Raw genomic sequence first — 99040 nt, forward strand, 5'->3', positions numbered from 1 at the left:
AACCGCCATCTACACGACCAACGCAGTAGAAGCCGTGCATCGGCAATTCCGTAAGCTGACCAAAACCAAAGGCGGATTCGCCAACGAAAACAGTTTGCTGAAATTGTTGTACGCCGGTATGCTCAAAACCTCCGAGCGCTGGACTCATCCCGTGCAAAACTGGAATCTCACGCTATCGCAGCTGGCGATTCATTTTGAGGGACGATTGGATGGTCACTTGGCGCTTTGATTGATAACTGACACAGAATTTTGAACACCCTCACAATATGCCGTCATTTAAATATCTCTTTTCATCATTTCCAATTTCAAAACCTAGGCGATTAATAAGAACTAGCCACCATACAGAATAATTCGACCTATACCTTTGAACCTTCTGTAGTTTTTCTTCAGAGCAGATCAGTATATTTCTCTCTAGCTCAGAAAGAACCCACCCACCACTGTCTCGATCAGAACACCCACCCAACAAGTATAATTTTCCATTTTTAGAAGAACTTGCCGGCAAAATATTTAGTGACAAATTACTATTTATCTTTATTTTCGTCTTTTTATCCAAAGGACATTTTGAGAATTCATCAAGCGCTTCTTTAACAGCATTTCTGACAACTTTACCGCTTCCAACTGGTCGACGAAACCACAAATATACAAAATACGTTTTACCGAAAAACTGCTGATCATAACTATCTAACAGCTGATTTACCAAGTTATACAAAGGAAATCTATCCTCCTCTAGCCCACTAGTTTCGCCATCTTCATTTTCATAATTTTGATTTAAACGACGAACCTCGATAGCAATAGTTCCATCAACCAAAAAATCCGGAGGTATATTCCCATCAGGCTCAAACTCTATCGATTCATAACCCTTATATGCCAGATAGTCTTTAGCTATTTTTTCTTGCGCATCCATCAACGCCATCTCTTCCTACCCCGTCAATTTCTGATCACGTATCAAATTGCATCTACTCCAGTTACAACACTCCATAAACATAGCCAATACCGTTGCATTAGTGCGCACAGCGCACTCTAGGCCTACTATGTATGGACGACGTAATTCCCCACAAACTCCAGCGCCACCTGGCCATGTTGCATGACGCGCGATTCGAGGTCGATGCGCGCCATGCCTTTGCGCTGAAATAATTTTACGAAGCGTTCGAAATTTTGTGTGGTTGCAATAGTCGCAGTGGCTTCGATATCGGTAGTGACGGGCTTGAGGTATTTGACGCTGCTTTGCTGAATCACAATGTGGCCGCGCAGCCCCAGTTCGGCCAGACGCAAATGCAATAAACCCCAACCGGATAACACCGCAACAGCGTACAAACTGCCACCGAAGGCGGTGCATTTGTGATTGATGTTGTTGGCCAGCGGAGCGATCAAGGTGAGGCTGGTGTGGTCGTAATTTATTACGCGAACGCCAATGGCATTGGTCAGCGGAATTTCTTCGTGCAGCAGTTTTTCCAGCTGCTGTTCGCGGTTCACTGCGTCACCTTGTTTTTCAGCAACATGTCCATCACCACTTGCTCGGTGGCCAGCAAACGCTTTTCCAGTTCATCAATGTTCTGACCCTGGCTTTCGATGCGTTTTTCCAGATTGTGACTGATGGTACCTTCCGCACCCAGCCATTCGATGACACTGCCGTTTACTGCAAACACGCCGCGATCGGTGTTCACCTCAGCACTAAACAGTGACGCACCCAAACTGCCATGACGAATGTTCCAGCCCGCCAAATCGGCAACACTGGGCAACACGTCCAATTGGCTACCGATGCGATCGTCCAGCCCGGGTTTTATGCCCGGCGCGAGCACTAACAACGGCAGGTGGTATCGCTCGCGAGGATTAGTGGGGTCGTCACCAAAACGACCAATATGATCGCCGGTAAAAATAAAAATTGTGTTGTCGTAGTAACCGGCTTTTTTGGCTTCGCTGATGAATTCACCCAATGACCAGTCAGCATAGGCCAGGGTATTGAGGTAGCGTTTGTAGTCGTCCACCGGCTCGAATTTTTCCCACTTGCTGCTCGGCACGCGCCAGGGGTTGTGGGTGGTCGAAGTGAAAATAAAACTCAAAAATGGTTTTTGGGTTTTGGCGTATTGCTGGCTGGCGAACATGAAAGTCTGGTAGTCCCACACGCCCCAGTCCGATGCCTGCTCCGCATGACCGGCAATGGCGGGAATGTCCTCAGCACCATAGTAGCGATCGAATCCAGCGTTGGCGGCAATGGCGTCCATGTGGAACGAGCCACGGTTGCTGCTTTGCAGCATAATGGTCTCGTAGCCTTGTTGCTTGGCGAGACTACCCAGCCAGGCAATGCGGTTTTGTTCCATGCCTTTGCCGATGTAGGGCAATTGCGGCAGGGTCAACATGGATCCCAGCAGAGCGGCCATGCCGTCCATGCTGCGTCGGCCATTGGCGTAAAACTGGGTAAACAGCCGGCCCTGACTGGCCAATTGGTCAAACACCGGCGTTGCGCCCATGGACTCCTTGCCAGACAGTTTGCGCATAACATCGGTATTGGCAGCGTCCCAGCTTTCGAACACAACCATCACCACGTTCGGCGGCCGATCCGGGTGGAAACTGGCCTTGCTGTCGCGCATAACCGGGTAATCGTTACTCACAAACTGGTCACCCGGCATGCCGACCTGTTGTCTAACCAGCGCCCGCGCCTGCTCGGGGGGCATGTACTGCTGTTGTTTGGGCGCGCCTCGGCTCAGCGAGTATTGCGCCGCAAATGCACCATTCATCGCCAGATAGCCTGCCGCCGGCGAACCAAAGGCAAACGCATCAGCCACGCCGACCGGCTTGTATTGCACACCGCCGCGCGCCACCAGCACAAACAGCAAGAGCAATCCCAGCAGCGCCAAAGAACGCCGGTTCGGATTGCGACTCGGCCGCACCGGGGTTGCAAAACTCCGCCGCCAGGCCCAGGCCGCCGCGAATATTGCCAGCACAAACATTACCAGGGCCAAACCATGATCGCTAACCGCGATATCCAGCATCAGCCGGGTATCGTCGGCAATCAACGCCAGCTCGGCACCCACATGGCGGTTCACAAAGCCAAAATAAATAAAATCAGCAATCAGCACCAGACTGGTCAGCACGATGGCGACAAACACCCACCAATGCCACAAGCCCTGCCACCAACGCGCCCGCGCCCAGCCATAGGGCAGCGCCAACAGCAACAGCGGCAGGCCGATCAGTTTGATCAGCGCCGACAGATCAAAACGCAAGCCGTACAAATACGCCAGCGCAATATCGCCCACCGACAGGGCAGAAAACACCTGATCGTAATGAATCAATAACGCGGTACGTACTGCCCAGAACGGCAGCAGCGCCAGCGCCAATAGGGCGAAAATACGGATCAACGGGTGGGCAATCATCGTAGGGGCAGTATCAGCAGCTCAAAAGGGGTGTGCTATTATATCGGCAAAATCCGGTTCAGATCATTTTTGGAAGGACAGTCTCGTGTACATTGTCACTGGCGGCGCCGGCTTCATCGGCAGCAATATCGTAAAAACCCTTAACGGGCGTGGAATTACCGACATTCTGGTTGTAGATGACCTTGAGGATGGCACCAAGTTCAAAAATCTGGCGGATTGTGAAATTGCCGATTACATGGACAAGGATGCCTTTCTGGCCCATATCCAGGCCGGCAAAGGCTTCGCGCAACCGGTCAAAACCATTTTCCACAACGGTGCCTGCTCAGCCACCACCGAGTGGAATGGCAAAATGATGATGCAGAACAACTACGAATACTCCAAGGAAGTACTGCATTACTGCCTGAACAACAAAATCCAGTACATCTACGCCAGCTCTGCCTCAGTGTATGGTGCCGGTACAATTTTCGAAGAAAAACGTCAGCACGAACAGCCGCTGAATGTTTACGGCTATTCCAAATTCCAGTTTGACCAATACGTGCGCCGTGTTTTGCCGCGCGCCAGTTCGCAAATTGTTGGCCTGCGTTATTTCAACGTGTACGGTCCGCGCGAACAGCACAAAGGCAGCATGGCCAGCGTTGCTTTCCATTTCAACAACCAGATCAAGGCCGGCGATAACGTCAAACTGTTCACCGGCTGTGACGGTTATGGCAACGGCGAACAACGTCGTGACTTTGTGTTTGTGAATGATGTCGTCAAAGTGAATTTGTGGTTGAGCGATCACCCGAAAGTGTCTGGCATTTTCAATCTGGGTACGGGTCGCAGCCAAACATTTAACGATGTCGCCAACGCGGTTATTGCATGGCACAACAAGGGCAAAATCGAATACGTTCCTTTCCCAGATCATCTCAAAGGTCGCTATCAGAGCTTCACCCAGGCCGACATGACTGCGCTGCGCAATGCCGGCTACAGCGATGCATTTTCAACCGTTGAGCAAGGCGTCAAATCCTACCTCGACACCATCAACCAGGACTAAAACATGCGCATTCTTCACACCATGATTCGCGTTGGCGATTTGCCGCGCTCCATTCAGTTTTACACGGAAGTATTGGGCATGACGTTGTTGCGCCAAAAAGAATATCCCGAAGGAAAATTCACCTTGGCATTTTTAGGCTACGGTGATGAGCGTGAACACAGCGCGATTGAATTAACGTACAACTGGGGCGTGGAAAGCTACGAACTGGGCAATGGCTTTGGTCATCTGGCGCTGGAAGTTGATGATGTTTATCAAGCCACTGATGAGATACGCCGTCGTGGCGGCAAAATTCTGCGCGAAGCCGGGCCGATGAACGCTGGTTCCACCATCATTGCTTTTGTCGCTGACCCCGATGGCTATCAAATCGAATTGATTGGCAAAAAATCCTGATTTTCGTCGCCGCTAGTTGTCGACCAATGACAACGAAGCGGCGTCTGCTTTTTGCGTTGGCAGCATTAACCAAAAACAACTACCCTTGCCTTCCTCGCTTTCAAAGCCAATTTCGCCACCCATTTCTTCAATCATGTGACGACTAATCATCAAGCCGATTCCAGTACCGCTCACATTGGTTTCTTCCGCACCCGCCCGCTCAAATTCATTAAACAGTAAATGCTGCTTGTTTTTGGGAATGCCGCAACCAACATCTTCCACTTCCAGGCGCACATAATCATCCAAACGGTTGGCACGCAAATATATGCTTGAATGATTGTCACTAAATTTCACGGCATTGCTCAGCAAATTGATCAACACCTGGCGCAAGCAAGCCCTGTCAGCAAATACTTCCAGCAGCAAACAATTATCGCAAACATCAATCTGAATATTTTTCGCCTTGGCCATGGGCGTCATGGCCATCACCGCCTCATGAACAACATCGACCAACATCACATCGCGCAGATACAATTTTAGCTTGCCCTGCTCCAGGCGCGACAAATCCAGCACCTCGTTGATCATCGCCAAGAGTTGCTGACCTGAAGCCTCGATCGCGTTCACAAAAGTTTCATTGGCCCCCTCTTTGCGCAACAACGCCGAGAAACCGATAATGGCATTGAGTGGCGTGCGCAATTCATGACTCATCCGCGACAGGAATTTGGTCTTGGACGCATTGGCAGCTTCGGCTTTTTTCTTTTCCGCCAAGATTTCTCGCTGGATTTTCACTCGATCGGTAATGTCCATAACCAAGGAGGCCACACCCACCACTTTTCCGGCATGATCCAGCAATGGCGTGTTGTACCAATCGCAGAATATTTCGCGTCCATCCTTGGTCAAGTTAGCGCCCATGCTGCGATAGCCACCCGCATCGTCCATCAATTGCTGCCAAATTTCATTTATCTGTTCGGTCAGTGACACATCGACGATGGTGCCATAGGCGTGATGGCCAATAATCTCTTGAGCCTGATAGCCAAAAATGCGTTCTGCGCCCAAGTTCCAGGAAACCACTTTGAAATCCTGATCCCAGTCAATAACCGCCAACGGAGTTTTGCTGATGTGCAAATCGAGTTTGGTTCTAGAGTGTAGCAACTCCTGCTGTTGCAACTGCTGGATGGACAAATCACGCGCCACCACCACGATGTAATTGTTACCATCGAAGCTGTATAACGTTTCGCTAACGCTGACCGGTACTTCCTCGCCAAGCGCATTGCGATAAGTGGTCTGCTCGACAAGTACTTCACCCCGCTTTAAGCGGCGAAGTTTGTTAAAAAATTGGCTGCTGGGCACATCACCAACTTGCCGAAATCGCATACCGACCAGTTGTTCGCGCGAATACCCTGTCATGCTGTTTGCGGTGCGATTGGCATCAACAATCTTGCCCTGCTGATTAATCACAATCAGTGCATCGCCTGCACTGTCAACCATGGAGCGAAACCGTTGTTCACTTTGGCGGGATTCGTGACTGAGACGAAAATTTTTCAGCGTTGCGCTATAAAGTCGCCGGGCATTGCCGGCAATCACCACCCAGTAAAAAACAAACATCACCAACGCCACATTTGGCAATTGGTTGTAGGACTCAGTCCATTGCCAGAGCAACGGCTGCGCGGTGATCAATACAAAGGTCGGCATGGGCAAGGGTCGAGCAGCGACGCTGCTCAATGCCCCCATGTGCAAACCCGCGAGGAAAAGCAGCATCAGCGCCTGATGGGTTACATCCAGGCGTGGAAACGCCCAAGCCATGCCCACCGCCCACAAAATGGCGGTCACAACGCCCGAAGCAATAAACCAGACTTCCCACTGGCGACAGGAAAATTTATCGCGATAACGACTGAACAGCACCGCCAGATAAATTCTGGCCAATGCCACCAATACGAAGATGATGTACCACCACTGAGGATAGGGACTGCTGTCAAATCCCGGTATCATTGCCAGCCACAAGCCTGCTAGCACGACACTGATGAGCATGGACGAACCCAAGGAGCGATACAGCAACTCCATCTGGTCTGCGTAAACCAGCTTGTCAACGTCAACGACTGACAATAACGGCTGTTTGTCTTTGTGCGCTAACATCCTGTCCGCCTTGTGTGCGAGCAAGGCAACCGCAAAGATCTGCGGCTGCCTGATTTTCAAGGAAAGTTATGCGCCAGCCACGGTCATCTTGTCAATAAGAATGGAACCTGTGCGAATATTACGATGCGGATTTATATCATTGGCGATCGCCTGAATGCCCAGCATCATTTGCTTCACATTGCTGGCGATCGTAATTTCCGAAACCGGGTATTGGATTTCGCCATTTTCTACCCAGAAACCAGCCGCACCACGCGAATAATCACCGGTTACATTATTCACGCCTTGGCCCATCAGCTCCGTCACCAGCAAACCAGTGCCCATGCGACGCAGCAATTCATCGCGACCAAAATCACTGGTGTGCACGCTCAGGTTGTGTACCCCGCCTGCGTTGGCAGTCGTTTGCATGCCCAGGCGACGTGCGGCATATGCATCCAGCACATAGCCCTGCAACACACCGTCGATCACCAGGTCACGCTCCTGGGTGCGAACACCATCACCATCATAAGGCGCACTGCCAATCGCACCTTTCAGCAACGGCTGCTCGGCCAGTTGTAACCAGCTGGGAAATATTTGTTTGCCTTTGCTGTCCAGCAAAAAACTGGTGCGACGATACAGACTGCCGCCGCGAATTGCGCTGATGAAATGGCCAAAAAATCCCGTCGCCATTTCTGCAGAAAACACCACGGGCACTTGGCGCGTGCTTAAACTGCGCGGATTCAAACGCGCAATGGTGCGCTCGGCAGTGATGCGCCCGACGTTGGCCGCAGACTCCATGTCAGCCGCATTGCGCGCCATGGTGTACCAATAATCGCGCTCCATGCCTTTGTTGTCTTCACCAATCACCGAGCAACTCAAACTGTGACGACTGGTGGGATAACCGCCGATAAAACCATGACTGTTGCCATAGACGCGAAACGCGCTGTGACTGGAAACAGTTGCGCCTTCGGAATTGATTATGCGCTTGTCGAAATCGCGCGCCGTGGCTTCGCATTCCAGCGCCAGATCAATTGCCTGCTCGGAAGATACCTGCCAGGGATGATACAAATCCAGATCAGGATAATCCCAGGCCATCAGCGCCTTGTCTGCCAGACCAGCAAATTCGTCCGCTGCGGTATAGCGCGCAATCGAGCATGCCGCACGCACCGTATCCACAATCGCCTGACGACTAAAATCGGAAGTACTCGCCGAGCCTTTGGACTGACCGACAAACACAGTCACAGACAACCCTTTGTCGTGATTGTATTCCAGGGTTTCCACATCCCCCAGCCGCACGCTGGCAGACAATCCGGTCTCGATACCGACGGCTGCTTCTGCCGCAGTAGCACCTTGATGCTTGGCCTCATCCAGCACTTGCTGAATGAGCTGGCTGTATTCCTGCTTTTGTTGTGAAAAATCATTCATTACTGCATTTCCTAGGTGCTAGTACCACCGACTGTCAGTTGATCCACGCGCATACTGGGCTGACCAACGCCGACCGGAACACTTTGCCCGTCCTTACCGCACGTACCCACGCCGGTATCCAATTGCAGATTATTGCCAACCATGCTGATGCGTTGCATCACTTCGGGACCATTGCCTATCAGGGTCGCACCCCGTACAGGCGCGATAATTTTGCCCTTTTCCACCAGATAGGCTTCGCTGGCAGAAAACACAAATTTGCCCGAGGTAATATCCACCTGGCCGCCACCAAAATTCACCGCGTACAAGCCACGATCAATCGAGGCAATGATTTCTTCTGGCGTATGCTTGCCCGCCAGCATGTAGGTGTTGGTCATACGCGGCATCGGCAAGTGCGAATACGATTCGCGCCGACCATTTCCGGTGGGCGCCATGCCCATCAATCGGGCATTGTGTTTGTCCTGGATGTATCCGACCAACACGCCGTTTTCGATCAGCGTAGTGCATTGAGTAGGCGTACCCTCGTCATCCACGTTCAGCGAACCACGGCGTTGTGCCAACGTACCGTCATCCACCACGGTGCACAATTCCGATGCGACCTTCTCGCCGATACGACCAGAGAACGCTGAAGAACCTTTGCGATTAAAATCGCCTTCCAGACCATGACCCACCGCTTCGTGCAGCAACACGCCCGGCCAACCTGGGCCCAACACCACATCCATAACACCAGCAGGGGCATCCACTGCATCCAGATTCACCAGGGCCTGACGCACAGCTTCGCGCGCGTAACTCATCGCCCGGTCATCATCCAGAAAATAACCAAAACCCACACGTGCCCCGCCGCCGGATGAACCTTGTTCACGACGACCGTTTTGTTCGGCGACCACACTGACACTCAAACGCACCAGCGGACGCACATCGGCGGCAAGCGTGCCATCAGCACCAGCCACCAACATCACATCGCGTACACCAACCATGCTGATCATCACCTGGGTAACCCGCGGATCAATCGCACGCGCCGCCTTGTCGAGCTTTTCCATCAGGTGAATTTTTTCCTGATCACTCATGCTGGCCACGGGATCAAGTGCCTCGTACAAGTGATGGCCGCTGTGCATTTTGCCAAACACTTTCGCCTTGCCCGCCTGCCCTTGACGCGAAATCGCCTTGACCGTATTGGCCGCTTCGTTCAGCGCAGATAAATTTATTTCATCAGAATAGGCAAAACCGGTTTTTTCACCACTGATGGCGCGCACACCCACGCCCTGGTCTATGCCGTAGCTGCCATCTTTCACCCGACCATCTTCCAGCGACCACGATTCGTAGCGGCTAACCTGAAAATATAAATCGGCATCATCCACGCCGCCGTGCGACATCAACATGGATAGCGTTTGTGCCAACGCCGACTCGGTCAAACCACCGGGTTCGAGAATCAGCGATCGGGCTAATTGCAGGCTGTCAGTCATCATTTCACCCGACGATGTTCCAACGCGGGGAAGTTACGACGCGTCATCTGCAAACGTTCCTTATCCATGTCGGCAATCACAAAACCCACGCCGTGCGTCAAACGATCCAGCACCACGCCCCAGGGATCAATGATCATGCTGTTACCGTATGTTTCGCGGCCACTGATGTGGTAACCGCCTTGCGCAGCCGCGACCATGTAGCACAAATTTTCTACTGCGCGGGTACGGGTAATAATTTCCCAATGGGCGCGACCAGTGATCGCAGTGAACGCTGAAGGCACCACAAAAAATTCTGCGCCCTGATCCACCAGCGCACGAAACAGCTCGGGAAAACGCAAGTCATAACAAATCGCCACACCCATTTTGCCAAATGGCGTATCCACCACTAATGGCTTGTCTCCGGGTTCAATGGCGCTGGACTCGTGATAGCTTTCCTTGCCGTTTTCCAGTTCAACGTCAAACAAGTGGATCTTGTCATAGCGACCGACCACCTGGCCTTTGTCGTTGTACACCAAACACGCTGAACGCACCCGATTTGGCGACGTTCCCACCAGCGGCGCGGTTCCCCCCACCAGCCAGATTTTGTGTTTGATGGCTTGTTCACGCAGAAAATCCTGAATCGGTCCACGGCCTGGCTCTTCCTTGATTTTCAGCTTGTCCATTTCGGTATTGCCCATGTGGGCAAAATTTTCCGGCAGCACTACCAGCTGCGCACCCTTGGCAACCGCGTCATTTATCAAGCGCCCAGCTTCTATCAGGTTTGCCCCTACATTAGGACCTGATGCCATTTGTATCGCCGCAACCCGCTTCATTTCACAACTCTCCTTCAACTACCATTCATATTCCGCCGACTAATCCAATATTTCCGGGGGCACCGCTACAGGCGGTTTTTCTATTTTCTCAATAATGGGTTGTTCCCAAGGTCCCCGAACAGAGTATTGTATTGTACTTACTTCGTCTATCTGCTTTTCGAACACTTTCTGCAGCAAAAACAAGGTCGCGCCGACCTGTGGCGCCACGGTCAGCGCGCCCAGCACCGGCAGGCTTGCACCAACTTTTGGCACGATGGTCACCACCTGATCGTACTGGCCTGCAGCCAGATCAATTTGCCCGGCCATATCAATTTGGGCAGCCGGACCATCCATCGCCAGACCCGAGGTAAATGCCTTGCCATTTTCGATCTTGAAATCACCCTTCAGGGTATCGAATTGCATGCCTTTGGCAAATACGTCACTGAAGTCCAATATTAAACGGCGTGGCAAAGTTTGTACCGACAGCAAACCAAACAATCGCGCCGCCCCCGGTTTTACATCCAGCAGGCGACCGTCTTTTACATTTAGACTCGCCGTCCCGGTCAAGTTGCGAAACGTAAAGTCAATCGGCGTGCCCGGCCAGCGGGCACTGATGTTCATTTTGGTCGTGCCGTTGGCGATGGTTTCTGCATAACCCCAATCCGACAGGGCCTGCCCCAGTGATTCGCTGTCCACCACGATGTCAAACTTGGATAATTGCTGCCCCTTCTGCTCCTGCCACTCGCCCTTGGCGGTAATCCTCGTTGTTGCCGTGCGCATGGCCAGCGTGTCCAGCTTCATCCCTTTGTCGGTACGGCGAGTATCGAGTTGCAACTGACCAAAGCGGATGTTGTTGTAGCGAAAATCCGTGCTGGTAATCCGCAACTCCGGCATTTCGGAAGGGCGCAGACTGTTGTCACCTTTGCCAGTGGCGGGTTGTCGATCAACATTAATGATCATTCGATCCATGTTCATCACCAGTGGCGCACTGCGCATGACCAATGGGATGAACATGTCCCCTTTCAACTGGGGGCCATCCACCGATACGCTCCAGCCCTGCACCGAGTTGGAAGCCTGAACCGACAGATCCTGCAGTTTCAGACCAAACAATTCACCCTGTTTGACGGTAACATCAAAAAACATGGACGCTGTCGCCCCGCCGCTGGACTTGATCAGGCCGGTATTGGTTTTTTCTGGCAACAGCAACGGTTTCCACTGTGCCCAGGAGAATTTATCCATTTCACCAATGAATCGGTATCCGTGCTCGCCCGGCAACTTTACCACCCGGCCAAAGCCCACTGCGCCACGCGATATTTCAGTTTGATTTTCCGCATGCTGCAATTCCAGGATGGAATAAATATCACCATAATTGAATTCCAGCTGTGGCAATGCATGCCCTATGTGCATCTGGAAAGTGAAATTGCGCCGCTCTTCACCATTTTTCTTCAGCGGCTCGGGCAAATCCACCAACATCCCCGTCAAAGGTGAATCGGCACGCACATCGACATTGCCTGCATTTTTTCCGCTGATGGCGATGTCTATTTTCGTCGCAACATTGGTACTGCCGGTAAACCAAGCCGCAAGCTGTTCCTGATCAGCGAAGTGCTTCAGCAAATACTTCAGTTGTGCAGCACTGATACGACCATTGTTTTTAAGAACAATCCGCGACTCATCAGCCCCCTGCTCGGTTGTCGCCGTCAACTTAAGAGGCAACACGCCACCAAAGCGCCCCGTCAGGCCATCCGAGTAAATGCCATGCTCATCAAACTTCAGGCGACCATTCAAATCACGCACATCCACCAACCAGGCATCGGCTTTAAACTGATTCTTTGCGAAGTCGACATGACCTTTAACCTGCACAGGATCGTGTGTCGCCAATGGGATTTTCAACTCAAGCGCCAGGTCGCTGTTGCCCGCCAAAACAATGGGCTGAATATGTTTGGCAAATATTTCTTCCAGCGGGCTTTGATGCAAATATTTTAATTTGTCCGCACTGCTACCCTTGGCTGAACCGGTGATCAATAAATCGCCCCGATGGAAATCGGGCAGCGACACCGCAACATCATGCAACTGGGTATTAAATATTCGCCCCTGCGTCGCATCAAACCTGAGACCGTTTGCAGTCAGCTCAAAGCGACCTTCGATGCCATTGATCACCGGCCAGCCGTTGTAATAATTCAACACTCCACGATGCACATCCAGTCGCAATTCAAATTTCCCTTCATTGTTGGCAAAAGGAAATTTCGCCATATCACCGTAGAAAACGAATTCGCCCTTGGCAACACCGTCACGCAGGGCATCGCGCGTCCAGTGCACCGCACCAGGAGGAATAATTCCCGTTGGCAGATACGCTGTCGCCTTGTTCACCTGAACCGGACGATTAAGTGCAGCATGCATATCGATGAATGGCGCTGCGTTTTTCGGCAACAAAATATTGCCGTGAACAGCAACATCTATATCGCTGTTCCAAATCCGTATTTTGGAAAAATCCAGACTTACTCCATCATCCGCAAGCAACCACGTCACCTTACCCTGCACCACATCCGCACGGATAACATGATCAAAGATGGTGGGAGAATCAAACTGCAGCTTCTGGCTGTCAATCACGAAACTTCCACCGCTGTTGTTCAGCTGCAAATTACCTGACAAATTTTTAAAGCCCGGCCAAGCGCCATGACTGCGTGCCGAGATATTTTCCGCACGCGCAGTCAGAAAATATTGTGCCGTCTCACCATCCCGAAAACCCAGCTGCAGGTTTCTCAATCCACCACCAAGCGCCGATCGTGAAAGCTGGGTTTGTTGCGCATTGGCCAGCACTTCGCTCATCAGCAACATCTCACTGGCAAACGCCAGATCGATGTAACTGGCAGATGCCTGTAACTGTTTGGTTTCGGTGTCCAGCGCAATGGTCAGCGAGCTGTTTTTCCACTGCCGACCGCGATTACTGACACTAAAATCGTTTAGCAGAACATGCCACTTCGAATCTTGGTGGGTAAACGCAAAATTACTATTCAGCGTGTCATAACCCATCAAGCTGGCACTGTCGGCATTCATTACCAGAACATTCTGCAAGCCAACCGAGCCGTAGGTTTTTTCCATCCGACCATTGCGCCATTCGCTCCAGGCGCGCAAATCGGCACGACCATTGATCAACTGCCATTCATTTTTCGATTGATCCGGCAACCAGGCATCCAGCAACACATCCTGAGCGGCGATATAAAAACTGCCATGCCAGCCATTGCCACCAACAGGCGACCCCAGCAGTTCTGCAGAAAAATCAAAATTACGCCCCAGCTCACTGGGCAGACCGACGCTGCCGCGCAAATAATGCATGTCATCATCGTTGTGCAGAACCAGTTCGCTGACGTGCAACTCGCGCGGCTGCCAGCCCATTACGTGGTCTTCCCACAGCAAACGACTTTGCTCCATGCGCAGCGTATCGCGCTCGAACAACCAGCGACTAACAAAATCATTGGCGGTATCCGGCGAACCGGTATTGATTGCACCAATGGTAAAGCTGCCATCGGTTTCACGTGCAATTTTGAGGTCGGCACCAACCACAACCAGGGTTCCTGGTTGAACTGTGCCGGTAAACAGGGAGGTAAAAAGATTAATACCGATTTTGGCAGCGGCAAATTGCAAGAACGGCTTACCGTCCTCGCTATTTAAAAAACTGATCCCGCGCAATACCAGCTGCGGTTCTGTTCCCTGCCAGTCAGCATCCAGTGATTCAATGCGCACCGGATGGTCGATAACATCGGTCACCCATTGCTCGACTTGCACCCGATAATCTTCAGCAATCGGCAATAATATTCGCGCAAGACCCAGCGTCACGGCGGCCAAAACCAGTCCGGTAACGATCGCATACCAGCAAACGTACCACACAGTTTTGACGTATTTATTCACCGTAGCAGCCTCGACCGATCTACATCAATACAACGTCATACAATTCTTGCGAATATTGCGACTCTGCCTGAAAACGAATGCCACGACCAATGAATGATTCCAGCTCGGCGACGCTTTGGTTTTCTTCATCCATCAACAAATCCACCACCCTGGGTGCCGCCAAAACCATAAACTTTTGCGCATCGTACTGGCGTGCCTCGCGGAGAATTTCGCGGAAAATTTCATAGCACACCGTCTCCGGCGTTTTGACACTGCCGCGTCCGGCACACATTGGGCAGGTTTCGCACAAAATATGCTCGAGACTCTCGCGCGTCCGCTTGCGGGTCATTTGCACCAGCCCCAGAGACGACACTTCGCTGACCGTGGTTTTGGCATTGTCTTTTTCCAGGCAACGCTCCAGCGCACGCAGCACTTGTCGCTTGTGCTCATCATCTTCCATGTCGATAAAGTCGATGATGATGATACCGCCCAGATTACGCAGCCGCAGCTGACGCGCAATCGCCTGCGTCGCTTCCAGATTGGTTTTGAAAATGGTTTCTTCCAGATTGCGATGACCAACAAATGCGCCGGTATTCACGTCGATGGTGGTCATGGCCTCGGTCTGATCAATCACCAGATGACCACCGGATTTGAGCTGCACCCGTGGCTGCAAGGCTTTTTGGATTTCGTCTTCCACCGAATACAGATCAAAAATCGGACGTGGCCCGGAATAGAGTTCGATACCAGACAGCAATTCAGGAATGAATTTGGCGACAAATTTGTGAATTTTGTGATGATGCTCTTTGGAGTCAATGCGAATTTTTTCAACGCCAGACCCGACCATGTCACGAATGGCGCGCATGGATAAATTCAGATCTTCGTGCATCACCTGTGGCGCATTGAGGTTACGCCACTTATCCTGAATCGAATCCCAGATACGGTTCAAAAATAAAATGTCGGCGCGTAACTCACCTTCCTGCGCACCTTCTGCGGCAGTGCGGGCGATATAACCGCCGGGAAAACCGTCTTCAACCAGCTCTTCAATTAATTTCCGCAAGCGATCGCGCTCGGCAGCTTCTTCGATTTTTTGCGAAATACCCACATGCGGTGTCTGTGGCATAAACACCAGAAATCGCGCAGGAATGGTGATGTGGGTGGTCAGTCGTGCGCCCTTGGTTCCCAGCGGATCCTTGATCACCTGCACCAACACAGTCTGGCCTTCAGTCACCAGTTCGGTAATGGGCCGCACTTCCGGGCGTTGTTCATTGCTGGGATCGTAGTTGTTGCGATTGTCATGAATGTCGGAGGCATGCAAAAACGCGGCGCGCGCCAAACCAATTTCGACAAATGCGGCCTGCATTCCCGGCAACACCCGCACCACTTTGCCCTTGTAGATATTGCCTACAATACCGCGTTTGCGCTCGCGTTCGATGAACAACTCCTGCAACACGCCGTTTTCCACCAACGCCACACGGATTTCCTGCGGCGTGATGTTAATCAGCATTTCTTCGCTCATGCCTGTTCCTGAATCCGTTATTTTAATTCTTCGTTGAACAACACACCGACGCCAAAGCGCTGCAGTAGTTGCGCGGTTTCGAACACTGGCAAACCCATGATGCCCGAATAACTTCCTTCAATGTGCTCAATGAAAATCGCGCCCAGTCCCTGTACCGCATAACCGCCGGCCTTGCCCTGCGGTTCGCCACTGTTCCAGTAGGCAGTCATTTCCTGGTCGCTGATGGCGCGCATGCGCACCATGCTCTGTTGCACAACAATCTGTTCGCTCGTTCCTTGGACCAGCGCCACCGCCGTCAGCACGCGATGCGTGCGACCAGCAAGCGCACGCAACATCTGCGCAGCATGCGTCTGGTCCACAGGTTTACCGAGAATTTGTTGATCTACGATCACCGAGGTGTCGGCACCCAGCACCGGCAAATTGCGCTGAGCGGCCATTGCCCAACCGGCGCGAGCTTTGTCCAGCGCCACGCGGGCCACGTATTGTTCCGCCGCTTCGCCGGGCAGAATCTGTTCATCGCAGTCCGGCAAAATCAGCTCAAACTGCACACCGATCTGGGTCAGCAGTTCCCTGCGTCGCGGCGAGCCCGAAGCCAATAACACCTGCACCGCTAAAGTCACTGCCAATCCCTATTCGTTAATTGATCACAAGTCGTTAAAAGTATACCGAAAAGTGCGCGCCGTACTAAGCGCGATGATACGGATGCCCCTGAGTCAGCGTCCAGGCACGATAAAGCTGTTCAGCCAGGATCACCCGCACCAAGGGATGCGGCAAGGTCAGCGGCGACAACGACCAACGCTCGCTGGCCAAGGCCATTACCGTCGGATCGATGCCATCGGGACCACCCACCAACAACGCCACATCCTGTCCTGAGGGCAACCACTCTCCCAGCTTTTCCGCCAGGGTTTCGGTGCTCCAGGCTTTGCCGCGCACATCCAGCGCCACCACCAACGCACCTTTGGGAATGGCGGCAACCAGGCGCTTGGCTTCATCCTGCATAAACTGCATCGGTCCAGCGCCCTTGCTGCGTTTGGCGGCTTCGATTTCCCGTAACACCAACTGACATTCGCGCGGCATGCGCTTGGCGTATTCTTCATAGCCAGCAATCACCCAGGCGGGCATGCGCGTCCCAACCGCCAGCAGGTGAATTCGCATTAACCGTTCGCCGTTTTCCCGCTGGCCGCTGGTGCACTCCACAGACGCTCCAGCTGGTAAAAATCGCGCATTTCCTGCGTCAGCACATGCGCCACCACGTCACCCAGATCCACCAGTACCCAGTCACCGGTTTGTTCACCTTCGGTGCCGTAGGGCATGATGTTATTTTCTTTGGCTTTGACCACGATGTTGTTCGCCAGTGCCTTGACGTGCCGGGTTGATGTTCCGGTCGCAATTACCAGCACATCCGTGACGTTGCACGCATCGCGCACATCAAGCACCTGCATATCTTTGGCTTTCAAATCAGCCAAGGCTTCTTCGACCAGTTCGGTCAGTTGTTTCGTTTGCATTTATCGATATAACCTTGTTACTTCAATATATTCACGCACCGCTTCGGGAAGCAGGTAACGCACACTTTTTCCCTGCCGCACCCACTGTCGGATAGCGGTGGCGGAAATTTCCAATTGGCTCACGCTCCACGGCAGAATCCATCCTGCCGGCTGCTGATGCAGCGCCTGGGGCTGCGCAATAAATCGCGCACTGATATCCAGATCACCCAGCTGCGTTCCTTGCCGAATCCATCCTGGTCTGTGCGCAATGACGATATGCGCCAGCTCAAACAATTGTTGCCACTGATGCCAGCTTGGCAAACCGGCAAACGCATCCGATCCCATGATCAGACACAGCGGCTGATCTTCACCCAACTCCGCGCGCAGCGATCGCAGCGTGTCGACGGTATATGACGGCCCCGATCGATGATATTCGCGCGTATCAATTTGCAGCGCAGGTTCGCCCTGCAATGCCAACTGCAGCATCTGCAGCCGCTGCTCACCACTGGCACCCGGTTGCCCACGGTGCGGTGGTTGCGCACACGGCAGCATACGCACCGCCGCCAAACCTAATTCCTGTTGCAACTCCAGCGCAATCCGCAAATGGCCAAAATGAATGGGATCAAACGTCCCACCCAAAATGCCAATGGCGCGCTGCGCGTCAGTCATGATTTATTACTGACGAATCTGACCATCGCCGAACACCACATATTTCTGCGAGGTCAGCCCTTCCAGGCCGACAGGACCACGCGCGTGGAATTTGTCGGTGCTGATACCAATTTCGGCACCCAGGCCGTATTCAAAGCCATCGGCAAAGCGGGTCGAGGCATTCACCATCACCGAGCTGGAATCCACCTCAGCAAGAAAACGTCGTGCAGTGCTGTAATTTTCGGTGACAATCGCTTCGGTGTGACGCGAGCTGTACTGCTCAATGTGGTCCATCGCCTCGTCGACATTTTTGACCACGCGAATGGCCAAAATCGGCGCCAGATATTCGGTCGCCCAATCTTCTTCCGTTGCCGCAATCACGCCATCAATCAAACGCTGAGTGGTCGCACAGCCACGCAGCTCCACGCCTTTTTCCTTGTACATGCCGCACAACTCAGGCAGCACGCGCTCGGCAATCGCTTCGCTGACCAACAACGTTTCCATCGCATTGCACACGCCATAGCGATGAGTCTTGGCGTTGAAAGCAATCTGAATCGCTTTTTCCAGATCAGCATCATCGTCGATGTAGACATGACAAATACCGTCCAGGTGTTTAATCACCGGCACGCGCGCATCTTTGCTGATTCGCTCAATCAGCCCCTTGCCACCGCGAGGAATAATCACATCGACGTATTCGGGCATGGCGATCATCATGCTCACCGCTTCGCGATCAGTAATCTCCAGCACCTGCACCGCCTGCGCCGGCAAGCCGGCCTGCTTCAGTCCTGCCTGAATGCAGTTGGCGATGGCCTGATTGGAGTGAATCGCCTCTTTGCCGCCGCGCAAAATCGCCGCATTGCCGGATTTCAGACACAGCGCCGCCGCGTCCGCCGTCACGTTGGGACGGGATTCGTAAATGATGCCGACTACGCCCAAAGGCACGCGCATTTTGCCGATCTGAATGCCAGACGGACGGAATTTCATGTCGGAGATTTCGCCCACGGGATCAGCCAGGGTCGCCACTTGACGCAAACCTTCGACCATGGCCGCCACTCGCGCTGGGTTCAGTTCCAGCCGATCGAGCAGCGCCGCATCCAGACCACTGTCGCGTCCCGCCTGCATGTCTTTGGCATTGGCTGCCAGAATTTGTACCTGCTGCGCCTCCAACTGGCGGGCAATCGCCTCCAGCGCGGCATTTTTGGTGTTGGTGCTGGCGCGAGCCATTGCCCGCCCTGCCGCACGCGCCTGTTTACCCAGGCTTACCATGTAATTTTTTACATCCGTCATATCACGCTCTTAACAATTCACAGCCGGCCATCGCCAGCCCTAGTTTCAGAATTTCGTCCCAGGTATTCCCCGGTTGTTGTCCTTTGATCATACGATCAATCTGCGCCGCGTGACGTAGCATTCGCACCCACTGTATCGGTCGAAACCGGTCCATGGCCGCCCGCGCCGCGCCCTGACGATTACCCCACACCTTGCCATCGCGCATCACCTGATCCGGCGAATGGCCGGCAGCACGCGCCAGCGCCATGTCGTGCATGCGGCGCAGCTCTTCAGCCAGCGCCCACACCACCAGAATCGGCTCGGTGCCCGATGCACGCAAATGTTCCAGCACATGGGCATAGCGGTGGCGATCACCCAGCAGGGCACTTTCCACCAGACCAAACACGTCATATTTGGCACTGTCGGCCACCGCCTCCAGCACCAGTTCCTCGTCCCAAACCTGGTCGGGATAGAGCAGCGCCAGTTTTTCGATGTCCTGGCTGGCGGCCAGCAAATTTCCCTCAACCCGTTCGGCCAGCATGCGCGCCGCCCCAGGGGTGATGTTCATCCCCTTGGTTTTGACCCGGTGGGAAATCCAACCCGGCAACTGCTTGGCCTCAATCGGCCAGACCTGCACACAATCAGCAGCCGTTTCCAGCTGTTTGTACCAGGCCAGCTTTTTACTTTTGCCGTCAGCCTTGGGCGCTGTCACCAGAAAAATATTGTCTTCGGGCGGTGCCTGCAGATACGTGGTCAGCGCCGCGCTGCCGGCATCACCCAGGGAATAATTTTTTAACCGCAACTCAATGATGCGCCGCTGGGCAAACAGCGACATGGCCGTCGCTGCGTCATACAGCACACTCCAGTCAAAACCTGGCTCCACATGCAGCAATTCACGGTCGATAAAACCCTGCTCGCGCGCTGCCGCACGAATCACATCGGCGCACTCAGCCAACTGCAGCGGTTCGTCACCGCTGAGAAAATAGACTCGGGAAAGCCCGCGTTTGAGCTGGGCTTTGAGCTGTTCAGGTTTGATGTTCACCGGCCACTTCCACGGATACAGGTGGCTATTTTAACAGCGCCGAGGCAAAAACCCACGCCCATCCGCGGAATTTACTGTTGATACGCCAATCGGCGCAGGATATTGGTCGCGGCGCGCTGCACCAGATCGTCGCGCAACCGCGCTTCTTCCACCCCTTTGCTGAGTATCAGCGCCGGGCTAAAACTGTAGTCACCATAAACACTTAGCGGATATTCCGCCCGCAACTGACCGTCCTGGTCCTGTACCTGGACCCGCAATTCCAGGCGCAGCTCGTACTCCACCGGCGTGCCGTCCTGGGCATGGGAAATCACCCGCTGTTGCCATTGGGCACGCGAAATGTGCAGTCGCCGGGTCTGCTGCGCATCCTGGCGATAGTTCGCCGACTGCTGTTCCAGCTCCTGTACCAGCGGATGGGTATCCGCCAGACCGGACACCGTGAACACCGGCAAAACCGCCCCGCTCGGCAGACTGCCCTGCAGGTAAAAACCGCAGCCGCTCAGCAGCAGGGCCAGCACCGGCAGCAGCCAGCGCATGGCGTTAACCCACCACCACGTTGACCAGCTTGCCCGGCACCACAATGACGCGCTTGACCGACTGGCCTTCGAGGAAGCGTTTGACGTTTTCCTCGTTCAGCGCCGCCGCTTCGATGGCGTCCTTGCTGGCATCAGCAGCCACCTTGAGGCGACCACGCAACTTGCCGTTGACCTGCACCACCAACTCGACCGAATCAGAAACCAGTGCAGCTTCGTCGACCTTGGGCCAATCGCGATTGACCACTGCGTCGTTGTGACCCAGCGTCTGCCACAGGCGGTGGGTAATGTGCGGCACAATTGGCGACAGCATCAGCACCGCCAGTTCCAGCGCCTCGTGGCGCACGGCTTGGCCCTGCGCCGACTCGTCATCGAATTTGCCCAGCGCATTGAGCATTTCCATCACCGCCGCTATCGCGGTGTTGAAGGTGAAGCGGCGAGCGTAATCGTTTTCGACCTTGCTCAGCGCGGTGTGCACCACGCGACGCAGGTCTTTCTGGCCTTCGTTCAGACTGGCAACATCCAGCGCCGTTTTCGGCTTGGCCGCCATGTGATCATGCACCTGTTTCCACACCTTCTTCAGGAAGCGGAACGCACCCTCAACGCCGGCATCGGACCATTCCAGACTCTGTTCAGGTGGCGCGGCAAACATCATGAACAGGCGCGCGGTGTCGGCGCCGTATTCGTCGACCAGCGCCTGCGGGTCGACGGTGTTACCCTTGGACTTGGACATCTTGGCGCCGTCTTTTAGCACCATGCCCTGAGTCAGCAGATTTTTGAACGGCTCGTCCACCGAAACCAGACCAACGTCCCTCATCAACTTGTTGAAGAAGCGCGCGTACAGCAGATGCAGGATGGCGTGCTCGATACCGCCGATGTACTGATCCACCGGCATCCAGTAGTCGGCGCGTTTGTCCAGCATCGCCTGACCATTGTCGCGGCAAGCATAGCGGGCGAAATACCAGGACGACTCCATGAAGGTGTCGAAGGTATCGGTTTCGCGCTCGGCGGCGGTGCCACACTTGGGACAGGTGCACTGGTAAAACGACGGCATTTTCTTGATCGGCGAACCGACGCCGTCGAATTCCACGTCTTCGGGCAATACCACCGGCAGCTGATCTTCGGGCACGGGCACCGCGCCACAGTCGGGGCAGTTGATAATGGGAATCGGCGCACCCCAGTAGCGCTGACGGGACACACCCCAGTCGCGCAGGCGGTAAGTGGTTTTCTTCTCGCCCTTGCCCTGGCTACTGAGCGCAGTGGCGATGGCGTCAAATGCCTCGGCAGAGGTCTTGCCGCTGAACTCGCCGGAATTCACCAGCACGCCCTTGTCGGTAAACGCGGCCTTGTCCAGATCCACACTTTCGCCGTTGGCAGCGGCGATGACCTGCTTGATGCTCAGGTCGTATTTTTTGGCAAATTCGTAGTCGCGCTGGTCATGGGCAGGCACGGACATCACCGCGCCGGTGCCGTAGCTCATCAGCACGAAGTTGGCCGCCCACACGGGCACCTCTTCACCGGAGATCGGATGAATCGCAGTCAGGCCGGTGGCCACGCCCTTCTTCTCCATGGTCTCCATGGCCGCTTCGGCGGTTTCCATTTTTTTGCATTCTTCGATGAAGGCGGCCAGCGCGGGATTGCCTTGCGCGGCAGCCTTGGCCAGCGGATGCTCCGCCGCCACGGCCACGTAGGTCACGCCCATCAGCGTATCGGGACGGGTGGTAAACACGCGCAGCGTCGCGTCCTGACCCTTCACCGCGAAGTCGATCTCCACGCCTTCGGAGCGACCGATCCAGTTGCGCTGCATGGTGCGCACCTGCTCGGGCCAGCCGTCGAGCTTGTCCAGATCAGCCAGCAGCTCGTCGGCGTAGTCGGTGATCTTCATGAAGTACTGCGGAATTTCTTTGCGCTCCACCTGGGTGTCGCAGCGCCAGCAGCAGCCATCGATGACCTGCTCGTTGGCCAGTACCGTCATGTCATTGGGGCACCAGTTCACCGGCGCGGTCTTCTTGTAGACCAGACCTTTTTCAAACAGCTTGGTGAACAGCCACTGCTCCCAGCGGTAGTACTCGGGATGACAGGTGGCGATTTCGCGATCCCAGTCATAGCCAAAGCCCAGACGCTTGAGCTGGCCGCGCATGTAGTCAATGTTCTCGTAAGTCCACTTGGCCGGTGGCACGTTGTTCTTGATCGCCGCATTTTCTGCCGGCAGACCGAAGGCGTCCCAGCCCATGGGTTGCAGTACGTTTTTGCCGTGCATGCGCTGGAAACGGGAGATCACGTCGCCGATGGTATAGTTGCGCACGTGGCCCATGTGCAGACGGCCACTGGGATAGGGGAACATGGACAGGCAGTAGTATTTTTCCTTGTCGGAATTTTCATCTACGGCGAAGGAGTTGTTGTCTTCCCAATATTTCTGCGCTTCGGCTTCAACCGCGCTGGGCGTGTACTTGTTTTCCATGGAGCTGTTTTACCTGAAATTAAACCTGGGGCGTATTATAGAGGGTAAACGCCCCGCTGTCGGCGTGGATTTCGCTGACAGCTGCCGCCCACGGCGTTAAGATGAAACAAACCACGCGAAGGAGATGTACTGTGCCAAACAAAATCGCCGACAAGCTGAGCAAGGGCTATCAGCAACTGCTCAACCACGCCGAAGAATTCATCGTCGAATTTCGCCACGAAACCAAACCACTGGTAGAGGATTCACTGCACCACGCTGCCGACAAGCTCGAAGACCTAGGCGAACTAACCCGCGAGGAAGTGGATAAACTGCGCGACTACCTGATGAAGGATTTGTACGAAGCTGCGCGCTACATGGCGCATGAAGAGAAAAAACTCGCCGATTGGTTGCGACTGGACTTGGCGTACATCAAGGCGAGCGCACTGGAAACTTTCGCCGCGATGGTCGACCAAACCAAGCTGGAACTGGATCGCCTCGCCTATGAAGCACAAAGCGCCAGCTGGCATACCGGCGAAATTACCGCCCCCGGCATTTTGGTGTGCGATGCCTGCGGCGAGGAACTGCACTTCAAGGAACCCGGCCACATTCCGCCCTGCCCCAAGTGCCAGGCCACAACCTACCACCGCGTCAAAGCGTAAAACGAAAAAGCCCTCGATCGAGGGCTTTTTTATCCGTGGTGAAATTCACTCAAGGTGCGCTGGCAAGGCGGAAGCAAGCGAAAAAGCGGAGTTTACTCAAGTAAATGAGCATTTTGAGCGCCGCTTTCAACGCCGCCAGCGTGCCTTGAGTGAATTTCTACTTGTGGCCCTGCGCCAGATAATCTAACCCCTGCGCCGCCAACGCCGCGGCACGAAACACCGCCCGGCCTTTGTTCATGGTTTCCTCCCACTCCTTGGTGGGGTCGGAGTCATACACCACGCCCGCGCCAGCCTGCAGGTAGAGTTTGCCGTCCTTGATCACCGCAGTACGGATCGCAATGGCGGTGTCGACATTGCCGTGCCAGCCGATGTAGCCCACCGCACCAGAGTAAATGCCGCGTTTGACCGGCTCCAGCTCGTCGATGATTTCCATCGCCCGCACCTTGGGCGCGCCAGATACCGTACCCGCAGGGAAGGTCGCACGAATCACATCCATCGCCTCGTGATCAGCGCGCACTTCGCCCACCACGTTGGAGACAATGTGCATCACGTGCGAATAGCGCTCGATAACCATTTTCGCCGTCACCTTCACCGAGCCGGTTTTGGCAACACGACCCACATCGTTGCGACCCAGGTCGATCAGCATCAGGTGCTCGGCCAGCTCCTTGGGATCGGACAGCAGATCTTTTTCCAGCGCCTGGTCCTGTTCGTCTGTCGCACCACGCGGCCGAGTACCGGCAATGGGACGCACGGTAACCATGCCATCTTCCAGCCGCACCAGAATTTCCGGCGATGAACCCACCACCTGGTGATCACCCAAATCCATGAAGTACATGTAGGGCGAAGGATTGAGACTGCGCAATGCGCGATACAAATCCATCGGCGCCGCTTCAAACGGCACAGTCATGCGCTGCGATAACACCACCTGCATGGCATCACCGGCGGTGATGTATTCCTTGGCCTTGCGCACCGCAGCTTCGAAACCTGCCTGGGTAAATTCGGATACAAAATCCACTTCGCCCAGCTCGCCAGTTCTCGCGCCCAACATGGCGCGCGGCACCGGATGCTGCAGCAATTGCTCAACCAGCTGATTCAAGCGCAATTGCGCCTTGTTCCAGCCGCGATTGTCATGGGGGTCGGCATGCACGATCAGGTACAGCTTGCCGCTGAGGTTATCGAAAACGATCACTTCCTCAGACAGCATCAGCAAAATGTCGGGTGAACCGATGGGATCGGGATTGGGGCATTCGCCCAGGCGGGGCTCGACGTAGCGCACGGTGTCGTAGCCAAAATAGCCCACCAGACCACCAGTGAACTTGGGCAGACCGGCAACCGGAGCTACCTGGTAGCGCTCACGGTATTCGTCAACAAACGCCAGCGGATCTTCGCAGGTCAACAATTCAAGCCGGCGCTCGTCCTCGAACACTGCGACCTCGTGACCACGCACTTCCAGACGATGACGACAGGGCAAACCGATGATGGAGTAACGACCCCACTTTTCGCCGCCCTGCACAGATTCGAACAGATAGGAAAACGGCCGCTGGGCAAAACGCAAATAGACGCTGAGTGGCGTATCCAGATCAGCGTACACTTCTCGAATCAGCGGAACCCGGTTATAACCCTGCGCGGCGAAGGCGTCGAACTGCTCGCGGGAAATTTTCATGCTCATACCAAACAAATCCTGTAATTGGACCAACGTGACAACCAACGCGGTACGTTAGCCTCGCCATCGATGCAGATGGTAAAAAAACAGGATAGTTTTGTATAGGTAATCTTGCATTAATCCCGGTTTATGCCCACAAACCGGGAATATCGTCCATGCGATCAACGACTGCATCGGGCTTGGCATCACGAATGTCTTCGCCGTGATTGTAACCGTAGGTCACCGCCGCCACCTGGAAACCGGCATTGCGCGCCGCCTGCACATCGTGCTGGGAGTCACCAATCATCAGGCAATTTTCCGGTGCAACACCAAACTGCTTGGCCGCGTACAGCAAAGGCTCGGGGTGCGGTTTTTTGTGCGCCGTCGTGTCACCACTGACCACCACTTCAAAATATTTGCGAATGCCCAACGATTCCAGCAGCGGCAGGGTAAAGGCTTCGGCCTTGTTGGTCACGCAGCCTACTTTGAAGCCAGCCGCGGTAAATGTTTTCAGCGCGCCCACCACACCATCAAATACGCGACTGTATTTGCCATTGGACTGGTGATAGTAGTCCATGAAAATCGGCAGGGCCTTGTCGTATTCTGCGGCGTCAGGCTCGGCGTGCAATTGTTCGGTCAGGGCACGCTTGGTCAGGCGCTCGACGCCATTCCCCACCCAATGACGAACTTTGTCTTCGCCATGCACAGGGCGACCAAGCTTCTCCATCAAACGGTCTACCGACCAGGCCAAATCCGGCACGCTGTCTACCAGGGTTCCATCCAGATCAATCAAAATCAGTTGAGGCTTCTTTAGCATACTAAATTACTAGGCTATTAAACGGATAGCACATTGGACCACAAAATATCCCCGCAGTCCACTGGGAAAAGAAAACGGCGCCCTAGGCGCCGCTCTCAAACCATTGCTTTCTAAACAAATCTTAGAAAGATTGCTGCATACCGAAAGTCAAAATGGTAGACGTATCGTCTGCGATCGCCTTCTTCTTCATGCCGTCGCCCCACAAATCATCGCCCGTGGCTGAACCGTAGGCAGCATACAATGCCGTTGTCTTGGCAATGCTGTGCATTGCACCTACGACGTAAGCGGTATGGCCATCTTTAGCGCCAGAAGCATTTTCATCCTGCATACCGTAAGAGGCGGTCAGAGTCGTTGCACCCATGGTGTAAGACACGTTGGTGAACAGTGTGTTGGACTTGGCCTTAGAGGTTGCATCCTTGTTAATCGCACCACCATCGATTTCATACTGAACGCCAACAGCAACATCGCCAGCAGTGAACTTGCCGCCCACTTTAGTTGCCGTCAGATCAGAGCCATCCTTACCTTTTCCTGGCAAGCTAACGTAATCAACGAACGCCAACACTGGACCATTCTTGAAATGCACGCCCACGCCCAGGTTGTCAGAACCCGCTGCGATCATGTTGTAATCAACATTCAGAGTCGCACCAGCAACAGTGGGTGAAGTGTACTGAATGGTGTTAGTTTGACGACCACGGCCATCGCCAGTACCACCGTGCAATTGGTTAGACATAATACGCAGATCATTTGCAGCTTGCACTTCGGTATCCCAGAAAATATCAAGGTAGGCACCGGAAGTTTTGTAAGACGTCTTCATGGCACCAACGCGAACGGTACCCAGACTATTGGATGACAAACCTACCCAGGTATCACGCTGTGCATAGGTGTTGTCCGCGTTCATACCCATTTCAAATTTATAAACGGCAGAAAAATCCAGCAGCTCAGTCTCGTTAGAACCTTTAACACCAACGTTGGTACCCTTGCTGGAGCTAATATCTGAAGACCAGGCAGCGTCAGCGCCAAACATGGTTTTTTGGCTAACTGCGGCATTTACTTTGCCGTAAACTGTCGCATCTGCAGAAGCAGCCATCGGTGCGGCCAATACGGCGGCTACCGCCATGGCTGTCAGTGTCTTTTTCATTCTTTCTCTCCTATTTCCAATGTTGGCAAAAACTTACAAACCTGGACAGTTATAGCACCCTAAACGTAAAGTGCAACTAGTTTTGTCCCAGAAATCAAGCACTCCACGGTTTTTGTCGTTGCAATTTAACAACAAAAAATATGGAAATTTGCTCTATATGCAAATATTCCAGTGATGCAAAGTCTAGCAGCGCTATGTGACAAAACTGTTACATAGCCGCACCATCAGATCAACCCAGCAGAAAACAACGAGGAAGGAAACGGACAACGCCGCAATTAGAAGAAAACGGCAGAACCAGAATTGCTCATCCTGCCAGCGACAATTTGTCAAAACGCAAAAACCCCCTGACGACATCGCCGCCAGGGGGTTTTGACAAAAGCAGATTAACGCTTGGAGAACTGTGTAGCGCGGCGAGCTTTGTGCAAGCCCACTTTCTTACGCTCAACTTCACGAGAGTCACGAGTCACGAAACCTGCTTTACGCAGAGTCGGACGCAGCGCTTCATCGTAGTTCATCAGTGCGCGTGTAATGCCGTGACGAATAGCACCCGCTTGACCGGAGATACCACCACCAGCAACTGTGACGTTCACGTCAAATTTGCTCGTCATTTCGACGCGCTCCAGTGCTTGGCGAACGATCATGCGTGCAGTTTCACGACCAAAGTAAACGTCGATAGGACGCTTGTTGATAGTGATGTTACCGCTGCCGGTGCTCAGGTATACACGAGCTGTAGAGCTCTTGCGACGACCAGTTCCGTAATATTGTGCAGTAGCCATGATCTAATCCTTAAATTTCCAGAGACTTGGGCTGCTGAGCAGTATGTGGATGCTCAGAACCAGAGTAAACTTTCAGTTTACGGTACATTTCGCGACCCAGAGAATTCTTGGGCAACATACCTTTCACTGCAATTTCAATAATGCGCTCTGGTGCTTTGTCGCGCAGCTTGCCGAAGGAAATCGTCTTCAGACCACCGATAAAGCCAGTGTGGTGGTGGTACATCTTGTCGGATTCTTTGCGACCAGTCACTTGAATCTGTGATGCGTTGATAACTACGATGTAATCACCGGTATCAACGTGAGGCGTATATTCCGCCTTATGCTTTCCGCGCAAACGTGAGGCAACTTCGGTGGCCAGACGGCCCAGGGTTTTGCCAGAGGCATCAACCACATACCAGTCGCGAGTTACAGTTTGCGGCTTGGCGCTAAATGTTTTCATTCTTGACCCTTAGGTATTCTTTTACAGCCTAGAGAAGGCCGGCAATAATATTGGTTAGGCGCCAGACTGTCAATACCGCGAATAAAAAAAGCGGCCCAACAAGGGCCGCCAAACAAAACACCACCACAGGGAGGGGAGGGTGGATCTGGATTGTCACCTAGTTATGACAAAAATCTGTGCGCAATTCTGTACACTGCTTCCGCAATGTGTACAAAGATTATCCAGTATAAAATAATCTTTGTCAACTCAAATATAACTAATTAACTCAAGTATTCTCAAGCTGCAGTCGCTTGACCACTCGCCCGCCTACCAGATGCTCGGCAACAATCTCGTCCAGGTCATCATGGTCAACATAGGTATACCAGGTTCCTTCGGGATAAACCACGGCAACCGGTCCTTCCGCGCAGCGCCCCAGGCAGCCCGATTTGTTCACCCGCACCATGCCCGGCCCGTGCTGGCCTTGCGTTTTCACTTTGTCCTTGACGTATTCCCGCGCCTTGGTGGAATCAAAGTTGGCGCAACAATCTCCGCTGTCGGTCTTGTTCTCACAAAAAAAGATATGACGGGTGTAAAAAGGTTTTTCGATGCTCACAGTGCACTCTCGGTATAATTCACACGAGTTCCCATTTTACCACTTTTGGTGGCAATGCCTTGACCAAACCACAAAATTCGCTGGAAGCCCAGATCAGTAACCTCACCGATCGCTGTGTTATGTGCGGCATGTGCTCCAGCCACTGCCCGACCTACCAGTTGTTTGGTGACGAAAACGAATCACCGCGCGGTCGCATTGCCCTGATTCGCGGCCTGGCCAGCGGCCAGCTAACCGCCGACACCCACGCCCAGGCGCACATCGACCATTGCCTGCTGTGCCGCAACTGCGAAAAAAAATGCCCTTCCGGCGTTGAGTACGCACAAATCTACAACCTGGGCCGACAGCTTCAGCCGCAGCCATCAAACTGGCTCAACAATTTCGCTGTCCGCCGGCACTGGCGACAGTGGCCGCTGGCACTGACAAGATTGGCCCAACGAATCGGCTTGACCCGCCTGCCTCTTTTCGGCCGCGCCGAAACTGCCCGCCGACTTTTACCTCGCGAACTGGCACCGGCATTTCGCGATTTTTCCCAGCCGACCACGGCCCAGGTCAACCTGTTCACCGGCTGCGCCAACGAAAGCCTGGACAGCAACAGCATCACTGCTTGCCAGCGCATCCTGTCCGCCTGCGGCATCGAAGTCGCCACACCCGCCCAACAACAATGCTGTGGTGCATTGGCGCAACATTCCGGCGACACTCAAAACTTCGCGCAGCTACAGCAGCAAAATCTAGCCGCCTTCGACAACGATCTGCCCATCATTTTTTTGGCCACGGGCTGCGGCGCCACGCTAAAGGATTACCCCAGGCTATTCGCCGATCGTGCGGCTGAAGCCTGCCACTACCTCAGCCAGCTAGAACAATTACGCTCGCTGCAGCTACGACCACTGCCAAAGAATGTAGCCATTCACCAACCCTGCTCGCATCGCAATGTGATTGGCCAGCCACAGGCAGTGGAGCGTCTGCTTGCCCACATTCCCGACATCAAACTGATCACCCCTGGCGCCTCTGGCTGCTGCGGCGCCGGTGGCAGCAATATGCTAAGTCAACCGGACATCGCGCAGCGCCTGGGACAACAAACCCTGGATCAGTTGCTTGCCGCCAAACCCGACATTATCGTATCCACCAATATTGGTTGCGCACTGCACCTGGCCGGCCAACTGCGCCAGCGGGGACTGGACACCGAACTGCTCCATCCGCTAGTGTTATTCCACCGTCAACTTGAGTAATCACCCATGTCATCACGCCGACTCTCGCCACTCGATCTCGCCGTCATCAATTTGGACCAGGGTCTGCGCACCCTGTTCGGTCGCCCTGAAGTCACCGAGCGCCCCAACCCGGCCCAAGGCGTTGCCGACAGCACCCTGTCCGATGCCGAACGCCGCCACTCGGCTGGCCTGATGCGCGTCAACCATACCGGCGAAGTCTGCGCCCAGGCGCTGTATCAGGGGCAAGCGCTTACTGCGCGCAAAAGCGCCGTGCGCAAAACCATGCAGCGCGCCGCCGAGGAAGAAAATGATCATCTGGAATGGTGCGACCAGCGCCTCAAGGAACTGGACAGCCACAAGAGCGTGCTCAATCCGCTGTGGTACGCCGGCTCGCTGGCCATCGGTGCCGCTGCCGGTATCGCCGGTGACAAATGGAGCCTAGGGTTCGTGGTGGAAACCGAGCGTCAGGTGGAAAAACATCTGGACCATCACCTGACCGAGCTGCCCAAGCAGGATGAGCGCAGCCGGGTGATTATTGAGCAAATGAAAATCGACGAAGTTCACCACGCCGATACTGCGTTGCGCGCCGGCGGTGCCGCTCTGCCCGCGCCGATCAAGGCACTGATGAAACTCAGCTCCAAGATCATGACCACCACCGCGTACCGAATTTAACGCCTAAACCGAACGCGCACAAAAAAGGCCAGCATTGCTGGCCTTTTTTGCGTTTCGGCTGCGCTTACGGATTGCCGTAGTTGCGTCCGAAGAAGATTTCCTGCATTTCCCGCTGCAGTTTCAACCGAATACGCTCGGCTTCATCTTCAGTAAGATCTGACTCAGAAATACCGAACAAATAATTGTTCAGGTCAAAATCGTTGAGCAACATCTTGGTGTGGAAAACATTTTCCTGATAGATGTTGACGTCAACCATCTTGTAGCGATCCTTGGTGTCATCCGACAGGTAATTCTGGATGGAATTGATCGGATGATCGATGTAATGCTTTTTACCGTCCACGTCACGGGTAAAACCGCGCACGCGGTAATCCATGATTACGATGTCCGAATCAAAACTGTGGATCAGGAAGTTCAACGCGCGCAGCGGCGAAATCCGACCACAGGTAGACACGTCAATGTCCGCACGGAAGGTACTGATACCTTCGTGAGGATGACTCTCCGGATAGGTGTGCACCGTGATATGGCTCTTGTCCAGATGACCAACCACCGTTTCGGGCAATGGACCGGGGTGTTCACCACCAACATCACCTGCAACCAAGTTCTCGGTAACCACCGGCTCCTCAGAGATCAGGATAGTTACGCTCGCACCCTCGGGATCGTAGTCCTGATGGGCGATATTGAGCACGTTCGCACCGATCAGATTGGACACCTCGGTCAGAATCTTGGTCAGACGCGCGGCATTGTACTCTTCATCGATGTACGCAATGTACTCACGGCGCTGCTGTTCAGTGCGCGTGTAGCAAATATCATAAATGTTAAAACTCAATGACTTAGTTAGATTATTAAAGCCATGAAGTCTTAATTTGTCCTGGTAAAGAGGCATTGACAATCCCCTCTGGCAACTAGCTGTACAACAACGCCGCCCACAAAGCGGCCCCCGAGGATAAAACGATCAAGCGCCAGCTGCCCGCCACTTGCTATCTCGCACCTTTATCCGAAAGGGGCGGATGATAAATAATTTGGACCACAATGTCATCAGGATCGTAGCAATAAAAACTGCGCGCCCCATCCCTATGGGTACGCGGCTCGTTGCGAATCCGCACCCCATTGGCCTTCAAAAAGCCAAACCAATCATCCACATCGGCCATTTTGTCGACAATAAATCCAATATGATCAAGCTTTTGCTCGCTACTGGGGGCAGCAGTGAACGTCGCCCGATGCAGAGCCAGATTATCCACACCACCACTAAGGTAGACGTTATCCGGGTCTGGGCGCCATTCCACCGCCATTCCCATCAAATCGACATAGAAATGCTCGCAGGCTTCCAGGTCTTTGACGAACAGCGCCACGTGACGCATACCGGTGGTCGGTGCGGGACGCTGCATGCTATGCCTCCTCGGCAACACGGACTTCGTGGCTGTGCGTCACTTCGCACACCTTGCCCAGCATGATGGACGCAGAGCAATACTTTTCAGCAGACAATTCCACCGCGCGTTTGACCTGGGCTTCTTTGAGATTGGCGCTGCCCGTTACCACAAAATGCAGATGGATTTTGGTAAACACCGCCGGTGCAGTGTCGGCGCGCTCTGCAGAAAGCTCAACATAGCAATCCAGAATAGGCTGACGGCCCTTTTTCAGGATATGAACCACGTCGTAGGCAGAGCAGCCCCCGGTTCCCAGCAACAGCATTTCCATAGGGCGAACCCCCAGGTTACGACCACCGCCGTCAGCCGGACCGTCCATCACCACCGCGTGGCCGGAACCGGACTCCCCCACAAACGTGGCACCTTCTACCCATTTGACTCTTGCCTTCATCGCCGTCATTGCCTTCAACTCCAAAAAAAAGCTGCCGTTATACTAACATAAGCCCAAAGCTTATTTAATGAACCGCCCAGTGAACAAAGGACAGCATTATGAGCGCCAACCCCATTCCCGACAAACCCAAGGTCGTGTCCGCGCCGATTGAAAGCTTTCTCACCCATTGCCATCGCCGCCGCTACCCTACCAAGACCCTGATCATCTACGCCGGCGACCAACCCGACGTGTTGTACTACATCATCGAAGGCTCGGTGGCTGTAGTGATGGAACAGGATGAAGGACGGGAAATTGTGCTGGCCTACCTCAATAAGGGCGATTTTTTCGGGGAAATGGGCCTGTTCGAAGAAGCCGGCCTGGGACGCAGCGCCTGGGTTCGGGCACGTACTGACTGTGTTTTGGGTGAATTGAGCTACGGCAAATTCAAGTCGCTAGCGGTCGAAGAACCCAACCTGCTGTTCGCCCTGTCTAGCCAAATGGCCTCGCGTCTGCGCAAAACCAGTCGCAAAGTGGGTGACTTGGCGTTCATGGACGTGACCGGTCGCATCGCCCGCACCCTGCTCGACCTGAGCAAGGAGCCCGATGCCATCACTCACCCGGACGGCATGCAGATCAAGATTACCCGTCAGGAACTCGGTCGCATCGTAGGCTGTTCACGCGAAATGGCTGGCCGCGTTCTCAAGGAACTGGAAGATCAGCACCTGATTTCGGTCAGCGGCAAAACCATCGTCGTGTTTGGCACCCGCTAGGCGCGGAGCTGACGAATAACCTCGGCAGTGCGCGGCCGACAGCCGCGCCATAGGTAAAATGCCTCGGCCGCCTGCTCGACCAGCATCCCCAAACCATCCACACACTTGGCCGCACCGTGCTGCGCGCACCAAGCCAAAAATGCCGTCGGTTTGTCGCCATACATCATGTCGTAGCAGCTCGCCCCGGCAACACTGGCCTCGCCGATAGGCGGCACCTCACCCTGCAGACTCGCCGCCGTACCATTGATCACCACATCAAACGCCCGACCATCCGCCGCCAGTTGTTCGAAACTGCGCGCTTGAAGCTGTCCCTCATCGGCAAACAATTGCGCCAATTCCTCGGCACGCGACAAGGTACGATTGGCCAGCACCAGTAACGCCGGCTTTTCCGCCAACAACGGTGACAACACCCCACGCACCGCGCCGCCGGCCCCCAGTACCAGCACGCGCTTGCCAGCCAGCGCAACGCCATTGCGCGCCAGATCACTCACCAAACCCACGCCGTCGGTGTTATCCCCGCGCAATTTGCCATTCGGCTGCACCACAATGGTATTCACCGCGCCGGCTTTTTTGGCACGTGGCGCCAATTCATCCACCAACTGCCATGCTTGTTCCTTGAACGGCACCGTCACGTTCATGCCGCGATAGCCCTCACCCACCAGAGAGCGCACGGTCTGCGCAAAACCTTCCAGCGGTGCCAACTGCGCGCTGTAGTCCATCGCCTGCCCGGTCTGACGGGCAAATTCGGCGTGAATTTTCGGCGACTTGCTATGACTAATAGGATTACCAATGACCGCGTAATGATCCATACAGATTTCCTTGACGAAAAAAAACGGCCCTGAAAACAGGGCCGTCAGTATAGCGTAAATTTGTTTGGAACTATGCCCAGCTACCGCGACGGCTGCGCAGGTTTGGCAGAACTAGGCCAATCAGCACACCGACGAAAATGATAATACCGCCACTGATAAACCATTCCAGATCCGAGGTATCTTCCATTTCAGTGACCTTGTGGCGCAACGTCTCCAGCTCGGTACGCATCGTTGCGTTACTGGCAGTCAGTTCTTCATTTTGCTTGCTCAGCTTCAGCGGTTCTGCTGCAGCTTCGCTGATGTCTTTAAATTGTTTTTCCAGCTTTTGATTTTCTGACAGCAGACGCTTTAGTTCTTTGTCCGTGTCTTTGGCTTTGTCCTTGAATTCACCGCTGCTGGATTTCAGCGAGTCGCGCTCTTTGGTCACTGCCGCCAGCTCGCGCTCCAAACTCGCCAAGCGCTCTGCTGCCGTTGGTTGATTTTGCAAATAGCGAGACCGCACCCAACCTTCTGTGCCGTCTTCCATCGATGCCCGAACGTAATCACCAGTGTCTTCCAGAATTTCCAGCTTGGTTCCACTGCGAATGGTTTTTACCAAACTAGAATCCTCACCTGCCGTGGTACGCAAGGTCACATACATCACATCCATCACGTAACGTGTTTCCGCCATCGTGACGCTGGAAACCCCCAAGAACAACGCAAATCCCATCAACCAATAACGCATAGCCTTTCCTCTCGTTTACTCCCTGGTGCCTGATAAAACAATTCAACACCTTATCTACTGTTGCAATATTCGACAGCTTCCACGCAAACTTGAATTTTCTTTAGCGATCATTCAGATATTCGTTTTTCAAGCGCACATAGTGACCGGAAGAATAGGTCAGGTACTCCAACTCCTTTGGCTTGAGCGGACGTGCCTTTTGCACAGGCGAACCCATCCACAAATAGCCGCCTTCCAGTTCTTTGCCCGGCGGAACCACCGAACCTGCTGCCACCATTGCCTTGGCGCGAACAATCGCACCATCCAGCACAGTCGCACCCATGCCGATCAGGCAAAAATCTTCAATCGTGCATGCATGTAAAATCGCGCCGTGACCTATCGTCACATCGTTGCCGATGGTCAACCCAAAGCCGCCAGGGTTGAATTGATTGTCCGCCGTCACATGCAGCACGGAACCATCTTGCACGTTAGTCCGTTCGCCGATGCAAATGCTGTGCACGTCTCCACGCACCACCGACATTGGCCAGATGGACGCGTCGCGACCAATGCTCACCCGACCCACCACCAGGGCCATGTCGTCGACATACACACCCGGCGCGATGTCCGGGTGATGATCTTTGTACGCTCTAATCGCCATTAACTTTTCCTCACTCCAACTTTAGCGCATCGTTACCAATTCTTCCGCGCTGGACGGATGAATCGCGATGGTGTCATCAAAATCCGCTTTGCACGCCCCCATGCGAATCGCCACGGCAAATCCTTGCAGCATTTCGTCCGCGCCGTTGCCGATGATGTGGCAACCCACGATTTTTTCCTCTGCGCCCACGGTCACCAGTTTCATCGCCGTTTTTACCTGACGACGGGTAAAAGCGTACTTCATCGAGGTGAATCGTGTTTGATAAATTTTCACTGCGTCACCATACTCGCGACGCGCTTCATCCTCGGTCAGGCCAACCGTACCTATCGGCGGATGAGTAAAAACCACCGTGGGAATTTGCGAATAATCCACCTTGCGATTGTGCTTGCCGGCAAACAAACGATCCGCCAGACGACGTCCTGCGGCAATCGCCACCGGTGTCAACGCCGCTCGACCCGTGACATCGCCAATGGCATAAATCCCAGGCACGTTGGTGTGCTGCATATCGTCAGCAATAATGAAGCCATTTTCATCCACTTGCACACCGGCTGCGGCCAGATTCAGCTCCGCTGTGCGCGGCTGCCGGCCTATTGCCCAGATCACTGCATCAAAATTCGACAAATGCTCACCGCGATTGCTGCGCAACTGCAGCGTACCGTCACTAGCTTTTTCCAGCGCGTTTAGTTCAATACACGACACCAGTTTGATGCCATCTTTTTGCATTTCATCCATCAGCACCTCGCGCAGCAACGGATCAAATCGCTCCAGCAACTGCTGACCGCGCAGCAACACCGTCACTTCGCTACCCAAGTGGCGCAACACACAGGCCAGTTCTGTTGCGATATATCCCGCACCAACAATCGCTACCCGACGAGGCTGTTCAGTCAACTCAAAAAAACCATCGGAGGTCATGCCCAGTTCCGCCCCCGGCAACCGAGGACGCGCCGGCACACTGCCCGTGCTGATCACAATTTTGTCCGCAGTGTAGGTTTGGCCCGACACCTCCAGCGTGCGACTGTCAACAAACCGCGCCGTGCCTACCAGCTCATCAATACCCAAATCTTTCAAATAACCATGGTACCAGCCGGTGATATTGCCGATGTAGCTTTCGCGTTTTTCCACCAGGCCACGCCAATCCAAACCATTGCTCTGTACTGCAAATCCATAATCCGCCGCATCATGCAGCATTTCCGCAAGCTGCGCCCCGTACCACATGACTTTTTTGGGTACACAACCGCGATTCACGCAAGTGCCGCCGATCATGTCATCCTCGACCACGGCCACTTTTTTGCCGTAGGCGGCGGCTTTTTCCGCCACCGAAATCCCGCCACTACCAGCGCCAATGGCGATCAAATCATAGTGCTTGCTCATGCGCTGCTCCGCCAAAACTGTGACTGACAAACCAGTCATGTTAAAGTTACTGTCATACGACCAACTACTTTAACAAGTGGAAAACCTAATGACCAACAATCCATTACTGCGCAATGAAGGCCTGCCCGCGTTTTCTGCCATTCAACCCGAACACGCTGAAGATGCCATCGACCAATTGACCACACGTAACCGGCAAACTGTTCAGCAATTACTTGACGCCAACAGCAACTATAGCTGGGACAACTTGGTCCAGCCCCTAGAGGAAATCGAAGCGCAACTCAGCCGCGCCTGGTCACCTGTCAGCCACATGAATTCCGTGGTCAACAGCGACTCGCTGCGCGAAGCCTACAATGCCTGCCTGCCCAAGCTCAGTGCCTATGCTACCGAAATGGGCCAAAATGAGCGCCTGTTTCACGCCTTCAAACAAATCGCCGATGGCGACGAATATCGTCGCCTTGATCATGCGCAGAAAAAAATCATCGACAATGCCCTGCGTGATTTTCGTCTTTCCGGGGTGGAACTCAGCGCCGAGAAAAAAGATGCCTACAAAGACATCATGCAGAAACTATCCAACCTGACATCCAAATTTGAAGAAAACTTGCTGGACGCAACCCAGGCATTCACCAAACTGATCAGCGACGAATCCGAGCTGGCCGGTTTGCCGGAATCAGCGCTTGGCTTGGCGCGTCAGGCAGCACAACAACAAGACAAACAAGGCTGGTTGCTGACGCTGGAATTTCCATCCTACTTCCCGCTGATCACCTACGCCGACAACCGCGAACTGCGCAAAGAAATGTACACCGCCTACGTGACCCGCGCATCCGATGAAGGCCCCAATGCCGGCCAATGGGACAACGGCCCGGTCATGGATGAAATCCTCGCGCTGCGTCATCAAGCCGCACAACTGCTCGGCTTTCACAATTACGCCGAACGCTCCCTTGCCACCAAAATGGCCACCCGAACTGACCAGGTGATGAACTTCCTCACTGATTTGGCCAAGCGCTCACAGCCCATGGCCCATGCAGAACTCAAGGAATTGCGCGATTTCGCCAAAAATCAATTTGGCGTGACTGATTTGCAGGCGTGGGATTACAGCTACTACGGCGAGAAATTGCGTCAGCACAAATACGCCATCACCCAGGAAGAACTCAAACCTTACTTCCCCGAAACCAATGTCATCCCCGGCATGTTCGCCGTGGTTGAAAAATTATATGGTTTGAAAATTCGCGAAAAAACCGGCGTCGACACCTGGCACAAAGACGTGCGGTTTTATGAAATTCTGCAAGACGATGGCAGCGTGCGCGGCCAGTTTTATCTGGACCTGTACGCACGCCAAAAGAAACGCGGCGGCGCGTGGATGGATGATTGCCTGCCACGCATGAAAAAGAATGGCCAACTGCAAACACCAGTGGCCTACCTGACCTGCAACTTCACCCCTCCCGTGGGCGACAAGCCAGCGCTGTTCACTCACGATGAAGTTGAAACACTGTTTCACGAATTCGGTCACGGCCTGCATCACATGCTGACGCAAATTGATTACCCCAGCGTCTCCGGCATCAGCGGCGTTCCCTGGGATGCGGTCGAACTGCCCAGCCAGTTTATGGAAAACTGGTGCTGGGATCGTCAGGCACTCAACCTGTTTGCCAAGCATTACGAAACCGGCGCAAACATTCCTGACGAATTGTTTAAGCGCATGCTCGCTGCACGTAATTTCCAATCCGGCATGCAGATGTTGCGACAAATAGAATTTTCAATTTTCGATTTCCGCGTGCATCTGGAATTCGACCCCGCCAAATCTGGCCGGATTTACGATGTACTCAATGACGTTCGCAAAGAGATTGCGGTGGTACAACCACCTTCATTCAATCGCTTTGCCCACAGCTTCTCGCACATTTTTGCCGGCGGTTACGCCGCAGGTTACTACAGCTACAAGTGGGCGGAAGTATTGTCGGCGGATGCGTTTTCACTGTTCGAAGAAAACGGCATATTCGATCGCGAGACGGGTTTAAAATTCCTCAACAGCGTTCTCGCCAATGGCGGCTCAAAAGAACCGATGGAATTGTTTGTCGAATTTCGTGGCCGCGAACCACAAATCGACGCACTACTGCGACACAGCGGCATCGTTCAATCTGTGGATGCGTAATTTGCAAAGACCGGCGGAGAAATCCGCCGGTCCATTTCAGCATATCAACAACAGCAATTTAGCTATCGAGCTGACTCAACAAAACTGACAACGCTTTACACGCCAGCGCGCAACGCTTTTCCGTAGGATTCAAGCTCATCCAGTATCGCCCAGTCCGGACCCAGGCGGTCCGGCTCGGCACGCAGCCGCTCGATTTCATCAAAAAATGCCGCAAAATTTAGTCGTTCGCCTTCCTGCTTGGTCAGGCGCTCGGCACGGAATTCATCCCACTGCGCCCGCTCCGCGACCGACAAACTTTCCGGCCAGTTGCGCGCACGGTAGCGGAACAACATTTCCGGCAAACGCTTGTCATCAAACACCGGCTGGTGATCCGCCAATTGCTGCGGTGACAGTTGCTGAATCTGATCCATGCGTGCTCGGTCATCCTGACTGAAAAACGGGCCGCCGTAGAGCATGTAATCCGGGTCAGTGCGTTTTTCAAATTCTGTACTATTTAATACCTGCTGCAATTTTTTGTTCAGCGGTGCACCACTGGTCAGTATCGCCAGATGATTGCGGATAACGTTCAGATCAATGCCGTATTTTTTTGCCTGCGCGCCACTCAGGGTGGTCATCGGCGCAATGATGGGGCACTTGTTGGCATGTACGGTTTTGATCGGCAAGCGATCCACGCCCTCCGCCATTTCTGCCGTCGGTGTAAAAATGCGCTCGTGAATTTCTTCCACGTTCATTTTGAACAACGGCGTCGGATCGTGGCTCAGATCAAACACCATCACACCGTTTTTGTTGGTCGGGTGATTGGCAATCGGCACGACGATGGCCATGTTGCCCTGCTCAACGGGATACATGCCGGAAATATGAATTACAGGTTTTTGCTCGCGCAGATTGAGCATTTTCAGCACCTGGTTTTTACCGCGATTCTGATAGGCGTAATCGTACAGCTTGGGTTGTTTTTCCTTGATCAGTCGCGCAATGCTGATAGTCGCGTAAACGTCACTTAGCGCATCATGCGCCGATTCATGCGACACCTGATTGGCTTTGGTCAGATCTTCCAGACGCACGCTGGGCCGACCTTCATCGTTGCTCGGCCAAACGATGCCTTCAGGGCGCAACGCGCGCGTCATCCGCACCACATCAAGTAAATCCCAGCGCGAGCATCCATCCCGCCATTCACGCGCATAGGGATCCAGCAAATTGCGATACAAACTGTAACGGGTAAATTCGTCATCAAAACGCAAATTGTTGTAACCCAACACGCAGGTATTTGGTTGGGAAAATTCTGCGTTGATGCGCCGAATAAATTCCGCTTCGGGAATGCCTTCAAGCAAGGCTTTTTGCGGCGTGATGCCCGTAATCAAGCTGGAAATGGGTTGCGGCAAAAAATCATCTGCGGGCTTGCAGTACATCATCAGCGGCTCACCAATGATGTTCAGATCTTCGTCGGTACGCACGCCGGCAAATTGCACCAACCGATCGTACATGGGATTGGCGCCGAAGGTTTCGTAGTCGTACCAATAGAGGGTTTTCTGCCCTGCCATATTTTTTCCTAACAATGCTGTCTGTGGCTTATGCTTCTTCGCGGCTGTCGATACCGCGCTCTAACTCGCCGTGTTTGCGCAATTCGCGCTTGAGAATTTTACCGGCGGCATTTTTTGGCAATTCAGCCAGGAAATGAATCCGGCGCGGAATCTGGTGACGACCTAAACGGTCGCGGCAAAATGTTTTGATATCCGTTGCGTTTATTTCTTTGCCGGGCTGCAATGAAACGTACGCCACCGGAATTTCGCCATGCGACTCGTGCGGTTCACCGATCACCGCCGCTTCACGAATATCGGGATGTTCGTAAAGCACTTCTTCCACCACGCGTGGATAGACATTCATACCGTTGACGATCACCATGTCTTTGATGCGATCGACGATGTAGAAATACCCATCGGCATCGCGATAGCCCAGGTCGCCGGTACGGAACCAGCCTTCTGGCCAGAAACTTTCGCGGGTATCGTCCGGACGCTTGAAATAACCCTTCATGACGTTGTCGCCACGCACACAGATTTCGGCAATTTCGTTGTCGGCAACTTCAATACCCTGCAAATCGCGTATGCTCATTTCCACGCCCGGAATCGGCAAACCTACTGACGCATGCTTGCGCACACCATCAATCGGATTGACGCAGGTTACCGGACCACATTCGGTCGGACCGTCGCCTTCGTAAATAAATTTGCCATAGCGTTGTTCAAAGCGCTTGAGCAACTCTTGCGGCATGGCCGCGCCACCCGAAATACCGAAACGGATACTGGCAAATTTGGCCACTTGTTCGTCAGACAAATTCAGCAGCACGTTGTACATGCTGGGCACGCCCAGGAAAATCGTGGCCTGGGTTTGGGCAATGGTGTTCATCACCAGATCGGGTTCAAACTTGGGCACGGGCACCAGCGTCGCGCCGTACAGCAGCGGCGTCAACATGCCCACCGTGGCGGCGAAGGCATGGAACATCGGCAGCACCACCAACAGGCGGTCTTCCCCGGGGTGAATTTTTATCGCCTTCACCACTCCCGCTGTGTCAGCCAGCAGATTGCGATGAGTCAGCATCGCACCCTTGGGCTTGCCGGTGGTACCGGAGGTATAGAGCACAGAAGCCACATCCTGCGCCGCGTCGAACATGGGGGCAGGAACGGCGGCTTCGTTGGCCAGCAACGCCGGCCAGGCAAGATCGTCGGCAGCAGACTGTTTGGCGCCTATCGCCACACAAAAATCCAGGCGGGTAGCTGCAGCACGGAACGCGCTAACGTTGTCCGCAAAGGCTTCGTGATAAATCAATGCCTTACACTCGGCATCGTTAATGATGTATTCCAGTTCCTTGGGCGTCAGCAACAAATTGAGCGGCACAACGATCGCTCCCGCCTTGAGGATGCCAAGGTAAGCCGCCGCAAAAATGTCGCAGTTGACGCAATACAGGGCCACATGATCGCCCTTGGCAATTCCCCTGGCCGCCAGCCCGGCCGCAACCCGGTCGCTTTGCTGGTCAATTTGGCCAAAACTGACCTCGCGCCCCATAAAAATGATGGCAGTCTGGTCAGCACGCTGCTTCGCGGTAGTGCGAAACACCTCAGGGATACTGCTGTAGCTCATCGCTGTCGCCATAGAAACTTGTCCGTAAATTGATTTCCAGCAGTATACAACGGCCACCGGACGGTCGCGACCTTAACGCATTCATCTTGTGGCAACCCGCTGATCTGCGTATAATCCCGGCCTTCGTCCCTGCGGTGCCCGACATAGTGTCCGGTTGCGGTAGGGCTGGCCAGAATGAGGAATGAACAATGAAATCCGGTACCCATCCCGAATACGTAGAAGTAAGTGTAAGCTGCAGCTGTGGCGAGAGCTTTAAAACCCGCTCCACCGCCAAAAAGGATCTGCACCTTGATGTTTGCTCCGCTTGTCACCCGTTTTACACCGGCAAGCAGAAGATTGTTGACACCGCAGGTCGTGTTGACAAATTCCGCCAAAAATACGGCATCAAGTAAGCCTTGCGCTTGCCGCCGGGTGGTTTCGTCAAACCGCCCGGCAGTACTCCACCTGCTGTTTTCGCAATTCCGTTATTCCCTACTGCTTTTGCTGTTCCCTGCCCTGGCCGCCGCCGAGGATGCCTCGCTTTGCCCTGCCGATCAGCCCTTTGACCAAACTGTCACTGTCAGCCGCGTCATTGATGGCGATACTGTATTACTCAGCGATGGTCGCAAACTGCGTTTTGCCGCCATCAACGCCCCGGAATTGACCCAACGCAACAGACAGGAAGAACCTGGCGCCCTGCAAGCCAAACAGGCGCTGCAACACTGGCTGGCTGACAACCCCCAACTTCAGTTACGGCTCGATGAAAGCACCCGCGACCCCTACCAGCGCCTGCTCGCCCATCCATTTTTAGCTGACGGTCAAAATCTGCAAGCCTTAATGCTGCAGCAGGGGCTAGCGGCCCACATTGTCGACCCCAACAGCCTGTGGGCGCATCGTTGCTACGCCGCGCTGGAAAAGCACGCCCAGCAACAACAGTTGGGCATGTGGGCCAGCCCCCGCTTCGCAGCCATCGCAACTGATCGCCTGGGGAGTCATGACCATGGTTTTTACCGCATCAGCGGAAAAGTGGAAAAAGTCTGGTCCAGCAATCGCACTACCTGGCTACAACTCAGCGATCGCGTGTCGCTACGCATTGAGGACGAGGATCTGAAATATTTCAAAAACTTCAGCCTTGAAGCCTTGCGCAGTCATGAAATAGAAGCCAAAGGCTGGCTGTTCCCCTACCGCAACGGATTGAATCTGAGAATTAAACACCCCGGTGCCTTGCGCATACTCGACTGAAATCGCTATGCTGACCCGATAGGCAAAAGGAACAAGAACATGATCAAAGACTTAAAATCTGCGGCTCTGGACTATCACGAAAAACCCACCCCCGGCAAAATCCGCGTTGAATCCAGCAAACCGTGCAACACTCAAAAGGAATTGTCACTTGCCTATACCCCCGGCGTTGCCGAGCCTGTGCGCGAAATTGCCGCCGATCCTGAAAACGCCTATCGCTACACTTCCAAAGGCAACTTGGTCGCGGTCATTACCGACGGCACCGCCGTCCTTGGCCTGGGCAACGTCGGTGCCCTGGCCGGCAAGCCGGTCATGGAGGGCAAGGGAGTTCTGTTCAAACGTTTTGCCAACATCGACGTGTTCGACATCGAAGTAAACACCACCAATGCCAAAGATTTTATCGACACCGTAGAGCGCATCGCGCCGACGTTCGGCGGCATCAACCTGGAAGACATCGCCGCGCCCGACTGCTTTGAAATCGAAACCGCGCTGATCAACAAACTCGATATTCCGGTTTTTCACGACGACCAGCACGGCACCGCAATCATCATTGCCGCCGGTCTGACCAACGCACTGGAACTGCAGGGCAAAACCCTGGCCAATGCCCGCATCGTCTGCCTGGGTGCCGGCGCCGCAGGCATCGCCTCCATGAAGCTGCTGCTTTCCATGGGCGCGCGCGCTGAAAACCTGTATCTGGTTGACCGCAACGGCGTGATTCACGATGGTCGAACTGATTTGAACAGCTACAAACAGATGTTTGCCCTGAAAACCGACAAACGCACCCTGGCCGATGCCATGAATGGTGCCGACGTGTTCATCGGTGTTTCCGGCCCCAACCTGATCGATGCAACGATGATCAGCTCCATGGCTGCGCGGCCCATCATTTTTGCGCTGTCCAATCCGGTACCGGAAGTATTGCCCGAAGTCGCGCTGGCAGTTCGCAACGATCTGATCATGGCCACTGGCCGCAGCGATTACCCCAACCAGGTCAACAACGCATTGGGCTTCCCGTTTATTTTCCGCGGCGCCCTTGATGTCCGCGCCAAAACCATTAACCAGGAAATGAAAATCGCCGCAGTCAATGCCTTAGCCGCACTGGCCAAACAGCCCGTCCCCGCCGAAGTCTGCAAAGCCTACGACAAGGACAAACTGGAATACGGTTCGGAATACATTATTCCCAAACCATTGGATCCACGCCTGCTTGATGTCGTGCCTGCGGCCATCGCCCGCGCTGCAGTTGACAGCGGTGTCGCCAGACTGCCCTTGCCGGCCAAATATCAAAAATAGGCAAACACCCAAAATGCAAAAAGCCGGTTGATCAACCGGCTTTTTCGCGATGGTAAACTTCTCACGCCACCAACAATTCCTGCAACCGTTTGGTATCCAGCCTCACCACTGGCTTGCCATCCACCACACTGCGCAAAGTCGCACGCTGAGTGGAAACAGGCATCACCACCAAGGCCACTGGCGCATCGCCGGCCATGAATTCAAAACTGGGGAAACTAATTTTTCCCTTGCCCGCAATGTTCAGCGTCACATGGGTTTGATCAAACGGAATGTCGTTGTTGATAAGGAAAATGGTTACCTCTTCCGTGGTATCAGCAAACAAATGCAAAATGATTTCTGAAAACTTGCCCGCATTGCCGTCTGCCACCGGCCCCACCAACACGGGTGAAAACCGTTTGAAAAACCGCATCGCGTGCAACGCTTCTTTACGCAACACCTGCAAATGCCCTGGTTGCTCTAACCGAAATAAACTCTGATATTTTCGTAGGGCTCGTTCAATCTCCTGATTACTTGGCAAATCCTCAGTTGTCGGCTGATGCAGACGTTGCGCAGCCTTCCGCTTCGCCTGCCCATAATCACCTACCCCTTCTTCGGCCATGATTCGTGCTGCCTCATGAGCCAACCTCGTGCGCATTTGATGCTCTGCCATGACGACCTCTCAGAACAGTTGGGGTATATCTCCACCCGAATCATTTTCTGCCGGGCTGTTTCCACCTTGATGACCGTCCGACTTCCGCTTCGGTACGTTTTCCTCAAGGAATACTTCATAAATCGCATCGGCCACACTGCTGTCCGCCAACAAACCGGTTTCCGGATCAACACGCACCGTCACAACACCAGGTGGCTGAGTCAGAGGAGTTTCTGGCCGACCATTAAGCGCTTCGCGCATATAGCTAATCCACATAGGCAACGCCGCCCGGGCACCGGACTCAGCATCACCCAGCGGATGCGGGCGATCAAAACCAACCCAGGCCGTCGTCACAATTTCGCCGTTAAACCCGGAGAACCATGCATCGCGCTGATCGTTGGTTGTACCGGTTTTACCCGCCAAATCATTACGCCCCAACACCTTGGCTCGCGTCGCCGTACCACGCTGCACGATATCGCGCATAATTGTATCCATGATGTACGCAACTTCCGGACTCACTACCCGTGGCGCATGGTTTGGCCGATTGCCCTGCGCTACTACACCTTCACGCACAACGCTGCCTGACTTGGCCGCCGTCGGCGCAACAACAGAGCCTGCAGCTGCAAGTTCAGCGGAATCATCGCTATTCGCATCATTCTTCTCGCAACGATCACACACAACCGCCGGGTTTGCGGTATACAGCACCTTGCCATCGCCATCCTCAATTCGAGTTATCAGGTAAGGCTCAACCGCAAAACCGCCGTTTGAAAACACGGCATATCCCTTGGCAATTTGCAGCGGCGTCACCGAGGCGCTCCCCAACGCCAGCGACAAATCATGCGGCAAATGCGCCGGATCAAACCCAAATCGTTTCGTATACTCCAAGGCATACTGCACGCCAATGGAGCGCAGAATACGGATCGATACCAGGTTGCGAGAAGTCACCAACGCCTCGCGGAAACGCGTCGGGCCGAAGAATTGGCCGCTGTAGTTTTCTGGACGCCAAGTGTCTTCCAATCCCGAATCTTCAAACACAACAGGAGCATCGTTAATAATCGTCGCAGCGGTATAGCCCTTTTCCAAGGCGGCGGCATACACAAACGGTTTGAAATTCGAACCCGGCTGGCGCAATGCCTGATCAGCACGATTGAATTTACTGCGATCAAAATCATAGCCACCAACCACACTGATCATGCCACCGTCTTTTGAGCGCAACGACACCAACGCGCCCTCAACTTCAGGAATCTGCCCCAGACTCCACTTACCACCGCCCGCGTCGTACACACGAATCACGTCGCCTTCGGCCAACACATCAGCCGCAGTCTTCGGCGCAGGCCCAGGATAATTGCCGTCCTTGTAGGGAGCTGCCCACTGAATACCTTTCCAGCACAAATGTGCAATATGTCCATCACCGATGTAAACGTAGGCATCCTTTTCGTTCACCTGCAACACCACTCCAGGTTGCAACAACGAAACATCGGGGCGCAGCTTGATCACTTTATCCAGCTCGTCCATCTCCCCCATCTCGAGCAAATTGACGTGATCTTCTGGGCCGCGATAGCCATGACGCTCTTCGTAAGCAAGCAAGTTGTAGCGCAACGAACGATTCGCCTGTAGCTGCAAACGCGAATCAATAGTGGTGTAGACGCGATAGCCCTCGGTATAGGCCGCTTCCTCGCCAAACCGCGCAACCATCTGCGCACGCACCATTTCTGCTGCGTAGGGAGCTTCTATTTCTGCGGCCAAACCATGCAATCGGGCAGTCACAGGCTCTTTGATTGCTGCCGCATACTGCTCATCGCTGATGTTTTTCAGATCGTGCATACGCTTAAGCACATAATCGCGACGCAGCTTGGAACGTTCTGGATTAACAATGGGATTAAAGCGGGAAGGCGCTTTGGGCAGTCCGGCAATCATCGCCATCTGCGCCAAGTTCAATTCATTGAGTGGCTTGCCGTAATAAATTTGCGCTGCAGCACCCACGCCATACGCACGGTTGCCCAGATAAATTTTGTTCAGGTAGAGCTCAAGGATCTCTTCCTTGGTCAGCTCATCTTCGATTTTCAGCGCCAATAAAATTTCGCTGAACTTGCGCAAAAAAGTCTTTTCGCGACTGAGGAAGAAGTTACGCGCTACCTGCATGGTAATGGTACTGCCACCCTGCATTTTTTCGCCCGTCAGCACCAGCAAGCCGACCGCCCGCAACAAGCCCTGGTAATCCACGCCCGGGTGTTCGAAATAACGATCGTCTTCGGCCCCCAACACCGCGTGAATCATATCCTCAGGGATTTCGTTGTATTTGAGCGGCTGACGGCGCTTTTCACCAAACTCCGCCATCAGTTTGCCGTCAGCGGTATACACACGCAAAGGGACCTGGTAGCGAGTATCTTTCAGAACCGAGGTTTCCGGCAAGCGGGGCTCAATATACATGTAAGCGCCCACTACCCCAATAACCCCGAGTACAACCGCTGCACCAGTGGCGCGGATACCCCATTTAATCGCTGTTTTTAGCTTTATCATTTAATTCGTACATCCAGATACATATAGGCGCCATTTAACCCCTTGCAAAAAACGGGCAAGTTAGCTTTTCCAACGTTCTGGGAAAAACCGTGCATGTCACACCGGCGACACAACGCGTCATTGGCATATCCATCCTGGAATTTGCAAAAAATTGACTGAATTCACCGGCCACCATCCACCCACACCCAGCTAATATAGCGGTTAATCGCCAACGCAAGTCAAGCCAGGAAGAGTGCACAGTCATCAGTCTATACATATTTGTCGATTTTGCAGGGAAAAAGATCATATTTTCCTTGTGAAACAATAGGATAGCCGTACAACTCATCGAATTTAAGACAAATTTTTTATTTTTCAACAAGATACGTAAAAATATTGCCAACCTGCAGATTTTATCCCATGCCATCATTAAGGTTGTTTTTGTACTGCCCAGCAAGGCAGCGCTTTAGTACAATACAGCCATCGCAACCTAGCATTCGTTCATGAACACACCAACATCCAAGTACGCAGCAGAACGTATTTTTCTCATTGGCCCCATGGGCGTGGGCAAAACAACCATCGGCTTACAACTGGCGCAACATCTGGGGTATCAGTTTATCGACAGCGACAAGGTCGTCGAAGAACGCACGGGTGCCACCATCCCTTTAATCTTCGAAGTAGAAGGCGAAGCCGGTTTTCGCCAACGCGAAACCCTGGCCATTGATGAACTCACCCAGCTTGACCGGGTCATTCTTGCCACCGGCGGCGGCGCAGTGATCAGCGAACAAAATCGTCGTTACCTGGCTGAACGCGGCACCGTGGTATTTCTGCACGCCGACATCGATCAACTGTTCGAGCGCACATCCAAGGATCGTAACCGCCCATTGTTGCAAACCGACAATCCCAAACAGAAGCTGGAACAAATATTTCAGGCGCGCAAACCTTTCTACCAGGAAATCGCCGACATCGAATTTGACACCGGCGAGCACTGCCTGCGCGATACCATCCGACTGCTGCTACGACAAATTCAAAAATACAGAGCCAGCGTCTAGCAACGGGGAGCTTGCACCCCCACCTTATAGATTTTATGCTGTAAATCCAACCATCGAGAGCATGCACATGAAAACGCTAAACGTCGAGCTGGGTGACCGTAGTTACCCAATTTTCATTGGTCCCAAATTATTGGGCAATGCCTCACTGATTCGCCCCTACATCAAAGGCAAACAGGTCATGATCGTCAGCAACACCACCGTTGCGCCGCTGTACCTGGCCAAAGTTCGTAGCATGCTCGATGGATTTCAGGTCACCGAAGTCATCCTGCCCGATGGCGAAAAATATAAAAATCTCACCGTGCTCAACGAGATTTACAGCGCCTTGCTGGAAAACACCTTCGACCGCAGCTGCACACTCATCGCTTTGGGTGGCGGCGTCATTGGCGACATGACCGGCTACGCCGCTGCCACTTATCAGCGCGGCGTTAATTTCATCCAGATTCCTACCACCCTGCTTTCGCAGGTGGACAGCTCGGTCGGCGGCAAAACCGGCGTGAACCATCCGCTTGGCAAAAATATGATTGGCGCCTTTCATCAGCCGCAGTGCGTCATTGCCGACACCGACACCCTCAACACCCTGGATGATCGCGAACTGTCCGCCGGCATTGCCGAGGTCATCAAATACGGCCTGCTGGGCGACGCGCCCTTCACCGACTGGCTTGAACAAAACATGGATGCGCTGCTGGCGCGCGAGCCACAGGCACTGAGCTACGCCATTGAGCGGTCGTGCGCTGACAAAGCCGAGATTGTTGCCTCCGACGAACGCGAAAATGGCCGACGCGCTCTGCTCAATCTTGGTCATACTTTTGGCCACGCCATTGAAACCGGCATGGGTTATGGCGAATGGCTGCACGGCGAAGCGGTTGCCTGCGGTATGTTGATTGCCGCCGAAATGTCCATGCGTCTGGGCTGGCTCAGCGAAACCGACGTTATGCGTATCGACAACCTGATCGACAAGGCCAGCCTGCCCACCCGCGCACCAGCCAAACTCACCACCGACAAATTTATCGAGCTGATGAGTCGCGACAAAAAAGCACTCGGCGGCCAGATCCGCTTGGTGCTGCTCAAGGCCATCGGCGAATCCGTAGTCACAGCCGACTATCCAATGGCCACACTGCGTCAATCTCTGGATGCCCACCACGCCGTTTCCGGCCAGAAATTGGGTGCCTGATGCAAAATCTGGCCAGTTACGCCGCCCACGAGCAACATTCCAAAGGCCGACAATTCAGCGAACCTCATCCGGGTTTTCGTAGCGAGTATCAACGCGACCGCGACCGCATCGTCCATAGCACTGCCTTTCGCCGCCTGGAGTACAAAACCCAGGTTTTCGTTAATCACGAAGGCGATCTGTTTCGCACTCGCCTCACGCATTCCATTGAAGTGGCGCAAATTGGTCGCGCCATTGCCCGCGTGCTGAGCCTCAACGAAGATCTGACCGAAGCGATTGCGCTGGCACATGACCTTGGCCACACGCCATTTGGTCACGCCGGCCAGGACGCGCTGAACGACAGCATGAAACAGTATGGCGGTTTTGAGCACAACCTGCAGTCGCTGCGCGTGGTCGATCAACTGGAACAAAAATACGCGGATTTCGAGGGACTCAATCTCACCTTTGAAACCCGCGAAGGCATACTCAAACATTGCTCGCAAACCAATGCCAAACAACTCGGCAACCTTGGCGAACGTTTTTTGCTGGGCAAACAACCCGGCCTGGAAGCGCAACTGGCCAACTTTGCCGATGAAATCGCCTACAACAATCACGACGTCGATGACGGTCTGCGCAGCAAATTAATCACCCCAACCCAATTACGCGAAATTGAACTGTTCCGTCGCCACTACGATGCCGTGGTCAGCCGTTATCCCGACGTGTCTGAGCGCCGCACCATTCACGAAACCGTGCGCCGCATGATCAACGAAGTAGTCAATGACCTGGTCGCCACCACCAGCCAAAATTTGCGCGACTGCGCCCCCCTCAATATCGATGACGTACGCAATGCCAAACAGCCGCTGGTCGGCTTCAGTCCCGCTATTCGCGAACAAACACAGCTGCTGAAGCGTTTTCTGCGGCATAATCTGTACTCCCACTACCGGGTGTACCGCATGACCACCAAGGCCAAGCACATTGTCCAAAGCCTGTTCACCGCACTGATGGACGACATTCATTTACTGCCTCACGAACATCAACGGCTGGCCAACCAGGCGGAACAGCAGCAAGGGCGCGACGGCCGTGCCCGTGTCGTTGCCGATTACATTGCCGGCATGACGGACAGATATGCCATCAAGGAATATCAACGATTGTTTGAACCCTTACAATTGACCTAGGATAGAACTCAGCGCATGCGCATCTACATGCAAACACCGCCGACCTCCGATCAGCCACCTCGCTTTTATCAGATCTATCTCGAGCGCGATTTGTTGGCCGGCTGGATTGTCACCAAAGAATGGGGACACGTAGGCGCATCCGGCAGAGTCAAACTCGAACACTATGACGACCACGACACCGCCGTGGCCGCACTGGAAGAAACCCGTGACGCACAATGCAAACGCGGCTACCGCGTTGTATTCGTGCAGGGTCAAAACGAACCGCGCTAAGGAGCCACTGTGCCCACACCCAACATTACCCACCGTTTAAGCATGTTTCGCGACAACATGGCCGACATCGCCTTTTTTCTCGATGGCGAACGTGATGCCATCAGCAAAAAAATGGCGCATCTGATCGACTTCACCAAACTCATTTTGTTTGTCCAGGGCATCAACGGCGTCGGTAAAACTTCGCTGCTCAAATACCGCTTTTTGCACAACAAAAAATCCACTTGGCGTGTCTGCGTCATTGATGCTGCCGTCATCAAAAACACCAACGACCTGCTCAGTAAATTATCCGTTGACCTTGGTTTCAGCCAACCATCGCGCCAGGCGCCGGCAATTGAACTCATCGTTCAACAACTCGAAGATCTGCGCAAAAGCGGCCAGATTGGATTGCTGGTAATTGACAACGCCGAGGAACTCGACAAAAACCAGTGCGCATTGATCAGCGATCTTGGCATCCGTCATCAAGGATTGCCCGCTCTGATCCGGCTGGTCATGTTTGGCGAACACCTGCCCAAGCCACTGGATCAAGCCATTAAACACGCTGCACAGGAAAACAAAGAAGAACAAATCAACAACATTGTACTGCCACGCCTGGGCGAAAAAGAAACCAGTGACTACATTCGCCACTGCCTGCAGCACATGGACAACACCGACAGCCACCTGTTCGATCCAGCGACCGTGCGCAGCATTTTTGAAAAATCCGGCGGACTGATTCCGCGCATCAATGATCTGGCCAACCGAGTTTTGGGCGCACCTGCAAAATCGTCTGCTACTTCCGCCAAAAAACAGGGCAAGAAAGAACTGGGTCTCATGCCCATCATCGCTTCAGCGCTGGCGGTGACGTTTGTCGTCTCACTGTTTTTGTTCGACCAGTCGCCATCAACGCCCGAGCAAATCGACAACGTGGCAACCGAAACCGAAATCGATCCCGATCGCGTAACCACCGAATTGGCACTGCCGGCACAAGGTGGCGATGCAGCCGCGCAGCGCCACACCATCAGCATCAAAGATGGCGAAGTAAAAAATTCTTTTGATCAGGCATCTGCTGACGATGCGCCGCAACCCATTTCGCCACTCATGCCATCAGCCGTGGAGTTTACCGATGGCGACGTTGCTGCCAACGCCAGTCAGCCTGATGTTGCCGCCGCTCCGCCCACCGTGCCAGCCGCTGCTCCCGCTCGCGTAGAGCCGCCTGCGCCCGCAAAACCAGAGCCGCAAACAAACACGCCAATGGTTGCGAGCATTCCCGAGAAAAAGCCCGAACCAAAACCTGAACCTGCGGCTAAAAAACCGGAGCCTAAGAGCGAACCGGCACAAAACGGTCCTTTGACCGCCGAGAAGTTTCGCAAAGCTCCGCGTGGCTATTTCACTGTGCAGTTGAGCGCCGGCAGCAACGAGGCCGCAATCAAACAATTCATCAGCGAACACAAGCTGGATAAACAATCGATTTATCTGACCGGCACGCGTGATGGCAAACCCTGGTTTACTGTCGTGCACGGAGTATTCAAAGATCGCGCAAGCGCTGAACAGGCGAGCAAAAAACTGCCAAGCTCCATTAAGTCCAAACCCTGGGTACGCACTGTCGAAGGACTGCAGAAATAGCAGCGATCAAATCACCATTAAAATCACGCCAAGCATCGCCAGCGCTGCACCGGCGACTTGCTTGAGCGTGATCACTTCATTCAAAAACAGCAACGCAATGGCAATCGTCACCACCGGATAAATGGCCGTAATTGCGGTAATCACCGAGACCGGCCCTTTGCTTATCGCCAGGATAAAAAACAAGGTAGCCACCATACCGGTTAAACCGTACAGCAAACTGAAAATAACGCCTTGAGGATTGGTTTCCAGCTCGAAATCATTCAACCAGTACACCAGCAAACCACCCAGCGCAAACATCAGACAGTCGTATACAAACAGACTTTTGAAACCAATGTGATTCGCCGCCAACTTGCCAAACACGCCCCACAATCCGTACAGGAAGGTTGAAATCAGCGCGTATGCCTGCCAGCTCATGACTTGCTCACGGCATTTCGCGCCGCAAGTTTGCGCTGCACGTGTGGCGCAAGGGTGTAACGTGCCAGCACATCCTTAGGCAAGGTTGCCGCACCGCGAATCACGCCCAAACATTCATTGGTGCGACACTGACACTCAAATGCTTGTGTCATGCGCCACTCGGTAGCAGGGTAAAAAAAGGTTATTTCGTCGCCTTCAGCAATCGCGCCCAACGCGATGATCAGGCCACGAACGACATCGAGAAATACACTGGGTGCACAGCTATGGTTGAGATACTGCAAATATTCGGGAAAAAGCTCGATGTGTCTGTCATCGTCAACTTGCAGCGAGAAATAGGTGGGATGGGCTACATCCTGCCTGGCGGAGAAACTACACACTACTTCACCGCCCGTAAAACTACGCCTGGCCCGCAGCGAGTGAAAGCCTGCGGCAGAAATGTGCAGCACCAACTCGCTACTCACTTCACGTATTTGCTGCACAATTTCATCTCCATCCACCAACCCGCTCACCGCAGGCAGCTTATTCGCCAGGCGGCACTTCACGAACAGCAAACGACAATGCGTGACCGGCATAATCATCTGCGCAAAACACCGTGTGCCACGCGCATTCAGCAACGCTTTTTTGCGGCAACAAGATCACATCGCCCGGATCAAGCACATCAGCATAATCCGCCTCGACCAGATGCTTGAAAAATCCGGGACTGCGATTTAGTGCATGCTCCAGTGCATCGTTATTGCGACACTCCAGCATTTCGGCCAGCGCATCACGATTGCTCAATGCATTCACGAATTCGTCACGAACTTTCGCATCCCATGCACCTGCCGCAATAAATTGTCGACCTGCATCGGTTTGATAAAATGCAACCAATTCATCCATCAATTGCGCTTTTGAAATGGAGAACCAGGCCGTGGAACCATACAACTGCGCGAACACCACGCCGGCATGACCACGCTCCACGTCCTGATGAAATTGCGCGCCGCCGTTTGGCGCATTGAAATAAATAATGCGTTCAACATAAGCGACTTTGTCGACTTCCATAATTTTGCCCAGCAACCGCTGCATCGGTTCGCTGCTGGAAATCAAACTCGACTCGGGAAAAATAGCTTCGGTCAGATCGGCGGCCAATTGCTGTTTCTGCCAGTCCGCAGCCACATCCTCGTAGCCTTCCAGACCAAACGATATGCGGCAACGCAACGACAGGTCATCATCTTCATAGGACAACCAGGAGAATTTCATCCACAAATCATCTGCGATGATGTCATCGTCTTCCAATGCATCGACATCAATCTTCACGATTTCCTGCAAGTCGCTTTCATCAAAACTGCCCTGCAACAGTTCAAACTTGCCCTGCAATCGCGATGCGTAATACGGCGCATCCAACAGATCGTTAACATCCTCGTCATCCAGGATGTCATTCATCAAGCGAAGTGATTCTTTAATGGGGGTCTGATAGTCCGTCAGCTCGGCAGTAAAAAATCCCGGCAGAAAAATGCCTTCTGAACTTCCCCAGCGCTGACGCATCTGCGCAATGCTGCTTTGATTAAAATCGTTGGTTCGACCAATCCAGCCCAACGGCGTGCCCCGCCGAATAATGGGGATCGCTCTGCGACATCCCAACGCCGCTGCCGCCGCCTCTGCCTGCTCCTGGGTCGCCTCCGGCCCAGCCAAAAACTTCACCATAGTGCTCACCAATAATATCTTACTACCAGATCAGCGTAGGGTCCGCCGTCCAAGCCATCACCGACGCTAACCGACATACCGCTGATACCCAAACCCAATGCCAATGAATCCACTTGCCAATAGCTGCGCACTCCGGAGTGCATCACTGCGACCATACCGTTAGTGCGTTGCTGGCGCAGCCCATCCTGCTCGCGATAATCGATGCTGCCCACACCCACCACCGCAAATACCTCCGCAGTAGTGCGCGACCCCAAGCGGTAATCCAACTTAAATCGCGGGCCGCCATAGGCAAATTGCTGAACGCGCTGCGTCACACCATGACTGGTTCGCTCGATCGGCTGATTGAGCACGCCGATGCTAACCGTACCGCCTTTTACCCAGCCGGTATTAAACAGCAGATTGATGCCGCTAAAAACGCTGCTCACTCCCATCGTGCTGCCTTGACGATACTCCAACTCCACATGACGTGGCTGACCGACATTCCAGGGATTTTTCTTCGCCTGTGCAGACGTCACCGGCAACATCAGGATGCACAGCAGCAACACCCACTTTTTCATGGCCGCCTAGCCCTATTTGCGAAATAACCAGAAAATGAGTGAAAGAATAATACTGATAATCAGCGAGGTCACTACCGGGAAGTAGAATCGGGCATTTTCTTTTTCGATGACGATGTCGCCGGGCAGCCTGCCCAGCCCCAGTTTTTGTATCCAGGGCCAGAGCAAACCAACCACGATCAGGACAGCTCCGATAATGATCAGCGTACGCGTCATCGCGCTGTCCTCCTGCCGTTAAGCAGTCAGGGTCTTAACCCCATCATCGCAACCCATCAGCAGCACGTTGGCACCGCGACAGGCAAACAAGCCATTGGTAACAACACCGACGATCTGGTTCAGCTTGGTTTCCATCTCCACTGGATTGAGAATCTGCCAGCCGTGTACGTCCAGAATCACGTTGCCGTTGTCGGTAACAACCCCTTCCCGATACACCGGATTACCGCCCATTTTGACAATTTCCCGTGCGACATAGCTACGCGCCATGGGGATGACTTCAACCGGCAGAGGGAACTTGCCCAGCATCGGCACCAGTTTGGTGTCGTCAGCGATACAAATAAATTTGTCGGCAACCGCAGCCACGATTTTTTCACGGGTCAGCGCACCGCCGCCGCCTTTGATCATGTGCATGTGCTCGGTGATTTCATCCGCGCCATCAACATACACCGCCATACGACTAACCATGTTCAGGTCTTCAACGGGAATGCCGTGCGACTTCAACCGCTTGGTAGAAGCCTCGGAGCTGGATACCGCCGCCTCAATAGAACCCTTCATGCTGGCCAGGGCATCTATGAAATAATTCACTGTCGAGCCTGTTCCCACACCCACAATGGCGCCGGGTTTTACATAGGCCAGGGCTGCCTGGGCCGCCGCTTTTTTCTTGTCATCTTGTGTCATCATCTACTCCTTGGGTCTTCGCCCATAATTCGAGCGAATTGTTTGCACCAAGGATACCTGAGAGCCGCCTCATAAAGAAGGGTCCGGGCGCACAATTCCAGCGTTAGCCGCTGATCTTTCAGCAACTTGGGCCCGTTGGACGCTTACTTAAACCCCGCATTTCTGGTAGTGTTGCGCCTATGATTTCAAGTTACCTGCAAAACATCCTGCGCGCCCGTGTGTACGACGTGGCCATCGAGACCCCTCTGGACTACGCCAAGGCCCTGTCCACCCGGCTGAACAACCGTGTACTGCTCAAACGCGAAGACCTGCAGCCCGTGTTTTCCTTCAAGCTGCGTGGCGCCTACAACAAAATGGCGCACCTGACCGAAGCAGACCGCGCCAAAGGCGTCATTGCCGCATCGGCAGGCAACCACGCCCAGGGTGTCGCTCTGGCCAGTCAGCGGCTGGGGATAGAAGCCACCATCGTCATGCCCAAAACCACACCCGCCATCAAGATCAACGCCGTGCGCAACATGGGCGCCAAAGTGGTGCTACATGGCAGCGCCTATGACGAGGCCTACGAATACGCCAGGCAAATCGCCGATGAGCAGCAACTCACGTTCATTCACCCCTACGATGACCCCCAGGTCATTGCCGGGCAGGGAACGGTTGCCATGGAGATTTTGCGCCAGCACCCAGATCCCATTCACGCCATCTTTGTCCCGGTCGGCGGCGGCGGATTGATTGCCGGGGTTGCTGCCTACGTCAAACAACTCTATCCCCAGGTCAAAATCATCGGTGTCGAACCCGAGGATGCGGGCTGTCTATATGCCGCGATGCAGGCCGGGAAACGGGTAATTCTGGATCAGGTGGGTATTTTTGCCGATGGCGTTGCCGTGCGTCAGGTAGGCGAAGAACCTTTCCGCATTTGCCGCGATACCGTGGATGAGGTCATCCTGTGTACCACCGATGAAATCTGCGCGGCCATCAAACACATGTTCGACGACACCCGCTCCATCGTCGAACCCGCTGGTGCGTTGTCCATAGCCGGCCTGAAAAAATATGTCCAGCGCAGCGGCATCACCGGCCAAAACCTGATCGCCATCGCCAGTGGCGCCAATATGAATTTTGATCGTCTGCGCCACGTTGCTGAGCGCGCCGATTTGGGTGAGCAAGGCGAAGCCCTGCTGGCCGTCACCATTCCAGAACAGCCCGGCAGCTTCCGCCGCTTCTGCCACCAAATCGGCCAGCGCAGCATTACCGAGTTCAATTACCGTTTTGCCGACAAGCAGCAAGCTACCGTGTTTGCTGGTGTGCAACTGCGCGAAGGTGCCAAAGAAAAAGAGCGCCTGCTGGAAAAGCTCGCCGAAGCCAATTATTCCGTGCTTGATCTGTCTGACAATGAAATGGCCAAGCTGCACATTCGCTACATGGTGGGTGGCCATGCACAGCAGGTCAAAGATGAACTGGTATACCGCTTTGAGTTTCCCGAACGTCCCGGCGCACTGCTGCGCTTTTTAACCCAGATGGGCCAGCGCTGGAACATCAGCATGTTCCATTACCGCAATCACGGCGCAGCGTACGGTCGCGTGCTGGTCGGCATACAGGTGCCCGATGACGAGCGGGGAGAATTTAACGAGTTTCTTGATGAACTGGGCTACAACTATTGGTTCGAATCCGACAACCCGGTTTATCAGATGTTTTTGGGATAACCGCCCACAGCGAACAACTGTGAGCGCACACCATCCCTGGTAGGCAGATGCGCGCCTTCCAACCAAGCGATGAGCGGCAGCATGTACTTTTGATCTTCTCGGGCGGATTCGCCGTCCATTTCCATGATACTCAATCCGTGCTCAGCGGCGTGGATGTAGTTATCAGACTCTTTCAGACTCGCTACCAGCGGTATCTCGAGATTATCGAAAATCCGCACCAACGCCGTATAAGCCGAGCATTTTGCCGTCACCCGACTGGCCACCGCGGCCACCTTCCCCTTGCAGCGATACTTACCTAAAAATTTGTTCAAATTATAAATAAACATGGCCGCAGCGCGAATATCTACTGGCGATGGCATAACGGGAATTAATATGGCGTTGGCAGTGCACAACTCGTGTTCCATGCGCTGCAAATCAACACCTGCGGGACAATCTACAATAAGCTGCTCAACATTGGGCGGTATCCGCATTTGCCAGCTCCGAGTGCTCACACCCGTTGTCTTCGCCGCGTTTACGCCATAGATTGGTTCACGTGTATGTGGTCGATGATTCAGCCAATCCAGACTGGAAGCCTGTGGATCATAATCCTTGAGCGCAGTCACACGTCCATGGCCGGCGTAGTATCCCGCAAGATTGGTCGACAATGTCGTCTTGCCAGCCCCGCCTTTGCTGTTGATCACAACAATTGATTTGACTTGATTAGTCCCTGGCCGCATGGCTCCACCCCGTTTCGCTCTTATTCACCCGTTACCGGGTGCGTCCCTTAGTGATCGGCTGGCCTACATCGATCTTCAATACGTTGTACCGCTAATATCCTGGGTTTAATTGATTTTCGAGGGCCAGTTCCGTTTCTTGCGTGACAGGCAGCAATAAACGTGCAAACAATCCCCTATCTCAAGTAATAAATATCTAGAAAAACTTTAAATTGCAGCCGGACTTACTTGGGCACGGCAAAATCCAACGGGAAAACCAGCACAGTCTCTTTGCCCTGCCAGCGGACATAAACGTTTAGTTCATCCTGCAATGGATCGTTTACTAGCACTGCCCGTCGGTATACACCGACATGGCCGTCCTGTATCGCCTGCGTCCAGCGACCGCTAGACCCAATACGGAGATTCACGAATAAATCCTCTGCGCGACGCTTTCCCCGGTCAGCCACTACCAAAAACTCAATCATGCCTGGCTCAACAATTGGGGGGCGGGTTTCAATCTGAAAGATCATCCCCTCCCATTCCTGTGCGGGTGAAACCACCGCATTGCCAGGACAGCCCGTCAACGTCAAGAGCAGCAACAAAATCATGACCAAACGCATAAAGTTAGAACTCCGAAGCATGTTTGTCCAGATAGGCAACCAAGCTAGCAATTTGTTGCTCGCTTAGCGTGTCCATTGATTCCATCAAACGATGATTTTGCATGCGTAGCACCACATTTCTCCACTCACCCTTCAGATGCGTGGAGGGTTTGGGGGGAGCATGACACTGACTGCAAAAATCCATCAGCACCTTAGCCCCTTCACTGTCGGGCTCAGGCAAATCTTTGCTGGGTGAGAATTGTTTCGGCTGCTCACAGGCAACCAACGCCAACACCGGTATACAGACCAGGAATGTATAAAGTTTGTTCCGCACTATTTGTCTTTCTGCTGTTCTTGCTGTTTCAGTTTTTCTTCTTTTTTGCGTTTAATCACATGACGCAAATCAACCATGTAGTAAATCAAAAAGCTCATTACGATAACCCAGGCCGCGCCCGCTGGAATTCCCCAGTCAAACCAATCGCGCTCAAACCCAGGGCGATTTCCCCAAAAGGGGAACGTCAACCCTACAGCAATCAGCAGCAACAGGAAAAACAGCGCAACAAACCAATATGGAATAGAGGTTTGACTTTCCTCCATCTCCTCCAGCATTTCCCAGTCTTCCAGGCCCCGTTTCGCACGTCGGGTCTCCTTATCTTTGTAACCGAATTGATCTTCCGGTATGTCGCCCCACTTGGTTTCCTGAGTGATTGCGTGTTCGTTTTTACCTTCGTCTGGTTTATTTGTCATATTTTGCTCCGGCAACAAAATGTTGAATACGGAAATTTGTTGACCAACCATTCTCTGCCTTTGCCCGCACTACAAAACTGTGCAAGCCCGCAGGCAGATCACGCAAAGTCAAAAACAAATCTCCGCGCCCTGCACCTTCAAAGCGATAACTTGGTGCCGTCAATGCGAAATTTTCGCTATTCAATCCTTCAACGCTGACGTTAAGCGTCACTGGCTCTAGCATTTTGGACGCTAAATTTATGCGATATTCATTGACCTGCCCTTGAATCGAAGGACCCGATTGATACACGGTCAAATGATATGGCTGGTATGTCCACAAACCCCAGGCAAACAAGCCTACACCCAACAGCCAAACTGGAACCACCCAGAACAAGCGTTCGCGTACCGAGGCCACCGATTTGGTTGGATCGTGCCGCATTCCAGTACGTGGTCCCAACTTGAACTTCAGCAATCCGGGCACACCTTTTTTGCTGTGCACATTATCGCAGGCGGTAATACATGCCCCACAATTGGTACAACTGTCGTACTGGGTTGTTGCTCGCGGATCGATTTCCACCATGCATTGCGTCAAGCAATAACTGCATTTATCACAATCCGCACGCCGAGCTTCGTCATATTCAATGTGCAAGGTGTCTTTGGTTTTGAATAAATACTGCCACATTCGATATATGCACATATACCGACACATAAAATGGCGAATCACCGCCAAATTTACAAACGTGACCAAAACAAAAACTGTGTATATCCAGTACAGACTTGCTGCGAGGCGCTCATCCGGTTGAAAAGTGATAAACGACCAAATCGCCTGGGGGGGGAAAAAATACAGCATGGGAATTATCGCCAGCAACAACGACATTGCCAGCAACTTGATCGTCAACAACAACCAGTTGCCCACATGATTCTTGTTCGCCGCCACCTTGGCACGATCGCGATTTTCCCAGTCCACCACCGCTCGTTTGCCCAGGTGCTGCGCGGTCAATTTATTAGCCAACGACGAGAACGTATTTTGTGGACACGCCCAGCCACAAAAGGCGGTCCCTACCGTTGAATACACCATGATCATGGTCGCCGCCACCGCCAACCAAAAACCAAACACGATCTCAAAATCGGAAAACCATATTTGATGACCAAGAACCACAAACCCGGAGGACACATCTATGCGGAATAAGCCCGTCACCGGTATGGCAATGAGAATCAAAATTGCCGCAATTTGGGCTGCTTGACGCTTCCACGCCAGGCCGCGCGCGTCTTGAATGCCTACTTTATTTATGGGTATTTTGGACAGAGCTTCGTTTGCTTTCATGCTTTTTATGCTAACACATTACCACTTTCGACCAACGTGGCAGTATCGCCCCATTTCAGCTGAGTTTCCAGCGGGATTGTCACAAGTCCGCCAATATCCGATCGTTATATTCGGGATTTATCACTCCCCAAAAGCCCTTTTCAGACCTTGCGCAATAAGGTTCGTTCATATATAGTCGGGCGAGTCACTTTATAAAGTGCGGCTGTTTCCAAACTATACACATAAGAGGGGTGGATGACATGGTTACAGAGATCGGTATTAACATTATTGTTCCGATTTTGGTATTTGCCTTCATTATCGTAGGCGCATACATGATGTCTAACTGGGCATTCCAGGACGTGTTGAAGCGTCGCTCTAACGGCGAGTAATCGTCGTCATTGCTAGACACAGAAAAACCCGGCTTAGCCGGGTTTTTTGTTGGCCGAAACCGGCTTATTTTTTCGCCAGCTCCGGATCATGCGGATTTAGCTCCAATAGTCGCGCCTTGATATCGTCTGCATTATCAAAAGCCCCGGATGCCATTTCCAAACGCCACAGCATCTTCAATGCATCGACATGATCAGGCCGCATCTCCACGATTCGCATTAACGCCTGAGACTTGCTCAATCCCTGCTGCACCGCCTGATCCAGACTGGCGAACATACGATCGGCCATCTCAAAACTAATCCAGCGATCAATTGGATTGGCCCGATATGCCTGCTCAAGGAAACTGGTCGCCTCTTCCTCGTCACCGCTAAGTTTGGCAAACCAGCTCGCATAGATCATGCTGGTGGCCTGGTAGGCCCTGCTGAACCGGTCAATATCGGCCAGCTCAACCAGCTCCAGCGACTCCCCCGCTACGGCCAAATTTGGCCGAATCTGCAGCAAGAACCCCAAGGTCTTGCGCAGATCTATCGACTTGCTGTAGCGCGCCTCAGGAATTCTGAACTCAATGACCGGCGCCCACTCATCCTGGGTCGCCACGTCAAAATCAGGAATTGTCCCCCAATATCGACCCAACCAGCTCCAAGCATCCTCATTGGCGAACACCCGCTCATCATTCATATCAGCCTTGGCGATTATCGTGGACGCTTTCACTCCCCGATTGGTACCCACCAGCGCCAAACGAAATCCATCCGCGAATATTTCCGCGCGTGGAAAGGCCTGTTTGAACGTATGCAAAATAATTTTCAATGACTCAACATCAAACTGATTCAGCGCAATCCACTGAACAAACACACCGTTGTCATTTAGACGACTTCTTACTCGTTCAAACTGCTGTCTGGATAATAATGCGCTGCGTCCAACCAAATCCGGGTGAAACAAATCACCAACAATCACATCGAATTTTTTGTCTGTTGTTTTTATAAATCGACGTGCATCATCATTAATCACATCAATTTTCTTAACAACACCGTCATTGGCAAATTCAAATTCATTGCCTGCCGCATCTATCGCCGCTTTAGATAACTCTACTGCAGAAATATTCGAATTCACAAAGGGCAATGCACCTGCCGCCGAAATACCTGTCCCCAAACCAAGAAACAATACCTGCTCCGCTGACGGCGCTAGCAACAAAGGCAACGAGCCCTGAATACGCTGCACTGTTATCGCCGTCGGTTCCGTTGATGCATCCATGCGCTGCAGATCCGATAACAAAAACCGATGGCCTTGCGTATTTTGAATAACATGCGTCACTGCCAGCGCATTTTCTTGAACACTCAAATCTGCCGATTTCGCCTGCGCACTTGGCAACAGTACCGAAACACTCGGCCAAACAACAAAGAACATTGCTGCAATACTGAGCAATCCTGCGGTCGCAAAATACCAGCGCGTTTTCACCCAGTATGTCGCCACCAACAAAACAACAATCATTGCCAGTACCAAACTCGCCGGCGTACCCAGCAACGGCATTAAAATGAATCCGGCAACAATCGCTCCCAATGCCGCACCCAAACTATTCGCCGCATAATACAGCGCTCCAGAGTGGTGTTCCTCCCCGGTCCGCACCGCGAGTACCGGCAACCAGGCACCAAATGCAACTGTCGCAGGCAATGTAATCAACAACAGAATTAAACCCTGGCGAAGACTTGCCTCCCAAATTCCGGCAAATTCAGCACTCTCAGCCCAAGCGGCCACCCACGGCAAACTGGACAAACTAGCCAGTACGCCTATTGCCACGAATATCGGCAATACCGCTTTCCAAATATCACCTTTCATCCAGCGACTCAAAAAGCTTCCCAGCGCGATGCCAATCAAGAAGCTGGCGATCAAAAGCGCCACCACATATTCTGTTCGCAACAGAATCATGCCGTACATTCGTGACCAGCAAATTTGCATGACCAACGCCATCGCACCAATTAATGCGTACATGGCAATCGGCATTTTTGGAATGGTTTTGTCCGGCGACGAACTTGGCGCAAGTTGATCATGGCGCACAAACCACGCCAGCACTGCACACACAATAGCGATAAAAATCGACACCAGCGCAACCAAACGAACACTGACAGTCCACCCTACCAGAGGCAGCATCAACAGTGGAAAAATACAACCTAAAACACCGCCGAGGGTATTGATTCCATAAATTGCTGCCAGAGAAATATTTAATCGTTTACACGCAGACAACACTAACGGAAATCCCATGCCCATCACCAAGGCGGGGATGCAAAACAGCAGAAATAGAATCAAGCCCTGTAAACTGAACCAAAACGCAAGGGAAGAACCAGCAGCAGTCTCGGTAACCCAGGCATCGCTTGCAGACAAAATGGAAGGAAGGTTAAACGCAAACAGACCGAGCAAAAGCTCTAGAAGAGCAAACAACAGCAGCGGTTTTTTAACAAAAAACGCAACTTTACTGGCTATCAAACTACCGCCGCCCAAACCAGCCATAAAGGCCGACACGGTAATCACAATCCCAAAATTACTTACACCGAACACCAATCCAAGTTGCCTGGCCCATAAAACCTCATAGGCCAAACCGGCAAACCCGGACAACAAATAGAGTGCAGCAATAAATAGTGGCACACGTCTCACCTAGTTATATTTATACGAGACAACCGCCAACCATTACCGATAAGGAAAAAACCAGACCACTGCAGCAACCGCGTGAGCCAACGATAGAAACACTGTCGCCCCAGCAAAAATCATGTGATAAACAAACACCTTCTTATCGGAAAGCACCATGGCCAAACCAAATCCAGCGGTGAGAAAAATAAGCACCAACAGGATGACACCCATGATAAACAAAACTTCATGTTGTTCACGCGTCTCATCAAACGACGCAACATCAGAAGCGTTGGCAGCTGCATTGAACGACTGCATCACCCGCGTTTCATCACTTGCAGTTACAGAAGCTGGGGCAAAAAAAGGAAGAAAGGCAACCAGCATCATCAACAGAAATCTTTTCATTTCTCAAACCTTTTTCTGATTCTTTTGTTGCTTGGCAGCATTCTCTTCAACTAGTTCAGCTGCAGTTTTTCCATCAGGCCGTTTATTAACGTACCGCCAATACAGCACAGCCATAACGATACCCGGCATCAATACCATCGGCAAAAGGAAAATAAATATCGCCCAGGGTGTATCAATAGTCACGTGCAACCAACGATAACTATCTGTCGCCGCAAATGCCGGCAACGTCACCGTACAAAGCAAAAATGCCAATACCGTTCTAAGCATAACCAGAATCCTCGAGCAAAGTCTTACTGCGCATCTTTAGCGCAGCGAAACCCATAAAAGTCAGCAGTTAACTGCGGCCACTGGTAATTTCTGTGAAACGACGACGTAGTAAAAGGATCGCTCTTCCAGGAACCTCCTCGCAACACCTTGTACTTCATGTCAGTCGCCTTGAAATTAACCAAATTCATTTTCAAATCTTCTTGTTCCTGAGGAACTTCAGGAATCTTTGCAACAAAAACATCTTTTGGCGCATCAGTGCCACTGTACGGATTAAAATCGGCATCTACCCATTCCTGCACGTTACCGGCCATATCGTATACGCCGTAAGGACTCACGCCGTTTGGAAATTTTTCAACTGCCGAGGTATCACCCACAGTGTAATAGGTGTTCAAACGAGCACTATCCATTACATCACCCCATGGCCAGCGTCTGCCATCGTCACCGCGAGCGGCTTTTTCCCACTCTGCTTCCGTAGGCATGCGCTTACCTGCCCACGCACAATAATCACGCGCGTTAAACCACGTAACCAGTGTTACTGGGTGATCCAGTTTCGCTTCATCCATACGACCACCTTTCCAATTTAGCGGCGGCCGATAATCTGTAGCTGCAACGAAAAGTCCATATTGCGCAGTGGTTACGGGATATTTATCAATGTAATAAGCTTTAGTTGTGACAACATGCTCTGGGCGATTTTGCGAATCACTACGCAAATTATTTGTACCCATCTTAAATGACCCTGCCGGAATCTTTATCATCGAATCCAGCTCTGCCCATTTCTCAGGTGCAACCATTGATTCCAGTTCATCCTTGGTGTAGGGAACGCTCTGCAATTTTCTTCGCTCATGCGCAACGTTTCTATACAGACTTTCACCCGCAGCTTCGAGATGTTGATGCTCTTTATCCAAATCAATCGCCGCCATATCCCGCATTTGCTGCATACGATTAGAGCCAAGCTCAAGCACGTGAATCGTTCCTCCCACCAGAGAAACAATCAGCAAACTAACAAGTGTCGCACCAAAATATTTACGGCGAACAAAACGCTGCTCAGCCGTTAATGGACGGCGGCCTTCACTGATTTTTTTATCACTCATGGATTTGTCTCACTACCTTCATCATTCTGTAAGCGCTGCTTTATCGATAACTGGTAGCGCCGATGAATCAAGTGCTTTGGGCGACGACCATACGTTTTCTTTATGATCACCTCACCCAGAAAACCACCGAGTCCGCAAAATTCAACTGCTAGAATGACAATCAATATCCAATAGAAAAATGGGAGCAGGGTCACGCCTTCAGGTAATGAATATTTATCAACTGAAGCGTAGTTGTAGAAATACACCGGCAAGGGAGCAAAATGAGCTAGCATTTTACCGCCCAAACCGTAGACCAAAGACACCACAATCCCAGCTATGAATGTGACGAAAAACAAATTGATCATCCATAAAGGATTAAAGGTGGCAATGCCATAAAAAACGTCCATTGACACATTTAAGGCGTAGCCACCCAGAAATATCAGCAATGCTCCACTACCAATTGCCAATGTCCCGTAGCTAAATTCCATTAACCGAATTTTATTATTATTCTGCATTGGATGAATCTAATGTAATACCAGTTAGTTTTTCGTCACGACGTTTTTTAGCTTGTTCAAAATACCAGTCTTTTACCTGTAGACTCGCCAAGTACTTGGCTAATGTGCGCCTCTCTTCTTCAGACAAATGTGCAAAAGAAGGCATCTTGTAGACATCTTTCAAACGACTTGGTTGCATCGCCTGTGGGTTTTCTGCAGAAAAATACTGATACAACCATTCTTCCGTGCGGAATCTACCCATACCGTCCAGCGCTGGCGCAGGCACTGCGATTGTCAAATCGCGGATCGCCCACAAACTATGGCAATCCCTGCACTTTTCTTTTCTAATCAAATCGCCAGCTTTTTGACTAAGCTCAGGAGTAGCCGTAGTGTAAAAGGGAATGCCCGGATCCTCACCCTCATGCTTGCTGCCATCGTACATGCGGTAAACCGCGAGTATCACTACCGAAGCAATGATGGCAGCAACAATCCCCTTCTCACCTTTGCGCATGCTTTTCGGCTTTCTCTTTTAAAAAGCGCTTTCGAGACTCTTCCTGATTTTTCATCGCTTCTTTGTAGTTCTGATATTCTTCTTCGGTCATTTTTTCCCGATCAGTCTCATCGAACACGACGTACTTTATATCTTCATCAAACTGCTCATTTTTCGCCGCCCAGCGCAGCATGAAACCCGCAGCAATCAAAATCAGCGCAGCAACAATCAGCCACACATAAATCGTCCATCCGTCCGGTAGATTTCTAAAAAACTCACCCATGATTGCACCCTATATCAAGTAACCTTCGATTAATTGTACATAGCCAATGATAATGGCTATCACAATACCAAACACCAATGCACCAAACATTATCTTTTCGCCGGTTTTAAGGCTGCTCAATTTCTTTGGCATATACAAATAGATAATGTACGAAAACAGTATCAGCGAAGCGACCAGAAAACCAAAAATATAGTAGCTATATTCCTTAGATCTCAGACCATCGATACTCATATCAATTCCAAGAAGATGCGTATTATTCGCGCCCTCGGCCACTTGCAACAGTGGCTGCGACAACGAGGCGAATATCACGCCCAATACCGCATCAACGCCGCTCAAAACTATACTTACTAATTCCATCATCACCCACCCCGCCACACGAATGCCCTAGCATTCTACATGACTTCCCTTCAATTTCCATCAAAAAAGAAAAGCCGCATTTCTGCGGCTTTTCTTTTTAAAACAAGGTGTTAGCGACGATCAATTAAACACGTCGTCATTGCTTCCATCTTTTTGATGCTTCTTCCAATGAGCGTCAACAACAAACACTCCGTACAAAATTGGAATCAAAAACACAAAGAAGATGATAATCGCAAACACCAATGGTCCGTTATCTATATCAATCATGGTCCGCCCCTTTTACAGTTTAGGCTTACGTGAGAAATGTGGCAGACGTTTTATAACCAGTACCATCAACAAGCAGAAGTATGATACGTAGAAAACGTCGATCGTAAAGCCAATATCCCACCATGGTTGCGCACGAGTACGAACACCAGAACCTGCACCACTGCCCATGCCGTTAAGCACGGCGCTTTCTCCCTTGAAGTTACCTTCAAAGTTAGCTAGCGTCAGCCTGTCACCAAGTACAGTATACTCATTCATTCCGTACTGACCACCACCCGCCTGCACTTCCTTGATGTGAGGCGCAAGATTCAGCAGGTCGTCCCACTGCAGAGGATGACGCTCCAGCTCACCTTTACGCTTAGAATCTGACATCTGGTAAGCGGTATTCGCCACATATGCCATTTTCTCTTCAGGTGTAGCCAAACGCTGAACTTCTGGAGAATCCATCAGTTTAACGTAATCCTCATAGATTGCAGCTGTTGGACGCTGACCCCAAATTGGCAGCGTAATCATAAACGCTGTCAAAATAATCAACGCCATCAGAAACGTTACTGGCAAAGGTATACGGTTATTGCCTTCGCTCAAGCCACCATGTTTCTCAGCTTCCCACAGCTTCAGTGCTTCATTCTGAGTCTGCTCGTCGGATAGAGAATACAACGGTTGATCAAATTTGAGACCCATTTCATCCCCTCCCTATTTCAAAGTTGTCAGAATCCAATCCACCAGCGCACGAACTTCTGAATTGGCAGCTGGCTTTGGAACTTCTGGCGCGTAGACGGATTCACCATTCAAATAGGCAGTATATTCCTTACGCCATTTTGCATAGTCAATCGTGTTACCTTCTGCATCCACCTTACCCCACAAGTAGTCATAACGAGGCATGATAGAGTTAGGCTGCACCAAGCGAGGATTGAAGAAGTGCATCTCCATCCACTCGCGTGATGAATTACGCGCAGCAACGTGCAACAAGTCAGGAGCTTTACGGTCAGAACCAAACGCAGTCGGCATCTCACCATTAAAGTCACCTAGGAAGGGCGGCGCACCGAACATCTGCCAGTCCTGAGTTTGCTCAGGCAGCAGCGTATGACACCACCAGCAACCTTCACTGATGAAAATGGTCTTGCCTTTACCCACGTAGCGACTATTTTCGTCACCGGCAGCAGTCAACGTACGCTGAGGATCCCAGCCACGAGTTGCTGTTACGTTTTCGACATAGTCGATCTCTTCGCCGTTGAATTCACCCTTGGAAACAGTGAAAACTGCACCGCGTGAAATATCGGCCTGGTCAATCTTACCTTTCTGCAAGCTCAGCTCTTCAACGCCTGGGCCAAGCAGTTCAGTGTGATTAACACCAGGAGAGAATTTCGTACCGGCAGTGTAAACATAGAAACGCTGTGGCGGATCAATAGCTGCACCTGTCTGCGGATCCTTATCAAGAATCACAGTTACCGGCTTGCCTGCACCACTCACAGTTGGATCCTCGTAGCTGAAACCAACTACGCGACCTATAGAAAGTTGTTTGTCCAGACCCACCCAAGTGGATACACCTGAGCGAAAGTCATTACTAGGACCAAACAAAGTAATACACATTGAGAAGCCCAGCATCAAACCGACGCCTGCCGCTCCAAATTTATATTGTCTGAAGCCCACTGTATTTCTCCTCCCTATCTTCGGAGCCCCCCAGCCCAACAAGGACTGGGGAATGGTCAATTCACTACTTTATTATCATCCGTCAATTAAGACGATTTTTAACGATCGTAAGCCATTTCGTGTGGGTAAGAACCACGCGGTACCAAAGTACCTTCGCGAGCAGTCATCCACATGTTGTAGAGCCATACAACGTTACCAGTAAATACCATGGTGCCGCCTACCCAGCGGGCGATCATGTATGGGTGCTCTGCAACAACTACGTCGATGTACGGCACTTCGTAGATCTTACCTGCACCTTGAATCAGACCAGCAATGGTCATTGAGATCCAGTAAATACAGAAGCCGATCAGGAAGAACCAGTAGTGCAAATTGGCCAGAGTCAGAGAGTACAGTTTACGGCGAAGCATTTGCTGCAAACCGAAGTACACAGCAGCAGCTTCAAGGAAGCTAGACATACCCAACAAAGCCAAGTGCGCGTGAGCCACAATCCAACCAGTACCATGTACGTACCAGTTAATTGCACGCGTCTGCTGGAAACCACCCTGCATGTTCAGAGGGATAGCCAACATTACGCCGGTGATAGAGAACTTGGTCTCAACGTTCTCAACGAACATGCTCCACTTACCCTTCATGGTTAGCAGGATGTTAGTTACGAACGCCACCGCTGGGATAAGGATCAACACACCCTCTACTGACGCAAACGACTTCAACCACTCGGGCAGAGGAGCTGACATCAAGTGATGCGATGCAGGAGTTGAGTAGAACGCAATAATCGCCCAGAAATGCAGGTGACCAACGCGGTGAGAATACAGCGGATTACCCGTCAACTTAGGAATGGTGTAATACGCAATTGCCGCAGCAACCGGTGTAATCCACAGACCTAGTACGTTGTGAGCAAACCAGAACGTCAGGTACGCCTCTGTCAAACCAGACAGAGAGAACAACTCGGGCGCAGTACCAACTGTGAACACTACGATAACCATGAAGATACAGGCACCGAAGAACCAGTTAGTGATGTAGATACCCTGTGTTTTACGATGAGCGATAGTCAACCAAACGTTCAATCCCAGTGGAACCAGAACGCCACAGATAACCACCAAATCGATTGGCCAAATCAAGTCAGAATATTCACGACCTGAAGTAAAGCCCAACCACAGAAGAATCAAGCCCAAGCTCAAACCGATATTCCAGAGGAATACGGTCCACAGACCCAATTTCTCGGACCACAGCTTGGTATTACCCAGAGCCGGAGTCATATACATCATGGTCATACCGAAGGCCATAGAAATCCAGCCTACGATTACCGCCAGTACGTGTACTTGGCGCATGTGACCAAACGCAAACATTTCTGTTCCTGTTACGAAGTCTGGAAACGCTAGCTTCGCAGCATTAAAGGAACCCAGACCAGTCCCTACAACAAACCAGAAGATTGAAGAAAACCCGAAGAAGATCGTCGCCGATCCTGCAGGAATTTCATCATTCTTGGCAAAGAGATATTTCAGCAGCATGAAATCTCACCTCCCAAATTGGCATTCCCCAGATACAAAAGATTACTCTTTTACTTTGTTTAGCAGGTACCAAGAAAACCACATACTTGAGAACGCGAGAAGGATCCCACAAGCCCCAGCAAATGTCGCCATCTTATACCCCTTTCATTATTTTGTTAGTTAAACAAGCTACCAGCTTACTTCCATTCGGAAGTGCCACCATTCGCTTCGATTTCGCCATGTTTTGACATTGCCGCACCCAAAATTACAGCAAATGCAGCGCCAAAAATAAGCATCATCCAATCCAAGAAACCTGAGAAAGTAGACATAGAGAATGCTTCCATTCCCCAGCCACCCCAGCTCTCGTAGGGACCGCGACCCACAGCACACATAACCGCAGCGCCGAACACGCTACCATTACCCATACCTGTTGTGAATGCGGCAACTAGAAGAACCAACCAGGTCTTGCCCAAAGTTAGTTTATTTTTCATTCCACCCTCCGATCAAAGTCAGATCCCAACAGAACCCTGCGAGCTTGAAAATCCTCCCTCACCCACAAGTTTCCGCAGAATGGTTTCCACATTTATAGAAACTAGAGAATCCTGACATAGCTACCTAACCCCGTCAAGGACATTCTCCAATAAAGTTCCGCGCCATTCTGATCATTATTTCCACTACGCCAAACTGCGGCATATTCGCTTGATATATCACTTGTTTTTAAGTACATTCGAGGCCGACTACGTCAAATTTTCGCCTTTCTTTTTTTAAAAAATAACGACCATTTCGTACGTTTCGACGAGGACTATTGCATGCAGGATAAAGAACCGCTTGGCGCGCGTGAAGGTGCCGTCTACATACTGATTGGCATCGGATCTCTACTGATGATCTCGTACCTGCCACACATGTTTTTAGACGGCTTGATTGAGGATGAAACTAAAGTACAAATTCAAATCGGAGTGACGCTAGTTTGGGCACTCATTCTCGGCGCCCTTGGCTGGGACATCATCAAGCGTCGCAATTCTTAGCAATCACTTAAATATTCTCAACGCCGCCTTTGCTTCATCAAATTCTGCCACGCTTGAAAACTGGCCCCGATGAAATATGCATTGCTGTCGCTTGCCCTGCAAATCAATTCCGGTTACAGCAATACTTTTGCCTGCAAAGTCACTGAAGAAACGGACATTCTGCGCCAGTTCCGACTTCTCACCCGCCTTGGTCTCGAGCACCACACCCTTCTTGGAGACCACAAAAGACACCACCGCACTTGGCAACCACATCATTCGGGTTTTTGCGACTCGGTTAAAGCCAATGAGCGCCATGAACGTAGTCAAAAACATTAACAGATACGTAAAACCCTCATTTCCTGAATACCACAACTGAAACGCGACTGACGCCAGCGCTATCACAGTAGGCACATACAGCGCCAAATCCCAATACATCCCCCGCCGGTCTTGCCGAAGATCAAATCGTCTTTCTGCCATCACTACTAACCCTTGGATTCGCCATTTACTATTTTATTCAACACAATGTCCATTTCGCCATACAACATCCGTCCAGCACGACGAAATATCACCTTGCCCTGAGCATCAATGACAAATGTCCAAGGATCACCTTTTACTTTGTAAGCAATAAAGGCTTCTGGATTTTTATACTGATCCATGTGCAAAAAGACGATTTCTTCGCCATATTTATTGATCATGGCCTTCAGCATTTGCAACTGCTTGTCACACACAGTGCAATGCCCTGGCGTCGCAAACTCAACCAATATAGGCTTTCCGAACTTCAGCGCCTGATCCAACGAATATTGATACATCCGTTCATCAGGATAGCGATATGTCGTCAACCTCGACATATCGCCATCAACGTCAGCCAAATGCTTCGTTCTTAATGACGGAGCAATTTCACCCAGACGCAGATCACCTTCCGGCGCCTCAAGACAAGCCGTCAAAGACACCAATACCAATAGCAATCCGCAAATTTTAATTATTCGCATAGGTTTTTTGCCAGCCAGCACAAGTACGGAAAAGGTTATAGGCCCAAATACAGTTCGCCAACAGCACCAGTGTGCCAAATATGCCCATCGTCGCCAACAGAGGTTTGACTATTTTTTCAACTTCGTCTGGTGACGCCTGAACGCTTGCAATGCCACCCATTACACCCGCCATAACAAAAAACACAACCATCCCTATCAGGCCAATGTTATGTATCCAAAAATGAACTATTACCAGACGCAGACTATAGATAGGACGCCTAACCAAACGCGGCACAATGTAGTACACCGCACCAAAGATAGCCATCTCAACCCAACCCAGCAGATTGATATGAGTATGTCCCCTTACGATTAAATCTCCGTGCAACCGATGATCAACAAAATAGCGAAATTCAGCAATCCCGCCCATCAGCGCGCCCCAGGAAAAACCGATCAGACTATAGATAATGCAACAGTAAATAAACCAGAGCGTATACTTTCGATATACGAGCTCTTGGCTATGTTCCCACGGTTTATTCATGATCTACCAACTTCTCAATTTTGTTTGCTTACAGGCTCAGACAACGACTCCTCAGAGTTGTTCCTATCTCTGATGTCTTCGTATTTTTCATCCCATTCCTTCGGCGCCCACATCTTAACCATGCCATCGATAAAACCCGAATGCTCAGGTGGAGGCACTTTTGCAACCGATGAACCCGCATTCGCCTTCAGCTCGGACAAAAATACCGACATTTTGTACAAATGCTCTCTCGGCATTTCTGAAACGTACGCAGCTTCTTTTGGCGGCAAACCATGATCTAACGTTTGCGCACCATATGTTTTTTCTGGATTAATCAGGAAATTCTCCAACCACTCCCTTGAGTATTTGGAACCAATTCCATCAAGAACCAAGCCCATGCTTGTGCCAGAACGAACCGCGCGGTGACACGAGTTGCAGCGCGCCTCTCGATACAATGTGTATCCTTCTTTGCCGACCTCAGAAAAATCAAAAAAGGTATTCTGTTCAAACATCGGACCTTCTTTATTATGCCGAACTGTTTCAAGGCCAACGTACGCAATCATGGCCAACAAAAAAAACACTGCAAACACAATCAACAAAATCTTTTCGCCGGATTTTAGCGGTTGCTTTTTCTTCGCCATAGTCAGAAACACACCAATTTAGGGGGGGGGAGCACTAAGGACACAGTATAGTTGGTACCCTTCTCTTTTTTCACCCAAAAAGAAAGGCGAGCTTAAGGCCCGCCTTCCTATTTTGCCAACCTTATTCAAGATTCAGCTACATCGGTATTATTTACCGTTATAGCGCTCTTTGTCATAAGGAGTGAAGAAGTTACCGCTACTATAGTCGCTAGCAGTTGTCAGATATGCAGCCGCATTATAGATATCTTCATCTGTCATGCGAGAAGCGATAATCTGCATTTGGCTCTGTGCATCATTCTTACGCACGCCATCGCGGAAAGCTTTCAGCTGATTCACGATGTATACGTACTTCTGACCACCGATACGAGGATAGAGGGGGGGAGCACCACGACCATTGTAACCGTGACATGAACGGCACGCAGACAATGGATTCTGGCGATTACCTTGACCCCATTCAACGATTGACTTACCCTTGTGGGTCGCACCAACAGGAATCGCGCCTGCATCTCTCAGTGCATTCAGGTCAGAGCCGTGACGACCATCATCAACCACCGCAATTGACTCCAAGTAGGTCGCAACATCATTACGATCTTTAGCAGTCATACCTTTGGCGATGCCATTCATGGCAAACATGGTTCCATCTTCACGCTTGTCTGTCGCAAAATCTTCTAGCTGCTTACGCAAGAAAACTGCAAACTGACCAGCCAAACGAGGCGTACCCATTGCATCCTGACCCATGCCATCAGCACCATGACAGGAAGCACACGCTGGAACATCACCCTTACCACTTGTATAAATATTCTTGCCATTGGCGATATCGCCGTTGCCGCGCGGGTACTGTGCACTCGCGCTTACAACCGAAGGCGCGACAATGCCAAGCACTAAAGCTGCAGCAGAAACAGCAGTCAGTAAACGTCGCATACCTAGAAGCCCTCCCAATTTAGCTCCCAAAATCAGCCTCTCTTAACCTGCTGATAAAAGCGCACCCTTTTATCAACAAAGAAGAAGCTCGAAAGTATTATTAAAAATTTATGTTGCTTTGTTTTCGTTTCTTATGAGTTCAGCTTGAGCATCAACCAAGCTAGGACGAATGCCCCAACGAACCATAAGAGGTAGATTATTGCAACCGCTTCAGTTTGTAACACGACCCCACCTCCCTCTAGTTGTAGTCGTTTTTTAACCAATCAGTGATATGGCACCACTTAGCACGCCATTCAACCATCAAAAATATAAGCTGTCAACACGTTACCGCTTTCAAAAACGAGTATTGGTCAAACTCGGCGGTTTACGGAGTTTAGCTGTTTTATGCGGTCGACATCCATCCACAACCGTGGATGACGCTACCCAACTTTTCCGCTATGCTTCCAGCCTGACCAAAAAGTAACACAAAATGGAGCACAAGCAATCCATGAATTCTCAAGTAACCGTTTTTTTTGAGAAATACTGGGGAATTATCGCACTATCTACCTGGGCAATTTTGTTGCTGGGTTTGCAACTGGTTAATTTTACTCCTTACGGGATCGATGAAAACGCAGCCCGCGGGCTTCTCCTTAACTGGACAGTCTCAGATAACATCGTTAACCCTGTCGTAATTTTTGGAGTGCCTGATTTCCGCGCTCTGCTTTTTGTGCCCATTGGCGCCTATTGGACAGGTAGCATGGTCGCGGCCAAAGTGATGGCCATTATTATGATGGCACTTGCGGTCTTCATGCTGCATCGCTGGGCCAGTCGCACTACGAGCAGTGAATCCGCCATTTTGGCCAGCGCATTACTTTTACTGTCGCCCGCTGTTTTAAATCAAATTGATTCATTAGGTGCTGCAGCCTATCTGCTGCTGGGCTTTGCCGTTGGTGCCTGGCTCGATCATGCCTATCGCGCCAAACCTCGCTATTTTGGTGGCTGGTACTTCTCGCAAATGCTGTGGATTGCAGTGCTGTTCACAATTCACCCTCTGGCCATCGCCTATCCCCTCCTGTTGGCTTGGCGCTGGTATCGTTTTCCCGACGCACATAAAACCGGCCTTCACATATACATAGGCATCGTCATCGCGCTGTTGCTTGCATTTTCGCTGAAGGGGGGCTGGGAAAATACTTCCTGGCTTGCCAATCCGGTATACGCTCTGGCGTCGGCGATGCAGGGCAGCGTGCTTTGGAGTATCGCCGATCTGAACTGGACCGTCGGCATCATTGCCTCGACAGCCATCGTTGCGGTTCTGATATTTGACCGCCAATTTCTGACACAAGATTTTCTTGCCTCACTCTTGGCTCTGTCCACAATTATCGGCTTGGTCGCTGCGGATAAAGCCTGGGCCACCATTGCAATTGCGTTGGCACTGTATCGCGGCGTCCATCTGCTTATTTTACTCAATCAACGCGTGGGCAAACACTCATTCTGGGGACAACGCGGTATCGTTGCCGTGCTTTCTTTCGTCGTTGCAACCTATTGCATGATGGAAGCAAAGACCCACTACTACTCACTGAAGCTAGAGGTATTATCGCCTGAGGATGAGCTAATTCGTGAACTTGCGGATGTTGCTGCCGACGAGAGCAAACCTTTCCGCGCTGCCAGCCAATGGCCTGGCCGTACCATGCTCGCAGTTAAACGCGACGTGCTGCCATTACCGCCTGCAACGGAAAATCCGGCTGATTTCGTACCATACTTGCAGAGCGTGACTCATCTGGTTTTCGATCAGAATCTTGAAAAAAATAAAGCTCTCGCCAACGACATTGCCGAGTTAACCGGCGCAACAGAAACCATCGCCTTCATGAAAGCGGGTGTCATCGTCGAAGTCAGAGAGCACAAGGTCGAACTGAAACATTATCGACCACCCGTGGACACACAAGCTAAACCTAATAACATGCAGGATACCGGCGCCAGTACAGATTCACCCACTTAGCCATTCATCCTGAGAATAACAAACGTGCGCGCACCATAGCGCGCACAACAATAAGGATAACCGTATGAATTGGGCATACCGCACGTTCGTCATGTGGCTGATTTGGGGATCAGCCGCAACAACCATCTACCTTGGCTTGTATCTCGACACGGATATCCTGGAATTTTTCCGCCAGGACCAAAGCCGTATCACCTGGATCATTACCGCTTTATTTCTGTTTGGTGTTGCAATAAGTCTGTTGCTAACACTAATGGTCACTGCCGAATCCGTTGAAGCCGTTCATCAACAAGAACTCGCGCAGCGAGACGGCTTGATGGCACTTCAACCCAGCCACCCGCGAAAAAAGCGCAGCGTTAACAATTTTTATTCCTCGCTAAAAATCGTCGCCGCGAACAATGAGTCGCCCGACATCGACTCTCTGTTAAACATGGAATTTGCGTTTTATCTGCGTATCAGCCACGCAATTGATGTGCTCGGCAATTTGCTGATTACGCTTGGTTTGATCGGTACAGTCGTTGGTTTGACATATACACTGACTGGATTGACAACCTCTCTCAACGCACTGGGTACAGACCAGGATTTGCTGCTTGAAGGTTTGCGCAAAGCCATGGGCGGTATGGGCACCGCATTTTATACCACCTTGCTTGGTGCTGTTTTAGGCGGCGTTTTGTTACGCATTTTTGCCTTGATCACCGAAAACGGCATTTCCAGCCTGCATGATTTCATCACCAAAACCTGCATGATCCACCTAAGCGCCGATTTCAAACCCACCGTTGAGCGCGACGTTCGCTTCCTCAATGTTGAAATTGAAGCTCTAGGTGAACGATTGAAAACCCTGCAGCTTGTTTTTCATGACTCGAAATCTTCGCTGGTCGAATTTCATAACGCGGTTAAGGATCTCTACAAACTTTCCGGTGAAGAAAAGGACACAACCAGCCTGAGAGAAACTCTGCGTTTGCAGCGTTATTATCGTGAATTGCTGCGCCAGGAAATGCAGCTGATGCAAACACTCAATCGCACCTGGTGGCAACGATTTAAAGAATACGTTGCGCCCAAAAAGAATCCCAAGCAATGAAAAGGCGGCAACATCGTTTTATTCACACCAGCATTTATGAGAGTTTTTCAGATCTCACCATGCTGCTGCTTGGCACCTTCATTTTTTTGATGGTGGTCATTTTGCTCACCTCGCGGATGACACAGGAATATGAAGTTCCCAAATTAAAATCCGAAATACAGCAGCTAAAAAATAAACTCGCCGCTGCGGAGCTGGCCAATTCCGAACACGCAGGACAACTTGAGCAAATGATTCTGTCCTCGGAATCGAGTAGCGCCATGGACAAGGTCATCCAGACCTCAACGTTTGGCCGTAAAGATTTTGATCTGTTTGTTGAAGGCCTTAAAAATCTTCCGGGCGATGATTTGCATCTGGTCATTGATGCTTCCGGCTCGATGAATGGCCTTACCTCATTTTTGGTGCCCGTGCTTCGCGCCATTGTAGTCCGCTCAGGCAAGCGACTCAGTGCCATCACTTGGTTTTCTGATAACCAAGCAGAGACTTACACCGGAACCATGGGGGCCATGTTCGATAGCTTGATGAGCGGTGCACCATTTGGCGGAAACTTCGAAACTATTGGTAAAGCATTTCGTGTTGCGGCACGCAATGCACCACCACCTGGCGCTTACATTTTAGTGGGCGATGAACCAGGCAATGACACGATTCTTTACTCAGAAATTCCCAGCCCGGTGTTCGCCTTACCGCTTGGAAGATCAGATCCTGAAACCACGCGCTCGTATCAGGAAATTTCAGATAAAACACGCGGAAGAATGCTGCACCTAGATTTCCGTTAATCGTCATCCGATATTCACGAAGTTGCAATACCTCTTTCGCGCGAGCTCTGCTACACTCAATATCCACATTTATCGTAGTAATTTGCGCGAAGGGAGTATCCGCCATGATTTTTCAGAAAAGAGTGACTTATATGCACATTCCTGCTGGCTCATCACTTATCGGCCAGATCAACTACGATGGCGAAATTCAATTTTTTGGCGAAATGCATGGCGACGGCAATGTCCAGGGACATCTTCAGATCGGCGCCGATGGCCACTGGAAAGGCGATATCAACGCAGCGCGCTTAACTATTGAAGGCAAGGTACACGGCAATATCACCGTTCACGAACAATTGACACTTACTGAATCAGCGGTTGTGCGTGGCAACATCATGGCTCCCGCCATTTCCATTCAGCGCGGCGCGGTCATCAATGGCCAGCTCACCATGGGCAAGCCTCGTACCGTTGCGTTGTTAGAACTTCAAAAATCCGAAGAACTTCACAACCCAACAAAACAAGCAGCGATCACTGCCAATTAGGCAGCGTGCTGTAAATCATCAAAACACCAACCACCGCCGCCGCAACACTTAACAACCAGACAGCGCCGGCGGCAACATCCTTGATGTAGCCAATCGTTGCGTGATGCTCGGGTTGAACATAGTCGCACAATGCTTCCAGCGCCGTGTTGAATAACTCCGCCGCCATCACCAGCGCCATCATCACAATCACCAACGCCCACCAGATTGGCTCCGGTTGCAGCACCAGCAGCGCAACGAACGCCATGACCGCGAACACCGCCTGCGTTTTCAAACTATTCTCTTGGCGCAGCGCAGCAATAATTCCACTGAGCGCATATCCCAGCCGCAAAAAAAATGGTCGATTTTTCATATTTTCTCCGGCCAAAGCAACCAGCGTCCGTCTGCGGTTTTGACAAATTGCATCGACGCCAGCCCCGTCAGCCACTGTTCTGCCTGCACAGGGATCGTGGTGGTTCGTGGTATCGCCAGCATCCACAGCGACTGATCCAAATCCTCGTAGCTAACACTCACCAGGTAGATCGGCTTGTCCGCCACCTGGTACTGGCTTTGCCAAAAACGCATCACCTGCACACCTTCCGGTGTTTGCCGCAGATACTTGAACTGCTCATACTGACCATCATGGACCCGCGGTAACAACGGCAATTGGCGCAAATCATTTTCGGCAGCAAACCAACGCAACCAACTGCGCTCATCCAGCGCCATCGGCGATTGCCAACCAGCCTGACGCATAGCCTGATCAATCTGCTCGCGACTGGCCGCCCACTGATGCATCACTTGCCGCGCATGCGCCCCCAGATCTTGTCGATTGCGCGGCAACTGCTGCCACGTCTGCTGCTGCCAAGTTTCCTGATTGACCATCTGCAGCTTGGCAGGCGGCGAAAACAGCTGCAGTTGCTGCGCCCTCCACGAGTTGTCGCCAATACCAACAACCACAGCGCCCATGGCCACCAGCACCACGCCAACCACTGCAGACAACCGCACCGACATCAAACCATGCCGACGCAGCGCCACGCCCACGATACCGATGGTCATTGCTGCCAACAACCAGGCAACAAACAGCTCGCTCAACCAGCCCTGGGAAAAATACATCGCCGTCGTCAACGCCATCAGCGCCAGCATTGAGGCAATAGCGTATGGCACCCAGCGTAACTTTTGTGGCAGACTGCCGCTGGCAATGACCGCCAGCAAACCGAGCAAGGTCATCATCATCGTCAGCAGCAGATTCAGCCCTTCGTCCGTCGCGTGCTCCGCCAATGGCACCTGCGTAACCTGAGCCAATACTGTCAGCATCAAACCAACCAGTCCCAGCGCCATCAGCACATGCACGATCACACCAGGCTGGCGCAGGGCAACACTGCCCACCGTCAGCAACGCCAGCATCGTCAACAACACCGGCCACTGGAAAAATAGCTGGTAGCCAATCAACATCAACGGATCCACCGCTGGATTGTGCAGACCCTGCATATATTGCTGCCATGACACATCCAGCGCAGTCGGTAACGAGCCTGCCAACCAAACGTACACCACCAATACCGGCGCCATCAGCACCAACGCCAGCAAGGCAACCAACCACAATCCGCGTAGCGATGAATATCCTGACTCAACCGTCGCCACCACCGACGAACCAACAACCGGATGCCGCGTTGCCCACGTCAGCAAAAACTCAATCATGCGCTGCGCGCGTGGCGAAAAGAAGCGAAACAGCCGCCAGCAGATCCACACCACCAGCCACAATGAAATCAGCAACAAACCAACAAACATCACCAACCGACCTGCCACCGAGGCCGCCAAGGTCAGCGACGCCCCCAGCACCACTCCTGGCAACAAAGTCACCGGCGCCCAGATCACCGCCGACAACACATTTACGCCCAGAAAACGCCATTTGCGCATTTCCAGCATGCCCGCAACGGCGGGAATGATCGGTCTGACAGGTCCGAAAAAGCGACCCAGCAACACACTCTTGCCACCGTGCTTGGCAAAAAAATCGATACCGATATTCAGCAGTTGTGGTCGCTTGTTAAATGGCCAGGATTGCTGCAGACGGTCGCGATAGTGATTACCCACCCAATAACTGATGGCATCGCCGGCCACGGCACCGAACATGGCCCATACCGCCATCTCCCAAAACGGCAAAATCCCCGCGCCGATCAACGCACCCACACCAATCATCGCAATGGTGCCCGGCATCGCCAGCCCCACCACCACCAGCGACTCGGTAAGCGCGATCAAGAACACAAAGAAGCCCGCCCAACCAGGATGATTGCTGAGCCAGTCAAAAAAGTTTTGCAGTACGGAGATATCCATCACAGGACAACAATGAGTGCGGCGGCCACGGTTGTGGCCGCCAAAAGTGGGTAGGGTTTAAAGAGTCGCAAAGACCTTTTCCGCCGCATCCAGAGTCGCCTGAATGTGTGCATCGGTGTGTGCGCCGGAAACAAAGCCTGCCTCATAGGCAGAGGGCGCCAGATACACGCCATGCTCCAGCATGCCGTGATAAAACTTCTGGAAGCGTGGCATGTCGCACTCGGTCACCTGTTTGAAGGTCGTGATTTTTTTGTCCTTGCTGAAGAAGAAACCAAACATGCCACCCACCTGATTGGTGGTCAGCGGAATGCCCGCCGATTTGGCGCGCTGCTCCAGGCCTTCGCACAACAGCTTGGCCAAACGTGACAGTTCAGCATGGAAACCAGGCTTGGAGGCAATCTTCAGGGTCGCCAGACCCGCTGCCATGGAAACAGGGTTTCCGGACAACGTGCCCGCCTGATAAACCGGACCCAGCGGCGCGATTTTCTGCATGATTTCACGCTTGCCACCAAACGCACCCACCGGCATACCACCACCGATGACCTTGCCCAGCGTGGTCAGGTCAGGCTTGATGCCATAGTGCTGCTGCGCACCGCCCAGAGCCACACGGAAACCCGTCATGACTTCGTCGAAAATCAACACTGCGCCGCTCTTGTCACACACTTCTCGTAGACCTTCGAGGAAGCCAGGCACCGGCGGCATGCAGTTCATGTTGCCGGCCACAGGCTCGACGATGATACAGGCGATCTGGTTGCCAATGTCGGCGAACACCTGCTTCACTTCGTCGATGTTGTTGTAGGTCAGGGTAATGGTGTGCTCGGCCAGCGACGCAGGTACACCCGGTGAAGTAGGTACACCCAGGGTCAGCGCGCCGGAGCCGGCTTTCACCAGCAGAGAATCTGAGTGGCCGTGGTAGCAGCCTTCGAATTTCACGATCTTGTCGCGACCGGTATAACCGCGCGCCAGGCGAATCGCCGTCATGGTTGCCTCGGTACCGGAGCTGACCATGCGCACCATTTCGCAGGAGGGCACCAGCTCACAAACCTTTTCCGCCATCACGGTTTCAATCGAGGTCGGCGCACCAAAACCCAGACCTTTGGCCACGGTTTCCTGCACTGCCTTGATCACGTCAGGATGCGAATGACCGCCAATCATTGGTCCCCAGGAGGCCACGTAGTCGATATATTTGTTGCCATCTTCGTCGTACAGATACGCGCCTTCGCCCTTGGCGAAAAATATCGGATCACCGCCCACGCCCTTAAACGCGCGCACCGGCGAATTCACGCCGCCGGGAATAGTCTTCTGGGCCTGGACAAACAAATCGTGAGAACGGGTCATTATGATCTTTCCTTTTTAATCAGTTCTTGTTGCGTTGCGGCCAGTATATCACGCAAAAAGCGCCGCATAGGCGCTGGCGCGGGCTTCGATATCCGCTGCACTGAACAGGTCATCGATCACCGCCACACTGTCTGCGCCGGCGGCCAGTAGTTGCGCTGCGTTATCGATGGTCACTCCGCCAATCGCTACTATCGGCAACGACAGTTCGACCCGCGCGCGGCGTAATAATTCCAGCTCGGCCTGGGCGGCATTGGGTTTGGTTTTGGATGGAAAAAACCGGCCAAAAGCGACGTAGTCTGCGCCCCTTGCGGCCATGTCCTGCGCACGCTGCAACTGGTTGTAGCAGGACACGCCGATGATCTTGTCGGGCAACGCTACGCGGGCCTGCTCCAACGCCAGATCATCCTTGCCCACGTGTACGCCATCGGCACCGCAGGCCAGGGCAAGTTGTACGTCATCATTGATGATGAACGTCGCGCCGGTCGCATCGCACAGCGCCCGGATTTGCCGCGCGGTGTCGAGACGAACCGCAGGTTCATTGATCTTGTCGCGATACTGCAGCACGCGAGCGCCACCAGCCAATGCCGCCGCCACCTGTTGCAATAGACGCTGCGGCTGATCGCTATCCGGCGTCACCGCGTACAACCCATGAATCCGAGCCATCAATCTTCGTCCGGCGTACCGTGTTGCGCCCAGAAAAAACGGTTGGGTAAATACTGCCCCATGCCCACGCGGCGGCCATGTTTGAGCGCCTGCCAGGTAAACTCCTGCGCTTCATGCACCGCTGACAACGGGTCCAGGCCCTGCGCCAGCAGGCCGGCAATGCCCGATGCCAGGGTACAACCCGAACCGTGATAACTGTGCGGCAAGCGCTGAAACTCAAACGTGTCCAGCAGGCGATGATTGGTGAACAGCAAGTTGCGCACTTTTTCGGTATTTTCGTGCGTGCCGGTAATCAGCACGTACTCGGCTCCCATTTCCAGCAGCTCATGGGCACAGGCCTCGGGACTGTCCGCACCTTGGGCGATAGCGCGCGCCTCTATGCTGTTGGGGGTAAAAATCGTGGTTTCCGGCAACAGCAGACTGACAATCGCATCAATAAAATCGCCGCTGGCCAGCGGCGTCCCCGCCCCGGAAGCCAACACCGGATCAAACACCAGCGGAATGTCCGGATAGTCGCGCAAGATGGAGTGCACCGCCTCCACCGCCTCGATACTGCCCAGCATGCCGATCTTGAAAGCATCCACCGGCATGTCTTCCAGCACGGCTCTGGCCTGCTCGGTAATCATGCTCAAATCACAAGGGGAGTAGCCTTTCACATCCTGCGTGTCTTGCACCGTCAAGGCGGTAATCACCGGTACCGCGTGGCAACCCATGCTCGCCAGCGTCTCGATGTCGGCCTGAATTCCTGCACCGCCGGTTGGATCAGCGCCTGAAAAACACATTACAATGGGAACGCTGACTTCTTCGTTTTCGCTCATGACTGCCTCGTGGTTGGATGTGAGCCTGCTTGCGCCAGCACTGATTATAACGACTTATTTCTTTCGGCCGAGGACTATTCATCGTCATGTTTGACTGGCAAACCATCGACTGCATTTTTCTGGATATGGACGGCACCCTGCTGGATCTGCATTTTGACGATCATTTTTGGCAGGATTTTTTGCCGGAAGCCTACGCCAGTCATCACCAGCTCACCATTGAGCAAGCCAGTCGCGAACTGGCACCTAAATTCGAAGCCACCAAGGGCACGCTGGACTGGTATTGCGTCGATTATTGGTCGCGGGAATTGGGACTGAACGTGGCAGAGCTGAAAAATCAGGTCGCCCACCTGATTGCCATTCACGATGGTGTTCTGGAGTTTTTGCAGCGGATGCGTGCGCAAGGCAAACGACTGGTGCTGATGACCAACGCTCACCCGAAAGTTGTCGCGCTGAAAATGCAGCACACCGGTCTGCAATCGCAGTTCGACGCGATCATCACCTCGCACCAAGTGGGACTGCCCAAGGAAAATGTCGAGTTCTGGGATAGGCTACAGCAACATGAACCCTACGATATCCAGCGCACCTTGTTTGCCGATGACACCTTGTCGGTGCTGCAGTCGGCCAAGCGCGCGGGCTTCACGCATCTGCTGCACATCGGCAAACCTTCGTCCAAGCGGGTCACACAATTGAATCCGGACTTTTTTTCCGTGCCTGGCTTTGCCCAACTGCTGGCGGAACTGCCTGACACGGAAAACGGAATCAGCGCGGCTCGTTGATGTCGAGAAATTCGCACCACTGGGCAAACAATGATTGATCGACTGCGCCCACGCACGAGCGCGGCGTCATCGCCGCCACAAACACCGGCTCGCCATCCAGCGTGCATGAACGCCCGCCGGCCTGGGTAAAAATGTAATTCCCCGCACCATAGTCCCAAATGTTGGAACGACCGTGCAGATACAGGTGCACCCGGCCAGCGGCCAGCCAGCACCAGTCCAGCGCCACCGACCCAAAGCTGCGCTGAGACGCATACGGCGTAGCATCCACCAGCTTGTACTGCAGCGGTTTTTTCAGGCGTTTCAAATCCACCAGTGCAATACTTTGGCGAATCGGCAAACCACTATCCTGCAGCACCAGCGGCTCGCCATTCAGGGTTGCACCGTTTTCATCGGCCGCAAACATTTCATCGCGCATCGGGTCGTACACCACGGCCAATTTCACTTTGCCGTCTTCGATCAACGATAACGATACGCAAAAATAACTGATCCCGGCGGCGAAATTAGACGTGCCGTCCAGCGGGTCCAGACACCAGCAAGGCTTGTCCGATTCCAGCATGCGTTGTTGCTGGTCTGGTGACATTTCCTCGCCCAAAAAATCGTAGTCGGGATACAACTGCGCCAGCGCATCGGAAATCCGCTGCTGAGCGATCAAATCCGCTTCGGTCACGATACTGCCATCGGCCTTCAACGATCGCGTTGCCTTGGCAAAACGCGGCACCAGTTCTTCTCGCGCGACCTGTTTGATGATCGCCAACAAAGGCTGCAAATCCATACCACCATCCTGTTTTAAAAACAAAAAAGGGCCCGAAGGCCCTTCTTTTCGCATTCCACTTCAAAGTGCTTTACTGCCGCAATTGTCGCACGATGTGGCCAAACGCTTCACCTGCATCTTTTGCCGAAGCAACTGTTTGCTCAACACCGCCGGATTGCTGCCGGTACTGATAGTGACCAACACTGACCGTCACCGCCACCACCAGCGTCACCAGCAACAACTTCGCCCCACCACTCAAGGCTTCGATATTCATCACGACCGCCAGGGCGATGACCGCAATAACGCCCAAAAGCAGATACAGCGTGCCTAAATCATGGGTTACGTTCGCGTCCATCTCACTTCACTCCTCTGTTGGGTGATACCCCATGTATCGCCCTGACAGGGAATTTCCCTGTGAACTGTGCACCTTTCTGGTTAAATTCCATTCAAACTGGGACACAGCTCGCAAAATTGCTCAGATATCGACCACTCCAGCCGCTAGCGCGTCGGCATCGGCGCTGGCGGATTTGGGTCTTCAGGCAAATCGACCTCGCGACCACTGATTTTGTTAATTGCCGCAACGCCGAACAAGGCGAAGCCGCGCAAGGCTTCGGGTGGATGACCTGCGACGCACACAATCGGCTTACCCTTGGCGTGCCCCATGATCAGCGGACGACCGGAGCGCATTTTCACCCCGTCGACCACCAACGTCCCGACTTCGCGAATCAGATCCGAAATGAAGTCACGGCCATCTACCGCCGTACCACCGGAGATCACCACCATGTCTGAATTGCTCAACGCGGTACGTACTGTGGCGACGAAGGCAGCAAAATCATCGCCCTGAATGCCGCCCTGGACCGCCACTCCGCCGGCCTCACTGACCGCTGCCGCCAACATGACGGAGTTGCAGTCAAAGATGCAGCCGGGCTTGGGCTTGTCGGTGTAGGGAATCACTTCGTCACCGGAGGCAAAAATCGTTATTTTTGGCTGTTTCACCACCTCAATCTGGCTGATGCCGAGGCTGGCGATATTGCCGATGTCCATGGGCGTCAACTTGTGGCCGGCGGCCAACACTACGCTGCCTTTTTTCAGATCACATCCCTGCGCCTCGATGAAAAAGCCCGGCGGAAAAGGACGCGTGATGCTGAAACGCGCGCCCTCAATCTTGACTTCCCACATGCGCACAATGCTGTAGTTGCCGGCAGGCACAATCGAACCGGTCACAACTTCGATACCCGTGCCCGGCTCGGGTTTGGGACAGACCGCATCGCCTGGCAGAACTTTGCCCGTAATGTTGAAGCCTATCGGTGAAGCATCGCCGGCAGGCTTGGTTTCATCGGTGGCCACCAGGTAGCCTTCGACAATCGCGCGCGGGTATGGCGGCACGTCCATGGGGGCAACCAGATCACTGGCGAGAACTCGACCCAGTGCGGCTTCCAACGAAATGGTTTCTCTGGCCAATGAACGCAGGGGCAGCGCATCCACGTAAAGGGTTTGCGCATCTAGCATTGGTGATTGTTCTGCCACGGGTTTTCCTTTTTGTTTTCGGTCAGGCCAAAGTGTGTGGCAAAGTCAAAGACAGGTCAACCAAACAAAAAAAAGCAGCGCCCGAAGGCGCTGCTTTCACTTTCAATCAACAAAACTTTCTACACCATCAGGTCCAGATTCTGGCCCAGATGGGCCTCTGTAGCTGACTTGGATGGCGCAGCTTGAGCGGCAGATTGAACCAGAGTAATCGCGTTTTGCGCCTCAATGTCCATCGCTTTTTTAGCGACCTGCACGCCGACTGCGTCACCCACTTTTTGCTGGGATAATTGGTGTGTTACACCTGAAGAGACGCTCATTTCCACAAATCACCTCATGGGGTCCGATTGTTCACTAAGGTTATCGGCCACCAAGATGGCGATTTAATGGGCAACTGGGCTGTAAAACGTGATGCTATTAGCAAACCGGAGGAAAAGCCGGCCCTTTTTCCACCACCGCCAAGCACGCGGAAAAAGGGCCGTAAAAACATTAATTTATGCTGACGGCCTTAAGTGCGCCTTCGTCGTTCTGCTCGTAGTGAACCTGCAAGGTACCGCCCCGCTTTTGCACCATCGCCAACAGCTTGTCGCTGGCATTAAACGTAATGGGCTTTTGTGATTCCATGTCTTTGATTGTAAAAGTTTTTCCCGAACTATCTATGGCCACCACCTTGCCAATATGCATGCCCGAACCATCACCACCGCAGGCCAGTACATTACCTGCGAACAATCCGGAAACCGCTAACGCGACTGCAATTATTTGTTTTTTCATGGTTTTCTCCTGTAGATAAAGGGATGCGACATCGGTTCTGCCGCCACGACAAAATTAGATAACTCTAATATAGGATAGTTCCCCAGTTATCGTCCCGCAACAACAGAAGATTAGCGGGAATCCTTTCCCGCACCGGTCATCATTATGCCTTGGTCTTGGCCTTGGCAAACGCTGCCGCGAACGCACCCATACCTGTCTGCTCTGGCTGACGATTGGCACGCTGCGCCTTGGCTTTTGACATGGGGAGACGTTCACCCGCCGCGCCCTGCTGTGCCTGGTGCTCGCGGGCATTGTCGGTCATACGCATGGTCAGTGAAATGCGATTGCGCAGAATATCCACCTCCAGCACTTTCACTTTCACCACGTCACCGGCCTTGACCACGCTGCGCGGGTCCTTGACGAAATTGTCCGCCAACGCAGAGATGTGTACCAAACCATCCTGATGTACGCCGATGTCGACAAACGCGCCAAAGTTGGTGACGTTGGTCACCACGCCTTCCAGAATCATGTCAGGGCGCAGGTCGCTGACCTTTTCCACACCCTCTTTGAATTCGGCGGTTTTAAATTCTGGACGCGGGTCACGGCCCGGCTTATCCAGCTCGGACAGAATGTCGCGCACAGTGGGTTCACCGAAGGTTTCATCGGTAAATTTCTTTGGATCGATTTTTTTCAGAAACGCGCTGTCGCCGATCAAACCACGGATATCCTTGCCGGTGGTATCGAGAATGCGCTGCACCACCGGGTAAGCCTCGGGATGCACTGCAGACGCATCCAACGGATTGTCGCCATCGGGAATGCGCAAAAATCCGGCAGCCTGTTCGTAGGCTTTGGCACCCAGACGCGGCACGTCCAACAGCTGTTTGCGGGTTTTGAACGCGCCGTTGGCATCGCGGTAATCGACAATGTTTTTCGCCAGGGTTTTGTTCAGACCGGAAATCTGGCTGAGCAGCGCTGGTGACGCCATGTTCACGTCCACGCCCACGCTGTTCACGCAGTCCTCGACCACGCCTTCCAGACTGCGCATCAACTGGCTTTGGTTAACGTCGTGCTGGTACTGGCCTACGCCGATGGACTTGGGATCAATTTTCACCAGTTCCGCCAACGGGTCCTGCAGACGACGCGCAATCGATACCGCACCACGCAGCGACACATCCAGATTGGGGAATTCGTCCGCCGCCAATTGCGAGGCGGAATACACCGAAGCACCTGCCTCGGAGACCACAATCTTGGTCAGCTTGGCTTGCGGGTAGGCCTTGATCAGATCGGCAGCCAGCTTGTCCGTTTCCCGCGAAGCGGTACCGTTGCCGATGGCAATCAACTCGACCTTGTGTTTCATCACCAGTGCCGCCAGAGTCAACAGCGCCTGATCCCACTGGCGTTGTGGCTCGTGCGGATAAATCTGCGCGGTATCGACCATTTTCCCGGTGTTATCCACCACCGCGACCTTCACGCCGGTACGGAAACCGGGGTCAAGACCCATGGTCACGCGCGCGCCAGCCGGAGCCGCCATCAGCAGATCGTGCAGGTTGGTAGAAAATACCTTGATCGCTTCAGCTTCGGCCGCTTCGCGCAGCTTCATTTTCAATTCGGTATCCAGACGAGTGAACATTTTCACCCGCCAGGCCCAGCGGGCGGTGTCAGCCAACCATTTGTCGCCTGGGCGACCTTGGTTGCTGATGCCAAAGTGCTTGGCGATGCTCAGCTCGCAACTGGTGCTTTCGTTGGCCGACTTGTCCAGCTCGTCGCCTTCGTCCATCACCAGATTCAGTTGCAGAATGCCTTCGGCGCGACCACGGTACAGCGCCAACGCACGGTGAGACGGCAAATTGGCAATGGCTTCAGCGGCGTCGAAATAGTCGGAGAACTTCGCGCCTTCCTGCTCCTTGCCGGCCACCACCTTGGATTGCAACTTGGCATTGGCCCACAGATAGTCACGCACTTTGCCCGACAGCTCGGGATCATCGGCAAAGTCTTCCATCAAAATCTGCCGGGCACCATCCAGCGCAGCCTTGGCATCGGGCACTTCTTTGTCTTTGTTGATGTAGGGCAAAGCCTCGGTTTCGGGGTCCAGCTTCGGATCGGCCAGCAGCGCTTTGGCCAATGGCTCCAGCCCTGCTTCGCGAGCGATCTGGCCCTTGGTGCGGCGCTTGGGCATGTAGGGGCGATACAAATCTTCCAGGCGCTGCTTGGTATCCGCAGCCAAAATGGCGGCTTTGAGCTCGGGGGTCAGCTTTTCCTGCTCTTCGATGCTTTTGAGCACCGTTTCGCGACGATCTTCCAGTTCGCGCAGGTAAACCAGACGCTCTTGCAGGTTACGCAACTGGGTATCGTCCAGTCCACCGGTCATTTCTTTACGATAGCGGGCAATAAACGGGACCGTTGCCCCTTCATCCAGCAACTTGACGGCGGCCAATACCTGCGCAGGCAACACCTGCAGTTCGCTGGCAATCTGCTGAGAAATATTCATGGGAAAAAATGTACTCCTGGAAATTATCGAATTGCATCAACCGAAAGGTAGCAGAGTTTAGCAAAAGAACCGGGGAGAAAGGAGAAAAGCCATGTGGGGAGAAGAAATTCCCCCTCTTGGCAGGCAAGAGGGGAAAGCACGCTCTGTGTTCAGTGATGTTTGGGTACCACTAAACATTGGTGTTGTTATTATTGTTATGATTTGTAGCGCTTTTTCTTATTATTATCGCTCAGCCCCACATCCCCCTGCGGTCGACACGTTGCTGATGGGTCTATTTAACGGGGTAGGTCTTAACGCTTTCTTAAAGGCTAATAAAATTTATCAACTTTTTTGCCGTGCTCTTCGCACAAACCGAAAAATTCACAAATTTCCTTGCGTCTGGCCAGAGTATCCGCGTATCCCAGTGCGATGAGATCTCTGCAATATGCTTTTTCAAACAATAGGTAACTCAGCAAATTTGAGCCACGCTCATTTTTCACACCCAGTGCACGCAAGAAAAAGCGCACACTCAACGGCATCAACTGCGCGTGTTTTTCGGCGATTTTGTATAAATCCTGAGATGGTGAAATAAACAGCACATCTACCGGACGCAGGGTCGCGCTGTCTTCGGGCAAATGTTTGTTGGGAATCTGCTCAATGAAACGATTGTTACGCTGCACCCGCTCAACATCCACGTCCAGCGTATCCAAGAAAATACTGTCCAGCACATGACCTGCCACCTCACCCAATGACGGCTCTTTGTGCCGTCTTGCCACCACCGGAGCTGTATCTATGTGGCGCACCCCGATCACCACCAACCGATCGGCTCCCAGGTGCATCGCTGGGCTGAGCGGCGCCGTTTGCCGCATTGAGCCGTCACCAAAGTATTCGTCACCGATACGCTGCGGCGCAAAAACGAACGGAATCGCCGACGACGCTAGTAAGTGCTCAATGCCTATGGTGTCTCTTACCCCGACCCGACGACTGCGAACCCAGGGCTCGATACTTTCGTCGCCCTGAAAAAACGAAACAGTCTCACCACCAGAATAACTCGATGCTGTCAGGCACAGTGCTCTGACGTGCCCATCTTTGATCGTTTGTGAAATTTGCTCAAACGGCATGTATTGACTGAGCAAATGCGCCAACGGTGTGCGATCCAGCAGGGAAACCGGCTGATTTCCACCGATGCCACCGGTCAGCGTTCCCAACCAGCGCAATGCGCTTAAGCTCAGGCCGCCAAAGCCCGCCCTGAATACCTGATCCACGTGGAAATTGGCCCAGACATGCACCAAACGCCATACTGCCTCACGAAATTGGGCAGCGTAAATCGCCATCGCCGCAGCATTGATCGCCCCGGCAGAGGTGCCACACAAAATAGGAAAGGGATTAGGGCTGTGCTTGGGAAAAATATCTGCCAAGCCCTGCAGCACGCCCACTTGATACGCTGCGCGCGCCCCGCCCCCGGACAAAATCAGCGCGGTAACAGGTTCATTGTTTTTTTTCATTATTTTTCACGACACATTGGTTACACCGACGGAATATTCCCCTTATCGACCGGCCAAGCATCCAGCCTAAGGGCAAGCACAGGCTTATTTGGCGACACGCAAAAAAACCCGGATATTCTCCGGGTTTATGACTTATCTGGCATTGAGTTCCAGAACAGCATCCATTTCCACCTCGGCACCGCGAGGCAATTGGGCAACGCCAATCGCCGCCCTGGCAGGATACGGTTGCTGAAAATATTCGGCCATTACCGCATTCACCGCTGCAAAATTGGCCAGATCCGTCAAAAAGATATTCAGCTTCACCACGTCCTGCAAATCACCACCTGCCGCCTGGGCCACCGCCTGCAGGTTATCAAACACCCGGCGAATATGTGTTTCAATCGGCCCCTGCACCAACGCCATCGTTGCAGGGTCCAACGGAATCTGCCCGGACATGTACACCGTACTACCCACCTTAACGGCTTGAGAATAGGTACCAATGGCGGCCGGCGCCTTGTCGGTGCTGACAATAACTCTGCTCATATTTTCCTCTCAATAATTAACCGCGACTGCGAACCACTTTGTTGACTTCTTCCAGACCGCGAATGTAACGAATGATGTTGGCCAAATGCACCCTGTCTTTCACTGCCAGCACCAGAATAATGTCAGTCACACTGCCATCGCGCTGATCAACACTGACGTTCTCGATGTTTGCGCCTTTTTCTGCCACTGCGGAGGCAACCGTCGCCAGCGCACCGCGCTGATTTTTGACTTCAATGCGGACTTCCACTGGATATTCGCCCTGAGGCTGCTTTTCCCACTGCAAATCCAGCCAATTTTCCGGGTGCTTCTTTTCATCGCCGGTATTTTTGCAATTACCGGTATGCACCACAATGCCGCGACCCGGATTGAATACGCCGATGATGGGATCGCCGGGAATCGGTCGACAGCAACGCGCGTAAGTGACAATCACACCCTCGGTACCCTGGATCGCCAACGGTGTGGGATTGTGCTTTTCTCCACCCAGCCAGGTCGGCGCATAACGCGTGAAAATTTGTTTGAGCTTGTTGGCGCTCGGCCCCGCTTCTTTCAGTGATGCTTCGCCGGTCAATTGCCTCGACACCAACAGTGCCATGCGGTTACCCAGACCAATTTCAACCAACAGTTCGTCCAGCGTCTGCAGTCGATAAACGGCCAGCACTTGCTGCACACGTTTTTGCGGAATATTTTCCAGCGTTTTGCCAGAGACTTCCAGACTGCGCTGCAGCAAGCGCCGTCCCAACACCACCGCTTCGTCGCCTCGCAGATTTTTCAGGAAGTGACGAATATGCGTGCGTGCTTTTCCGGTCACTACAAAGTTCAGCCAATTGGGATTGGGCCGTGCGCCCTTGGCGGTAATAATTTCCACGGTTTTGCCAGTTTCAAGCGGCGTGCGCAGTGGCACCAGCTTGCGCTCGATCTTGGCCGCTACGCAGGTATTGCCGATGTCTGTATGCACCGCATAGGCAAAATCCACTGGCGTTGCGCCGCGCGGCAATTCGATAATCTGTCCCTTGGGACTGAATACGTAAACCACGTCGGGGAACAAATCGATTTTGACGTTTTCCAAAAATTCCAGCGAAGTTCCCGAGGTGCGCTGCATCTCCAACACGCCGCGCAACCATTCGTTGGCGCGCGCTTCGTTGCCGGGACCATCGTCCTCACCCGATTTGTACAACCAGTGCGAGGCAATGCCCGCCTCGGCAATTTTATGCATTTCTTCGGTGCGAATCTGTACTTCGATCGGCACACCAAACGGTCCAAACAAAATGGTATGCAGCGACTGGTAACCGTTTTTCTTTGGGATGGCGATGTAATCTTTGAATTTGCCGGGCAACGGCTTGTACAAATTGTGAATAATGCCCAGTCCGCGATAGCAACTGTCGACCTTGTCGACGATCAGGCGAAACGCGTAAACGTCAAACACCTCGGAAAACGACAGCTTTTTGCTGCGCATTTTTTGATAAATGCTGTACAGGTGTTTTTCGCGGCCATTGATTTCGACTTTCAGTCCTTCCTGGCCAAAACGATCGGTGATGGCGGCGCTGATTTTGTTGACGATTTCTTTGCGGTTACCGCGCGCGGCTTTCATTGCTTTTTTCAGCACGCGATAGCGATTGGGATACAGCGCTTCAAAACCCAGCTCTTGCAACTCCACCCGCATGTTGTTCATGCCCAGTCGATTGGCGATCGGCACGTAGATTTCCAGGGTTTCATGGGCAATGCGTCGGCGTTTGTCAGGACGCATAATGCCGATGGTGCGCATGTTGTGCACCCGGTCCGCCAGCTTGATCAAAATGACGCGGATGTCTTTGGACATCGCCAGCAGCAGCTTGCGGAAATTTTCTGCCTGGGCCTCAGCCTTGGATTCGAATTTGATTTGCGTCAGCTTGGAAACGCCGTCGACCAGATCCGCCACTTCCGCGCCGAATTTTTCTTCGAGCTGTTCTTTGGCGGTCGGCGTATCTTCCATGACATCATGCAGAATAGCGGCGATGATGGTTTTGTCGTCCATCTTCAGCTCGGCCAGAATCCGCGCCACCGCCAGCGGGTGATAGATATAGGGTTCGCCACTCAGGCGTTTTTGCCCCTCGTGGGCAGTCGCACCGAACAAATAGGCGTCATAAACCCCACGAACCTGCTCGGGGTCCATGTAGGTTTCAAGAATGGAGCAAAGATCGCTGATCAGGAACACTCATCCCCCACGGATGCACTCAGCAAAAAAACGGACACGCCCCACCATTGTACGGCAAGGCGCAAAAAGATGTCTAAGATGATGAAACGAATGGGGTTCCCCATCCGCCGAAACACCTGCCTGGCGGATGGGACACGAGGTGATTATTCCTCGTCGGTATCTTCTTCAACGCGGGCAGCGATGGCTGCAGCGGCAGCTTGCTCAGCTTCGGCCGCTTGCTTGGCTTTTTCCTGCGCACGCATGCTAGCGGGAGTTACATTGCCTTGAGCGATTTCACGCAAGGCCACGACAGTGGGCTTGTCGTTTTCCCAAGCAACCGTTGATTCCTGGCCATTTGCCAACTGACGTGCACGGCGGCTAGCCAGCAGCACCAGCTCAAAGCGATTGTCGACGTTTTCCAGACAGTCTTCTACGGTTACACGTGCCATTGATTACTCCAGCATTGGGGGTTGGGGAATTATCGAACCGGCGATTCTAGCCGATTCGACGTCATTGTGCCAGTAATTTGGTCAACAAGCCGTCGAGCCGCACCGCCTGCACCGATTGGCGCAACCGCTGGGTACGGATAATTCCCTGCAACTGCTGTTGGGCCAGCTCGAATTCGTCGTTGACCACCAGATAGTCAAATTCGCGGTAATGGGACATTTCGATAATGGCTTCAGCGGTACGACGGGCAATCACTTCTTCGCTGTCGGAGGCTCGCCCCTTCAATCGCGCCAGCAACACTTCCCGTGACGGCGGCAAAATGAAAATGCTCACCGGCTGCATCAATCGCTTCACCTGCTGCGCGCCCTGCCAGTCGATTTCCAAAATCACGTCGGTGCCGACGTCCAGTTGCTGCTGCAACCAAACCCGCGATGTTCCGTAAAAATTGCCAAACACCTCGGCATGCTCGAGAAAATCGCCGCGATCGCGCATGGCAATGAAATCATCGCGACTGACAAAATGATAATGCACGCCATCCTGCTCACCTTCGCGCTTGGCGCGTGTGGTGTGGGACACCGACACCTTCAGGTTGTCCATGGACTTGAGTAGCTGGGCAACCTGACTGGTTTTGCCCGCGCCCGATGGGGCAGAAATTACGTACAAGGTTCCTTGAGTCATATGCCTACCTCTTCAGAAACTCGACCAATTTTTGTAACGCCCTGGCGCGATGACTGATCTGGTTTTTGCGTCCGGCCACCAGCTGCGCCGAAGCGCAACCTTCTTCCGCAACAAAAAACAGCGGGTCATAACCAAAGCCACCGTTACCAGCCGGCGCATGTAAAATGCGCCCTTCCCAGGTTCCTTGTGCAATAAACGGTACCGGATCATCGGCATGACGCATAAACACGATCACGCACTGAAAACGCGCGGTCCGCTGATCATCTGCCACGGCCTGCAGCGCTTGCAGCAACTTGGCGTTGTTCGCCGCATCATTGCCCGGCTGACCGGCGTAACGTGACGAATAAATTCCCGGCTGACCGCCCAGCGCATCCACTTCCAGCCCGGAATCATCGGCAATGGCCGGCAATCCGCTGATGCGTGCCGCCTGGCGCGCCTTGAGAATCGCGTTTTCGACAAACGTTAAACCGGTTTCATCCACTTCGGGCACGTCGAATTGCGATTGCGGCAAGACCTCAATGCCGGTACCAACCAGCATCGCCTGAATTTCCGCCACCTTACCCTTGTTGCCGGTAGCCAGTACCATTTGCTGCATGGTTAGTCCTGCAACGCGGCCTTTTGTGCCGCAAGTAGTTCGGTGATGCCTTTTTTGGCCAACGCCAACATCGCCGCCAGTTGCTCGTCACCAAAGGTCTCACCCTCGGCGGTGCCCTGGATTTCGATGAAATGACCTTTGTCGTTCATCACCACATTCATATCAGTGTGCGCCGCTGAGTCTTCCGGATAATCCAGATCCAGCACCGGCTCGCCATCGACGATGCCTACCGACACGGAGGCCACACCGGCTTTCAGCGGATTGCTCTTGATATCGCCTTTGGCCATCAGGTGACGAATGGCATCGGCCAGCGCCACATAACTGCCCGTGATCGAGGCGGTACGTGTACCACCGTCGGCCTGGATAACGTCACAGTCCAGCGTAATGGTGCGCTCGCCCAATTTGTCCATGTCCATCACGGCACGCAATGAACGGCCTATCAGACGCTGAATTTCCATGGTGCGTCCACCTTGACCACCACGTGCGGCTTCGCGAGCCATGCGCTCGCCGGTAGAACGAGGCAACATGCCATATTCGGCAGTCACCCAGCCTTGGCCTTTGCCATTGAGAAAACGCGGCACGCGCTCTTCGATACTGGCGTTGCACAACACTTTCGTGTCGCCAAACTCAATCAGCACCGAACCTTCGGCGTGCTTGGTGTAATGACGGGTTATTTTGATTTGGCGCAGCTGATTTGTCGCTCTACCACTTGGTCGCATGACTATTCCCTGATTTTTATCATTTAAAATTAGCGGGGGATTATACGCGCTAAAGCCAGGCGGTGCGACGTTGACTAGACCGCTTCAGACATCAGGGTGTTTTCCAGGCGCAACAACTTGAGCACTTCCTGGGCGCTGCGGGGCCGGTCGTTGTAGTCCATTTCCATGCACCAGTCGATAACGTGCAGCAGCAGTTCCGAATACTGGCCGGCATGGGCTTCGGCACAGGGTTTCATCTCCACCCCTTTGCGCCGGTCTTTGGCCGCCACCGGCGGATGACCCTCAATGCAGGCGCGCATACTCGCCCCCACCGCGTAGAGATCGCTGGCCGGCCCCATGGTGGCATTTTTGCTGGATTGCTCCGGCGGCGAAAAACCGTGAGTCACCACCGGAAACAGCCGCTGTGGTGCCGACTGCAGAATTTTGTGCACCGCTCCAAAATCCAGCAGCAGTGGACCCTTGTTTTCCCGCAGGTAAATATTGCCCGGCTTGATGTCCAGATGCAGCAGCCCCTGGGCATGTACCGTCGACAGCGCATCAAGCAGGGCGATGAAGATCAATTTCAGCCGCCGTTCGGACATCGGTTTTTTCAGCCGCCGCAGGTACGAATGCAGGCTCATGCCACGCTCGTAGCTCAACACACTGTAGATGGTGTTGTTGCTTTGTTCGAAATCCAACACTTTGACAATGTTCGGATGATCGATCGCCGCCAGGATGCTGGCTTCCTGGAAAAACAGCTTGCG

Annotated in this window: 103 protein-coding genes and 1 pseudogene; 23 read left to right on the forward strand and 81 right to left on the reverse strand. The window is 52.8% G+C overall.

Annotated features, from left to right (window positions below; translation table 11 throughout):
• A partial coding sequence (locus OEW58_02550; protein ID MDH5300224.1) for a transposase occupies positions 1–229 on the forward strand: 229 nt, incomplete at its 5' end.
• Between the two features lie 30 nt (positions 230–259).
• Here the strand turns inward: OEW58_02550 and OEW58_02555 are convergent.
• The 3 genes from OEW58_02555 to OEW58_02565 all read right to left on the reverse strand — a co-directional run bounded on the left by OEW58_02555 (position 260) and on the right by OEW58_02565 (position 3371).
• Entirely contained in the window at positions 260–904 is a 645-nt protein-coding gene (locus tag OEW58_02555) for a hypothetical protein (protein ID MDH5300225.1), read from the reverse strand.
• Positions 905–1029: 125 nt separating this feature from the next.
• The gene (locus OEW58_02560) at positions 1030–1473 is read right to left on the reverse strand and encodes a thioesterase domain-containing protein (protein ID MDH5300226.1); all 444 of its coding nucleotides are present in this window, start codon (positions 1471–1473) and stop codon (positions 1030–1032) included.
• Positions 1470–3371, reverse strand: coding sequence for an LTA synthase family protein (locus OEW58_02565; GenBank protein ID MDH5300227.1), 1902 nt, complete (start codon positions 3369–3371; stop codon positions 1470–1472). The genes OEW58_02560 and OEW58_02565 overlap by 4 nt, the downstream gene beginning before the upstream one ends.
• An 85-nt stretch (positions 3372–3456) precedes the next feature.
• Between OEW58_02565 and rfaD the strand changes: the two genes are divergently transcribed.
• The gene (gene rfaD, locus OEW58_02570; GenBank protein ID MDH5300228.1) at positions 3457–4404 is read left to right on the forward strand and encodes an ADP-glyceromanno-heptose 6-epimerase; all 948 of its coding nucleotides are present in this window, start codon (positions 3457–3459) and stop codon (positions 4402–4404) included.
• Positions 4405–4407: 3 nt separating this feature from the next.
• Positions 4408–4794: a lactoylglutathione lyase gene (gene gloA, locus OEW58_02575; GenBank protein MDH5300229.1), complete on the forward strand. Its 387-nt coding sequence runs from the start codon at positions 4408–4410 to the stop codon at positions 4792–4794.
• A gap of 12 nt (positions 4795–4806) precedes the next feature.
• Here gloA and OEW58_02580 read toward each other — a convergent pair whose 3' ends face one another.
• From OEW58_02580 to leuS, 14 genes are all read right to left on the reverse strand, one after another.
• The gene (locus tag OEW58_02580; GenBank protein MDH5300230.1) at positions 4807–6903 is read right to left on the reverse strand and encodes a PAS domain S-box protein; all 2097 of its coding nucleotides are present in this window, start codon (positions 6901–6903) and stop codon (positions 4807–4809) included.
• 66 nt (positions 6904–6969) lie between these two features.
• Complete coding sequence (pmbA, locus tag OEW58_02585; GenBank protein MDH5300231.1) at positions 6970–8304, reverse strand: metalloprotease PmbA; 1335 nt, start codon at positions 8302–8304, stop codon at positions 6970–6972.
• 11 nt (positions 8305–8315) lie between these two features.
• Positions 8316–9764 carry a metalloprotease TldD gene (tldD, locus tag OEW58_02590; protein ID MDH5300232.1) on the reverse strand — a complete coding sequence of 483 codons (1449 nt, stop codon included), beginning with the start codon at positions 9762–9764 and terminating at the stop codon, positions 8316–8318.
• A complete protein-coding gene (locus tag OEW58_02595) occupies positions 9764–10576 on the reverse strand; it encodes a carbon-nitrogen hydrolase family protein (GenBank protein ID MDH5300233.1) in 813 nt (270 codons plus the stop codon). The genes tldD and OEW58_02595 overlap by 1 nt, the downstream gene beginning before the upstream one ends.
• 39 nt (positions 10577–10615) lie before the next feature.
• On the reverse strand, positions 10616–14461 hold the full coding sequence (locus tag OEW58_02600) for a YhdP family protein (protein ID MDH5300234.1): 3846 nt from the start codon (positions 14459–14461) through the stop codon (positions 10616–10618).
• 19 nt (positions 14462–14480) lie between these two features.
• Positions 14481–15956, reverse strand: coding sequence for a ribonuclease G (gene rng, locus OEW58_02605; protein MDH5300235.1), 1476 nt, complete (start codon positions 15954–15956; stop codon positions 14481–14483).
• 17 nt (positions 15957–15973) lie between these two features.
• The gene (locus OEW58_02610) at positions 15974–16576 is read right to left on the reverse strand and encodes a Maf-like protein (protein ID MDH5300236.1); all 603 of its coding nucleotides are present in this window, start codon (positions 16574–16576) and stop codon (positions 15974–15976) included.
• A gap of 64 nt (positions 16577–16640) precedes the next feature.
• Positions 16641–17111, reverse strand: a complete 471-nt coding sequence (gene rlmH, locus OEW58_02615; GenBank protein MDH5300237.1) for a 23S rRNA (pseudouridine(1915)-N(3))-methyltransferase RlmH — start codon at positions 17109–17111, stop codon at positions 16641–16643.
• Positions 17111–17461, reverse strand: coding sequence for a ribosome silencing factor (gene rsfS / locus OEW58_02620; protein ID MDH5300238.1), 351 nt, complete (start codon positions 17459–17461; stop codon positions 17111–17113). The genes rlmH and rsfS overlap by 1 nt, the downstream gene beginning before the upstream one ends.
• Positions 17462–18109, reverse strand: coding sequence for a nicotinate-nucleotide adenylyltransferase (nadD, locus tag OEW58_02625; protein ID MDH5300239.1), 648 nt, complete (start codon positions 18107–18109; stop codon positions 17462–17464). It abuts the gene before it with no gap.
• A 6-nt stretch (positions 18110–18115) separates the two neighbouring features.
• Positions 18116–19375, reverse strand: coding sequence for a glutamate-5-semialdehyde dehydrogenase (locus OEW58_02630; GenBank protein ID MDH5300240.1), 1260 nt, complete (start codon positions 19373–19375; stop codon positions 18116–18118).
• A gap of 1 nt (position 19376) precedes the next feature.
• Positions 19377–20396 (reverse strand): DNA polymerase III subunit delta, encoded by a 1020-nt coding sequence (gene holA / locus OEW58_02635; protein MDH5300241.1) that lies wholly within the window; start codon positions 20394–20396, stop codon positions 19377–19379.
• Between the two features lie 71 nt (positions 20397–20467).
• Positions 20468–20929 carry an LPS assembly lipoprotein LptE gene (gene lptE, locus OEW58_02640; protein ID MDH5300242.1) on the reverse strand — a complete coding sequence of 154 codons (462 nt, stop codon included), beginning with the start codon at positions 20927–20929 and terminating at the stop codon, positions 20468–20470.
• A 4-nt stretch (positions 20930–20933) separates the two neighbouring features.
• Positions 20934–23387, reverse strand: coding sequence for a leucine--tRNA ligase (gene leuS / locus OEW58_02645; GenBank protein MDH5300243.1), 2454 nt, complete (start codon positions 23385–23387; stop codon positions 20934–20936).
• 131 nt (positions 23388–23518) lie between these two features.
• On the opposite strand from leuS, the gene OEW58_02650 reads away from it, so the two are divergent.
• Positions 23519–24025, forward strand: a complete 507-nt coding sequence (locus OEW58_02650; GenBank protein MDH5300244.1) for a zinc ribbon-containing protein — start codon at positions 23519–23521, stop codon at positions 24023–24025.
• 157 nt (positions 24026–24182) lie between these two features.
• On the opposite strand, the gene trpE is transcribed toward OEW58_02650, so the two are convergent.
• The 6 genes from trpE to OEW58_02680 all read right to left on the reverse strand — a co-directional run bounded on the left by trpE (position 24183) and on the right by OEW58_02680 (position 29429).
• Positions 24183–25682, reverse strand: coding sequence for an anthranilate synthase component I (gene trpE / locus OEW58_02655; GenBank protein ID MDH5300245.1), 1500 nt, complete (start codon positions 25680–25682; stop codon positions 24183–24185).
• Positions 25683–25815: 133 nt separating this feature from the next.
• Positions 25816–26484 carry a phosphoglycolate phosphatase gene (locus tag OEW58_02660; GenBank protein MDH5300246.1) on the reverse strand — a complete coding sequence of 223 codons (669 nt, stop codon included), beginning with the start codon at positions 26482–26484 and terminating at the stop codon, positions 25816–25818.
• Positions 26485–26605: 121 nt separating this feature from the next.
• Positions 26606–27622 carry a porin gene (locus OEW58_02665; protein MDH5300247.1) on the reverse strand — a complete coding sequence of 339 codons (1017 nt, stop codon included), beginning with the start codon at positions 27620–27622 and terminating at the stop codon, positions 26606–26608.
• A gap of 383 nt (positions 27623–28005) precedes the next feature.
• Complete coding sequence (rpsI, locus tag OEW58_02670) at positions 28006–28398, reverse strand: 30S ribosomal protein S9 (protein ID MDH5300248.1); 393 nt, start codon at positions 28396–28398, stop codon at positions 28006–28008.
• 10 nt (positions 28399–28408) lie between these two features.
• Positions 28409–28837, reverse strand: coding sequence for a 50S ribosomal protein L13 (rplM, locus tag OEW58_02675; GenBank protein MDH5300249.1), 429 nt, complete (start codon positions 28835–28837; stop codon positions 28409–28411).
• 265 nt (positions 28838–29102) lie between these two features.
• Positions 29103–29429, reverse strand: coding sequence for an NAD(P)H-dependent oxidoreductase subunit E (locus OEW58_02680; protein ID MDH5300250.1), 327 nt, complete (start codon positions 29427–29429; stop codon positions 29103–29105).
• A 59-nt stretch (positions 29430–29488) separates the two neighbouring features.
• Between OEW58_02680 and OEW58_02685 the strand changes: the two genes are divergently transcribed.
• Both OEW58_02685 and coq7 read left to right on the forward strand, forming a co-directional pair.
• Entirely contained in the window at positions 29489–30655 is a 1167-nt protein-coding gene (locus OEW58_02685; protein ID MDH5300251.1) for a heterodisulfide reductase-related iron-sulfur binding cluster, read from the forward strand.
• A gap of 6 nt (positions 30656–30661) precedes the next feature.
• Positions 30662–31306, forward strand: a complete 645-nt coding sequence (gene coq7, locus OEW58_02690; protein ID MDH5300252.1) for a 2-polyprenyl-3-methyl-6-methoxy-1,4-benzoquinone monooxygenase — start codon at positions 30662–30664, stop codon at positions 31304–31306.
• Positions 31307–31370: 64 nt separating this feature from the next.
• Here the strand turns inward: coq7 and speD are convergent, their stop codons facing one another.
• From speD to OEW58_02705, 3 genes are all read right to left on the reverse strand, one after another.
• On the reverse strand, positions 31371–32189 hold the full coding sequence (gene speD / locus OEW58_02695) for an adenosylmethionine decarboxylase (protein ID MDH5300253.1): 819 nt from the start codon (positions 32187–32189) through the stop codon (positions 31371–31373).
• A gap of 94 nt (positions 32190–32283) precedes the next feature.
• Complete coding sequence (locus OEW58_02700) at positions 32284–32691, reverse strand: VOC family protein (protein MDH5300254.1); 408 nt, start codon at positions 32689–32691, stop codon at positions 32284–32286.
• Between the two features lies 1 nt (position 32692).
• A complete protein-coding gene (locus OEW58_02705) occupies positions 32693–33121 on the reverse strand; it encodes an OsmC family protein (GenBank protein ID MDH5300255.1) in 429 nt (142 codons plus the stop codon).
• 98 nt (positions 33122–33219) lie between these two features.
• On the opposite strand from OEW58_02705, the gene crp reads away from it, so the two are divergent.
• Entirely contained in the window at positions 33220–33870 is a 651-nt protein-coding gene (crp, locus tag OEW58_02710) for a cAMP-activated global transcriptional regulator CRP (protein MDH5300256.1), read from the forward strand.
• Here the strand turns inward: crp and aroE are convergent.
• From aroE to gorA, 4 genes are all read right to left on the reverse strand, one after another.
• Entirely contained in the window at positions 33867–34679 is an 813-nt protein-coding gene (gene aroE, locus OEW58_02715; GenBank protein ID MDH5300257.1) for a shikimate dehydrogenase, read from the reverse strand. The genes crp and aroE overlap by 4 nt on opposite strands.
• A gap of 70 nt (positions 34680–34749) precedes the next feature.
• A complete protein-coding gene (locus OEW58_02720; GenBank protein MDH5300258.1) occupies positions 34750–35403 on the reverse strand; it encodes a TIGR04211 family SH3 domain-containing protein in 654 nt (217 codons plus the stop codon).
• Between the two features lie 100 nt (positions 35404–35503).
• Positions 35504–36037 (reverse strand): gamma carbonic anhydrase family protein, encoded by a 534-nt coding sequence (locus OEW58_02725; protein ID MDH5300259.1) that lies wholly within the window; start codon positions 36035–36037, stop codon positions 35504–35506.
• Positions 36038–36058: 21 nt separating this feature from the next.
• A complete protein-coding gene (gene gorA, locus OEW58_02730) occupies positions 36059–37408 on the reverse strand; it encodes a glutathione-disulfide reductase (protein ID MDH5300260.1) in 1350 nt (449 codons plus the stop codon).
• Between the two features lie 88 nt (positions 37409–37496).
• Between gorA and prlC the strand changes: the two genes are divergently transcribed.
• Positions 37497–39551: an oligopeptidase A gene (gene prlC / locus OEW58_02735; protein MDH5300261.1), complete on the forward strand. Its 2055-nt coding sequence runs from the start codon at positions 37497–37499 to the stop codon at positions 39549–39551.
• 95 nt (positions 39552–39646) lie between these two features.
• Here prlC and sbcB read toward each other — a convergent pair whose 3' ends face one another.
• Together sbcB and OEW58_02745 are read right to left on the reverse strand one after the other, a co-directional pair.
• On the reverse strand, positions 39647–41089 hold the full coding sequence (gene sbcB / locus OEW58_02740; protein ID MDH5300262.1) for an exodeoxyribonuclease I: 1443 nt from the start codon (positions 41087–41089) through the stop codon (positions 39647–39649).
• A 28-nt stretch (positions 41090–41117) separates the two neighbouring features.
• Positions 41118–42692: a long-chain fatty acid--CoA ligase gene (locus OEW58_02745; protein ID MDH5300263.1), complete on the reverse strand. Its 1575-nt coding sequence runs from the start codon at positions 42690–42692 to the stop codon at positions 41118–41120.
• 176 nt (positions 42693–42868) lie between these two features.
• Between OEW58_02745 and rpmE the strand changes: the two genes are divergently transcribed.
• Genes rpmE through OEW58_02760 form a run of 3 tightly spaced genes read left to right on the forward strand, consistent with a single transcriptional unit; the run spans position 42869 to position 45185 of the window.
• A complete protein-coding gene (gene rpmE, locus OEW58_02750) occupies positions 42869–43072 on the forward strand; it encodes a 50S ribosomal protein L31 (GenBank protein ID MDH5300264.1) in 204 nt (67 codons plus the stop codon).
• Positions 43038–43901 carry a thermonuclease family protein gene (locus OEW58_02755; protein ID MDH5300265.1) on the forward strand — a complete coding sequence of 288 codons (864 nt, stop codon included), beginning with the start codon at positions 43038–43040 and terminating at the stop codon, positions 43899–43901. Before rpmE ends, OEW58_02755 begins: the two co-directional genes overlap by 35 nt.
• A gap of 39 nt (positions 43902–43940) precedes the next feature.
• Positions 43941–45185 carry a malate dehydrogenase gene (locus tag OEW58_02760; GenBank protein MDH5300266.1) on the forward strand — a complete coding sequence of 415 codons (1245 nt, stop codon included), beginning with the start codon at positions 43941–43943 and terminating at the stop codon, positions 45183–45185.
• Between the two features lie 61 nt (positions 45186–45246).
• On the opposite strand, the gene OEW58_02765 is transcribed toward OEW58_02760, so the two are convergent.
• Both OEW58_02765 and OEW58_02770 read right to left on the reverse strand, forming a co-directional pair.
• Positions 45247–45834, reverse strand: coding sequence for a hypothetical protein (locus OEW58_02765; GenBank protein MDH5300267.1), 588 nt, complete (start codon positions 45832–45834; stop codon positions 45247–45249).
• A gap of 9 nt (positions 45835–45843) precedes the next feature.
• Positions 45844–48333 carry a penicillin-binding protein 1A gene (locus OEW58_02770; GenBank protein ID MDH5300268.1) on the reverse strand — a complete coding sequence of 830 codons (2490 nt, stop codon included), beginning with the start codon at positions 48331–48333 and terminating at the stop codon, positions 45844–45846.
• A gap of 479 nt (positions 48334–48812) precedes the next feature.
• On the opposite strand from OEW58_02770, the gene OEW58_02775 reads away from it, so the two are divergent.
• The 5 genes from OEW58_02775 (at position 48813) to OEW58_02795 (ending at position 53552) form a co-directional block, all read left to right on the forward strand.
• Positions 48813–49361, forward strand: coding sequence for a shikimate kinase (locus OEW58_02775; protein MDH5300269.1), 549 nt, complete (start codon positions 48813–48815; stop codon positions 49359–49361).
• Between the two features lie 67 nt (positions 49362–49428).
• Positions 49429–50532 (forward strand): 3-dehydroquinate synthase, encoded by a 1104-nt coding sequence (gene aroB, locus OEW58_02780; protein ID MDH5300270.1) that lies wholly within the window; start codon positions 49429–49431, stop codon positions 50530–50532.
• Positions 50532–51683 (forward strand): deoxyguanosinetriphosphate triphosphohydrolase, encoded by a 1152-nt coding sequence (locus OEW58_02785; GenBank protein ID MDH5300271.1) that lies wholly within the window; start codon positions 50532–50534, stop codon positions 51681–51683. The genes aroB and OEW58_02785 overlap by 1 nt, the downstream gene beginning before the upstream one ends.
• Before the next feature lie 15 nt (positions 51684–51698).
• A complete protein-coding gene (locus OEW58_02790; protein ID MDH5300272.1) occupies positions 51699–51953 on the forward strand; it encodes a WGR domain-containing protein in 255 nt (84 codons plus the stop codon).
• Between the two features lie 9 nt (positions 51954–51962).
• Positions 51963–53552: an SPOR domain-containing protein gene (locus OEW58_02795; protein MDH5300273.1), complete on the forward strand. Its 1590-nt coding sequence runs from the start codon at positions 51963–51965 to the stop codon at positions 53550–53552.
• A 6-nt stretch (positions 53553–53558) separates the two neighbouring features.
• Here the strand turns inward: OEW58_02795 and OEW58_02800 are convergent, their stop codons facing one another.
• Genes OEW58_02800 through rpiA form a run of 6 tightly spaced genes read right to left on the reverse strand, consistent with a single transcriptional unit; the run spans position 53559 to position 57094 of the window.
• Entirely contained in the window at positions 53559–53966 is a 408-nt protein-coding gene (locus OEW58_02800) for an EamA family transporter (GenBank protein ID MDH5300274.1), read from the reverse strand.
• Positions 53963–54538, reverse strand: coding sequence for an SET domain-containing protein (locus tag OEW58_02805; GenBank protein ID MDH5300275.1), 576 nt, complete (start codon positions 54536–54538; stop codon positions 53963–53965). The genes OEW58_02800 and OEW58_02805 overlap by 4 nt, the downstream gene beginning before the upstream one ends.
• Positions 54486–55646: a hypothetical protein gene (locus OEW58_02810; GenBank protein MDH5300276.1), complete on the reverse strand. Its 1161-nt coding sequence runs from the start codon at positions 55644–55646 to the stop codon at positions 54486–54488. Before OEW58_02810 ends, OEW58_02805 begins: the two co-directional genes overlap by 53 nt.
• Before the next feature lie 5 nt (positions 55647–55651).
• A complete protein-coding gene (locus OEW58_02815) occupies positions 55652–56203 on the reverse strand; it encodes a hypothetical protein (GenBank protein MDH5300277.1) in 552 nt (183 codons plus the stop codon).
• A 12-nt stretch (positions 56204–56215) separates the two neighbouring features.
• Positions 56216–56416: a DUF2905 domain-containing protein gene (locus OEW58_02820; protein ID MDH5300278.1), complete on the reverse strand. Its 201-nt coding sequence runs from the start codon at positions 56414–56416 to the stop codon at positions 56216–56218.
• An 18-nt stretch (positions 56417–56434) separates the two neighbouring features.
• Positions 56435–57094, reverse strand: coding sequence for a ribose-5-phosphate isomerase RpiA (gene rpiA / locus OEW58_02825; protein MDH5300279.1), 660 nt, complete (start codon positions 57092–57094; stop codon positions 56435–56437).
• A gap of 179 nt (positions 57095–57273) precedes the next feature.
• On the opposite strand from rpiA, the gene ilvA reads away from it, so the two are divergent.
• Positions 57274–58788: a threonine ammonia-lyase, biosynthetic gene (gene ilvA, locus OEW58_02830; protein MDH5300280.1), complete on the forward strand. Its 1515-nt coding sequence runs from the start codon at positions 57274–57276 to the stop codon at positions 58786–58788.
• Here ilvA and OEW58_02835 read toward each other — a convergent pair.
• From OEW58_02835 to OEW58_02915, 17 genes are all read right to left on the reverse strand, one after another.
• Positions 58770–59504: an AAA family ATPase gene (locus OEW58_02835; protein MDH5300281.1), complete on the reverse strand. Its 735-nt coding sequence runs from the start codon at positions 59502–59504 to the stop codon at positions 58770–58772. The genes ilvA and OEW58_02835 overlap by 19 nt on opposite strands.
• Positions 59505–59725: 221 nt before the next feature.
• On the reverse strand, positions 59726–60100 hold the full coding sequence (locus OEW58_02840; GenBank protein ID MDH5300282.1) for a hypothetical protein: 375 nt from the start codon (positions 60098–60100) through the stop codon (positions 59726–59728).
• A gap of 4 nt (positions 60101–60104) precedes the next feature.
• On the reverse strand, positions 60105–60413 hold the full coding sequence (locus tag OEW58_02845) for a cytochrome c (GenBank protein MDH5300283.1): 309 nt from the start codon (positions 60411–60413) through the stop codon (positions 60105–60107).
• A complete protein-coding gene (locus OEW58_02850; protein MDH5300284.1) occupies positions 60413–60826 on the reverse strand; it encodes a hypothetical protein in 414 nt (137 codons plus the stop codon). The genes OEW58_02845 and OEW58_02850 overlap by 1 nt, the downstream gene beginning before the upstream one ends.
• Positions 60816–62129 (reverse strand): 4Fe-4S binding protein, encoded by a 1314-nt coding sequence (locus tag OEW58_02855; GenBank protein ID MDH5300285.1) that lies wholly within the window; start codon positions 62127–62129, stop codon positions 60816–60818. The genes OEW58_02850 and OEW58_02855 overlap by 11 nt, the downstream gene beginning before the upstream one ends.
• Positions 62130–62561: 432 nt before the next feature.
• Positions 62562–65132 carry a fused MFS/spermidine synthase gene (locus OEW58_02860; protein ID MDH5300286.1) on the reverse strand — a complete coding sequence of 857 codons (2571 nt, stop codon included), beginning with the start codon at positions 65130–65132 and terminating at the stop codon, positions 62562–62564.
• 42 nt (positions 65133–65174) lie between these two features.
• A complete protein-coding gene (locus OEW58_02865; protein MDH5300287.1) occupies positions 65175–65498 on the reverse strand; it encodes a hypothetical protein in 324 nt (107 codons plus the stop codon).
• 21 nt (positions 65499–65519) lie between these two features.
• Positions 65520–65783, reverse strand: coding sequence for a hypothetical protein (locus OEW58_02870; protein ID MDH5300288.1), 264 nt, complete (start codon positions 65781–65783; stop codon positions 65520–65522).
• A gap of 23 nt (positions 65784–65806) precedes the next feature.
• Complete coding sequence (locus tag OEW58_02875; protein ID MDH5300289.1) at positions 65807–66874, reverse strand: formylglycine-generating enzyme family protein; 1068 nt, start codon at positions 66872–66874, stop codon at positions 65807–65809.
• Positions 66871–67368, reverse strand: coding sequence for a hypothetical protein (locus tag OEW58_02880; protein MDH5300290.1), 498 nt, complete (start codon positions 67366–67368; stop codon positions 66871–66873). Before OEW58_02880 ends, OEW58_02875 begins: the two co-directional genes overlap by 4 nt.
• Entirely contained in the window at positions 67358–67858 is a 501-nt protein-coding gene (locus OEW58_02885; protein ID MDH5300291.1) for a cytochrome c, read from the reverse strand. Before OEW58_02885 ends, OEW58_02880 begins: the two co-directional genes overlap by 11 nt.
• Positions 67845–68120, reverse strand: a complete 276-nt coding sequence (locus OEW58_02890) for a hypothetical protein (GenBank protein MDH5300292.1) — start codon at positions 68118–68120, stop codon at positions 67845–67847. Before OEW58_02890 ends, OEW58_02885 begins: the two co-directional genes overlap by 14 nt.
• Positions 68121–68129: 9 nt before the next feature.
• Positions 68130–68480: a hypothetical protein gene (locus tag OEW58_02895; protein MDH5300293.1), complete on the reverse strand. Its 351-nt coding sequence runs from the start codon at positions 68478–68480 to the stop codon at positions 68130–68132.
• Between the two features lie 276 nt (positions 68481–68756).
• Positions 68757–69422 carry a hypothetical protein gene (locus OEW58_02900; protein ID MDH5300294.1) on the reverse strand — a complete coding sequence of 222 codons (666 nt, stop codon included), beginning with the start codon at positions 69420–69422 and terminating at the stop codon, positions 68757–68759.
• 12 nt (positions 69423–69434) lie between these two features.
• Positions 69435–70346, reverse strand: a complete 912-nt coding sequence (locus OEW58_02905; protein ID MDH5300295.1) for a cbb3-type cytochrome c oxidase subunit II — start codon at positions 70344–70346, stop codon at positions 69435–69437.
• Positions 70347–70489: 143 nt separating this feature from the next.
• Complete coding sequence (locus OEW58_02910; GenBank protein ID MDH5300296.1) at positions 70490–71896, reverse strand: cbb3-type cytochrome c oxidase subunit I; 1407 nt, start codon at positions 71894–71896, stop codon at positions 70490–70492.
• A 179-nt stretch (positions 71897–72075) separates the two neighbouring features.
• Positions 72076–72369 carry a hypothetical protein gene (locus OEW58_02915; protein MDH5300297.1) on the reverse strand — a complete coding sequence of 98 codons (294 nt, stop codon included), beginning with the start codon at positions 72367–72369 and terminating at the stop codon, positions 72076–72078.
• Between the two features lie 318 nt (positions 72370–72687).
• On the opposite strand from OEW58_02915, the gene OEW58_02920 reads away from it, so the two are divergent.
• Positions 72688–72903 carry a hypothetical protein gene (locus OEW58_02920; GenBank protein MDH5300298.1) on the forward strand — a complete coding sequence of 72 codons (216 nt, stop codon included), beginning with the start codon at positions 72688–72690 and terminating at the stop codon, positions 72901–72903.
• Positions 72904–72906: 3 nt separating this feature from the next.
• Here OEW58_02920 and OEW58_02925 read toward each other — a convergent pair whose 3' ends face one another.
• The 5 genes from OEW58_02925 to OEW58_02945 all read right to left on the reverse strand — a co-directional run bounded on the left by OEW58_02925 (position 72907) and on the right by OEW58_02945 (position 75929).
• Positions 72907–73362 (reverse strand): hypothetical protein, encoded by a 456-nt coding sequence (locus OEW58_02925; protein ID MDH5300299.1) that lies wholly within the window; start codon positions 73360–73362, stop codon positions 72907–72909.
• 2 nt (positions 73363–73364) lie between these two features.
• Positions 73365–73871 carry a thioredoxin family protein gene (locus OEW58_02930; GenBank protein ID MDH5300300.1) on the reverse strand — a complete coding sequence of 169 codons (507 nt, stop codon included), beginning with the start codon at positions 73869–73871 and terminating at the stop codon, positions 73365–73367.
• The gene (locus tag OEW58_02935; protein ID MDH5300301.1) at positions 73858–74388 is read right to left on the reverse strand and encodes a cbb3-type cytochrome c oxidase subunit I; all 531 of its coding nucleotides are present in this window, start codon (positions 74386–74388) and stop codon (positions 73858–73860) included. The genes OEW58_02930 and OEW58_02935 overlap by 14 nt, the downstream gene beginning before the upstream one ends.
• Before the next feature lie 14 nt (positions 74389–74402).
• The gene (locus OEW58_02940; protein ID MDH5300302.1) at positions 74403–75008 is read right to left on the reverse strand and encodes a cytochrome c; all 606 of its coding nucleotides are present in this window, start codon (positions 75006–75008) and stop codon (positions 74403–74405) included.
• 147 nt (positions 75009–75155) lie between these two features.
• Positions 75156–75929 (reverse strand): c-type cytochrome, encoded by a 774-nt coding sequence (locus OEW58_02945; protein ID MDH5300303.1) that lies wholly within the window; start codon positions 75927–75929, stop codon positions 75156–75158.
• Positions 75930–76416: 487 nt separating this feature from the next.
• Between OEW58_02945 and OEW58_02950 the strand changes: the two genes are divergently transcribed.
• From OEW58_02950 to OEW58_02965, 4 genes are all read left to right on the forward strand, one after another.
• Positions 76417–77904 (forward strand): hypothetical protein, encoded by a 1488-nt coding sequence (locus OEW58_02950; protein MDH5300304.1) that lies wholly within the window; start codon positions 76417–76419, stop codon positions 77902–77904.
• 64 nt (positions 77905–77968) lie between these two features.
• Positions 77969–78979: a MotA/TolQ/ExbB proton channel family protein gene (locus tag OEW58_02955; GenBank protein MDH5300305.1), complete on the forward strand. Its 1011-nt coding sequence runs from the start codon at positions 77969–77971 to the stop codon at positions 78977–78979.
• Positions 78976–79752 (forward strand): hypothetical protein, encoded by a 777-nt coding sequence (locus OEW58_02960; GenBank protein ID MDH5300306.1) that lies wholly within the window; start codon positions 78976–78978, stop codon positions 79750–79752. The genes OEW58_02955 and OEW58_02960 overlap by 4 nt, the downstream gene beginning before the upstream one ends.
• A gap of 104 nt (positions 79753–79856) precedes the next feature.
• A complete protein-coding gene (locus OEW58_02965) occupies positions 79857–80270 on the forward strand; it encodes a polymer-forming cytoskeletal protein (protein MDH5300307.1) in 414 nt (137 codons plus the stop codon).
• On the opposite strand, the gene OEW58_02970 is transcribed toward OEW58_02965, so the two are convergent.
• Genes OEW58_02970 through OEW58_02990 form a run of 5 tightly spaced genes read right to left on the reverse strand, consistent with a single transcriptional unit; the run spans position 80257 to position 85393 of the window.
• Positions 80257–80619, reverse strand: a complete 363-nt coding sequence (locus tag OEW58_02970) for a diacylglycerol kinase (GenBank protein MDH5300308.1) — start codon at positions 80617–80619, stop codon at positions 80257–80259. The genes OEW58_02965 and OEW58_02970 overlap by 14 nt on opposite strands.
• The gene (locus tag OEW58_02975; protein MDH5300309.1) at positions 80616–82574 is read right to left on the reverse strand and encodes a VTT domain-containing protein; all 1959 of its coding nucleotides are present in this window, start codon (positions 82572–82574) and stop codon (positions 80616–80618) included. Before OEW58_02975 ends, OEW58_02970 begins: the two co-directional genes overlap by 4 nt.
• A gap of 57 nt (positions 82575–82631) precedes the next feature.
• On the reverse strand, positions 82632–83912 hold the full coding sequence (gene hemL, locus OEW58_02980; GenBank protein MDH5300310.1) for a glutamate-1-semialdehyde 2,1-aminomutase: 1281 nt from the start codon (positions 83910–83912) through the stop codon (positions 82632–82634).
• Between the two features lie 48 nt (positions 83913–83960).
• Positions 83961–84575 carry a thiamine phosphate synthase gene (thiE, locus tag OEW58_02985; GenBank protein MDH5300311.1) on the reverse strand — a complete coding sequence of 205 codons (615 nt, stop codon included), beginning with the start codon at positions 84573–84575 and terminating at the stop codon, positions 83961–83963.
• Positions 84575–85393 (reverse strand): hydroxymethylpyrimidine/phosphomethylpyrimidine kinase, encoded by an 819-nt coding sequence (locus OEW58_02990; protein MDH5300312.1) that lies wholly within the window; start codon positions 85391–85393, stop codon positions 84575–84577. Before OEW58_02990 ends, thiE begins: the two co-directional genes overlap by 1 nt.
• Positions 85394–85479: 86 nt before the next feature.
• Here OEW58_02990 and yrfG point away from each other — a divergent pair, with 86 nt between their 5' ends.
• Entirely contained in the window at positions 85480–86169 is a 690-nt protein-coding gene (gene yrfG / locus OEW58_02995; protein ID MDH5300313.1) for a GMP/IMP nucleotidase, read from the forward strand.
• Here the strand turns inward: yrfG and OEW58_03000 are convergent.
• The 14 genes and pseudogenes from OEW58_03000 to OEW58_03065 form a co-directional block, all read right to left on the reverse strand.
• Positions 86153–86941, reverse strand: a complete 789-nt coding sequence (locus tag OEW58_03000) for an inositol monophosphatase family protein (protein MDH5300314.1) — start codon at positions 86939–86941, stop codon at positions 86153–86155. The two genes, yrfG and OEW58_03000, sit on opposite strands and share 17 nt — an antisense overlap.
• Positions 86942–87011: 70 nt before the next feature.
• Entirely contained in the window at positions 87012–87275 is a 264-nt protein-coding gene (locus OEW58_03005; GenBank protein MDH5300315.1) for a hypothetical protein, read from the reverse strand.
• A 143-nt stretch (positions 87276–87418) separates the two neighbouring features.
• Complete coding sequence (locus OEW58_03010) at positions 87419–88447, reverse strand: molybdopterin molybdotransferase MoeA (GenBank protein ID MDH5300316.1); 1029 nt, start codon at positions 88445–88447, stop codon at positions 87419–87421.
• A 119-nt stretch (positions 88448–88566) separates the two neighbouring features.
• Entirely contained in the window at positions 88567–88764 is a 198-nt protein-coding gene (locus tag OEW58_03015) for a YjfB family protein (GenBank protein ID MDH5300317.1), read from the reverse strand.
• Positions 88765–88933: 169 nt separating this feature from the next.
• Positions 88934–89215, reverse strand: a complete 282-nt coding sequence (locus OEW58_03020; GenBank protein ID MDH5300318.1) for a hypothetical protein — start codon at positions 89213–89215, stop codon at positions 88934–88936.
• Positions 89216–89501: 286 nt separating this feature from the next.
• A pseudogene (locus OEW58_03025) lies at positions 89502–91682 on the reverse strand (RNA-binding transcriptional accessory protein).
• Between the two features lie 308 nt (positions 91683–91990).
• Positions 91991–93166: a patatin-like phospholipase family protein gene (locus OEW58_03030; GenBank protein ID MDH5300319.1), complete on the reverse strand. Its 1176-nt coding sequence runs from the start codon at positions 93164–93166 to the stop codon at positions 91991–91993.
• Between the two features lie 132 nt (positions 93167–93298).
• A complete protein-coding gene (locus tag OEW58_03035; protein ID MDH5300320.1) occupies positions 93299–93688 on the reverse strand; it encodes a RidA family protein in 390 nt (129 codons plus the stop codon).
• Between the two features lie 16 nt (positions 93689–93704).
• Positions 93705–95879, reverse strand: coding sequence for a bifunctional GTP diphosphokinase/guanosine-3',5'-bis pyrophosphate 3'-pyrophosphohydrolase (gene spoT, locus OEW58_03040; GenBank protein ID MDH5300321.1), 2175 nt, complete (start codon positions 95877–95879; stop codon positions 93705–93707).
• A gap of 143 nt (positions 95880–96022) precedes the next feature.
• Positions 96023–96307, reverse strand: coding sequence for a DNA-directed RNA polymerase subunit omega (gene rpoZ, locus OEW58_03045; protein ID MDH5300322.1), 285 nt, complete (start codon positions 96305–96307; stop codon positions 96023–96025).
• A 61-nt stretch (positions 96308–96368) separates the two neighbouring features.
• The gene (gene gmk, locus OEW58_03050; GenBank protein MDH5300323.1) at positions 96369–96983 is read right to left on the reverse strand and encodes a guanylate kinase; all 615 of its coding nucleotides are present in this window, start codon (positions 96981–96983) and stop codon (positions 96369–96371) included.
• A 4-nt stretch (positions 96984–96987) separates the two neighbouring features.
• Positions 96988–97578 carry an XTP/dITP diphosphatase gene (locus OEW58_03055; protein ID MDH5300324.1) on the reverse strand — a complete coding sequence of 197 codons (591 nt, stop codon included), beginning with the start codon at positions 97576–97578 and terminating at the stop codon, positions 96988–96990.
• Between the two features lie 2 nt (positions 97579–97580).
• Positions 97581–98297, reverse strand: a complete 717-nt coding sequence (gene rph, locus OEW58_03060) for a ribonuclease PH (protein ID MDH5300325.1) — start codon at positions 98295–98297, stop codon at positions 97581–97583.
• Between the two features lie 74 nt (positions 98298–98371).
• The coding region (locus OEW58_03065; protein MDH5300326.1) for a serine/threonine protein kinase at positions 98372–99040 on the reverse strand (669 nt) is incomplete at its 5' end.

This window comes from Gammaproteobacteria bacterium (genome assembly GCA_029884425.1).
Taxonomy (GTDB): domain Bacteria; phylum Pseudomonadota; class Gammaproteobacteria; order S012-40; family S012-40; genus JAOUHV01.

What these genes read in the sequence shown, in the direction of transcription:
- OEW58_02555 (MDH5300225.1), bottom strand. Translation starts at nt 904, where the DNA reads ATGGATGCGCAAGAAAAAATAGCTAAAGACTATCTGGCATATAAGGGT.
- OEW58_02565 (MDH5300227.1), bottom strand. Translation starts at nt 3,371, where the DNA reads ATGATTGCCCACCCGTTGATCCGTATTTTCGCCCTATTGGCGCTGGCG.
- gloA (MDH5300229.1), top strand. Translation starts at nt 4,408, where the DNA reads ATGCGCATTCTTCACACCATGATTCGCGTTGGCGATTTGCCGCGCTCC.
- OEW58_02580 (MDH5300230.1), bottom strand. Translation starts at nt 6,903, where the DNA reads ATGTTAGCGCACAAAGACAAACAGCCGTTATTGTCAGTCGTTGACGTT.
- pmbA (MDH5300231.1), bottom strand. Translation starts at nt 8,304, where the DNA reads ATGAATGATTTTTCACAACAAAAGCAGGAATACAGCCAGCTCATTCAG.
- tldD (MDH5300232.1), bottom strand. Translation starts at nt 9,764, where the DNA reads ATGACTGACAGCCTGCAATTAGCCCGATCGCTGATTCTCGAACCCGGT.
- OEW58_02595 (MDH5300233.1), bottom strand. Translation starts at nt 10,576, where the DNA reads ATGAAGCGGGTTGCGGCGATACAAATGGCATCAGGTCCTAATGTAGGG.
- rng (MDH5300235.1), bottom strand. Translation starts at nt 15,956, where the DNA reads ATGAGCGAAGAAATGCTGATTAACATCACGCCGCAGGAAATCCGTGTG.
- rlmH (MDH5300237.1), bottom strand. Translation starts at nt 17,111, where the DNA reads ATGCGAATTCACCTGCTGGCGGTTGGGACGCGCATGCCCGCCTGGGTG.
- rsfS (MDH5300238.1), bottom strand. Translation starts at nt 17,461, where the DNA reads ATGCAAACGAAACAACTGACCGAACTGGTCGAAGAAGCCTTGGCTGAT.
- nadD (MDH5300239.1), bottom strand. Translation starts at nt 18,109, where the DNA reads ATGACTGACGCGCAGCGCGCCATTGGCATTTTGGGTGGGACGTTTGAT.
- OEW58_02630 (MDH5300240.1), bottom strand. Translation starts at nt 19,375, where the DNA reads ATGACGGATGTAAAAAATTACATGGTAAGCCTGGGTAAACAGGCGCGT.
- lptE (MDH5300242.1), bottom strand. Translation starts at nt 20,929, where the DNA reads ATGCGCTGGCTGCTGCCGGTGCTGGCCCTGCTGCTGAGCGGCTGCGGT.
- leuS (MDH5300243.1), bottom strand. Translation starts at nt 23,387, where the DNA reads ATGGAAAACAAGTACACGCCCAGCGCGGTTGAAGCCGAAGCGCAGAAA.
- OEW58_02660 (MDH5300246.1), bottom strand. Translation starts at nt 26,484, where the DNA reads ATGCTAAAGAAGCCTCAACTGATTTTGATTGATCTGGATGGAACCCTG.
- OEW58_02665 (MDH5300247.1), bottom strand. Translation starts at nt 27,622, where the DNA reads ATGAAAAAGACACTGACAGCCATGGCGGTAGCCGCCGTATTGGCCGCA.
- rpsI (MDH5300248.1), bottom strand. Translation starts at nt 28,398, where the DNA reads ATGGCTACTGCACAATATTACGGAACTGGTCGTCGCAAGAGCTCTACA.
- rplM (MDH5300249.1), bottom strand. Translation starts at nt 28,837, where the DNA reads ATGAAAACATTTAGCGCCAAGCCGCAAACTGTAACTCGCGACTGGTAT.
- coq7 (MDH5300252.1), top strand. Translation starts at nt 30,662, where the DNA reads ATGTCATCACGCCGACTCTCGCCACTCGATCTCGCCGTCATCAATTTG.
- speD (MDH5300253.1), bottom strand. Translation starts at nt 32,189, where the DNA reads ATGCCTCTTTACCAGGACAAATTAAGACTTCATGGCTTTAATAATCTA.
- OEW58_02700 (MDH5300254.1), bottom strand. Translation starts at nt 32,691, where the DNA reads ATGCAGCGTCCCGCACCGACCACCGGTATGCGTCACGTGGCGCTGTTC.
- OEW58_02705 (MDH5300255.1), bottom strand. Translation starts at nt 33,121, where the DNA reads ATGAAGGCAAGAGTCAAATGGGTAGAAGGTGCCACGTTTGTGGGGGAG.
- crp (MDH5300256.1), top strand. Translation starts at nt 33,220, where the DNA reads ATGAGCGCCAACCCCATTCCCGACAAACCCAAGGTCGTGTCCGCGCCG.
- aroE (MDH5300257.1), bottom strand. Translation starts at nt 34,679, where the DNA reads ATGGATCATTACGCGGTCATTGGTAATCCTATTAGTCATAGCAAGTCG.
- OEW58_02720 (MDH5300258.1), bottom strand. Translation starts at nt 35,403, where the DNA reads ATGCGTTATTGGTTGATGGGATTTGCGTTGTTCTTGGGGGTTTCCAGC.
- OEW58_02725 (MDH5300259.1), bottom strand. Translation starts at nt 36,037, where the DNA reads ATGGCGATTAGAGCGTACAAAGATCATCACCCGGACATCGCGCCGGGT.
- gorA (MDH5300260.1), bottom strand. Translation starts at nt 37,408, where the DNA reads ATGAGCAAGCACTATGATTTGATCGCCATTGGCGCTGGTAGTGGCGGG.
- prlC (MDH5300261.1), top strand. Translation starts at nt 37,497, where the DNA reads ATGACCAACAATCCATTACTGCGCAATGAAGGCCTGCCCGCGTTTTCT.
- sbcB (MDH5300262.1), bottom strand. Translation starts at nt 41,089, where the DNA reads ATGGCAGGGCAGAAAACCCTCTATTGGTACGACTACGAAACCTTCGGC.
- OEW58_02745 (MDH5300263.1), bottom strand. Translation starts at nt 42,692, where the DNA reads ATGGCGACAGCGATGAGCTACAGCAGTATCCCTGAGGTGTTTCGCACT.
- rpmE (MDH5300264.1), top strand. Translation starts at nt 42,869, where the DNA reads ATGAAATCCGGTACCCATCCCGAATACGTAGAAGTAAGTGTAAGCTGC.
- OEW58_02760 (MDH5300266.1), top strand. Translation starts at nt 43,941, where the DNA reads ATGATCAAAGACTTAAAATCTGCGGCTCTGGACTATCACGAAAAACCC.
- OEW58_02765 (MDH5300267.1), bottom strand. Translation starts at nt 45,834, where the DNA reads ATGGCAGAGCATCAAATGCGCACGAGGTTGGCTCATGAGGCAGCACGA.
- OEW58_02770 (MDH5300268.1), bottom strand. Translation starts at nt 48,333, where the DNA reads ATGATAAAGCTAAAAACAGCGATTAAATGGGGTATCCGCGCCACTGGT.
- OEW58_02775 (MDH5300269.1), top strand. Translation starts at nt 48,813, where the DNA reads ATGAACACACCAACATCCAAGTACGCAGCAGAACGTATTTTTCTCATT.
- aroB (MDH5300270.1), top strand. Translation starts at nt 49,429, where the DNA reads ATGAAAACGCTAAACGTCGAGCTGGGTGACCGTAGTTACCCAATTTTC.
- OEW58_02785 (MDH5300271.1), top strand. Translation starts at nt 50,532, where the DNA reads ATGCAAAATCTGGCCAGTTACGCCGCCCACGAGCAACATTCCAAAGGC.
- OEW58_02790 (MDH5300272.1), top strand. Translation starts at nt 51,699, where the DNA reads ATGCGCATCTACATGCAAACACCGCCGACCTCCGATCAGCCACCTCGC.
- OEW58_02800 (MDH5300274.1), bottom strand. Translation starts at nt 53,966, where the DNA reads ATGAGCTGGCAGGCATACGCGCTGATTTCAACCTTCCTGTACGGATTG.
- OEW58_02805 (MDH5300275.1), bottom strand. Translation starts at nt 54,538, where the DNA reads ATGCCGGTCACGCATTGTCGTTTGCTGTTCGTGAAGTGCCGCCTGGCG.
- OEW58_02810 (MDH5300276.1), bottom strand. Translation starts at nt 55,646, where the DNA reads ATGGTGAAGTTTTTGGCTGGGCCGGAGGCGACCCAGGAGCAGGCAGAG.
- OEW58_02815 (MDH5300277.1), bottom strand. Translation starts at nt 56,203, where the DNA reads ATGAAAAAGTGGGTGTTGCTGCTGTGCATCCTGATGTTGCCGGTGACG.
- OEW58_02820 (MDH5300278.1), bottom strand. Translation starts at nt 56,416, where the DNA reads ATGACGCGTACGCTGATCATTATCGGAGCTGTCCTGATCGTGGTTGGT.
- rpiA (MDH5300279.1), bottom strand. Translation starts at nt 57,094, where the DNA reads ATGACACAAGATGACAAGAAAAAAGCGGCGGCCCAGGCAGCCCTGGCC.
- ilvA (MDH5300280.1), top strand. Translation starts at nt 57,274, where the DNA reads ATGATTTCAAGTTACCTGCAAAACATCCTGCGCGCCCGTGTGTACGAC.
- OEW58_02835 (MDH5300281.1), bottom strand. Translation starts at nt 59,504, where the DNA reads ATGCGGCCAGGGACTAATCAAGTCAAATCAATTGTTGTGATCAACAGC.
- OEW58_02840 (MDH5300282.1), bottom strand. Translation starts at nt 60,100, where the DNA reads ATGCGTTTGGTCATGATTTTGTTGCTGCTCTTGACGTTGACGGGCTGT.
- OEW58_02850 (MDH5300284.1), bottom strand. Translation starts at nt 60,826, where the DNA reads ATGACAAATAAACCAGACGAAGGTAAAAACGAACACGCAATCACTCAG.
- OEW58_02855 (MDH5300285.1), bottom strand. Translation starts at nt 62,129, where the DNA reads ATGAAAGCAAACGAAGCTCTGTCCAAAATACCCATAAATAAAGTAGGC.
- OEW58_02865 (MDH5300287.1), bottom strand. Translation starts at nt 65,498, where the DNA reads ATGATGCTGGTTGCCTTTCTTCCTTTTTTTGCCCCAGCTTCTGTAACT.
- OEW58_02870 (MDH5300288.1), bottom strand. Translation starts at nt 65,783, where the DNA reads ATGCTTAGAACGGTATTGGCATTTTTGCTTTGTACGGTGACGTTGCCG.
- OEW58_02875 (MDH5300289.1), bottom strand. Translation starts at nt 66,874, where the DNA reads ATGAGTGATAAAAAAATCAGTGAAGGCCGCCGTCCATTAACGGCTGAG.
- OEW58_02880 (MDH5300290.1), bottom strand. Translation starts at nt 67,368, where the DNA reads ATGCAGAATAATAATAAAATTCGGTTAATGGAATTTAGCTACGGGACA.
- OEW58_02885 (MDH5300291.1), bottom strand. Translation starts at nt 67,858, where the DNA reads ATGCGCAAAGGTGAGAAGGGGATTGTTGCTGCCATCATTGCTTCGGTA.
- OEW58_02890 (MDH5300292.1), bottom strand. Translation starts at nt 68,120, where the DNA reads ATGGGTGAGTTTTTTAGAAATCTACCGGACGGATGGACGATTTATGTG.
- OEW58_02895 (MDH5300293.1), bottom strand. Translation starts at nt 68,480, where the DNA reads ATGATGGAATTAGTAAGTATAGTTTTGAGCGGCGTTGATGCGGTATTG.
- OEW58_02900 (MDH5300294.1), bottom strand. Translation starts at nt 69,422, where the DNA reads ATGGGTCTCAAATTTGATCAACCGTTGTATTCTCTATCCGACGAGCAG.
- OEW58_02905 (MDH5300295.1), bottom strand. Translation starts at nt 70,346, where the DNA reads ATGCTGGGCTTCTCAATGTGTATTACTTTGTTTGGTCCTAGTAATGAC.
- OEW58_02915 (MDH5300297.1), bottom strand. Translation starts at nt 72,369, where the DNA reads ATGAAAAATAAACTAACTTTGGGCAAGACCTGGTTGGTTCTTCTAGTT.
- OEW58_02920 (MDH5300298.1), top strand. Translation starts at nt 72,688, where the DNA reads ATGCAGGATAAAGAACCGCTTGGCGCGCGTGAAGGTGCCGTCTACATA.
- OEW58_02930 (MDH5300300.1), bottom strand. Translation starts at nt 73,871, where the DNA reads ATGCGAATAATTAAAATTTGCGGATTGCTATTGGTATTGGTGTCTTTG.
- OEW58_02935 (MDH5300301.1), bottom strand. Translation starts at nt 74,388, where the DNA reads ATGAATAAACCGTGGGAACATAGCCAAGAGCTCGTATATCGAAAGTAT.
- OEW58_02940 (MDH5300302.1), bottom strand. Translation starts at nt 75,008, where the DNA reads ATGGCGAAGAAAAAGCAACCGCTAAAATCCGGCGAAAAGATTTTGTTG.
- OEW58_02945 (MDH5300303.1), bottom strand. Translation starts at nt 75,929, where the DNA reads ATGCGACGTTTACTGACTGCTGTTTCTGCTGCAGCTTTAGTGCTTGGC.
- OEW58_02950 (MDH5300304.1), top strand. Translation starts at nt 76,417, where the DNA reads ATGAATTCTCAAGTAACCGTTTTTTTTGAGAAATACTGGGGAATTATC.
- OEW58_02955 (MDH5300305.1), top strand. Translation starts at nt 77,969, where the DNA reads ATGAATTGGGCATACCGCACGTTCGTCATGTGGCTGATTTGGGGATCA.
- OEW58_02960 (MDH5300306.1), top strand. Translation starts at nt 78,976, where the DNA reads ATGAAAAGGCGGCAACATCGTTTTATTCACACCAGCATTTATGAGAGT.
- OEW58_02965 (MDH5300307.1), top strand. Translation starts at nt 79,857, where the DNA reads ATGATTTTTCAGAAAAGAGTGACTTATATGCACATTCCTGCTGGCTCA.
- OEW58_02970 (MDH5300308.1), bottom strand. Translation starts at nt 80,619, where the DNA reads ATGAAAAATCGACCATTTTTTTTGCGGCTGGGATATGCGCTCAGTGGA.
- OEW58_02975 (MDH5300309.1), bottom strand. Translation starts at nt 82,574, where the DNA reads ATGGATATCTCCGTACTGCAAAACTTTTTTGACTGGCTCAGCAATCAT.
- hemL (MDH5300310.1), bottom strand. Translation starts at nt 83,912, where the DNA reads ATGACCCGTTCTCACGATTTGTTTGTCCAGGCCCAGAAGACTATTCCC.
- thiE (MDH5300311.1), bottom strand. Translation starts at nt 84,575, where the DNA reads ATGGCTCGGATTCATGGGTTGTACGCGGTGACGCCGGATAGCGATCAG.
- OEW58_02990 (MDH5300312.1), bottom strand. Translation starts at nt 85,393, where the DNA reads ATGAGCGAAAACGAAGAAGTCAGCGTTCCCATTGTAATGTGTTTTTCA.
- yrfG (MDH5300313.1), top strand. Translation starts at nt 85,480, where the DNA reads ATGTTTGACTGGCAAACCATCGACTGCATTTTTCTGGATATGGACGGC.
- OEW58_03000 (MDH5300314.1), bottom strand. Translation starts at nt 86,941, where the DNA reads ATGGATTTGCAGCCTTTGTTGGCGATCATCAAACAGGTCGCGCGAGAA.
- OEW58_03005 (MDH5300315.1), bottom strand. Translation starts at nt 87,275, where the DNA reads ATGGACGCGAACGTAACCCATGATTTAGGCACGCTGTATCTGCTTTTG.
- OEW58_03015 (MDH5300317.1), bottom strand. Translation starts at nt 88,764, where the DNA reads ATGAGCGTCTCTTCAGGTGTAACACACCAATTATCCCAGCAAAAAGTG.
- OEW58_03020 (MDH5300318.1), bottom strand. Translation starts at nt 89,215, where the DNA reads ATGAAAAAACAAATAATTGCAGTCGCGTTAGCGGTTTCCGGATTGTTC.
- OEW58_03030 (MDH5300319.1), bottom strand. Translation starts at nt 93,166, where the DNA reads ATGAAAAAAAACAATGAACCTGTTACCGCGCTGATTTTGTCCGGGGGC.
- OEW58_03035 (MDH5300320.1), bottom strand. Translation starts at nt 93,688, where the DNA reads ATGAGCAGAGTTATTGTCAGCACCGACAAGGCGCCGGCCGCCATTGGT.
- rpoZ (MDH5300322.1), bottom strand. Translation starts at nt 96,307, where the DNA reads ATGGCACGTGTAACCGTAGAAGACTGTCTGGAAAACGTCGACAATCGC.
- gmk (MDH5300323.1), bottom strand. Translation starts at nt 96,983, where the DNA reads ATGACTCAAGGAACCTTGTACGTAATTTCTGCCCCATCGGGCGCGGGC.
- OEW58_03055 (MDH5300324.1), bottom strand. Translation starts at nt 97,578, where the DNA reads ATGCAGCAAATGGTACTGGCTACCGGCAACAAGGGTAAGGTGGCGGAA.
- rph (MDH5300325.1), bottom strand. Translation starts at nt 98,297, where the DNA reads ATGCGACCAAGTGGTAGAGCGACAAATCAGCTGCGCCAAATCAAAATA.